The sequence below is a fragment of the Pseudomonas sp. B707 genome, assembly GCF_022496685.1.
GTDB classification, from domain to species: Bacteria; Pseudomonadota; Gammaproteobacteria; order Pseudomonadales; family Pseudomonadaceae; genus Aquipseudomonas; species Aquipseudomonas paraglycinae.
Genome location: NZ_WTVE01000033.1, coordinates 1 through 114657 on the forward strand (window position 1 = coordinate 1; position 114657 = coordinate 114657).

Annotated in this window: 99 protein-coding genes (1 of these 99 only partly in view); 39 read left to right on the forward strand and 60 right to left on the reverse strand. The window is 61.2% G+C overall.

Annotated features, from left to right (window positions below):
* A partial coding sequence (locus GQX66_RS22405) for a hypothetical protein (RefSeq protein WP_240871517.1) occupies positions 1-267 on the reverse strand: 267 nt, incomplete at its 3' end.
* A 410-nt stretch (positions 268-677) separates the two neighbouring features.
* Here GQX66_RS22405 and GQX66_RS22410 point away from each other — a divergent pair.
* Both GQX66_RS22410 and GQX66_RS22415 read left to right on the forward strand, forming a co-directional pair.
* Entirely contained in the window at positions 678-1187 is a 510-nt protein-coding gene (locus GQX66_RS22410; protein WP_240871519.1) for a GNAT family N-acetyltransferase, read from the forward strand.
* A gap of 115 nt (positions 1188-1302) precedes the next feature.
* Positions 1303-1794, forward strand: coding sequence for a hypothetical protein (locus GQX66_RS22415; protein WP_129974375.1), 492 nt, complete (start codon positions 1303-1305; stop codon positions 1792-1794).
* 291 nt (positions 1795-2085) lie between these two features.
* Here the strand turns inward: GQX66_RS22415 and GQX66_RS22420 are convergent, their stop codons facing one another.
* Together GQX66_RS22420 and ccoN are read right to left on the reverse strand one after the other, a co-directional pair.
* On the reverse strand, positions 2086-2307 hold the full coding sequence (locus GQX66_RS22420) for a CcoQ/FixQ family Cbb3-type cytochrome c oxidase assembly chaperone (protein WP_085745843.1): 222 nt from the start codon (positions 2305-2307) through the stop codon (positions 2086-2088).
* Between the two features lie 15 nt (positions 2308-2322).
* Complete coding sequence (ccoN, locus tag GQX66_RS22425; RefSeq protein ID WP_240871523.1) at positions 2323-3750, reverse strand: cytochrome-c oxidase, cbb3-type subunit I; 1428 nt, start codon at positions 3748-3750, stop codon at positions 2323-2325.
* Positions 3751-4080: 330 nt separating this feature from the next.
* Between ccoN and GQX66_RS22430 the strand changes: the two genes are divergently transcribed.
* The 4 genes from GQX66_RS22430 (at position 4081) to GQX66_RS22445 (ending at position 8162) form a co-directional block, all read left to right on the forward strand.
* Positions 4081-5754 carry a nitrite/sulfite reductase gene (locus GQX66_RS22430; protein WP_240871529.1) on the forward strand — a complete coding sequence of 558 codons (1674 nt, stop codon included), beginning with the start codon at positions 4081-4083 and terminating at the stop codon, positions 5752-5754.
* On the forward strand, positions 5751-6230 hold the full coding sequence (locus tag GQX66_RS22435) for a DUF934 domain-containing protein (protein WP_240871531.1): 480 nt from the start codon (positions 5751-5753) through the stop codon (positions 6228-6230). The genes GQX66_RS22430 and GQX66_RS22435 overlap by 4 nt, the downstream gene beginning before the upstream one ends.
* Positions 6231-6359: 129 nt before the next feature.
* Positions 6360-7334 carry a hypothetical protein gene (locus tag GQX66_RS22440; RefSeq protein WP_240871533.1) on the forward strand — a complete coding sequence of 325 codons (975 nt, stop codon included), beginning with the start codon at positions 6360-6362 and terminating at the stop codon, positions 7332-7334.
* Between the two features lie 156 nt (positions 7335-7490).
* Positions 7491-8162 carry a DUF3313 domain-containing protein gene (locus GQX66_RS22445; RefSeq protein WP_011333935.1) on the forward strand — a complete coding sequence of 224 codons (672 nt, stop codon included), beginning with the start codon at positions 7491-7493 and terminating at the stop codon, positions 8160-8162.
* A gap of 49 nt (positions 8163-8211) precedes the next feature.
* Here the strand turns inward: GQX66_RS22445 and GQX66_RS22450 are convergent, their stop codons facing one another.
* From GQX66_RS22450 to GQX66_RS22460, 3 genes are all read right to left on the reverse strand, one after another.
* Positions 8212-9207 (reverse strand): DUF3829 domain-containing protein, encoded by a 996-nt coding sequence (locus tag GQX66_RS22450; protein WP_240871535.1) that lies wholly within the window; start codon positions 9205-9207, stop codon positions 8212-8214.
* A complete protein-coding gene (locus GQX66_RS22455; RefSeq protein WP_240871537.1) occupies positions 9204-10838 on the reverse strand; it encodes a J domain-containing protein in 1635 nt (544 codons plus the stop codon). Before GQX66_RS22455 ends, GQX66_RS22450 begins: the two co-directional genes overlap by 4 nt.
* 149 nt (positions 10839-10987) lie before the next feature.
* Positions 10988-11413, reverse strand: coding sequence for a YciI family protein (locus GQX66_RS22460; RefSeq protein ID WP_085745837.1), 426 nt, complete (start codon positions 11411-11413; stop codon positions 10988-10990).
* Between the two features lie 270 nt (positions 11414-11683).
* Here GQX66_RS22460 and tpx point away from each other — a divergent pair, with 270 nt between their 5' ends.
* From tpx to GQX66_RS22495, 7 genes are all read left to right on the forward strand, one after another.
* Complete coding sequence (tpx, locus tag GQX66_RS22465; RefSeq protein ID WP_011333939.1) at positions 11684-12184, forward strand: thiol peroxidase; 501 nt, start codon at positions 11684-11686, stop codon at positions 12182-12184.
* Positions 12185-12359: 175 nt separating this feature from the next.
* Positions 12360-13667, forward strand: coding sequence for an MdtA/MuxA family multidrug efflux RND transporter periplasmic adaptor subunit (locus GQX66_RS22470; protein WP_240871538.1), 1308 nt, complete (start codon positions 12360-12362; stop codon positions 13665-13667).
* Positions 13664-16768: an MdtB/MuxB family multidrug efflux RND transporter permease subunit gene (locus GQX66_RS22475; RefSeq protein WP_007955054.1), complete on the forward strand. Its 3105-nt coding sequence runs from the start codon at positions 13664-13666 to the stop codon at positions 16766-16768. The genes GQX66_RS22470 and GQX66_RS22475 overlap by 4 nt, the downstream gene beginning before the upstream one ends.
* Positions 16765-19872 (forward strand): efflux RND transporter permease subunit, encoded by a 3108-nt coding sequence (locus GQX66_RS22480; RefSeq protein WP_129974201.1) that lies wholly within the window; start codon positions 16765-16767, stop codon positions 19870-19872. The genes GQX66_RS22475 and GQX66_RS22480 overlap by 4 nt, the downstream gene beginning before the upstream one ends.
* Complete coding sequence (locus GQX66_RS22485) at positions 19869-21338, forward strand: efflux transporter outer membrane subunit (protein WP_102718046.1); 1470 nt, start codon at positions 19869-19871, stop codon at positions 21336-21338. The genes GQX66_RS22480 and GQX66_RS22485 overlap by 4 nt, the downstream gene beginning before the upstream one ends.
* A 189-nt stretch (positions 21339-21527) precedes the next feature.
* The gene (locus GQX66_RS22490) at positions 21528-23609 is read left to right on the forward strand and encodes an EAL domain-containing protein (RefSeq protein WP_085745833.1); all 2082 of its coding nucleotides are present in this window, start codon (positions 21528-21530) and stop codon (positions 23607-23609) included.
* 85 nt (positions 23610-23694) lie between these two features.
* Positions 23695-24441 (forward strand): SDR family oxidoreductase, encoded by a 747-nt coding sequence (locus tag GQX66_RS22495; RefSeq protein WP_007955033.1) that lies wholly within the window; start codon positions 23695-23697, stop codon positions 24439-24441.
* Positions 24442-24504: 63 nt separating this feature from the next.
* Here the strand turns inward: GQX66_RS22495 and mapR are convergent, their stop codons facing one another.
* The 3 genes from mapR to GQX66_RS22510 form a co-directional block, all read right to left on the reverse strand.
* On the reverse strand, positions 24505-25914 hold the full coding sequence (gene mapR, locus GQX66_RS22500; RefSeq protein ID WP_039772397.1) for a GntR family transcriptional regulator MpaR: 1410 nt from the start codon (positions 25912-25914) through the stop codon (positions 24505-24507).
* 281 nt (positions 25915-26195) lie between these two features.
* Positions 26196-27626 (reverse strand): cytochrome c oxidase accessory protein CcoG, encoded by a 1431-nt coding sequence (gene ccoG, locus GQX66_RS22505; protein ID WP_240871544.1) that lies wholly within the window; start codon positions 27624-27626, stop codon positions 26196-26198.
* A gap of 195 nt (positions 27627-27821) precedes the next feature.
* A complete protein-coding gene (locus GQX66_RS22510) occupies positions 27822-28070 on the reverse strand; it encodes a DUF3203 family protein (protein WP_007952135.1) in 249 nt (82 codons plus the stop codon).
* Positions 28071-28193: 123 nt separating this feature from the next.
* On the opposite strand from GQX66_RS22510, the gene GQX66_RS22515 reads away from it, so the two are divergent.
* Positions 28194-28730 carry an MgtC/SapB family protein gene (locus GQX66_RS22515; RefSeq protein WP_085745831.1) on the forward strand — a complete coding sequence of 179 codons (537 nt, stop codon included), beginning with the start codon at positions 28194-28196 and terminating at the stop codon, positions 28728-28730.
* Here the strand turns inward: GQX66_RS22515 and GQX66_RS22520 are convergent, their stop codons facing one another.
* On the reverse strand, positions 28731-28889 hold the full coding sequence (locus tag GQX66_RS22520) for a hypothetical protein (protein WP_165369575.1): 159 nt from the start codon (positions 28887-28889) through the stop codon (positions 28731-28733).
* 218 nt (positions 28890-29107) lie between these two features.
* On the opposite strand from GQX66_RS22520, the gene GQX66_RS22525 reads away from it, so the two are divergent.
* The 3 genes from GQX66_RS22525 (at position 29108) to glgB (ending at position 36859) form a co-directional block, all read left to right on the forward strand.
* Positions 29108-31105, forward strand: a complete 1998-nt coding sequence (locus tag GQX66_RS22525; RefSeq protein ID WP_129974289.1) for an alpha-1,4-glucan--maltose-1-phosphate maltosyltransferase — start codon at positions 29108-29110, stop codon at positions 31103-31105.
* Between the two features lie 178 nt (positions 31106-31283).
* A complete protein-coding gene (treS, locus tag GQX66_RS22530) occupies positions 31284-34625 on the forward strand; it encodes a maltose alpha-D-glucosyltransferase (protein WP_240871552.1) in 3342 nt (1113 codons plus the stop codon).
* A 2-nt stretch (positions 34626-34627) separates the two neighbouring features.
* Positions 34628-36859, forward strand: coding sequence for a 1,4-alpha-glucan branching protein GlgB (glgB, locus tag GQX66_RS22535; protein ID WP_240871561.1), 2232 nt, complete (start codon positions 34628-34630; stop codon positions 36857-36859).
* 54 nt (positions 36860-36913) lie between these two features.
* On the opposite strand, the gene GQX66_RS22540 is transcribed toward glgB, so the two are convergent.
* The 18 genes from GQX66_RS22540 to GQX66_RS22625 all read right to left on the reverse strand — a co-directional run bounded on the left by GQX66_RS22540 (position 36914) and on the right by GQX66_RS22625 (position 59739).
* The gene (locus tag GQX66_RS22540; RefSeq protein WP_240871567.1) at positions 36914-37984 is read right to left on the reverse strand and encodes an autotransporter outer membrane beta-barrel domain-containing protein; all 1071 of its coding nucleotides are present in this window, start codon (positions 37982-37984) and stop codon (positions 36914-36916) included.
* A gap of 390 nt (positions 37985-38374) precedes the next feature.
* Positions 38375-39172 (reverse strand): endonuclease/exonuclease/phosphatase family protein, encoded by a 798-nt coding sequence (locus GQX66_RS22545; RefSeq protein WP_085605158.1) that lies wholly within the window; start codon positions 39170-39172, stop codon positions 38375-38377.
* Between the two features lie 91 nt (positions 39173-39263).
* Positions 39264-40025 (reverse strand): PIG-L family deacetylase, encoded by a 762-nt coding sequence (locus GQX66_RS22550; RefSeq protein ID WP_085745826.1) that lies wholly within the window; start codon positions 40023-40025, stop codon positions 39264-39266.
* 177 nt (positions 40026-40202) lie between these two features.
* Entirely contained in the window at positions 40203-40862 is a 660-nt protein-coding gene (locus GQX66_RS22555; protein ID WP_085745825.1) for a glycosyltransferase, read from the reverse strand.
* Positions 40859-41458 carry an SAM-dependent methyltransferase gene (locus GQX66_RS22560; RefSeq protein ID WP_085745824.1) on the reverse strand — a complete coding sequence of 200 codons (600 nt, stop codon included), beginning with the start codon at positions 41456-41458 and terminating at the stop codon, positions 40859-40861. Before GQX66_RS22560 ends, GQX66_RS22555 begins: the two co-directional genes overlap by 4 nt.
* Positions 41455-42213, reverse strand: coding sequence for a PIG-L family deacetylase (locus GQX66_RS22565; protein WP_102686267.1), 759 nt, complete (start codon positions 42211-42213; stop codon positions 41455-41457). The genes GQX66_RS22560 and GQX66_RS22565 overlap by 4 nt, the downstream gene beginning before the upstream one ends.
* Entirely contained in the window at positions 42210-43208 is a 999-nt protein-coding gene (locus GQX66_RS22570; RefSeq protein WP_240871569.1) for an acyl-CoA dehydrogenase, read from the reverse strand. The genes GQX66_RS22565 and GQX66_RS22570 overlap by 4 nt, the downstream gene beginning before the upstream one ends.
* A gap of 1 nt (position 43209) precedes the next feature.
* Entirely contained in the window at positions 43210-45369 is a 2160-nt protein-coding gene (gene glgX, locus GQX66_RS22575) for a glycogen debranching protein GlgX (RefSeq protein WP_240871574.1), read from the reverse strand.
* Between the two features lie 107 nt (positions 45370-45476).
* Complete coding sequence (locus GQX66_RS22580) at positions 45477-45809, reverse strand: DUF2934 domain-containing protein (RefSeq protein ID WP_240871576.1); 333 nt, start codon at positions 45807-45809, stop codon at positions 45477-45479.
* A 29-nt stretch (positions 45810-45838) separates the two neighbouring features.
* Complete coding sequence (locus GQX66_RS22585; protein WP_240871578.1) at positions 45839-48616, reverse strand: malto-oligosyltrehalose synthase; 2778 nt, start codon at positions 48614-48616, stop codon at positions 45839-45841.
* Positions 48613-50691 carry a 4-alpha-glucanotransferase gene (gene malQ / locus GQX66_RS22590; RefSeq protein WP_240871581.1) on the reverse strand — a complete coding sequence of 693 codons (2079 nt, stop codon included), beginning with the start codon at positions 50689-50691 and terminating at the stop codon, positions 48613-48615. The genes GQX66_RS22585 and malQ overlap by 4 nt, the downstream gene beginning before the upstream one ends.
* On the reverse strand, positions 50688-52490 hold the full coding sequence (gene treZ / locus GQX66_RS22595) for a malto-oligosyltrehalose trehalohydrolase (protein WP_240871582.1): 1803 nt from the start codon (positions 52488-52490) through the stop codon (positions 50688-50690). The genes malQ and treZ overlap by 4 nt, the downstream gene beginning before the upstream one ends.
* An 18-nt stretch (positions 52491-52508) precedes the next feature.
* Complete coding sequence (glgA, locus tag GQX66_RS22600; protein WP_085745816.1) at positions 52509-54095, reverse strand: glycogen synthase GlgA; 1587 nt, start codon at positions 54093-54095, stop codon at positions 52509-52511.
* 529 nt (positions 54096-54624) lie between these two features.
* Positions 54625-55578 carry a D-2-hydroxyacid dehydrogenase family protein gene (locus GQX66_RS22605; RefSeq protein ID WP_240871584.1) on the reverse strand — a complete coding sequence of 318 codons (954 nt, stop codon included), beginning with the start codon at positions 55576-55578 and terminating at the stop codon, positions 54625-54627.
* 13 nt (positions 55579-55591) lie between these two features.
* Complete coding sequence (locus GQX66_RS22610; protein ID WP_236188642.1) at positions 55592-56617, reverse strand: alpha/beta hydrolase; 1026 nt, start codon at positions 56615-56617, stop codon at positions 55592-55594.
* Positions 56618-56702: 85 nt separating this feature from the next.
* Positions 56703-57137: a YqaA family protein gene (locus GQX66_RS22615; protein WP_011333971.1), complete on the reverse strand. Its 435-nt coding sequence runs from the start codon at positions 57135-57137 to the stop codon at positions 56703-56705.
* Positions 57137-57583: a DUF411 domain-containing protein gene (locus GQX66_RS22620; protein ID WP_007957572.1), complete on the reverse strand. Its 447-nt coding sequence runs from the start codon at positions 57581-57583 to the stop codon at positions 57137-57139. The genes GQX66_RS22615 and GQX66_RS22620 overlap by 1 nt, the downstream gene beginning before the upstream one ends.
* 164 nt (positions 57584-57747) lie before the next feature.
* Complete coding sequence (locus GQX66_RS22625) at positions 57748-59739, reverse strand: methyl-accepting chemotaxis protein (protein WP_240871594.1); 1992 nt, start codon at positions 59737-59739, stop codon at positions 57748-57750.
* A gap of 384 nt (positions 59740-60123) precedes the next feature.
* Here GQX66_RS22625 and GQX66_RS22630 point away from each other — a divergent pair, with 384 nt between their 5' ends.
* The gene (locus GQX66_RS22630; protein WP_085745811.1) at positions 60124-60657 is read left to right on the forward strand and encodes a hypothetical protein; all 534 of its coding nucleotides are present in this window, start codon (positions 60124-60126) and stop codon (positions 60655-60657) included.
* Between the two features lie 40 nt (positions 60658-60697).
* On the opposite strand, the gene GQX66_RS22635 is transcribed toward GQX66_RS22630, so the two are convergent.
* The 6 genes from GQX66_RS22635 to GQX66_RS22660 all read right to left on the reverse strand — a co-directional run bounded on the left by GQX66_RS22635 (position 60698) and on the right by GQX66_RS22660 (position 68159).
* Entirely contained in the window at positions 60698-61642 is a 945-nt protein-coding gene (locus GQX66_RS22635; RefSeq protein WP_129972786.1) for a GNAT family N-acetyltransferase, read from the reverse strand.
* Positions 61642-62931, reverse strand: a complete 1290-nt coding sequence (locus GQX66_RS22640) for a phenylacetate--CoA ligase family protein (protein ID WP_240871597.1) — start codon at positions 62929-62931, stop codon at positions 61642-61644. The genes GQX66_RS22635 and GQX66_RS22640 overlap by 1 nt, the downstream gene beginning before the upstream one ends.
* Positions 62915-65365, reverse strand: coding sequence for an aldehyde dehydrogenase family protein (locus GQX66_RS22645; RefSeq protein WP_240871606.1), 2451 nt, complete (start codon positions 65363-65365; stop codon positions 62915-62917). Before GQX66_RS22645 ends, GQX66_RS22640 begins: the two co-directional genes overlap by 17 nt.
* Position 65366: 1 nt before the next feature.
* A complete protein-coding gene (locus GQX66_RS22650) occupies positions 65367-66497 on the reverse strand; it encodes an acyl-protein synthase (RefSeq protein WP_240871608.1) in 1131 nt (376 codons plus the stop codon).
* Between the two features lie 15 nt (positions 66498-66512).
* Positions 66513-67760, reverse strand: coding sequence for an MdfA family multidrug efflux MFS transporter (locus tag GQX66_RS22655; RefSeq protein ID WP_102686255.1), 1248 nt, complete (start codon positions 67758-67760; stop codon positions 66513-66515).
* 261 nt (positions 67761-68021) lie between these two features.
* Positions 68022-68159, reverse strand: coding sequence for a hypothetical protein (locus GQX66_RS22660; protein WP_240871610.1), 138 nt, complete (start codon positions 68157-68159; stop codon positions 68022-68024).
* A gap of 157 nt (positions 68160-68316) precedes the next feature.
* Here GQX66_RS22660 and GQX66_RS22665 point away from each other — a divergent pair, with 157 nt between their 5' ends.
* Positions 68317-68505, forward strand: a complete 189-nt coding sequence (locus tag GQX66_RS22665) for a hypothetical protein (protein WP_007957552.1) — start codon at positions 68317-68319, stop codon at positions 68503-68505.
* Between the two features lie 18 nt (positions 68506-68523).
* Here the strand turns inward: GQX66_RS22665 and GQX66_RS22670 are convergent, their stop codons facing one another.
* Complete coding sequence (locus tag GQX66_RS22670) at positions 68524-68901, reverse strand: fe2+ zn2+ uptake regulation protein (protein WP_085745805.1); 378 nt, start codon at positions 68899-68901, stop codon at positions 68524-68526.
* Positions 68902-69195: 294 nt separating this feature from the next.
* Between GQX66_RS22670 and GQX66_RS22675 the strand changes: the two genes are divergently transcribed.
* Positions 69196-71532: an acylase gene (locus tag GQX66_RS22675; RefSeq protein ID WP_240871612.1), complete on the forward strand. Its 2337-nt coding sequence runs from the start codon at positions 69196-69198 to the stop codon at positions 71530-71532.
* Between the two features lie 62 nt (positions 71533-71594).
* Here the strand turns inward: GQX66_RS22675 and GQX66_RS22680 are convergent, their stop codons facing one another.
* Entirely contained in the window at positions 71595-72596 is a 1002-nt protein-coding gene (locus GQX66_RS22680) for a FecR family protein (protein ID WP_240871614.1), read from the reverse strand.
* Between the two features lie 154 nt (positions 72597-72750).
* Between GQX66_RS22680 and GQX66_RS22685 the strand changes: the two genes are divergently transcribed.
* Positions 72751-73020, forward strand: coding sequence for a PepSY domain-containing protein (locus GQX66_RS22685; protein WP_134019801.1), 270 nt, complete (start codon positions 72751-72753; stop codon positions 73018-73020).
* Positions 73021-73076: 56 nt separating this feature from the next.
* Here the strand turns inward: GQX66_RS22685 and GQX66_RS22690 are convergent, their stop codons facing one another.
* Positions 73077-77900: a M35 family metallopeptidase gene (locus GQX66_RS22690; protein ID WP_240871616.1), complete on the reverse strand. Its 4824-nt coding sequence runs from the start codon at positions 77898-77900 to the stop codon at positions 73077-73079.
* Between the two features lie 191 nt (positions 77901-78091).
* Here GQX66_RS22690 and GQX66_RS22695 point away from each other — a divergent pair, with 191 nt between their 5' ends.
* A complete protein-coding gene (locus GQX66_RS22695; RefSeq protein WP_134019807.1) occupies positions 78092-79123 on the forward strand; it encodes an Ldh family oxidoreductase in 1032 nt (343 codons plus the stop codon).
* 55 nt (positions 79124-79178) lie between these two features.
* Here GQX66_RS22695 and GQX66_RS22700 read toward each other — a convergent pair whose 3' ends face one another.
* Entirely contained in the window at positions 79179-79496 is a 318-nt protein-coding gene (locus GQX66_RS22700; protein ID WP_016982860.1) for a DUF883 family protein, read from the reverse strand.
* A gap of 153 nt (positions 79497-79649) precedes the next feature.
* Between GQX66_RS22700 and GQX66_RS22705 the strand changes: the two genes are divergently transcribed.
* Positions 79650-79904, forward strand: a complete 255-nt coding sequence (locus tag GQX66_RS22705; RefSeq protein ID WP_007957535.1) for a hypothetical protein — start codon at positions 79650-79652, stop codon at positions 79902-79904.
* Here GQX66_RS22705 and GQX66_RS22710 read toward each other — a convergent pair whose 3' ends face one another.
* Positions 79905-80819 carry a LysR family transcriptional regulator gene (locus GQX66_RS22710; RefSeq protein WP_134019810.1) on the reverse strand — a complete coding sequence of 305 codons (915 nt, stop codon included), beginning with the start codon at positions 80817-80819 and terminating at the stop codon, positions 79905-79907.
* Between the two features lie 84 nt (positions 80820-80903).
* Between GQX66_RS22710 and GQX66_RS22715 the strand changes: the two genes are divergently transcribed.
* The gene (locus GQX66_RS22715; RefSeq protein WP_134019813.1) at positions 80904-81827 is read left to right on the forward strand and encodes a carbon-nitrogen hydrolase family protein; all 924 of its coding nucleotides are present in this window, start codon (positions 80904-80906) and stop codon (positions 81825-81827) included.
* Here GQX66_RS22715 and GQX66_RS22720 read toward each other — a convergent pair.
* From GQX66_RS22720 to GQX66_RS22735, 4 genes are all read right to left on the reverse strand, one after another.
* Positions 81817-82374, reverse strand: coding sequence for a GNAT family N-acetyltransferase (locus GQX66_RS22720; protein WP_240871617.1), 558 nt, complete (start codon positions 82372-82374; stop codon positions 81817-81819). The two genes, GQX66_RS22715 and GQX66_RS22720, sit on opposite strands and share 11 nt — an antisense overlap.
* 52 nt (positions 82375-82426) lie before the next feature.
* Entirely contained in the window at positions 82427-82900 is a 474-nt protein-coding gene (locus GQX66_RS22725; RefSeq protein ID WP_007957522.1) for an LEA type 2 family protein, read from the reverse strand.
* Between the two features lie 70 nt (positions 82901-82970).
* Entirely contained in the window at positions 82971-84437 is a 1467-nt protein-coding gene (locus tag GQX66_RS22730) for a nucleobase:cation symporter-2 family protein (RefSeq protein WP_240871620.1), read from the reverse strand.
* Between the two features lie 99 nt (positions 84438-84536).
* Positions 84537-85436 (reverse strand): LysR family transcriptional regulator, encoded by a 900-nt coding sequence (locus tag GQX66_RS22735; RefSeq protein WP_240871622.1) that lies wholly within the window; start codon positions 85434-85436, stop codon positions 84537-84539.
* A 99-nt stretch (positions 85437-85535) separates the two neighbouring features.
* On the opposite strand from GQX66_RS22735, the gene GQX66_RS22740 reads away from it, so the two are divergent.
* The 7 genes from GQX66_RS22740 (at position 85536) to GQX66_RS22770 (ending at position 91147) form a co-directional block, all read left to right on the forward strand.
* A complete protein-coding gene (locus GQX66_RS22740) occupies positions 85536-86627 on the forward strand; it encodes a polyamine ABC transporter substrate-binding protein (RefSeq protein WP_240871624.1) in 1092 nt (363 codons plus the stop codon).
* A 26-nt stretch (positions 86628-86653) separates the two neighbouring features.
* Positions 86654-87613 carry an agmatinase gene (gene speB, locus GQX66_RS22745; RefSeq protein WP_064381781.1) on the forward strand — a complete coding sequence of 320 codons (960 nt, stop codon included), beginning with the start codon at positions 86654-86656 and terminating at the stop codon, positions 87611-87613.
* 88 nt (positions 87614-87701) lie between these two features.
* Positions 87702-88418 carry a YafY family protein gene (locus tag GQX66_RS22750; RefSeq protein ID WP_115077845.1) on the forward strand — a complete coding sequence of 239 codons (717 nt, stop codon included), beginning with the start codon at positions 87702-87704 and terminating at the stop codon, positions 88416-88418.
* 51 nt (positions 88419-88469) lie between these two features.
* Positions 88470-88811 (forward strand): nuclear transport factor 2 family protein, encoded by a 342-nt coding sequence (locus GQX66_RS22755; protein WP_007957516.1) that lies wholly within the window; start codon positions 88470-88472, stop codon positions 88809-88811.
* A 22-nt stretch (positions 88812-88833) separates the two neighbouring features.
* Positions 88834-89952: a cell division protein ZapE gene (zapE, locus tag GQX66_RS22760; RefSeq protein ID WP_240871631.1), complete on the forward strand. Its 1119-nt coding sequence runs from the start codon at positions 88834-88836 to the stop codon at positions 89950-89952.
* A 17-nt stretch (positions 89953-89969) separates the two neighbouring features.
* Complete coding sequence (locus tag GQX66_RS22765) at positions 89970-90551, forward strand: DinB family protein (protein ID WP_039768171.1); 582 nt, start codon at positions 89970-89972, stop codon at positions 90549-90551.
* Positions 90552-90649: 98 nt separating this feature from the next.
* Positions 90650-91147 carry a GNAT family N-acetyltransferase gene (locus GQX66_RS22770; protein WP_240871634.1) on the forward strand — a complete coding sequence of 166 codons (498 nt, stop codon included), beginning with the start codon at positions 90650-90652 and terminating at the stop codon, positions 91145-91147.
* 83 nt (positions 91148-91230) lie between these two features.
* On the opposite strand, the gene GQX66_RS22775 is transcribed toward GQX66_RS22770, so the two are convergent.
* The 3 genes from GQX66_RS22775 to GQX66_RS22785 all read right to left on the reverse strand — a co-directional run bounded on the left by GQX66_RS22775 (position 91231) and on the right by GQX66_RS22785 (position 93816).
* A complete protein-coding gene (locus GQX66_RS22775) occupies positions 91231-91437 on the reverse strand; it encodes a hypothetical protein (RefSeq protein ID WP_085603949.1) in 207 nt (68 codons plus the stop codon).
* 233 nt (positions 91438-91670) lie between these two features.
* Complete coding sequence (locus GQX66_RS22780; protein WP_240871639.1) at positions 91671-93422, reverse strand: phosphoethanolamine transferase CptA; 1752 nt, start codon at positions 93420-93422, stop codon at positions 91671-91673.
* 211 nt (positions 93423-93633) lie between these two features.
* Positions 93634-93816 carry a DUF6026 family protein gene (locus GQX66_RS22785; RefSeq protein WP_240871641.1) on the reverse strand — a complete coding sequence of 61 codons (183 nt, stop codon included), beginning with the start codon at positions 93814-93816 and terminating at the stop codon, positions 93634-93636.
* A gap of 272 nt (positions 93817-94088) precedes the next feature.
* On the opposite strand from GQX66_RS22785, the gene gnd reads away from it, so the two are divergent.
* From gnd to GQX66_RS22800, 3 genes are read left to right on the forward strand one after another with little or no spacing between them, the layout of a single operon-like run.
* Complete coding sequence (gnd, locus tag GQX66_RS22790) at positions 94089-95069, forward strand: phosphogluconate dehydrogenase (NAD(+)-dependent, decarboxylating) (RefSeq protein ID WP_085696368.1); 981 nt, start codon at positions 94089-94091, stop codon at positions 95067-95069.
* The gene (gene zwf, locus GQX66_RS22795) at positions 95066-96589 is read left to right on the forward strand and encodes a glucose-6-phosphate dehydrogenase (protein WP_240871651.1); all 1524 of its coding nucleotides are present in this window, start codon (positions 95066-95068) and stop codon (positions 96587-96589) included. Before gnd ends, zwf begins: the two co-directional genes overlap by 4 nt.
* Positions 96586-97395, forward strand: coding sequence for an HAD family hydrolase (locus GQX66_RS22800; RefSeq protein WP_240871654.1), 810 nt, complete (start codon positions 96586-96588; stop codon positions 97393-97395). Before zwf ends, GQX66_RS22800 begins: the two co-directional genes overlap by 4 nt.
* Before the next feature lie 45 nt (positions 97396-97440).
* Here GQX66_RS22800 and nhaB read toward each other — a convergent pair whose 3' ends face one another.
* The 3 genes from nhaB to GQX66_RS22815 form a co-directional block, all read right to left on the reverse strand.
* Positions 97441-98943: a sodium/proton antiporter NhaB gene (gene nhaB, locus GQX66_RS22805; protein ID WP_102686237.1), complete on the reverse strand. Its 1503-nt coding sequence runs from the start codon at positions 98941-98943 to the stop codon at positions 97441-97443.
* A 74-nt stretch (positions 98944-99017) separates the two neighbouring features.
* Positions 99018-100307 carry a hypothetical protein gene (locus GQX66_RS22810; protein WP_129972768.1) on the reverse strand — a complete coding sequence of 430 codons (1290 nt, stop codon included), beginning with the start codon at positions 100305-100307 and terminating at the stop codon, positions 99018-99020.
* A gap of 285 nt (positions 100308-100592) precedes the next feature.
* Positions 100593-100859 carry a hypothetical protein gene (locus GQX66_RS22815; RefSeq protein WP_085683766.1) on the reverse strand — a complete coding sequence of 89 codons (267 nt, stop codon included), beginning with the start codon at positions 100857-100859 and terminating at the stop codon, positions 100593-100595.
* Between the two features lie 345 nt (positions 100860-101204).
* Here GQX66_RS22815 and GQX66_RS22820 point away from each other — a divergent pair, with 345 nt between their 5' ends.
* Positions 101205-102530: a sigma-54 dependent transcriptional regulator gene (locus GQX66_RS22820; protein WP_007957480.1), complete on the forward strand. Its 1326-nt coding sequence runs from the start codon at positions 101205-101207 to the stop codon at positions 102528-102530.
* Positions 102531-102612: 82 nt separating this feature from the next.
* Here GQX66_RS22820 and GQX66_RS22825 read toward each other — a convergent pair whose 3' ends face one another.
* From GQX66_RS22825 to GQX66_RS22865, 9 genes are all read right to left on the reverse strand, one after another.
* On the reverse strand, positions 102613-103917 hold the full coding sequence (locus GQX66_RS22825) for a transporter (protein WP_085745782.1): 1305 nt from the start codon (positions 103915-103917) through the stop codon (positions 102613-102615).
* Between the two features lie 45 nt (positions 103918-103962).
* Entirely contained in the window at positions 103963-104709 is a 747-nt protein-coding gene (locus GQX66_RS22830) for a hypothetical protein (protein WP_085745781.1), read from the reverse strand.
* Positions 104710-104752: 43 nt separating this feature from the next.
* On the reverse strand, positions 104753-105433 hold the full coding sequence (locus GQX66_RS22835) for a C39 family peptidase (RefSeq protein WP_007957477.1): 681 nt from the start codon (positions 105431-105433) through the stop codon (positions 104753-104755).
* A gap of 62 nt (positions 105434-105495) precedes the next feature.
* Positions 105496-106485: a heme utilization protein gene (locus GQX66_RS22840; RefSeq protein ID WP_102718818.1), complete on the reverse strand. Its 990-nt coding sequence runs from the start codon at positions 106483-106485 to the stop codon at positions 105496-105498.
* A gap of 73 nt (positions 106486-106558) precedes the next feature.
* On the reverse strand, positions 106559-107131 hold the full coding sequence (locus GQX66_RS22845; RefSeq protein ID WP_240871657.1) for an adhesin: 573 nt from the start codon (positions 107129-107131) through the stop codon (positions 106559-106561).
* A complete protein-coding gene (locus GQX66_RS22850; RefSeq protein WP_085745779.1) occupies positions 107132-107581 on the reverse strand; it encodes a hypothetical protein in 450 nt (149 codons plus the stop codon).
* A 356-nt stretch (positions 107582-107937) separates the two neighbouring features.
* Positions 107938-108462, reverse strand: coding sequence for an AAA family ATPase (locus GQX66_RS22855; RefSeq protein ID WP_085745778.1), 525 nt, complete (start codon positions 108460-108462; stop codon positions 107938-107940).
* Positions 108459-109022 (reverse strand): nicotinamide riboside transporter PnuC, encoded by a 564-nt coding sequence (gene pnuC, locus GQX66_RS22860; protein ID WP_007957471.1) that lies wholly within the window; start codon positions 109020-109022, stop codon positions 108459-108461. The genes GQX66_RS22855 and pnuC overlap by 4 nt, the downstream gene beginning before the upstream one ends.
* A gap of 82 nt (positions 109023-109104) precedes the next feature.
* A complete protein-coding gene (locus tag GQX66_RS22865) occupies positions 109105-110739 on the reverse strand; it encodes a methyl-accepting chemotaxis protein (protein ID WP_102718821.1) in 1635 nt (544 codons plus the stop codon).
* A gap of 303 nt (positions 110740-111042) precedes the next feature.
* Between GQX66_RS22865 and GQX66_RS22870 the strand changes: the two genes are divergently transcribed.
* The gene (locus GQX66_RS22870) at positions 111043-111873 is read left to right on the forward strand and encodes an undecaprenyl-diphosphate phosphatase (protein WP_085745775.1); all 831 of its coding nucleotides are present in this window, start codon (positions 111043-111045) and stop codon (positions 111871-111873) included.
* A complete protein-coding gene (locus GQX66_RS22875) occupies positions 111870-112298 on the forward strand; it encodes a DUF1294 domain-containing protein (protein ID WP_085745774.1) in 429 nt (142 codons plus the stop codon). Before GQX66_RS22870 ends, GQX66_RS22875 begins: the two co-directional genes overlap by 4 nt.
* Here GQX66_RS22875 and GQX66_RS22880 read toward each other — a convergent pair.
* Positions 112295-112654 (reverse strand): MmcQ/YjbR family DNA-binding protein, encoded by a 360-nt coding sequence (locus tag GQX66_RS22880; RefSeq protein WP_064381756.1) that lies wholly within the window; start codon positions 112652-112654, stop codon positions 112295-112297. The two genes, GQX66_RS22875 and GQX66_RS22880, sit on opposite strands and share 4 nt — an antisense overlap.
* Complete coding sequence (locus tag GQX66_RS22885) at positions 112651-113559, reverse strand: LysR substrate-binding domain-containing protein (RefSeq protein WP_102686231.1); 909 nt, start codon at positions 113557-113559, stop codon at positions 112651-112653. Before GQX66_RS22885 ends, GQX66_RS22880 begins: the two co-directional genes overlap by 4 nt.
* Positions 113560-113687: 128 nt before the next feature.
* Here GQX66_RS22885 and GQX66_RS22890 point away from each other — a divergent pair, with 128 nt between their 5' ends.
* Both GQX66_RS22890 and GQX66_RS22895 read left to right on the forward strand, forming a co-directional pair.
* The gene (locus GQX66_RS22890; protein ID WP_102686230.1) at positions 113688-114299 is read left to right on the forward strand and encodes an FMN-dependent NADH-azoreductase; all 612 of its coding nucleotides are present in this window, start codon (positions 113688-113690) and stop codon (positions 114297-114299) included.
* Between the two features lie 235 nt (positions 114300-114534).
* A protein-coding gene (locus tag GQX66_RS22895) for a dienelactone hydrolase (protein ID WP_102718822.1) crosses the window boundary here: on the forward strand, positions 114535-114657 show its start. Its footprint extends 915 nt past the window's final position; 123 of the gene's 1038 nt are visible here — the first part of the coding sequence; it begins with the start codon at positions 114535-114537; its stop codon lies off the right edge, out of view.

Sequence of the window (114657 nt, forward strand, 5' to 3'; positions counted from 1 at the left end):
CGAGCCGTCCACCAGCCCGGCGAAGTCGGTGGCCATGGTTTTGGCCGAGGTCAGGGTTTCGCAGGCGTCGGCCAGCAGCTCTTCGCTGTCGACGCCGGGGGCGATGAGGTAGCGGGTGTTGGGTTTGAACAGCGGTTTTCTGGGGAGCAGGGGATTGAAGTAGTGGTCGAGGGCGCGTTCGGCGGCTTCGTGGAATGTCTTGGAATCGAGGGATTCGTAGGGCGAGGTAGTATCGGTTTCGGGTGGATTTGGCGTTGGTTTGATCATGGTAGTACTCCCTGATTGATGGAGCTGCCACGGTTCGCTGCGAAACGAATGGAGGTGGCAGCTGTACGCGGGTTCGCAGACCGGGAATCAAGGAACCCGGCATACCCGAAGGTATCCCGCGCACAACCGCCATTACGCGACCAGCAAAGAATGCTGAACGGAAACGACGCTCTGGGCGCCTTGATTGATCCGGGCTGCGAAACCCGATCGCTGATTCATCAGCGACCCGGAAACGATAGAGCCGGCCCTCAAGGCGCACAAGCCGGCGGATTCTGGCGGATGCGTAGGCAATGGCGCAAGGCGTTGTGGCTTGCCGGACGTTTCGGTCAACGGCTTTAAACAGTCATGGCGAATCCGTGAAGAAGCGGTTTACAGTGACCGGCCACGCACTGATCCAGGAGGGATCTTCCATGCCTGAGCACAACCCCGCCATTCACCTCGAACGCTTCAGCGAATCCCACGTCGAAGGCGTCACCGCGCTTTACAACGACCCGGCTGTGACCCGGCAGGTGCTGCAGATGCCGTTTCAGTCTGCCGAGATCTGGCGTCAACGACTGAAGCCGGAAAACGAACGGATGGTGAAACTGGTGGCGTTGCATCAAGGTGCGGTGATCGGGCATCTCGGGCTGGAGGCTTTTTCGCGAATTCGCCGCAGTCACGCGGGCAGTGTCGGCATGGCCGTTGCGGTAGCGTGGCAGGGCAAGGGTGTCGGTTCGAAGCTGTTGGCAGCGGCGCTGGACATCGCCGACAACTGGATGAACCTGCACCGGGTCGAGCTTTCGGTGTACGCCGACAACGAGGCGGCCATCAGGCTCTATCGCAAGTTCGGCTTCGAAAACGAGGGCCTGTTCCGCGATTACGCTGTGCGTGACGGGCAATGGGTCGACACTTTGAGCATGGCGCGTCTGCGCAAACGCTGACCTTCTGTCCGTCAATGGTCGATCAGGCGATCGTGCAGGCAAATGACTTGCACGGTCGTCATCGGCATCTGCCATGCTCAAAGTCCGCAGCACCGCTCCTTGAAGGAACACCGCAATGGACGACGTACAGCAACTGGGCGAAATGCTTCGCCACTATGCCGACAGCGAAGCGCACAAGAAGCAATTGTTCGAGACGCAATCGGCGACCTGGGCCACACGGATTACCGAATTGTTCGGGCAGATTCAGCAATGGCTGGAGCCGGTGCAGGCGCCGGGGTTGCTGGAGGTGAGTCGCGAGGCTTATGTGGCGTTCGGGCCGAGCACGCCGGTTGAGACCTCAACCTTCAAGACTGAAAAACTGAGCATCGTGATTGCCGGCAAACCGGTGGAGTTTGTGCCGGATGTGATGGGCAGCGGTGGACAGATTTCGCTGGCGGTGGTGGGGCTGACGGCGGCGCGTTACGGGAGTGTTTCGTTGGTGGGGCTGCCCAATGGTGATTGGCAGTGGCGCAAGACCAATGGGTTGAAGGATCCGGATACGTTTGCTTTCGATGCGAATTTCCTCGCGCAGCAACTGCAGAGCCTCATCCCCCGCGACCGCACCTAAGATCAAAAGCCTACCCCCTCATCGGAACGCCGCCCGCCCAGCCCTCTCCCCCAAGGGGGCGAGGGGGAAAGGGAGCAGATCTGCGTTGTTTTCAATTTTGAGCTCGGCGGAAAGGGAGCCCATCTTCGTTGTTTTCAATATTGAGTTCGACGGAAAGGGAGCAGATCGGGGGCTTTTCAGTTTTTGAGTTCGGCTCGATATTTCAGGTCGGTGTATTTCGAGTAAACAACCCGGTCAGTTCCCTCTCCCTCCGGGAGAGGGTTAGGGTGAGGGGGCTGCCCCTGACACACCTCACATTTCGAGATTGACCCACCCCGGCTTCGCCACCTCCGGCGCCACCGCTTTCACGGTCTTACCGGTGGCCATCTCAACCCGCCGCGCCACCTCCGGATCATCCGCAAACGGCGTCAGACTCGCCTCATCCAGGCTCTCGGTCGTCTCGTGCCGCAAGCAGTACTCCACCGCCAGCCACAAAAACAACACGCCCAACACATTCAAGAAAACATCGAACATGACCGGCTCCCTTTATCAGGCGATCTGCGCTTCACGATGGGCAATCGCAACATCCGCCACACGCACCGTGCGCCACACGTTATAGGCCATCAGCAACATACCGCTGAGGAAGAACACCCCGCCAGCAAACCGCACGACAAACCCCGGATGACTGGCCTGCAGCGCTTCAACGAACGAGTACGTCAGCGTGCCGTCCTCGTTGATCGCCCGCCACATCAGGCCCTGAGTAATCCCGTTGACCCACATCGAAGCGATGTACAACACCGTGCCAATGGTCGCCAGCCAGAAGTGCAGGTTGATCAGTGGCGTGCTGTGCATGCGTTCGCGGCCGAAGACCTTGGGCACCATGTGATAGGTCGCGCCGAAGGTGATCATTGCCACCCAGCCGAGGGCGCCGGCGTGTACGTGGCCGATGGTCCAGTCGGTGTAGTGGGAGAGGGCGTTGACGGTCTTGATCGCCATCATCGGGCCTTCGAACGTCGACATGCCGTAGAACGCCAGCGACAGGACGAGGAAGCGCAGGATCGGGTCAGTGCGCAATTTATGCCACGCGCCGGACAGGGTCATCATCCCGTTGATCATGCCGCCCCAGCTCGGCGCCAGCAGGATCAGCGACATCGCCATGCCCAGTGACTGCGCCCAGTCCGGCAGCGCGGTGTAGTGCAAATGGTGCGGGCCGGCCCAGATGTACAGGGTGATCAGCGCCCAGAAGTGCACGATCGACAACCGGTACGAGTACACCGGCCGATTCACTTGCTTGGGCACGAAGTAATACATCATCCCGAGGAACCCGGTGGTCAGGAAGAAACCCACCGCGTTGTGCCCGTACCACCACTGCACCATGGCGTCGGTGGCGCCGGAGTACACCGGATAAGACTTGAACCAGTCCACCGGAATCGACAGGTGATTGACCACGTGCAGCATGGCGATCACCAGGATGAACGCGCCGAAGAACCAGTTGCCGACGTAGATGTGCTTGGTCTTGCGCTGCACCACGGTGGTGAAAAACACCACGGCATACGCGACCCAGACTACCGCCATCCACACCGCGCCGGAGAATTCGATCTCGGCGTATTCCTTGGTGGTGGTGTAGCCCATCGGCAGGGTGACCAGCATGATCACGATCACCGATTGCCAGCCCCAGAAGGTGAACGCGGCGAGTTTGTCCGAATACAGCCGCACCTGGCAGGTACGCTGCACCGCGTAGTAGCTTGCGGCGAATTGCGCGCTGCCGGCGAAGCCGAAAATCACCAGGCTGGTGTGCAACGGTCGCAAGCGGCCGAAGGTGGTCCACGGCAAGTCCAGATTCATGTCCGGCCATACCAGTTGCGAGGCGATCCATACCCCCATCGCCATGCCCACGACGCCCCAGAAAACAGTCGCGATGACGAATTGGCGGACGACCTTGTAGTTATAAGCCTGTCCGATTGTTGCTGTGCTCATGGTCAGTTCATCCACGGTTGCAAAGTCTTGCCAGGCCACCCGGTCTGGCACGAGCTGCACTGTAGAAACCCCACCGGAAACAAAACAGGCTCAGGAATTGTTCATTTATGCGGATCAGATCAAAGCGCTGCCTGCGGCCATCTGCCGCGCCCTGATACGGTTTTTATGCGTTCAGGTGAATCTGTTGTGCACTGCGCCGTTCGTCCATAGTCAGGGAAAATACTGTGGGAACGGGCGAACCCGAGATAGCGCCAGACGCGAACTGGCGCTATCTCGGGTTCGCCCGTTCCCACAGGAATCCGTGCAAGTTCCTGACGAGGTAGTAGGCCGATGTATCAGTACGATGATTACGACCGGGCGCTGGTGTTCGAGCGCGTTGCGCAGTTTCGCGATCAGGTCGAGCGCTTCATGGCCGGGGAGTTGAGCGAAGAGGAATTCCTGCCGCTGCGCCTGCAGAACGGCCTGTACATGCAAAAACACGCTTACATGCTGCGGGTGGCCATTCCTTACGGCACGCTGAGTGCCGAACAGATGCGCACCCTGGCGAGCATCGCCCGGGATTACGACCGTGGCTACGGCCACTTCACCACCCGGCAGAACATGCAGTTCAACTGGATCGAGCTGCACGAGGTGCCGGACATTCTCGAACGTCTGGCGCAGGTCAACATGCATGCGATCCAGACCTCGGGCAATTGCGTGCGCAACATCACCACCGAAGCCTTCGCCGGGGTCGCGGCGGACGAGCTGATCGACCCGCGTCCGCTGGCGGAAATCCTGCGGCAATGGTCGACGATCAACCCGGAATTCCTGTTCCTTCCGCGCAAGTTCAAGATCGCCATCTGCTCGGCGAAGCAGGATCGCGCGGCAATCATGATGCACGACATCGGCCTCTACCTTTACCCTCGCCGTGACGGCCAGATGCTGCTGCGAGTGATCGTCGGCGGTGGCCTGGGGCGCACGCCGATTCTCGGTCTGCAAATTCGCGATGGCCTGCCGTGGCAGCACTTGCTGTCCTACGTCGAGGCGGTGCTGCGGGTCTACAACCGCCACGGTCGGCGCGACAACAAGTACAAGGCGCGGATCAAGATTCTGGTCAAGGCGCTGGGCATCGAGGCGTTCGCCAAGGAAGTCGAAGAGGAATGGCAACACCTCAAGGACGGACCGGCGCAATTGACCGAGGATGAATTCCAGCGGGTCGCCAGTGCCTTTGTGCCGCCGAGCTACCGCACGCTGGCGGGCACCGATCTGGATTTCGGCACGCACCTGGCCGACAACCCGGCGTTCGCCCGTTGGGTCGCGCGCAACGTGCAACCGCACAAAGTGCCGGGCTATACCAGCGTGGTGCTGTCGACCAAACCGGGTCTGGCCTCGCCGCCGGGGGACGTCACCGATGCGCAGATGCGGGCAGTGGCTGACTGGTCCGAGCGCTTTGGTTTCGGCGAAATCCGCATCGCCCACGAGCAGAACATCGTCTTGCCGGACGTGCCCAAGTCCGAGCTGTTTGCGCTGTGGCAACTGGCGAAAGAGCAGGGGCTGGGCGCTGCCAACGTCGGTCTGCTGACCGACATCATTGCCTGCCCCGGCGGTGATTTCTGTGCGCTGGCCAATGCCAAATCGATCCCGATTGCCCAAGCGATTCAGGCGCGGTTCGACAACCTCGATTACCTGCACGATCTTGGGGACATCAGCCTGAACATTTCCGGCTGCATGAACGCCTGCGGCCATCACCACATCGGCAACATCGGGATTCTCGGCGTGGATAAGAACGGCAGCGAGTGGTACCAGATCACCCTTGGCGGGGCTCAGGGCAAGAACAGTGCGCTGGGCAAAGTGATCGGCCCGTCGTTCAGCGCTGCCGAAGTACCGCAGGTGATCGAACGGATCATCGGCACTTTCGTGCGTTATCGCGAGGCCGAAGAGTTGTTCGTCGACACCGTGGCGCGCATCGGACTGGAGCCGTTCAAGGAGCGGGTTTATCCGAAAGCGCAGGAGGTGTCGGCATGAACAATTTGTTGCGCATGGAGGAGAGCGGGGCGCGCATCGTGCTGGATGATCCGTGGACGCTGATCCGCTCGCCTGAAACGTCTGACAGCACTGAAATGCTGATTCTGCCGCTGGCCCACTGGCTCGAATCGCCCTCGACCCATGCGGTCTGGCTCGGCCCCGACGACGGCGTCGAAAGCCTGTTGCCATGGTTGACCTCGCTGCCGCTGATCGCCCTCGACTTCCCGAGCTTTCGCGACGGCCGTGCCTACAGCCAGGCCTATCTGCTGCGCAGCCGTTTCGGCTGGAAAGGCGAGTTGCGCGCCATCGGCGATGTGCTGCGCGACCAGCTCAGCCACATGCGCCAGTGCGGTTTCGACAGCTTCGCGGTGCGCGAGGACAAATCCGCCGAGGATGCGCTCAAGGGCCTGGCCGGGATGAGCGTGTTGTACGGGCGCTCGGTGATCGAGCCGCGACCGTTGTTCCGGCGCCGGTGATGCAGGGGAAACCCTTAGAACCCTGATGAATCGGGGATTTTTCCTTGGGTCGATGGTGGCCTTTTGGTAGAGTCCCCGTCGCCAGCGGGTTTTCGGCTGGACGACGGAACGAAGAAGGGAGTCTGATCAGTGAGTCCGGGCAAAAAAATTCTGGGCATCACCGCGTTGCTGCTGATGGTGACGCTGTGGGCCGGTTACATCTATGTGTTCAATGAAAACCGTGGCGGTCAGCTCGGTGGTGTCGGCGAAAGCACCGCCTGGTGCGGCACGCCGCCGAACACCGAAGCGGCGCTGCTGGGCAAGGATCAGCTGACCCTGCGCATCACCAACAACCTGCGCGGCGAGTTCATGCTCAGCGGCGCGGTGGTGGTCTCCGAACGCACCTTCAACCGCTATGACCTGGGCCGCAACGAACTGCGTCTGCGCCTGGAACCGTTGCAGTGGTCGTTTGGCGTCACGCCGATCTTCCTCGAACAGGTGAAAGTCCTGCCCCTGAGCCGCAACCTCGCCTCGACCGACAAGAGCGCTTTCGCCGAACTCGAATCGCGCCCGATCAGCGTTCAGGGCCGGGTCACCGAATTTCCCTTCGACACCTATCGCTACGGCTACAAACCGGTGCTGTATTACCTCAAGGGCAGCGAGCGCATCGACCTGCGCTTCAAGAACATCACCACGCTGATGGAGATGTCCAACACCTTCACGCCGATCCAGAAGTACAACCGCGCCGACTACATCAACGAGAAAAACTCGATGATCCGCGACGAGGACTACAAGGCCTACGGCCCCCACGAATGCGCGTTCAGCGTCGAGCGCAAAGGCTCGTTCAAGGTTGTGGTGCTGTTGATGCTGCTGGTGCTGTGCCTGCCGTTGCTGCTGGTGTTCTACCGCGATGAGCCGGGAATCGACTTCCTTGCCACGCTGGTGGGGATCGGCGTGATGCGCACGGTGCTGGTGGGGCCGGTGCAGGATTTCCAGCTGTACAACATTGATTTTCTGTTCGGTGCGGCGATTTTGCTGGTGGGGACCGTGTCGCTGATCAAGGCGATGCGGGCCAACAGCCGGCGGGAGATGGCGTTGAGGAGTGGGGAGACTTCGAGCTGGTAGAAGAAAGCCTTGAGCACCTGTGATGGTCCGGACCTTTCAAAGGTCCGGACCCGACGTTGTGCAATGTTGGGGTTTCTGATCGCAAACGGCGCGAATTTAGCTATACCTGTAACTCCCCCGACGCAATAAATTCGGCCTTCCGACAGGAGTTACAGCATGAAGCTAGCCGTAATGATGAGCACCCTGTGCATTGCCACGCTGGGCGTGGTGGGCTGCTCCAGCAAAACCGTCGCACCCGACGAGTACTCAGGCTTCCTCAAGGACTACAGCCAGCTGAGGGAGGCCAAATCCCCGTCGGGGGCCGAAGTGATGCGCTGGATCGACCCGAAAGTCGACATCGGCAAATTCACCAGCTTCTACGTCGAACCGACCCAGCTCTATCCCAAACCGCAACCCACCGTGAAGATTCCGCAGCAGACCCTCAACGGCATCACCAGCTACTACGATCAGGCGCTCAAGCGTGAACTGGGCAAATCCCTGCCGCTGGCCTCGGGCCCCGGGCCGGGCGTGATTGTGGTGCGCGCGGCCATCACCGCCGTCAGCAGCAAGACCGAAGGCCTGCATGCCTATGAAGTGATTCCGGTGGCGTTGGTGGCGGCAGCGGTCAGCACCGCCAGCGGTATTCGCGATCAGGAAACCACGCTGGCGACCGAGGCGGTGTTCCTCGATGGCGGCACCAACAAGGTGGCGGCGCAGGTGGTGCGCAAGGGCACTGGCAAACCGCTGGAAAACGATTCGCAGGTGATGAAGGCCGATGACGTGAAAAGCGTGATCGATGGCTGGGCGTCGGACCTGCATCAGTCCTACCTCAAGCTCAAGGCCAAGTAAGACCGGCACGCCGGGTCGTCCCTGAGGGCGATCCGGCGTGCGCACGGCGTCAGAAACTGGCGCGCGCCAGTCGGTTGTAATGGCTGAGCAAACCGTCGTAACGGCGAGTCACGGCGTAGTAGTCCTCGCTCAAACGTTCGGGCTTAGCGTGGTTGTGCCAGTCTGCTTGCAGGGTGTTCAACGCCTCGAGATAGCTTTGCCCCGGCTCGCCGATGCGCAGCCACAGATCCCGTGCGGCATCGGTCTTGTTCTGGAATCCACCCGTGCGCGGTGCGAGCCAGGGTTCGCGACGGTTCCACGCCTGTTGCAACTTCGCGGTGGTGTCGGCCAGCAATTTTGGGGTCAGAGTGCGGTTTTTCATCGCTTCGTCGAGCACGTCGACAGTCTCCCGCGCCTGAATCATGTACGCCAGCAAGTCCCAATGAATGTCCCTGCCCAGACGCGCCTCGATCAGCTTGAGCTGTTCAGGACGTTGCGCGGCGTCGAGCGGCAGCAGGCTTTGCCGCAGAGCCGTCGAGGCGCCGATGTATTCCTGTGAAACGCGCTCGATCGCATCCAGTTCTCCAGGGGAAGGCTGTTGCGACCCGGAGGTGAAACTCGCCTCTCGGTAAAACCGCGTGGGGGCAATGGTGGTCGTGACGTGACTCAGCGCCCGGACGTACTCGTTCGCCTGTCGCGCCAGTTCAGGCTGCCACGCCAGAAGATCGAGTTTTTCCGTGAGGCCCTGACCGCAGACATCGCGCTGAATGTCGCGCACATTGAACGCGTCACTGTCGTCGAAATCCTTGAGGCTCTTCAGCCAGCGCTGGTCGCGAGGCAAGGGCGGTTGAGGGTTTTTGTAGCGGTCATAGGCCACTCGCCATTGCACATCGATCCGGTTGACGCAAGCGATCACCGGGCTCAGGGCATTGGCCTGGGCGGTGATCGGTGCATCGCGCCCGTCCAGCCAGAGATCGAGTTGCAGGAAAGGGCGGGTCGCACTCGTCAGCGCCATCACCACCAGCGCGAAGAAAATACCGACGCAAAACATCACTCTCGTGGTCATGGGCGCGCCTCCTTGCCGTACCACTGTTCAACGGTGGCCGGTGCGCTGCATTCGGCGGTGGTGGCCGGCAAGCGGCTGCACAGGCGTTCGGTCCAGGGTTGCAGACCCTGATTGCGATTGACCGTACCTTGGCTGGCGACCACTTTGAATACGCCGAGCACGAGGGACAGCACCACAATCCCGAGGATCGTCACGCCGACTTTCACGGCTGTTCGGCTCTCTTCCCAGGATACCCGTGGCCTGGACTGCCAGCGGCGAACCAGTCCGAAGGTCGTCAGGGTCGCGGCGTACACCCCGCCGGCAATCGGGCCGAAAAACCAGCCGAGCCCGGCCACCATCAACGCGCCGGGCACCAGGTCACGCAGCACGCCGAACGGCGGCGAGTCTTTGAAAACTCCGGGGCAAAGAGCAGCGCTGAGCCGGTCATCCAGCCGCCATACGCGATGGGCGAGGTTGTGCACCAGCCAATTGAGCCCGGCCACGATCACGCCGAACACCACAGTCGAAATCATGACGATGTTGATCAACCCGCTGAGCCGCATGCCCAGCGGAATGTAATGGGTGAACGCGCCGATCAGGCAGGCCAATACCACGCCCACGTAGGTCGGCCAGTCATTGAAGCTCAGCTCCCAGTCACGCCAGAAAAAAGCCGTACCGCCGGGCATCTGTGTGCAGACCTTGGGGTGATTGGCGTACAGCTCGGAACTCAACTTGCGGCACTGCGCCCAGTCGTCCTCGTGCAGGCGTCGGGCCAGTGCGCGGCGGGCGCTGAACGAGCCGGTGCCCAGCAGCAGGCGGGCGGCGCGGTGTTCGGGGGTGACGGCGGGCTCCGTGGCCAGTTGTTGCTGGTGAGCCAGGAAAAGCGGCGCATTCTGGCGAGCCAGCAGGCGTTGCCATTCGCCGTCAGGGCAGGGATTCCCGGTGCAGCCGTGCCAGCCCTGACCGGCGCGCACCCGTTCGAAAATCTCGGGAGACCAGACCGGCGCATCCAGCAGCAAATGGCTCAGGGCACGGTTGAACCATTCCTGATGTTGCTGAATCGCCAACCAGTTGAAATCCGCGCAGCGGGCATAGGCCTGGAGAAATCCGTCGACGTCTTCCCGTTCGAGCGCATCACGCATCGGTTGCGCAATGCGCGCGCGTTGTTGATCCAGCAACAGGTCAATCGATATTTCGTCCAGCTCCAGGCGTTGCCAGGCGCTGAACCAGAAGAAGGTCGGGATGGCCCAGTCCACCAGCGTCTGCGAAGTCTCAGGGTGTTCAATGCAATGATGCAGCACCGTGTCTTCGAAGAAATGTGCGCAACCCTGTTCGAGGGTGACGGCATGGCGATGATTCAGCTCTTCAACGCTGAGCCCGTCCAGCGAGCGGGTCGCCAGTTGCAGGGCATCGACCTCGACCACGGTGAGGCCGGTCAGGTCCCAGGACTCTTCAATACCCTGTTCCTGCTCTACGTCCTGATTCTGCTGCCATTCCTTGTACGCCAGCGCCAGCGCATAGGCATCGCGCAGCCGCTGGAAGCCCTCGGGGTCGTCGTCGGGGCGGGTCTGTTTGAGCAGGACGGCATATTGGCGTTTGATAGTGCGCACATCGGCGTCGGCCGACAGGCCAAGGACGGTCCAGCAACTCATTGCGATGACAACTCCATAACAACCGCGACGCGATCCAGTGGTGGCATTGTGATGTTGCGCACCCTACCTGTTTCGCGTCGAAAAGTCCTCGTGTCTCGCTCAGTCGTCATCGGCCATGCAGAAAATGCTCACGCTCCCGATTCGGGGCCTTAGTGTTTTTTGGCTTGTTCGCGGATGCGTTCTTCCTGCTCGCGCAGTTCCGGGGTGAACTCGGCGCCGAAATCTTCCGGGCTGAAGACCTGGCGAATCTCGATCTCCGACTCAGTGCCCGGCATGGGATTCGGGCAACGCTTGACCCATTCGATGGCTTCCTCTTTGGATTTCACGTCCCAGATCCAGTAACCGGCGATCAGCTCTTTGGTCTCGGCAAACGGGCCGTCGATCACGCTGCGGGTTTCACCACTGAAACGTACGCGGGCGCCTTTGCTGCTGGGGTGCAGGCCGTCGGCAGAAACCAGGATGCCGGCCTTGGCCAGTTCCTCGTTGTAGTTGCCCATGTCGGTCAGCAATTGCTCGCTGGGCATCACGCCGGCTTCGGAGTCGTGGCTGGCTTTGACAATGATCATGAAGCGCATGGTGTTTCTCCGCAGATAGGTGAGGGATTCATGGCTTAGTCGAACGGCCGGGGTCTGAATCGACAGGTCGTTAAAGAAAAGACGCAGACTTGCGTTTTAACAAGCATCACCCTCTTTGAGGGCGGGGATGTGGGGCTACTGGAGAATGTGTATCCAGTTTTGCGTGCCAGCACATTGCAATTTCAGTCCAGGCATAGGTCGTCGGACAATTTCGTGGTTAACTTCTGCCTCTTGCATGCTTTCCCAACAACGTTAAGAAGGACTCCGTTCATGGCTCAAGTCACGCTCAAAGGCAACCCGGTTCAAGTCAACGGCCAACTGCCACAAGCCGGTTCCAAGGCGCCAGCCTTTTCCCTGGTAGCCGGCAATCTGTCCGACGTCACCCTGAAAGACTTCGCCGGCAAGCGCAAAGTGCTGAACATCTTCCCAAGCGTCGACACCCCGACCTGCGCCACCTCCGTGCGCAAGTTCAACGCCCAGGCCAACGACATCAGCAACACTGTTGTGCTGTGCATCTCGGCTGACCTGCCGTTCGCCCAGGCTCGTTTCTGCGGCGCCGAAGGTCTGGAAAACGTACAAAACCTGTCGACCTTGCGCGGCACCGAGTTCCTCGAGAACTACGGCGTGGCCATCGCTGACGGCCCGCTGAAAGGCCTGACCGCCCGTGCGGTGGTTGTACTGGACGAAAACGACAACGTCCTGCACAGCGAACTGGTCAAGGAAATTGCAGAAGAGCCTAACTACGAAGCGGCGCTGTCCGTTCTCAAGTAAGCGCTTTTACAATTGTTAACGGCCTGGCCCTGTCCAGGCCGTTTTCATTTGTGTATCAGTGTTTTGCCTCACACCTTGAAACGTAAGTGGAAGGTAAATTGCCGGTAAAGCTGCTTTGCTAAATCCCGGCCAGTGCTTATCGTTCAGCCTCCCGTAAAAGAAGCCCACGCGCCCAATGGTTAATCACTCCATGCAATCGTCTTCCCGAAACTCCCGTCGCTGGCTGTTGAGCCTGCTTGTCCTGCTGGTCATTGCCGGTCTGTGCGGGAAATTCTGGCCCGCCGGTTCGACCCACAAGGAGGGCGGCGAGAAGGCGCAGGCCGGTCACACCGGCCGTTCGGGGATGATGCGTCCGGGCTTCGGCGGGGCGGCAGGGCCGATTCCAGTGCGCGTGGCGCCGGCGGTCACCGGGGACTTCCCGCTGTACTACAAGGCCCTGGGCACGGTGACGGCGCTCAACACCATCAATGTGCGCAGCCGGGTCGGCGGCGAGTTGGTGAAGATCTATTTCGAGGAAGGGCAGATGGTCAAGGCCGGCGACCTGCTGGCAGAGATCGACCCGCGCCCCTACCAGAACGCCTTGCTTCAGGCCGAAGGCACCTTGCTGCAGAACCAGGCGCAGTTGAAGAACGCCCAGGTCGATGTCGAGCGTTATCGCGGTCTTTACAAGGAAGACAGCATCGCCAAGCAGACACTGGACACCGCTGAAGCGCTGGTCGGCCAATACCTCGGCACCGTGAAAACCAATCAGGCGGCGGTCAACGACGCCAAGCTCAATCTCGAATTCACCAAGATCCGCGCACCGATTGCCGGTCGCGTCGGCCTGCGTCAGCTCGACGTCGGCAACCTAGTGGCGGCCAACGACACCACGTTCCTGGCGGTCATCACTCAGACCCAGCCGATCAGCGTCGCCTTCACCCTGCCGGAAAACAGCCTGGAAACCGTACTCGCCCGCTACCGCAGCGGCGCCAAACTGCCGGCCGAGGCCTGGGATCGTGGCGACACCAAACTGCAAGCCACCGGTGTACTGCAAAGTCTCGACAACCAGATCGACGTGACCACCGGCACCCTGAAATTCAAGGCGCGCTACGAGAACCGCGATCAGTCGCTGTTCCCCAACCAGTTCGTCAACGTTCACCTGCTGGCTGACACCTTGAAAGGTGTGGTGCTGGCTCCATCGGCTGCCATCCAGTTCGGTACCAACGGCACCTTCGTGTACGCGCTGGACGGCGACAAGAAAGTCACCATCCGCCAATTGAAGATCGGTGCCAGCGACGGCGAAAACACGGTGGTCACCGAAGGCCTGGCCGCCGGCGACCGGGTGGTGCTGGAAGGCACCGACCGCCTGAAGGAAGGCAGTGAAGTGGAAGTGGTCAACGACAGCAAGGATGTCCCGACCACCCCGACCGAACACCTGCAAGGCAAGTCCGCCGCCACCGCGCCTGACGCCACCGTCACTGACAAGGCCAAGAAGGGCGCATGAACATTTCGCGTCTGTTCATCCTCCGCCCGGTCGCCACCACGCTGAGCATGCTGGCCATCGTGCTGGCCGGTCTGATCGCCTATCGCCTGCTGCCGGTTTCGGCCTTGCCGCAGGTCGATTACCCGACCATCCGGGTCATGACCCTGTATCCGGGCGCCAGTCCGGACGTGATGACCAGCGCCGTCACCGCGCCGCTTGAGCGCCAGTTCGGGCAGATGCCGGGCCTGACGCAGATGGCGTCGACCAGTTCTGGCGGCGCGTCAGTGCTGACCCTGCGTTTCAGCCTCGACATCAACATGGACGTCGCCGAACAGCAGGTGCAGGCCGCGATCAACGCCGCGACCAACCTGTTGCCGACCGACTTGCCCGCGCCGCCGGTGTACAACAAGGTCAACCCGGCGGACACCCCGGTGCTGACCCTGGCCATCACCTCGAAAACCATGCTGTTGCCCAAGCTCAATGATCTGGTCGATACGCGCATGGCGCAGAAGATCGCCCAGATCAGCGGCGTCGGCATGGTCAGCATTGCCGGCGGCCAGCGTCAGGCGGTGCGGATCAAGGTCAACCCTGAAGCCCTAGCGGCCAACGGCCTGAACCTGTCGGACGTGCGCACGCTGATCAGTGCGTCCAACGTCAACCAGCCCAAGGGCAACTTCGACGGCCCGACCCGGGTTTCGATGCTCGACGCCAACGACCAGCTGACGTCGCCCAAGGATTACGCCAACCTGATCCTGGCCTACGCCAACGGCGCGCCGCTGCGGCTCAAGGACGTCGCGCAGATCGTCGACGGCGCCGAGAACGAGCGTCTGGCAGCGTGGGCCAACCAGAATCAGGCTGTTCTGCTGAACATCCAGCGTCAGCCGGGCGCCAACGTGATCGAAGTGGTCGACCGGATCAAGGCGCTGCTGCCAAGCATCACCGACAACCTGCCGGCCGGTCTCGACGTGGTCGTGCTGACCGACCGCACCCAGACCATCCGCGCTTCCGTCACCGATGTGCAACATGAACTGCTGATCGCCATTGCGCTGGTGGTGATGGTGACGTTCCTGTTCCTGCGGCGTGCCAGTGCGACGATCATTCCGTCGGTGGCCGTGCCGCTGTCGCTGATCGGTACGTTCGGCGTGATGTACCTCGCTGGCTTCTCGGTCAACAACCTGACCTTGATGGCGCTGACCATCGCCACCGGTTTTGTGGTCGATGACGCGATCGTGATGCTGGAAAACATCGCGCGTTTCATCGAAGAGGGCGACAGTCCGATGCAGGCTGCGCTCAAGGGCGCGAAGCAGATCGGTTTCACCCTGATTTCCCTGACTCTGTCGCTGATCGCGGTACTGATTCCGCTGCTGTTCATGGCCGACGTCGTGGGGCGGTTGTTCCGCGAATTCGCCATCACCCTGGCGGTGGCGATCCTGATTTCCCTGGTGGTCTCGCTGACCCTGACGCCGATGATGTGCGCGCGTCTGCTCAAGCGTGAGCCGGAAGCACATGAACAGGGCCGTTTCTACCGTGCCAGTGGTGCGTTCATCGACTGGATGATCGCCGCTTACGGGCGCAAGTTGCAGTGGGTGCTCAAGCACCAGCCGCTGACCCTGCTGGTGGCCATCGGCACCCTGGCCCTGACCGTGTTCCTTTATATGGTGGTGCCCAAGGGCTTCTTCCCGGTGCAGGACACCGGGGTGATCCAGGGCATTTCCGAAGCACCGCAGTCGATTTCCTTCGCGGCGATGGGCGAGCGTCAGCAGGCGCTGGCCAAGGTGATTCTCGAGGATCCGGCGGTGGAAAGCCTGTCGTCCTACATCGGTGTCGACGGTGACAACGCCACGCTCAACAGCGGTCGGCTGCTGATCAACCTCAAGCCCCATGGCCAGCGTGATCTGACGGCGACCGAAGTGATTGCCCGCCTGCAACCGCAGCTGGACAAGCTTGTCGGCATCCGTCTGTTCATGCAGCCGGTGCAGGACCTGACCATCGAAGACCGCGTCAGCCGTACCCAATACCAGTTCAGCATGTCGTCGCCGGATTCTGAATTGCTCAGCCTGTGGAGCGGCCGTCTGGTCGAGGCCCTGGCCCAGCGCCCGGAACTGACCGACGTCGCCAGTGACTTGCAGGACAAGGGTTTGCAGGTGTTCCTGGTGATCGACCGCGACGCTGCTTCACGGCTGGGTGTGTCGGTGTCGAACATCACCGATGCGCTGTACGACGCGTTCGGCCAGCGGCAGATTTCGACCATTTACACCCAGGCCAGCCAGTACCGCGTGGTGCTGCAAGCACAGGCCGGGGAGAAGATCGGCCCGCAGGCGCTGGATCAGATTCACGTCAAGACCACCGATGGCGGTCAGGTGCGGTTGTCGAGTCTGGCCCACGTCGAGGAGCGGCAGGCGCAACTGGCGATCACCCACATCGGCCAGTTCCCGGCGGTGATGATGTCGTTCAACCTCGCGCCCGGCGTGGCGTTGGGGCATGCGGTGGACATCATCGAGCAGGTGCAGAAGGACATCGGCATGCCGATCGGCGTGCAGACCCAGTTCCAGGGCGCGGCCGAAGCGTTCCAGGCATCGCTGTCGAGCACCTTGCTGCTGATTCTGGCGGCGGTGGTGACCATGTACATCGTGCTCGGCGTGCTTTACGAGAGCTACATTCACCCGATCACCATTCTGTCGACCTTGCCGTCGGCGGCGGTGGGGGCCTTGTTGGCGTTGCTGCTCAGTGGCAATGACCTGGGGATGATCGCGATCATCGGCATCATCCTGCTGATCGGTATCGTGAAGAAGAACGCGATCATGATGATCGACTTCGCCCTCGACGCCGAACGCACTCAGGGCATGGCGCCGGAGCAGGCGATTTATCAGGCGGCGCTGTTGCGTTTCCGGCCGATTCTGATGACCACGCTGGCTGCGCTGTTCGGTGCGGTGCCGCTGATGCTGGCCACCGGTTCCGGCGCTGAATTGCGTCAACCGCTGGGTCTGGTGATGGTCGGCGGGTTGCTGGTGAGTCAGGTGCTGACGCTGTTCACCACGCCGGTGATCTACCTGTACTTCGATCGTCTCGGCCGGCGCTGGGGCCGTGCTCCTTCGGCCGTGGAGCCGGTGGAACAGCCATGAACCTGTCCGGTCCTTTCATCAAGCGCCCGGTGGCGACCATGCTCCTGAGCCTGGCGATCATGCTACTGGGCGGTGTGAGCTTCGGTCTGCTGCCGGTGTCGCCGCTGCCGCAAATGGACTTCCCGGTGATCGTGGTGCAGGCCAGCCTGCCCGGCGCCAGCCCGGAAGTCATGGCGTCCACTGTGGCCACGCCGCTGGAGCGTTCGTTCGGCGCCATTGCCGGCGTCAATACCATGAGCAGCCGCTCCAGCCAGGGCTCGACCCGGGTGATTCTGCAATTCGACCTCGACCGCGACATCAACGGCGCGGCGCGGGAAGTGCAGGCGGCGATCAACGCCTCGCGCAACCTGCTGCCGAGCGGGATGCGCAGCATGCCGACCTACAAGAAGGTCAACCCGTCGCAGGCACCGATCATGGTGTTGTCGTTGACCTCGGACGTGCTGGAAAAAGGCCAGCTCTATGACCTGGCCTCGACCATCCTGTCCCAGAGCCTGTCCCAGGTGCAGGGCGTCGGCGAAGTGCAGATCGGCGGCAGTTCCCTGCCGGCGGTGCGCATCGAACTCGAACCCCAGGCGCTGAACCAGTACGGCGTGGCGCTGGACGATGTGCGCAAGACCATCGCCGAAGCCAACGTGCGCCGGCCCAAGGGTTCGGTCGAGGACGAGCAGCGCCTGTGGCAGATCCAGGCCAACGACCAGTTGGAGAAAGCCAAGGACTACGAATCGCTGATCATCCACTACAACGGTGGCGCGGCCCTGCGTCTGAAAGACGTGGCCAAGGTCAGCGACGGCGTGGAAGACCGCTACAACAGCGGTTTCTTCAATGATGACGCGGCGGTGCTGTTGGTGATCAACCGCCAGGCCGGCGCCAACATCATCGAGACGGTCAACGAAATCAAGGCGCAGTTGCCGGCGTTGCAGGCAGTGCTGCCGGCCAGCGTCAAACTGAACCTGGCCATGGATCGCTCGCCGGTGATCAAGGCCACCCTGCACGAAGCGGAAATGACCCTGCTGATCGCCGTGGCGCTGGTGATTCTGGTGGTGTTCCTGTTCCTCGGCAATTTCCGCGCGTCCCTGATTCCGACGTTGGCGGTGCCGGTGTCGCTGGTCGGCACCTTCGCGGTGATGTACCTCTACGGATTCTCGCTGAACAACCTGTCGCTGATGGCGCTGATTCTCGCCACCGGGCTGGTGGTGGACGACGCCATCGTGGTGCTGGAAAACATTTCCCGGCACATCGACGAAGGCGTCAAACCGATGAAGGCCGCGTACCTCGGGGCCAAGGAAGTCGGTTTTACTTTGCTGTCGATGAACGTCTCGCTGGTGGCGGTGTTTCTGTCGATCCTGTTCATGGGCGGGATCATCGAAAGCCTGTTCCGCGAGTTTTCAATCACCCTGGCCGCCGCCATCGTGGTGTCGCTGGTGGTTTCCCTGACGCTGACCCCGATGCTCTGCGCCCGCTGGCTCAAACCCCATACGCCGGGTGAGGAAAACCGCCTGCAACGCTGGAGCCGCCGCACCAACGACTGGATGGTCGGCAAATACGCCACCAGCCTCGACTGGGTGTTGCGCCACCGTCGACTGACCTTGCTGAGCCTGATCATCACCGTCGGGGTCAACGTCGCTCTCTATGTGGTGGTGCCGAAAACCTTCATGCCGCAGCAGGACACCGGCCAGTTGATCGGTTTTGTGCGCGGTGACGACGGTCTGTCGTTCAGCGTGATGCAGCCGAAAATGGAAGTGTTCCGCCGCGCCGTGCTCAAGGACGCAGCGGTCGAGAGTGTGGCCGGGTTCATTGGTGGCACCAACGGCACCAACAACGCGTTCATGCTGGTGCGCCTGAAACCGATCAAGGAGCGCAATATCTCTGCGCAGAAGGTCATCGAGCGCCTGCGCAAGGAAATGCCCAAGGTGGCCGGTGCGCAGTTGATGCTGATGGCTGACCAGGACCTGCAATTCGGCGGCGGTCGCGAGCAGACCACTTCGCAGTACAGCTACATCCTGCAAAGTGGTGATCTGGGCGCCTTGCGCGAGTGGTACCCGAAAGTGGTCACCGCATTGCGCGCCTTGCCGGAACTGACTGCCATCGACGCCCGTGAAGGACGCGGTGCGCAGCAGGTGACGCTGATCGTCGACCGCGATCAGGCCAAGCGCCTGGGCGTGGATATGAACATGGTCACGGCCGTGCTCAACAACGCCTACAGCCAGCGGCAGATTTCCACGATCTACGACAGCCTCAACCAGTATCAGGTGGTGATGGAGGTCAATCCGAAATACGCTCAGGATCCGGTGACACTCAAGCAGGTTCAGGTAATCACCGCCGACGGTGCGCGGATTCCGCTGTCGACCTTCGCCCATTATGAAAACAGCCTGGAAGACGACCGGGTCAGCCACGAAGGCCAGTTCGCCTCCGAGAGCATTTCCTTCGACATGGCCGAAGGCGTGACAGTGGAGCAGGGCAGTGCGGCCATCGAGCGGGCGATTGCCAAGGTTGGCTTGCCCGAAGACGTGATCGCAAAAATGGCCGGTACAGCCGACGCTTTCGCCGCCACTCAGAAGAGCCAGCCGTTCATGATCCTCGGTGCGCTGCTGGCGGTGTATCTGGTGCTGGGTGTGCTGTATGAAAGCTACATTCATCCATTGACGATTCTGTCGACATTGCCGTCGGCCGGGGTCGGTGCGTTGCTGTCGATCTATGTACTGGGCGGCGAATTCAGCCTGATCTCGCTGCTCGGGCTGTTCCTGCTGATCGGTGTGGTGAAGAAGAACGCGATCCTGATGATCGACCTGGCGCTGCAACTGGAGCGTCATCAAGGCATGGCGCCGCTGGAGTCGATCCGTAGCGCCTGTCTGCAACGCTTGCGGCCGATCCTGATGACCACGCTGGCGGCGATCCTCGGCGCCTTGCCGTTGCTGCTGAGCCGGGCCGAAGGCGCGGAAATGCGCCAGCCGCTGGGCCTGACCATCATCGGCGGGCTGGTTTTCAGCCAGGTGCTGACCCTTTACACCACGCCTGTGGTTTACCTCTATCTCGACAAGTTGCGCCATCGTTTCAACAAATGGCGTGGCGTGCGCACCGATGCCGCTCTGGAAACTCCGCTATGACTGACCGTTCGCTTATCAATCTGGCTACCGTTCGCGGCTCGCGTCTGCTGAGCCTGTCCCTGTGCGTGGCGATGCTCAGTGCCTGCGCCGTCGGCCCGGACTACCAGCGCCCGCAGACCGCCGAAATCGCCCAGTACAAGGAAGCCGAAGGCTGGCGTCAGGCCAACCCGAGCGATTCCCTGGCACGCGGTGCCTGGTGGGAACTGTATGGCGACCGTCAGCTCAACGAGCTGATCGAGAAACTCAACAGCTCGAACCAGACCGTCGCCCAGTCCGAAGCCCAGTACCGTCAGGCCCAGGCCTTGGTGCGCAGCGCGCGCGGAGCGTTTTACCCGAGTGTCGATCTGAGCGCCGGCAAGACCCGTTCCAGCCAGGGCACTGGCAGCAGCAGTTCGAGCCTGAGCAGTTCCTCCAGCGGTATCCGTGACACTTACAACGCGCAACTGGGCGTGAGTTGGGAAGCGGATGTCTGGGGCAAGTTGCGTCGTGGCCTTGAAGCCAATGAAGCCAGCGCCCAGGCGAGCTACGCCGATCTGGCGGCGATGCGCTTGAGCCAGCAATCGGAACTGGTGCAGAACTACCTGCAATTGCGGGTGATCGATCAGCAGAAACGTTTGCTCGAATCGACAGTGGCCGCTTACGAGCGCTCGCTTAAAATGACCATGAACCAGTACAACGCCGGGGTTTCCGGGCGTGACGCGGTGGCGCAGGCACAGACCCAGCTGAAAACCACTCAGGGCGATCTGGTCGACCTGATCTGGCAACGGGCGCAGTTCGAAAACGCCATCGCGGTACTGACCGGCCAGCCGCCCGCCGAATTCAACATTGCCGAAACCCAGGACATTCCCAAGCTGCCGCAGATCCCGCTGAGTCTGCCGTCGCAGTTGCTCGAGCGCCGTCCGGACATCGCCTCGGCCGAGCGCTCGGTGATTGCGGCCAACGCCAACATCGGCGTGGCCAAGGCCGCGTACTACCCGGACTTCAGCCTGAGCCTGAGCGGCGGCTACAGCAGCAGTACCTCGCAGAACCTGATCAGCCTGCCGAACCGCTTCTGGTCGGTGGGGCCGAAAATGACCCTGCCGCTGTTCGACGGCGGCATCCGCTCGGCCGAAGTCGACCGCACCGAAGCCGTGTACGACCAGACCGTGGCCAAATACCGCCAGACCGTGCTCGACGGTTTCCGCGAAGTGGAAAACTATCTGGTGCAATTGAAGGTGTACGAAGACGAAGCGGCCGTCCGCCAGGAAGCCCTCGATGCGGCGCGGGACTCGTTGCGTCTGACTGAAAACCAGTACAAGGCCGGGGTGATTGCTTATCTCGACGTGGTGACGGTGCAGGCGACGGCGTTGAGTAATGAACGCACTGTCCTGAATATCCTGCAGAGCCGTTTGATTGCCAGCGTGCAGTTGATCGCAGCGCTGGGCGGTGGTTGGGACGGGCAGCTGGAAACCACTGATAACCGCTGAAACCGAGCTGGTAACGATCTTCTCAAGACCCTGAATTAGAGCCCTGTCAGACGATCAAACAAGCGTTTCATCGGGTTGATGGCCATTTGATTACTTTGTCAGTGAATTCTTTTACGCAATCAGTACAATCGGCGCATTTGGCCCCGCCGAGAACGGACGCAGTACGGCGGGGTGGTCACGAGAATTCTCATGCTCATCGGTAGCTATTCCTTCACGCTGGTTTTCATTTCGCTGTGTGTGGCGATCCTCGCTTCCTACACCGCGCTCGATCTGACCGGGCGCATTGCCACTGCCAAGGGCCGCGCCGTGCATTTGTGGACGGCCGGCGGGGCGTTTGCCATGGGCATCGGCGTCTGGTCGATGCACTTCATTGGCATGCTGGCATTCAAGCTGCCGATCAGCCTCGGTTACGACATTTCAATCACCGCGCTTTCATTGCTGATCGCCGTGCTGTCCTGCGGTTTTGCCCTGTGGCTGGTCAGCCAGCCGAAACTGCCAGCCTGGCAACTGGCTTTTGGCGCATTGATCATGGGCGCCGGCATCAGCGCCATGCACTACACCGGCATGGCCGCGATGCGTATGCAACCGGGCATCGACTACGATCCGACACTGTTCGGCGCCTCCTTATTGATCGCCGTCGGCGCGTCCGCGGCAGCGCTGTGGATCGCTTTCCGACTGCGTCAACACTCGCCTTACGTGCGGGTGTTTCGGGCCGGGGCGGCGATTGTCATGGGTGTGGCGATTGTCGGCATGCACTACACCGGCATGGCGGCGGCGCGGTTTCCCGACGGGAGTTTCTGCGGCGCGGCACTCGGCGGTCTGAACGGCAACGGCCTCGACAATCTGGTGCTGATCACCACGCTGGCGGTGCTGGCCATCGCGCTGCTGACCTCGATTCTCGACGCGCGTCTGGAAGCCCGCACGGCTGATCTGGCCCATTCGTTGACCGTCGCCAACCGCGAACTCACCCAACTGGCCTTGCACGACACCCTGACCGGCCTGCCGAACCGCATGCTGCTGGACGACCGGATCAATCAGGCGATGAAAAAGGTCAACGAACAGGGCGGCTGTTTTGCGCTGATGTTCATCGATCTGGACGGCTTCAAACCGGTCAACGACGCTTTCGGTCACCACATGGGCGACCAGTTGCTGCGCGAAGTGGCGGTGCGTCTGCGTGAAGACTTGCGCAGCCTCGACACGCTGGCGCGGATCGGCGGCGATGAATTTGTCTTGCTGGTGCGCCTGACCGAGCCCAACGATGCACTGGGCCTGGCGGCGCGTCAGGTCGGCCTGATCGCGCAGTCGTTCCGGGTCGCCGAACATGAACTGCAGATTTCCGCCAGCGTCGGTATCGCCCTGTATCCGGGGAATGGCCAGAACGCCCAGGAACTGCTGATGAACGCCGACGCCGCGATGTATCACGCCAAGGGCGGCGGCAAGAACGGCTACAGCTTCTTCGACGCCTCGATGAACAGCAACGCCCGCAAGCAGCTGCAATTGCTGCAGGACTTGCGGGCGGCGCTTGAGCACGGCGAGTTCAGCCTGCATTACCAACCCAAATTCCATGCGGCCGATGGTCGTCCGGTCGGTGCCGAGGCGCTGGTGCGCTGGGAACATCCGACCCAAGGCATGCTGATGCCGGACAAGTTCATCGATCTGGCGGAGAAGACCGGACTGATCATTCCGATTGGCGAATGGGTGCTCAACGAAGCCTGCAGGCAGATGCGCGAATGGTACGTGCTGGGTTACACCGACTGGCGGATTGCGGTGAACCTGTCGGCATTGCAGTTCTGCCACTCAGGACTGGTGCGCAGCGTGGCCAAGGCCCTGGCCACCCACCATTTGCCGGCCAACAGCCTGACCCTGGAAATCACCGAAACCACCGCCATGAGCGACGCCGATGCGAGCATGACGGTGTTGCAGGAGCTGGCCGACATGGGCGTCGACCTGTCCATCGATGATTTCGGCACCGGCTATTCGAGCCTGATGTATCTCAAGCGTCTGCCGGCCAACGAGCTGAAAATCGACCGCGGTTTTGTCCGCGATCTGGAACACGACAGCGATGACGCGGCTATCGTCTCGGCGATCGTCGCCCTCGGTCAGGCACTGGGGCTGCGCATCGTGGCTGAAGGTGTGGAGACCGACTCGCAGCAGGATTTCCTGACGCAACTGGGCTGCGATTCACTGCAAGGTTATCTGCTCGGTCACCCGATGCCGGCGGATCGCTTTCTGCAGGACATCGCGCGCGGCAAACCATTGGCGGTGAGCTGAGCCGCTAATCGCAGGTCATGCAAAACCCTGCAATGACGGTTATTCTTGCCCCGACTGTCACGTGTGCATCGGGGGAAAGGCCAGCATGGATAAAGTCATTGTGATCACCGGCGGCGGTCGAGGAATCGGCGCCGCCACTGCATTGTTGGCTGCCGAGCAAGGCTACCGGATCTGCATCAATTACCAGACGGACGAACAGGCCGCTCACCACGTGCTCGATCAGGTGCGTGAGCGCGGCGCCACGGCCATCGCTGTGCGCGCCGATGTCAGTATCGAAGACGAAGTGATCGCGCTGTTCAACCGGGTCGACAGCGAACTGGGCCGCGTCACCGCCCTGGTGAACAACGCCGGCACCGTGGGGCAAAAATCCCGGGTCGACGAAATGTCCGAATTCCGCATCCTCAAAATCATGAAAACCAACGTCTTGGCGCCGATTCTCTGCGCCAAGCACGCGATCCTGCGCATGTCGCCCAAACATGGCGGGCAGGGCGGGAGCATCGTCAACGTTTCCTCGGTCGCCGCGCGGCTGGGATCGCCCAACGAATACGTCGATTACGCAGCGTCCAAAGGCGCGCTGGATACGTTCACCATCGGCCTGTCCAAGGAAGTGGCGGGCGAGGGGATTCGCGTGAATGCGGTGCGTCCGGGCTACATCTATACCGATTTCCACGCGTTGAGCGGCGACCCGGATCGGGTCAGCAAGCTGGAGTCGGCAATTCCGATGGCCCGGGGCGGCCGGCCGGATGAGGTGGCGGAGGCGATTGTGTGGTTGCTGTCGGACAAGGCTTCTTATGCCACCGGGACTTTTGTCGATCTCGGCGGCGGCCGTTAATGATCGTTCCCACGCGGAGCGTGTGAACGATCAACTGGTTGCGTGGGAACGATCAGCGGTCTTTCAGAACGACCGCACAATCCGCCCCAACGTCTCCATTGCCTTCTCCGCATCCTCGGTCCACGGGCTGCCGTAGTTCAATCGAATGCAATTCCTGAAGCGCTGGGTCGGCGAAAAAATCGGCCCCGGCGCAATGCTGATGCCTTGCGCCAACGCCATCTGAAACAACTTCAACGAATCCATCTGCGGTGGCAGTTCCAGCCACAGGAAGTAGCCGCCGGCCGGTTGGCTCACGCGCGTCTGCGCCGGGAAGTAGCGGGCGATGGCTGCGAGCATCGCGCTTTGCTGTTCTTCCAGGGCGTAGCGCAGTTTGCGCAGGTGACGGTCGTAGCCGCCGTGTTGCAGGTAGTCGGCGATGGCGGCTTGCGCGGGCATCGAGGCGCACAGCGAGGTCATCAGTTTCAGCCGTTCGATCTTTTGCGCATAGCGGCCGGCGGCGACCCAGCCGATGCGGTAGCCGGGGGCGAGGCTTTTGGCGAACGAGCCGCAGTGCATCACCAGACCTTCGGTGTCGAAGGCTTTGGCCGGTTTCGGTGCCTGCTGGCCGTAATAAAGTTCGGCGTAGACGTCGTCTTCGATCAACGGCACTTGATGCTGTTTCAGCAGTTCCACCAACTCCTGTTTCTTGGCCTCGGGCATGGTCGCGCCCATCGGGTTCTGGAAACTGGTCATGCACCAGCAGGCCTTGATCGGGTGCCGCTCGAGTGTCTGGGCGAGCACGCCGAGGTCGATGCCGTCGCGCGGGTGCACGGGGATTTCCACGGCTTTGAGCTTCAGGCGTTCCAGTACTTGCAGGCTGGCGTAAAACGCCGGGGCTTCTATGGCCACCAGATCGCCGGGTTCGGTCACCGCTTGCAGGCACAGGTTCAGCGCTTCGAGGGCGCCGTTGGTGATCAGCAATTCTTCCATCGGCAGCATCAGGCCGCCGACCATGTAGCGCAGGGCGATCTGCCGACGCAGTTGCGGGTTGCCCGGCGACATGTCGGTGACCACCATGCGCGGGTCCATCTCCCGGGCGGCACTGGCCAGCGAGCGGGACAGACGCTGCAGGGGGAACAGGGTCGGGCTGGGGAATGCCGAGCCGAATGGCACGGTGCTCGGATCCTTGATTGATTCGAGTACCGAGAACACCAGTTCGCTGACGTCGACCTTGGTGGACTCGTTGACCTGGCTGCTGATCACCGGCTCCGAGAACGGGCTCGGAGCGTGGGTGTTGACGAAGTAGCCGGAGCGCGGCCGGGCACGGATCAGGCCTCGTCGTTCCAGCAGGTAATAGGCCTGGAACACCGTGGACGGGCTGACGCCGTAAGTCTGGCTTGCGTAGCGCACCGACGGCACCCGCTGACCGGGGCCGAGGACGCCGGAGCGGATCAGTTCAGCGATGTCGTCGGCGAATTTTTCGTAGCGTTTCATCGGGGGCCTTGGTACGTGGTGTTTGGTGTTTTTGTGGTGGGTCAGTGGCATCAGCCCTCACCCTAGCCCTCTCCCGGAGGGAGAGGGGACTGATCGTGGGATGCTGCAGAGTTACGCCGACCTGATCGTGCAGCAGTGAATCCATAATCGACTCGGTTTTTCAGGTCGATGTATAACGCCAGACATTGCGGTCGGTTCCCTCTCCCTCTGGGAGAGGGCTAGGGTGAGGGGCAGTTGTACTGACACACCACACCCCCCGAAACCGCCGCCATCTTAAAGCCTCACCGATTCATCGGCGCAACAAACCGGCTCTTCGCCACGCTATAAACCTCAGGCTCATCACTGTCGGCAATCTTGAAACTCAAGGTCTGCGAGCTGCTGGCCGCGCGTTCCGTGGTCATCGCCACCGACACCGGCACATCGACAATTTCGCCCGGCGCCAGGCTCAGCTCAGTCTTGCCTTGCAGCTGGAAGCCGTCGCCATCCACCAGGCTCAGGTTGTAGTCCTGACGCTGCTGGGTTTTGTTGATGACCTTGAGGGTGTAGATGTTCTCAATCTGGCCCAGACCGTTCTCACGGAACAGACCACGATCCTTGGTCACGTCCAACGACACCATCGGCCGTTCCACCAACGCCAGGGCGAGGGCGCCGATCATCACCACCAGCACCGCGACGTAGCCGATCAATCTCGGGCGCAACAAGTGCGTCTTGCCACCCTGCAACTCGCGCTCGGAGGTGTAGCGAATCAGGCCGCGAGCGTAATTCATCTTGTCCATGATCGAGTCGCAAGCATCAATGCACGCCGCGCAGCCGATGCATTCCATTTGCAGGCCGTCGCGGATGTCGATGCCGGTCGGGCAGACCTGCACGCACAACTGGCAGTCGATGCAATCGCCAAGGCCGGCTTCGGCCGGTTTCATGTCGCGTTTGCGCGGGCCTCGGTTTTCGCCACGGGCCACGTCGTAGGAAATCGCCAGCGTGTCCTTGTCGAACATCACGCTCTGGAACCGTGCATAGGGGCACATGTGCATGCACACCGCCTCACGCAGCCAGCCGGCATTGATGTAAGTGGCGGCGGTGAAAAACAGCACCCAGAACAGGCTGACACCGCCGATCTGCAAGGTCAGCAACTCTTCGGCCAATGGCCGGATCGGGGTGAAGTAGCCGACGAAAGTCAGGCCGGTCAGTACGCTGATCGCCAGCCACAGCGTGTGCTTGGCCGCACGCCGCGCCAGTTTGTTCAGGCTCCAGGGCGCCGCTTGCAGCTTGATCCGCTGGTTGCGCTCGCCTTCGGTGATCTTCTCGCACCACATGAAGATCCACGTCCACGAACTCTGCGGGCAGGTGTAGCCACACCACACCCGGCCGGCGAACACGGTAATCGCGAACAGGCCGAACGCGGCGATGATCAGCAGCGCCGAGAGCAGAATGAAATCCTGCGGCCAGAAGGTCGCGCCAAAGATGTGGAATTTGCTTTCGGAAAGGTCCCAGAGCACCGCCTGACGACCGCCCCAGTTCAGCCACACCGTGCCGAAAAACAACAGGAACAGAAACCCCGCGCCGCTCATGCGCAGGGTGCGGAACAGGCCGGTGAAGCTGCGGGTGAAGATCTGGTTGTCGCTGGTGGCGTGTTTCGCCTTCATTGGGCGCGCCGGTACTTTTTTGATCTGGGGAGATGCTTCTACGGTTCGGACGGGGATTCGTTCGCTCATGGTCGTTCGCTCATCAGCCTCCATCAGGCCAGGGAACTATGAGCGCCGATCTGTTTGCATAACAGACTCAGGTATTTCAATAAAAAGCGTATCAGATGGGTTTCGCACAAACGCCTGCGACAACTTGAAGCAGCCCGTGGGCCGAGGCGCAGACGCCTATCCCAGACGCCTGCGCCGCTTGTTGATCGAGGTCAGTCAAATCACCGAATCACTGTCGTCGGCCTTCAGGTGTTTGCGTCCATCCCGGGCGCCGGCGACGGTCAATGCATCAGCTTCGGCCTCGGTGACGTAGATGCGCCGTCCTTCCACTTCGACGAACGACATGGCTTTTTCGCTATCTGTCCTGACTTCCAGCGTGTCGCAGATCCGGATTTCCTCACCGTTTTCAACGGTGAAAAAACAGACTTTCGATTCCGGATTGCTTTCATCGATACGAAGGGGCATGGGGTTGTCCTTTTTTCACGGGAGTCTGAATCATTTGGGTGCGCGGTTCTGCAGATCGTTCTACGCAACCGATTAATGGTCGGCGCTGTCCATCCTTTATAAACTCATAACAAGGACTGGCCGATGAACGCCTGGTGGCATGAAGTGTGGGAAACCCTGCAAGCGGAATTCGCCGACATCGGCGATGCGTCGCAGCTGACCCGGATCACCGTGCGCCTGCTGATGGCGGCGATATTGGGCGGGATTCTCGGGTTTGAGCGCGAGCACAAGGGCAAGGCTGCCGGGGTGCGAACGCACATGCTGGTAGCCCTTGGCGCGGCGTTGTTCGTGCTGGTACCGCAATTGTCCGGTTCCCAGGCCGACGCGATGAGCCGGGTGGTGCAGGGCGTGATTGCCGGGATCGGCTTTCTCGGGGCCGGCACCATCCTGAAAAATCATGAAGGCGACGAAGGCCACGTCAAGGGCCTGACCACCGCCGCCGGTTTGTGGATGACTGCCGCCATCGGCGTCGCGGCCGGTCTGGGCCGCGAGGCGACGGCGGTGCTCAGTACGTTGCTCGCGTTGGGAATATTCAGTGTCATGCCGCGGATCGTCAGGGTCTTCGAAAAGGATCACATCGAGAAGGACCGCATCGAGAAAGACCACAGCGACCTACGCTGATCAGACGATTACCGGCGGCATGGTCGTGGGTGGTTCTTCCTTCGGTGGTGGCGTGGTGCCAGGCGGTTCCTGTTCGGGAATCGGCTGCGGCTCGGTCTCGGGCAGGGTCGGTTTATCGATGTTCGGATCGGGTGTTTCAGCGGGAATCGGAATAGTCATCGGGTGAACCTCCGTGTGGAACTTGGCGTGGGACGTGCTTAAGTGGATTGACCACTTCACTGCGAAATCGATCCGATTTTGTAGCGCGGCAAATCCCTGTGAACTTTTCCCGGCGACGGCCGCTCGGAACCTGAGAGAGTTCATCATCGGGCGAAGGCCCGGCCGTGACCGCCAAACAGGCAAACGAGCGTCCTTGGGGCGTTAAGGAGAGATGCTCAATGACTGCTGAAAAACCCTCGGAACAGAGCTACAACCCGCATATACCGCTGTCGCAGGCCTTGCTGTTGCCGCGCATCGTCATAGAAAACACCGCGCCGACCCTCGACGGCGGACAGTTTGCTGTCAAGGCGATCGCGGGCCGCGAGATCGTGGTCACCAGCAAGGTGTTCGCCGACGGTCACGACAAACTGGCGGTGCGCATCCGCTGGCGCGAAGAGGGCGATGAGTCGTGGCAGACCGAGGTCATGTCCGATCAGGGCAATAACGGCTGGAAAGGCGTTTTCCAGCCACAGCGCGTGGGCCGTTATCTGTTTCTGATCGAAGCCTGGATCGACCAGTTCGCCAGTTTTCAGTACGAACTGGAGAAAAAGCACACCGCCGCCGTCCCGGTCAGCCTCGAGCTGCAAGAGGGGCGCACCATGGTGCAACAGGCCGCCGAGCGCAGTGAAGGTCAGCTCAGCGAACAACTGGCCGGCCTGCACCACGAATTGTCCGGCCTGCTCGAAACCGAGCAGGTCGCGTTGTTTCTGCACTCGCGCAGTGCGCAACTGATGGCCGAGGCCGATCACCGCGCCTATCTGAGTCTCAGCCCGGAATTCCCGGTGGACGTCGAGCGCGAACTGGCGGAATTCGCCAGCTGGTACGAACTGTTTCCCCGCTCGATCACCGACGATCCCGCCCGCCACGGCACCTTCAATGACGTGCACGCGCGCCTGCCGATGATTCAGGACATGGGCTTCGACGTGTTGTACTTCACGCCGATCCACCCGATTGGCCGCAGCCATCGCAAGGGCCGCAACAATTCCCTGACCGCCGGCCCGGACGATCCCGGCAGCCCGTATGCGATCGGCAGCGAGGAGGGCGGCCACGAAGCGATTCACTCGCAGCTCGGCACCCGCGAGGATTTCCGTCGGCTGGTGGCCGCAGCCGCTGAGCATGGTCTGGAAATCGCCCTCGATTTCGCCATTCAGTGTTCCCAGGATCACCCGTGGCTCAAGCAGCATCCGGGCTGGTTCAACTGGCGGCCGGACGGCACGATCAAATACGCCGAGAACCCGCCGAAGAAATACCAGGACATCGTCAACGTCGACTTCTACGCACCGGAAGCGATTCCGAGCCTGTGGGTCGAATTGCGCGACATCGTGGTTGGCTGGGTGCAGGAGGGCGTGAAGATCTTTCGCGTCGACAACCCGCACACCAAGCCGCTGCCGTTCTGGCAATGGTTGATCGCCGATGTCCGTACGTTGTACCCGGAAGTGATCTTCCTCGCTGAAGCCTTCACTACGCCGGCGATGATGGCGCGGCTGGGCAAGGTCGGTTACACCCAGAGCTACACCTATTTCACCTGGCGCAACACCAAGGCCGAACTGGCGACCTATTTCAGCGAACTCAATGAATCGCCGTGGCGCGAGTGCTACCGGCCGAATTTCTTCGTCAACACCCCGGACATCAACCCGGCGTTCCTGCATGAATCGGGACGTCCCGGATTTCTCATCCGCGCGGCGCTGGCGACCATGGGCTCGGGCTTGTGGGGTATGTATTCCGGGTTCGAACTGTGCGAATCGGCGCCGGTGCCGGGCAAGGAGGAGTACCTCGATTCCGAGAAGTACGAGATCCGCGTCCGCGACTTCAACCAGCCCGGCAACATCATTGCCGAGATCGCCCAGCTCAACCGCATCCGCCGGCAGAATCCGGCGCTGCACAGCCATCTGGGCCTGAAGATCTACAACGCCTGGAATGACAACATTCTGTATTTCGGCAAACGCAGCGCGGACGGCAGCAATTTCATTCTGGTGGCCGTCAGCCTCGATCCGCATAACGTTCAGGAAGCGAATTTCGAGCTCCCGCTGTGGGAAATGGGCCTGCCGGACGATGCCACCACCCACGGCGAAGACCTGATGAATGGCCATCGCTGGGACTGGCACGGCAAGTACCAGTTCATGCGGATCGACCCGGCTTACCAGCCGTTCGGAATCTGGCGGATCACTTCTTCCTGATCGACTTGATCGGTTCCTGATCGTTCCCACGCTCCGCGTGGGAATGCCGCCATGGACGCTCTGCGTCCGCTTTGGGACGCGGAGCGTCCCGGTATGCATTCCCCACGCAGAGCGTGGGAACGATCAGCGATCAGCGATCTGCGCAGGGCGCCCTTATTGAATTCAACAGGAGTTTCACATGGCGAAGAAACCCAAGGCTGCCACCTTCATCAAAGACCCGCTCTGGTACAAGGACGCGGTCATCTATCAAGTTCACGTCAAATCCTTTTTCGATTCCAACAACGACGGGATCGGCGACTTTCCCGGCCTGATCGCCAAACTCGATTACATCGCCGAACTCGGCGTCAACACCATCTGGCTGTTGCCGTTCTACCCCTCGCCACGCCGCGACGACGGTTACGACATCGCTGAATACCGTGGCGTGCACAGCGATTACGGGACAATGGCCGATGCCAAGCGGTTCATTGCCGAAGCGCACAAGCGTGGGTTGCGGGTGATCACCGAGCTGGTCATCAACCACACCTCCGATCAGCACCCGTGGTTCCAGCGGGCGCGCAAGGCCAAGCCCGGTTCGGCGGCGCGGGATTTCTATGTGTGGTCGGATGACGACCAGAAATACGACGGCACCCGGATCATTTTCCTCGACACCGAAAAGTCCAACTGGACTTGGGATCCGGTAGCCGGCCAGTACTTCTGGCACCGCTTCTATTCGCACCAGCCGGACCTGAATTTCGACAACCCGCAAGTCATGAAAGCGGTGCTGTCGGTGATGCGCTACTGGCTGGACATGGGCATCGACGGCCTGCGCCTGGATGCGATTCCGTACCTGATCGAGCGCGACGGTACCAACAACGAAAACCTTCCGGAAACCCACGACGTCCTCAAGCAGATCCGCGCCGAGATCGACGCCAACTACCCGGATCGCATGTTGCTGGCCGAAGCCAACCAATGGCCGGAAGACACTCAGCTGTACTTCGGCGACACCGACGCCGAGGGTGTGAATGGTGATGAATGCCACATGGCGTTCCACTTCCCGCTGATGCCACGCATGTACATGGCACTGGCCCAGGAAGATCGCTTCCCGATCACCGACATCCTGCGCCAGACCCCGGAGATCCCGGCCAACTGCCAGTGGGCGATTTTCCTGCGCAACCACGATGAGCTGACGCTGGAGATGGTCACCGACAAAGAACGCGACTACCTCTGGAACTACTACGCCGCCGACCGTCGCGCTCGGATCAATCTCGGGATTCGCCGGCGTCTGGCGCCGTTGATGGAGCGCGACCGCCGCCGCATTGAACTGCTCAACAGCCTGCTGCTGTCGATGCCCGGCACGCCGACCCTGTATTACGGCGATGAAATCGGCATGGGCGACAACATCTACCTCGGCGACCGCGACGGTGTACGCACGCCGATGCAATGGTCGATCGACCGCAACGGCGGTTTCTCCCGCGCCGATCCGGCCAGTCTGGTACTGCCGCCGATCATGGACCCGCAATACGGTTATCAATCGGTCAACGTCGAAACCCAGGCCGGTGACCCGCATTCGCTGCTGAACTGGACTCGCCGCCTGCTGGCGGTGCGCAAGCAATCCAAGGCATTCGGGCGCGGCACGCTGAAAATGCTTTCGCCGGCCAACCGCCGGGTGCTGGCCTACACCCGTGAATACACCGGGCCGGACGGCAAGCACGAAATCATTCTGTGCGTGGCCAACGTATCCCGCAGTGCGCAAGCCGTTGAGCTCGACCTGTCGGCCTACGTCGGCATGGTGCCGGTGGAGATGCTCGGCGGTAACGCGTTCCCGCCCATCGGCCAGTTGAGTTTCCTTCTGACCCTGCCGCCTTACGGTTTCTACTGGTTCGGCCTGGCGGCGGAAAACCAGATGCCGAGCTGGCACGTCGAGCCGGCGCAGAGCCTGCCGGACTTCACCACTCTGGTGCTGAAAAAGCGCATGGAAGAACTGCTCGAAGCGCCGTCCCGCGCCACCCTCGAACGGGCGATCCTGCCGAGCTGGCTGCAAAACCGCCGCTGGTTCGCCGGCAAGGACGCTGCGATTGACCAGGTGAAACTGGCCTACGGCGTGCGCTTCGGCGACGCGCAGCATCCGGTGCTGCTCAGTGAAATCGAAGTGCAGAGCGGCGGGCAGACCAGCCGTTATCAATTGCCGTTCGGCTTCATTGCCGAAGATCAGGTCGGGCCGGCGTTGCCGCAACAACTGGCCCTGGCCCGAGTGCGTCGGGTGCGTCAGGTCGGGTTGATCACCGATGCGTTCAGTCTCGAAGCGTTTATTCGCGCGGTGCTCGAAGGCATGCAGAGCGGAACGGTGCTGGAATCCAGTGAGGGCGAGATCCGTTTCGAGGCAACGTCGCAACTGGAAAAACTCGGCCTCGGTGCGGAATCCGAAGTGCGCTATCTGTCCGCCGAGCAGTCCAACAGTTCGGTGGTGATCGGCAACAGTCTGGTGCTCAAGCTGATCCGCAAAGTCGCTTCCGGCGTACACCCGGAACTGGAGATGAGCGCTTACCTGACGGCGGCCGGATTTGCCAATATCTCTCCGCTGCTCGGCTCGGTGATTCGCCGGGACGGGAAGGGCGAAGACAACCTGCTGATGATCGCCCAAGGCTACCTGAGCAATCAGGGCGATGCCTGGGAATGGACGCAGAACAACCTTGAACGGGCGCTGCGCGATGAATTGGCGGACGCCGTGTCCGAGCAGGCGCAACACTACAACGCCCTGGGTGAACTGAAGGATTTTGCCGGCATGCTCGGCCAGCGTCTGGGGGAAATGCATCAGGTGCTGGCAGCGCCAAGCGACAACCAGGACTTCGCGCCGCAAGTCAGTTCGGCCAAGGATGCGCAGGCGACCGGCAAGGATGTCGCGGCGCAGGTCGAGCATGCGTTGAAGTTGCTCAAGCAGCATCAGGGCGAACTCGACGCGGCGGATCAGAAGCTGGTCGGTCGGTTGCTCGACAACAAGAAAACCATCCTTGCCCACGTGCAGGAGTTGGCCAAACAGTCCGCTGGCGGCTTGCGGATCCGCGTGCACGGCGACCTGCATTTGGGGCAGGTGCTGGTGATCAAGGGCGACGCCTACCTGATCGACTTCGAGGGCGAACCGGCGCGGCCACTGGCCGAACGCCGGGGCAAGCACAGCCCGTACAAGGACGTCAGTGGTGTGCTGCGTTCCTTCGATTACGCCGCGGCCATGGCCCTGAATGTGCACAACGTCGACAACAGCCCCGAGGCCGAAGCCGCGCGTCGGCGAGTCACGGAGCGTTACCTGCGTGAAGCCCGGGAAGCATTTCTCCAGGCATATCGCCAAGCGGCAGCTAGTCTTGATCATGCCTGGCAAGATCCTGAAGGTGCCGACGCCGCACTGGCGTTGTTCGGTCTGGAGAAAGCGGCCTACGAAGTGGCCTATGAAGCCGAAAATCGCCCCACCTGGCTGCCCGTGCCGCTGCACGGTCTGTACGGGTTATTGACGGGGCTCAAACCCTTTTCCGATCTTGGTGGAGAGTAGTCATGAGTTTCTCGAACAGGGAACAGGGTCACGCTAAAGAAAGATTGCTGCCCACTGCAAAAGACATTGATGCTTTGGTGCGCGCAGAACATCACGACCCGTTTTCCATTCTTGGCCCCCACGGCGATGGTGCCGGCGGGCAATTTATCCGGGCGTATCTGCCCGGCGCGTTGAGTGTTTCTGTCGTCGATAAAAACAGTGGCGAAGAGCTCGGTGCGCTGGAGGCCACCGAAACGCCGGGGCTGTTTGTCGGCCATTTCGAGGGCGCACGGCCGTACCTGTTGCGCACTCGCTGGGCCGGTGGTGAACAGGTCGCGGAAGATCCTTACAGCTTTGGCCAGTTGCTCGGTGAAATGGACCTGTACCTGTTCGCCGAAGGTAATCACCGCGACCTCAGCAGTTGCCTCGGCGCGCAGCTGAAAACCGTCGATGGCGTCGACGGTGTGCGCTTTGCCGTGTGGGCACCGAATGCCCGGCGGGTGTCGGTGGTGGGAGACTTCAACGTCTGGGACGGGCGGCGGCATCCGATGCGTCTGCGGCACCCGTCCGGGGTCTGGGAGCTGTTCATTCCACGCTTGCAGGCGGGCGAGCTGTACAAGTACGAAATCCTCGGCGCCCACGGCATTCTGCCGCTGAAGGCCGACCCGATGGCGCTGGCCACCAGCCTGCCGCCGGACACCGCCTCGAAAGTCGCCCCGCCGTTGCAAATCGACTGGCAGGATCAGGACTGGATGAGCAGCCGTCGCGAGCGCCAGCAGCACAATGCGCCACTCTCGATCTACGAGTTGCATGCCGGTTCCTGGCAATGCGAACTCGACGATCTCGGTGAAGTGGCGCGCCAGTACACCTGGCCGGAGCTGGCCGAACGTTTGATCCCGTATGTGAAGGAGCTGGGTTTCACTCACATCGAACTGATGCCGATCATGGAGCACCCGTTCGGCGGTTCCTGGGGTTATCAGTTGCTGTCGCAATTCGCCCCGAGCGCGCGTTACGGCACACCCGAGCAATTCGGCGATTTCGTCAATGCCTGTCACCAGGCCGGCATCGGTGTGATTCTCGACTGGGTGCCAGCGCATTTTCCCACCGACACCCATGGCCTCGCCCAATTCGACGGCACGGCACTGTACGAATACGGCAACCCGCTGGAAGGCTTCCATCAGGACTGGGACACGCTGATCTACAACCTGGGCCGCACTGAAGTGCATGGCTACATGCTGGCGTCGGCGCTGCACTGGTTGAAGCATTTCCACATTGACGGTCTGCGGGTCGATGCGGTGGCGTCGATGCTCTATCGCGACTATTCGCGCAAGGCCGGCGAGTGGGTGCCGAACCGTCATGGCGGTCGCGAGAACCTTGAAGCCATCGACTTCCTGCGGCATTTGAACGATGTGGTAGCGCTGGAGGCACCGGGTGCGCTGGTGATCGCCGAGGAATCCACGGCGTGGCCTGGCGTCAGCCAGAGCACCCAACAAGGCGGCCTCGGTTTTGCCTACAAATGGAACATGGGCTGGATGCACGATTCGCTGCACTACATCCAGCAGGATCCGGTGTACCGCGCCCACCACCACAACGAGTTGAGTTTCGGCCTGGTGTACGCCTGGTCCGAGCGTTTCATCCTGCCGATTTCCCACGACGAAGTGGTGCACGGCAAGCATTCGCTGATCGACAAGATGCCCGGCGACCGTTGGCAGAAATTCGCCAACCTGCGCGCCTATCTGAGCTTCATGTGGACCCATCCGGGCAAGAAGCTGCTGTTCATGGGCTGCGAGTTCGGCCAGTGGCGCGAGTGGAATCACGACCAGCAGCTCGACTGGTATCTGCTGCAGTACTCGGAACACAAAGGCGTGCAGAAACTGGTCGCTGATCTCAACCGGCTCTACCGCGAAGAACCGGCGCTGCACGAGCAGGATGATGCGCCGCAAGGCTTCCAGTGGTTGATCGGTGACGATGCGATCAACAGCGTTTACGCATGGCTGCGCTGGAGCAAGGACGGCACGCCGGTGCTGGTGGTGGCCAACTTCACCCCGGTGCCGCGTCAGTCGTATCGCGTCGGTGTGCCGTTTGCCGGGCGCTGGAAGGAGTTGCTCAACAGTGATGCCGACACTTATGCCGGTTCCAATTATGGCAATGGCGGCGGGGCGTTCACCGAAGAGGTGGCTAGTCATGGGCAGGCGTTGTCGCTGGAGCTGAACCTGCCGCCGCTGGCGGTGTTGATCCTCAAGCCTGAGGGCTGACCTCACGCGAGATCGTTCCCACGCAGAGCGTGGGGACGATCGTGCATATCGTCTTTACCAACGCATCCGGACCCCCAGGCTGCCAATCAACCCGTTCAGATCGTTGTCATCCACGTCGCTGCTGTAATCGGCGCTGACATACAGACTCACCGTCGGCGTCATTCTCGCCACCAACCCCAGTCCGACCTCCACGGTCGAGGATTTGCGGCTGCTGCTGATCTTGTCCACCTGATCCAGCGTCACCGTGTCGCCGGTGTACACCGTGTGCCACAGGTTCGTGCGCACGTAGGGCTCAACGGGCAACCCGTTCAGATCGTAGCTGCCTTTCAAGCGCGCACCGACCCGGCCGCTCCACGATGTAATGTCACTGGAAGAGGCGTTGCCCGAGCCTGCGTACGGCGTATCCAGAGTGATGCGCTGATTGATCAATTGCGCTTGCGGTTCAACCACCCAGTTTTCACCCAGACCGATCGGGAAGCCACCTTCCACCGACAGCGTCATCGCGCTGCCTTCGGTGGCCAGGCGTGCACCTTGCTCGTTACGACTGAAACCGCTGACCCGACCGCCACTGGCCGACAAGTCAACGTGCCAGCCCTGTGGGCCACTCAAGCTGTAGTAGGCGCCCAGGCTCTGACCTTGCAGGTTGAGGGTGTCGGTGTTCGGATCGGCGAGGGCGCGGCTGGTGATCAGTCCGCTGCCATTGGCCTTGATCTGATTGACCCCGCCGATCAGGCCGAGCTGGTGGGTGTGGCCGCTGCTGCTTTTCAGGGTCAGCACGGCGGGGCCCTTGAAGTCGCCAGTGCCGGACGTGGCGAAGCCCGGGCTGAGGACGTCGGTTTGCGCCTGGCGGGACGTCTGTCCGTAGAGTTGATCCCAGGCCGAGGGTGCGAGGTCTTCGGTGATCAGCTTTGTGCCGCGCAGATCCGGCTGTGAGCTCAGCCGTTGCGGCCCCGGGGTCACGACCGTGGCGGGGAGGGTCATGACGGGAATGTCCTGGCGATACCAGGGCGTCGCCTCGTCCGCCACAGGACCCGCCTGCGCCTCCATGGACGAGCACAGCAAGATAGAACTTGAAACGGTGCAGAACGTGACTTTGATCTCTTGTGAGGTGAGTGAGGTTTTCATGGAGTTCTACCTTGCTAGCGCATGTGGTATCTCGCCTTGGCGTCTCTCCTACCCCGAACGAGGGGCGACCGAATGGAGCGTGGCGAGCCCGAGGCCGCCCGTTTTGACGAGTGGCCTGAGGTTCGCCCCGAGTAGTATTTCCGGGGGTAGTAAGGTAGAGCTAAGAAGACCGGAGCCCTTGCGTCAAGAAATTGGACGATGAGTGGTCGGGTCAAAACGGGTGATGCAAGCTTATGTTTTTGCGCATTTATCTAAGTGCTTGTTTGTAGAGCCAATGGCTGTGAAAGCCGCGAGGCAGAGGCGTTTTATAGCCGACAGCCGGTCTGCGAAACCGAATGCGGCAACCGGTTTCGCGTGGCTTTTTGGGTGAAGACAGCTGTCAGTATCGCGCTACAAATGCACTTCAACGGCCAGCGGCAAATGATCCGAGAGATGCGTCCACGGCTTGTTGCCGAGGATCCGCGGGTCGTGGCTGCTGGCATTGCGCAGGTAGACCCGGTCCAGTCGCAGCAACGGGAAACGCGCGGGGTAGGTCTTCGCCGGGCGGCCGTGATGGCGTTCGAAGGCTTCGTGCAGGTAGTCGCGGCGGGCGAGGGCGACGTTGCCTTGCAACTGCCAGTCATTGAAGTCACCGGCGATGATCACCGGCGCATCGTCGGGCAGCGATTCGAGCAACTGGCAGAGCAGCTGCAACTGCAATTGCCGATGGCTTTCGAGCAGGCTCAGGTGCACGCAGATGGCATGCACTTCGGCATGCCCCGGCACATCCAGGACGCAGTGCAACAACCCGCGCCGTTCAGGGCCGGTAATGGAGACGTCGAGGTTGCGGTATTCGCGGATCGGGTATTTCGACAACAGGGCGTTGCCATGATGGCCGTCGGGATAGACCGCATTGCGGCCGTAGGCAAAATCGCTCCACATGCTGTCGGCGAGGAATTCGTACTGCGAAGTTTGCGGCCATTCGTTGTAGCGGCTGGAATGCCGCTCGTGTTCGCCCACCACTTCCTGCAGAAACACCAGATCGGCCGAGGTGCTGCGCACCGCTTCACGCAATTCCGGAAGGATGAAACGTCGATTGAGCGCGGTGAAACCCTTGTGCGTATTGACCGTGAGCACCCGCAGGCGATGGATGGCGGACGGGGTCGAGGTCTGTGCGTCGACGGCATGACGCTTGGGATCGCTGGACACGTTCACTCCTCTGAATCATGACTGCCTGTTCATGCGACTGATCCGGGCGCGGGCAGTTCACTTTGAGTGGCTGCCCGCGCCCGACGGACCGTCAATCGACGAAGACGATCTCGTAGGGCAGGCGCATGCGCTCCAGAATCGACTTGGGCAGCAGCGGCGCGATCCCGATCGCCGGTTCGCCATTGAGCTGACTGGCGTAGGCATGGGTGGCGTGGCTCTTGCGCGCAACGGTCCAGGTATCGAGGCGCAGCTTGCGTGCGCGGTGCCAAGGAATCTGCGCCTGATCCCGTTCCGGCCAGTGCCAGGCCCAGACCGGCACATCGTGGTAGGTGGCGCCGACCTGTTGTGCGGCTTTGGCGCTGGCCCGGCCGACCACTTCATGATCAGCGGTGCCGTCGTTGCACCAGGTGCTGAAAACCACATCACCAGGACGCAGGTAGCGGGCGATGAATTCGGTCAGTTGAGATTCCTGATCGTGCAGGGCGTTGTCGGTGAAACCGCCGCGCACCCACTTCAGGCTGTGCATCGGCAAACCCAGGCGGCGTAGCGCTTCGACGCTTTCCTGTGGACGGAACACGCTCAGGCGTTTTTCCGACCACTGGCGAGAGCCCGGATGACTGGCGCTGCCATCGGTGATCGACAGCAGTTGCAAGGGATGGCCGAGGCTGGAAAGCAGTTGCAGCAGGCCGCCGCAGGTCACCACTTCATCGCCGGGGTGCGGGGCGATGACCACGGCGCGGGCACCGGGTGGAACCAATGTGTGGGTGTTGATGACGGGAATGTTGTCGAGCTGCGCGGCACTGTTCCAGATCTGCGCCGGCAGGCCGCTCTCGCTGAGGGATAACGGTTTCATGAGTGATACATCCTTGTTGTGTCTCGCCCTCAGTCGTGCGCGCCATGAGAGGCGTGTACGACCCGTGAAGGCTGGTGGATAGCCCTGCAGCGCTCCGAACCCTGGATTGCTGCGCTGCAGAGTATTGCTCAAGAAGGACAGTTCGTCGCGTCACAGATCAACCTGATCCGCTTTTTTTTATTCAGTCTGTGCCAACTGTCGCAGATAGTCGCCAAAACCGCCGCGTGCGCGACTGTCCAGACGGGCGCTGGTGATGACTTGCGGGCGATGGCTCCAGGCGATGCTGGCCCCGCAAAGCTCCAGTTGGCGCACCAGCTGCACATCTTCGTCACAGGACAACGGTTCGAAGCCGCCGGCGCGCACGTAGGCTTGCGCGCTGACACCCAGATTGGCGCCATGGATGTGCCGGTGACCTTCACAGGCCTGGTAATGACCGTGATAGCGAATCTGCGCGGCTTCATCGAACGTTTCATGCCAGCGCTCGACCGTCACCGTGCCGCATACCGCATCGGTGCCCAATCCCAGTTGTTCCACCAGCCAGTCTTCGGCGACGCGGCTGTCGGCGTCGGAGCAGGAAATCCAGCGAGCACCCCGATCAAGCAGTTGTTGCGCGCCGATGGCCCGGGCCTGGCCGACATTGCGGGCATCAATGCTCAGCGCCTGCACCGGATACTGGCTGACGATGTGCGCCGAACGGTCGGTACAACTGTCGAGTACCACCAGGACCTCCACCGGCTCACCGGCCAGCATCGGATGCCCGGCGGCGCGCAAGGCGGCGTGCAGGCAGTCATCGAGCCACTCTTCTTCGTTGTGTGCCGGGATCAGGATGCCAATCATCGCAACCCCTCCAGCGCGGCCACCGAACGCGGTTCGCGACTCCAGACTTCCAGCAGAAAATCCGCTTCCTGATGCAGGACCACTCGCGGCAGGTGCAATTGTTCGTGAATCAGGTCGTGAACCTGTCGGGCATTAAGCGGGCAGCCTTCGATAACCGGGCGCCAGTGACAGGCCAGTAATTGCCCGTCTGCCGTCAATGAATCACTGATGCGATGGATGACCTCCGTCAGATCCTGCCGGTCGAGGTAGTAGCCGATTTCGCTGAATACGATCAGGTCGAATTTTTCCGCCGGCCAGTCGCCAGGCAACCGACATTGACGGACTTCGGCGTGGTCGAACAGGCTCAGCCGGGTGCGCGCCAGATTGACCGCGGCGGCGCTTGTGTCGCAGCACAACAGCCGATCACAGCGTTCGGCCAGCGCGGCGCTCAGTTCGCCGTTGGCGCAACCGGGTTCGAAAATCGTCCGGTAATGCGGGCGGGGCAGGGCCGCCAGGGTCACGAGGCGTTTGCGCTGCTCGTACCAGCGCTGGCGAAATCCCCAGGGGTCGTTATTGCCGGCGAACAGGCCTTCGAAGTAGCGATCCTCGACACTCATAGAAAGACCACCTCGAACGGTTGCAGCAGTCGATCGATGACATAGGGTTTGAGCACCGGGGCCAGGCCTGCGTCGGGATCACCCTCCAGCTGGCTGGCGAAGGCGTGCACCGCATGGCGTTTGCGTGCGACCTGTTCGGGGCTGAGCAGGATTTTGCGCGCCCGTTCCCAAGGCACGATGGCGTCTTCGGGCGTTGCCCAGTGCCAGGTCCAGACCGGCAGCTCGTGGCAAATTGCACCCACCCGGCGCGCAGCCTCGACGCTGGCGCGGCCGACGGCTTCGTGGTCGCTGTGGCCGTCTTCGCGCCAGGTGGTGAAGATCACGTCGTCGGGTTGCAGGTAGCGGGTCAGGTATTCACACAGCATCGATTCGCGCGCGGCGACCTGGGTGTCGGGGAAGCCGCCACGCAGCCATTGCACCTGATGCATGGGCAGGCCAAGACGACGCAGGGCTTCGGCGGATTCCTGCGGGCGCACCACGCTCAAGCGCTCCACCGGCCAGCGCTCCGAGCCAGGATGGCTGGCGCTGCCGTCGGTGACCGAAATCAGTTGCAGCGTGCGACCCGCGGCGGCGAGCTGTTGCAACAGCCCGCCGCAACCGAGCACCTCATCGTCGGGGTGCGGCGCAATCACCACCGCTCGCGATCCCGGCGGTACCAGATCAAGAGTGTCGATACTGTCTACCGCTGCCAGATGACGTGAGCTCTGCCATTCCTGCAGGGAGGTGCCTTCACCGACAATCGGATTGCGCTTCATAGGGCCCAACCCTCGCGTGGGTGCTGCGCAATCAATCGGCCCAGTGCTGCCAAATCGCGTTCAGCGTGGCTCTGGCGCAGATAAACCGGCAAGTCGGTCGCCAGGCGGGCAAAGTGCGGATCCTTGCAGAACGGCCCGGCACCGAGCGCCCGACCTGTCTCGCGAATGACCTGTTCGGCGGCATCTTCGACCACGGCGCGTACACGGCGGGCCAGCAACTCGGCGTTGGCGTGGGGATTGCTGTCGATGTCCAGCGCACTGACGCGCAGCGCTTGAGCTGCGGCGTGCAAGGCGCTGTCGACGGCGCCGAGACTGGCCAGCGAATGGGGTTCTTCACGTCGGGCACATTGCTGGCGCAGCTGTTCACCGATTTCCCTCGCGGCGCCGTACCAGCACGCGGCAATCCCGATCCCGCCGTGCCAGAACCCCGGACGTTGCAGGTAGTCGCCAGGATCGCCGATCGCCTGCGCCTCGACTTCGTCGAACAGCACCTCGACGCTGCCGGTGGCCGCCATGCCGACCGCTTGCCAGCCTTGATCGGTGACGGTCACGCCCGGTTGGTCGAGGGCCACGGCCACCAGTTGCTGGCGATCGTCCTCATCCCACGCCGTCAGCAGGGCATGACTGAGCACCGCCGCCCCGGAGCACCAGGCCTTGCGTCCGTTCAGCCGCACCAGTTGCCCCGAGCGGCCGACCCGCACCCGCGCCTGCGGTGGTTCGGCCGCCCACATGCCCCACGTGCTGCCGGGCGTCGGCGAGCCACCGAGTTGTTCGATGATTGCCAGCGCATCGGTATGACCTTCGTAAAGTTTGCACAGCCCCAGATCATGCCCACCGACCTCGGACAGCCGTTGCCAGCGCTCCAGCGTACGACCGCTGCCGGGTAACGGCAGGCGATCGAGGCCGGCCTCGACCAGTTGCCGCAGACACAGGCCGAGGGCGGCAGTGTCGCGGTAGTCCGGCGCGTGCCGTGAGAGATAGACGGGCAAGTCCATGTCAGTCCTCTTCTTCGCGTTGCAGTTCGAACAGCAGCAGAGAACGCCCGGTGACCGAGTACTCATGACCGAATTCAAAACGCTCCTGGCCACGGATCGATGGCTGGTTGGTATCGATCATGCACGTCCAGAAACTGCCTTCAGGCACTTCCGGCAAGGTGAAGTTGACGATGTCGTGATGGGCGTTGACCACCAGCAGCAACGTGGCGTCGGCACCCTTGCGGCGGATCCCGGTTTCCTGGGCACGACCGTCAAGCAGCATGCCCATGCAGCGGTTCTGCGCGTCATGCCAGTGTTCGGTGGTCATCTCCGTGGCGTCCGGCGCAAGCCAGGTCACGTCCTTGACGCCGATATCCTCGTTGTATTCGCCGACCAGGAAACGCCCGCGTCGCAGGATCGGGTAGGCCAGACGCAACTTGATCAGGCGCTTGACGAATTTGAGCAGCGCCTTGCCGTCCTCGCTCAGGTCCCAGTTGACCCAGCCGATCTCGCTGTCCTGGCAATAGGCATTGTTGTTGCCGTCCTGGGTACGAGCAAATTCGTCACCGGCCACCAGCATCGGCGTGCCTTGGGACAGCAGCAGGGTGGCGAAGAAATTGCGCATCTGCCGGTGGCGCAGCGCGTTGATTTCCGGGTCGTCGGTAGGGCCTTCGACGCCGTGGTTCCAGGACAGGTTGTTGTTGCTGCCGTCCTGATTGTTTTCGTCGTTGGCCTCGTTGTGCTTGTCGTTGTAGGACACCAGATCGTTGAGGGTGAAACCGTCGTGAGCAGTGACGAAGTTGACCGACGAATAAGGCCGGCGGCCACGCTGGTTGAACATTTCCCCGGAGGCCGTCATGCGGCTGGCGAAGTCGGCGAGCTGGCCGTCGTCGCCTTTCCAGAACGCGCGCACGGTGTCGCGGAACTTGTCGTTCCACTCGACCCAGCCCGGCGGGAAGTTGCCGACCTGATAGCCGCCGGGGCCGCAGTCCCAAGGCTCGGCGATCATTTTCACCTGACGCAGCACCGGATCCTGGCGGCAAGCAACAAGGAAACTGTGACGTTCATCGAAACCGTCGTGATAGCGACCGAGAATGGTCGCCAGATCGAAACGGAAGCCGTCGACGTGCATTTCGCTGGCCCAGTAGCGCAGCGAGTCGGTGACCATCTGCAGCACGCACGGATGGCTCAGGTCGAGGGTGTTACCGGTACCGGAATCGTTGATGTAAAAGCGCTTGTCGTCCGGCATCAGGCGATAGTACGAGGCGTTATCGATCCCGCGCATCGACAGGGTCGGGCCTTGCTCGTTGCCTTCGGCGGTGTGGTTGTAGACCACGTCGAGAATCACTTCGAGATTGGCGTCGTGCAGGTGCGCGACCATCTCCTTGAACTCGGCGATCTTGCCGCTGGCCAGATAACGCGGGTCCGGGGCGAAGAACGCGATGCTGTTGTAGCCCCAGTAATTGGTCATGCCTTTGTGCAGCAGGTGCTGATCGTTGACGAAGGCATGGATCGGCAGCAATTCAACAGTCGACACGCCGAGTTTGCGAATGTGTTCGAGCACGTCGTCGACCATCAGCCCGGCAAACGTACCGCGCACGTTCTCGGGCACTGAAGGGTGGCGCATGCTGATGCCGCGCACGTGGGTCTCGTAAATGATGGTCTTGTCCCACGGCACGCTGACGCGGTGGTCGTGGCCCCAGGTGTGCGCCGGGTCGATGACCTTGCACTTGGGGACAAAGGGCGCACTGTCGCGCTCGTCGAAGCTGAGATCGGCGTCCGGGTGGCCGATGGTGTAACCGAACAGCGCCTCGGACCATTTCAACTCGCCCACCAGTTGTTTGGCGTACGGGTCGATCAGCAATTTGTTGTGGTTGAAGCGGTGGCCGTTGGCCGGGTCGTACGGGCCGTAGACCCGGTAGCCGTAAATCAGGCCCGGATGTGCATCGGGCAGATAGCCATGGTAGATCTCATCGGTGTATTCCGGCAGCTCGATGCGCTCGAGTTCGACTTCGCCGGCATCGTCGAAAATGCACAGTTCAACGCGGGTGGCGTTGGCGGAAAACAGCGCGAAGTTCACCCCCAGACCATCCCAGGTCGCGCCGAGCGGGAAGGGCAGGCCTTCACGGATGCGCGAGGGTTCGGCGTGCGCGGCGGGCTCGGCTTTCTTTGGACGGTTCATAGGTGCTCCTGCAAAAAATCGGGGGGTAGATGTTTTTCGAGGACGAGTAAGCCCTCGGTGGCGAGCGAACCCGCCACACGGTTATTCAAATCAATGGTTCGGGGGTGTCAGACCGCAGGCGGCTTGCGCGGCGCGCGGGGCTTTTTCTCGGTGGCTTTTTCGCCCGGGGGAATCACTTTCGCGGCACTGGCAGGCTTGGCCTTGGCCGTCGTGGCCTTGGGTTTGGCAGCGGGTGCCTTGCCATCGACTGCTTTGCTGGTGGCGGTCTTGCCGGCGGTTTTACTGCCGGCAGCCTTGGGCGATTTTTTCGGTGCCAGCGCCTCGGCTTCGGCGAGTTTGCGCGCCATCTCCCAGTGGCGCGATTCCTGGCCTTCGGGTTTACCTTCGGATTCCCAGATCTGATAGGCGAATTCGCGGATGCGTTTATCGTCGGTACTCATCGCAATGCTCCTGAACTGAACTCATGCTGCTAGACGTGTTGGATAAGCAGATTGACCGGGAAATCCCCCAGCGCGGTGCTGACCTGCAGCTCCCTGTTTTTTGTGACTGCGGTGCTCGAAAAAAGTCCCTTCAGATTTTCGTCAGAGGCGTCGAACGGTAGAACGACCCGTGTATCGCCCCAGCGCAGCGCGTCAACCATCGGCACAGCACTGTTTTCCAGCAATGTTGCGCAACGGATCGGCACGATCACGATGATCCGTCGCTCCCCATGCTCACGGGCAAACGCGAGCACGTTGTGCGCCTGGCTGCCCAGTACCTCGAGGGCCTGGTACGAACCCTGGCGAAACAACTCGGTGTCGTCGGCGCGCAGGCGCAGCACCTGGGCGATCAATGCTTGCTTGATTCGCCCGTCGCGCCAGTTGACCAACAGTTCCTGAACCGGAGCGGGAGCCTCCAGCGCCTGCTGCCGGGCGGCGTAGTCCACTGGCCGGCGGTTGTCCGGGTCGACCATGCTGAAGTCCCAGAACTCGTTGCCCTGATACAGATCCGGCACCCCCGGCACGGTCATGCGCAGCAAGGTTTGCGCCAGACCGTTGAGAGCGCCGGCGGCAGCGATGCTGTTGACGGTCTTGGCGAGCGCACCGCGCAGCAGTTCGCCTTCGGGGGCCAGCAGCAGTTGTTCGGTGAACGCCTGAGCCGCGTTTTCGTAAGCCTCGTTCGGCGCACTCCAGCTGCTTTGCAGCTTGGCTTCGCGCAGGGCTTTCTGCTGCCACTGCCAGACGCGTTTGGCGTAGTCGGCGAAACCGGCCTGATCGTCGTCGCGCAGGTCCAGCGGCCAGCTGCCGAGCAGCGCCTGATAGAGGATCAACTCGTCCGCCGACGACGGCAGTTCATCGTCATCGCGCAGCGGCCGAGCGAGCGCGCGCCACAGCTCTATCTGCTCGGCATACCAATGGCTGCGTTCGCTGAGCACGGCCAGCCGCGCGCGAGTGTCTTCGCCGCGTTTGTGGTCGTGGGTGGCGGTGGCCAGCAGGTTATCGGGGAAGCTCGCCAGACGTTGCTGGTTCACCGCGTGAAAGTCGCTGACCGGCGCGCTGAACTGCTCGGTGTTGTAACCGACGTCATTGCGCGACAGCAGCACTGCCGAGCGATACAGCGCGGTGTCTTCCACGGCTTTGGCCGCGGCCGGCGAAGTGAGCTGCTGAAAACGCACGCAGGCATGCTTCAGAATCTTGCGCGAACGGCCACGGGGTTTGCGCCTCCACGGCTGGCCGCCAAGCCAACCGGCTACGGAGTCCAGCACCGGCCAATCGGCTTCGCTCAATGTCTGCCGCGCACCGTCCATGGCCTGCTGGAAAAACACCTCGTCCCGCGCCGAGCGGCCCATCGGGGTGATGTAGGTGCGATAGACCGGGAAGTGCACGATCAACGCCTGCAACACCCGACGAATCGAGCCGAGCGTGAGGTCGCGGGTCATCAGGTCATCGCGCGCCACTTGCAGCAGGGCCTGGGCGACGCTTTCGCAATCGCTGGCCAGCGAGCCGTTGAGGATCTGCTGGCGCGCCAGTTGCGCTTCTTCGATAAACGCGGCGGGACGCTCGGTGCGGCGCTTCCACAAATCGCCCAGCACATGTTCGCCGTCCGGATCGTGTTGCAGCAGCGACAGCTGATTCATGAATTCGTAGCCGGTGCTGCCGTCCACGGCCCAGTCGGTGGGCAGGGTTTCGCCGTCGCCGAGGATCTTCTCGACATAGATCGGCAAGTGCCGGCCCGGCGCCAGATGTTCGAGCCGACGGCGCAGTTTGCGGCAGTAGCCGCGCGGGTCGGCTAGACCGTCGATGTGGTCGATGCGCAGCCCGTCGATCAATCCCTCGCCGATCAACTGGAAAATCTTTTGGTGGGTCGCTTCGAACACTGCCGGACGCTCGACGCGCAAACCGCCGAGTTCGTTGATGTCGAAGAAGCGCCGCCAGTTGATGTCATCCGCCGCCGTGCGCCAACTCGCGAGGCGATAGCTTTGCCGCTCCAGCAATTGGTGCAGGCGTTGAAAACCTTCTTCGGTCTTCGAATCGTAATGCGTCAGGTTGCGCTGAATGGCCTGGAGGATCTGCGGGTCCCTGGCCAGTTGCTGAAGTTCTTCCTTGAGCGGGATGGCCAGCGAACGGGCATCGGTCTGATAACTGAGCGCGCTGAAGCGGTCGGCGAGGGCCTTGAGCGCTTTGTTCGGGGCGTCATCGGATATGAGCAGTTCGCCGTAATCGCCGGGGCAGATCGGGAAGTGATGCTCGTAATGCTCGACGTGGAACGTGCCGCTCTCGGCGTTGAAAACCAGCGGCAGGGTCGCGTCCTGGAGCGCGACGCCGTAATCGCTGCCGAGAAACGGCAGCAGCAACTGGCCTTCCATCAACGGGTCAGGGGAGTGCCACTGAATGTCGAAGAACTCACCGTAGGGGCTCAGTCGGCCCCATTCCAGCAGGTCAAGCCACCACGGGTTGTCGCCGCCACCGACCGCCATGTGATTGGAGACGATGTCGAGGATCAGCCCCATGCCGTGTTCGCGCAGGCTGGCGACCAGACGGCGCAAGGCCGGCTCGCCGCCAAGTTCCGGATTCACCCGGGTCGGGTCGACCACATCGTAGCCATGCATGGAGCCGGCGCGGGCGGCGAGCAGCGGTGAGGCATAAATGTGGCTGATGCCGAGTCGGGCGAAGTACGGCACCAGCGGCACCGCCTGATCTAGGGTAAAACCGCGATGAAATTGCAGGCGGACCGTGGCGCGCAGTATCTGGATAGGCAATGCACTCATTGGTCACGCTCGGCTGCCTGGAGGCGGGCACACGCCAATAGTTCCAGGCGTCTTGCTGCGTCGACACCGTCGAGCAGCGCCTCGCTGGTAGCCGGCAAGCGGCGCGACCAGTTCGGGTGGGTGTCGATGGTGCCGGGCAGGTTGGCCTGCTCGTCGAGGCCCAGCGCGTCTTCCAGCGGCAACAGCACCAGCGGCGCGCGGGTGTGACCGAGGAAGCGGACAGCGGCATCGACCACTTGATCAGCCTCGTGGGATTCCTCGCGAAAGTTTTGCGGATCCTGGCTCAAGGCACCGCGCAGGCCTTCACGCTCGCGTTGGCGGTAACGGCGCCAGTCGATTTCGCCGTTGGCATCGATCAGCCCCAGTCGCGCATTCCAGTCGATGTCGCGGCCATGCCACCAGCCGTTGAGTGTTGGCAGATCGTGAGTGCTGGTGGTGGCCAGAGCGTTGTCCGGCCAGTCGAGGATCGGTTTGAAATGGGTGTTGTCCTGTTCGAACAGCAGCACGCGCATGCCGAGCATGGCCCGGGCGATGAGTTTTTCCCGCAGGCCATCGGGTACGGTTCCGAGGTCTTCTCCGAGCACGATCGCTTGATGGCGATTGGATTCCAGCGTCAGCAGACGCAGCAAGTCGTCCACCGGGTAATACAGGTACGCACCGTCTGCCGGGGCGGAACCGTTGGGGATCACCCACAACCGTTGCAGACCCATGACATGGTCGATGCGCAGCCCGCCGGCGTGGGCGAAGTTGGCGCGCAGCATCTCGATAAACGCGCGAAAGCCGTTACGCACAAGACCTTCCGGAGAAAACGCGGAAATGCCCCAGCCCTGGCCCGAGCGATTGAGGATGTCTGGCGGCGCGCCGACGGTCAGCGAGGCCAGCAGTTCGTCCTGAAAGCTCCAGGCCTGACTGCCGGCGCCGTCGGCACCCACCGCCAGGTCAGCGATCAGGCCGATGCCCATGCCGGCGCTGCGAGCGGCGGTCTGGGCGCGTTCCAGGCAGCGGTGAATCAACCATTGGCAGAACGCGAAGTAACTGATGCGCTCGGCGTACTCCTCGGCAAACGCGCCGAGGGCGGCGCCGCGCGGGTCGTGCCAGTGCTCCGGCCATTGGCGCCAGTCGAGGCTTTCGCCACGGGCGGCGCGCATCTCCTGAATGGCTTCGAAGCGGCAGTGGTTCTCCAGCGCTTCGCCGCCGGCATCACGAAAGCTGGAGAAGTCGGCGTGCAACGGGTGTTCGCCGCTGATGAAGCCGTCGTACAAGGCTTGTAGCAGTTTCAGTTTGGCCTCGGCGGCTTTCGGCCAGTCGATCAGTTTCAGGTTTTCCAGTTGTTCGAACTGATCGTTCAGGCCAGTTGCGTCAATCGCATCGCGCAGCGCGCGCTCGCCGAGGATCGCGCCCGGTGCGGCGTACAGCGGATTGAGAAACAGCCGACTGGACGGCGAGTAAGGGCTGTAGCGCCCGGTGTCGGCGCTGAACATCGCGTGCAGCGGGCTGATCGCCAAGGCATCGGCGCCGCGCTCGCCGGCCACCCGGGCCAGTTCTTCCAGGGCCTGAGTGTCGCCGAAACCGCCATCGCCGGGACGGCGCAAGCCATAAAGCTGCACGCTCAGGCCCCACGCGCGCGGGATCGGGCTGTCCACCGCGTCACCCACGCTGAAGCAGCGTTCCGGTGCCACGGCCAGGGTGAATTGTTGATCGGCGATATGCACTTGCTGGTAGCCGACCGGAATTTCGCCGGGCAGCACGGCCTCGGCATCCAGTTTGAGGCTCAGGCGCGAGCCGTCTTCAAGGTGAATCTCGCAAGGGGTTTCGGGTTCGAAATAACGGGCCAGGTCCACGCCCACGCCAACATCGGCAGTGAGCAGTGGCGGCAGATGGCGATTTTCCTGTACCTGTTGCAGTTCAAGCAGGCTGGCGTCGATTTCCTGGGCCGTTCCGGCCGGGTGGCCGAGGCCGGTCAGCACATTGCGCAGCACCGCCGGGGCGACTTTTTGCGCTCGCCCGTTGGCGTCGATCCAGTCGACGGCAAGGCCGGCTCGGCTGGCGAGAATTTCCAGTTGCGCATCGCTCATAGGCGCTCTCCATCCAAGGGTGGCAAAGGGGTTGCGGCCGTGAGGCTGACGAGCGCGCAATACGGGGGCAGTTGCCCCTCATCCGACAGGCCTGTGTCGGGTGGCTGGCGAAACAGCCACACCGAATCAGTCTGTGGAAGGTTGACCACTGGCGTATCGCTGAGGTTCAGGTCGATTCGCAGCTCGCTGCCATCGCCCAGCCGCCAGCGCGCGCTGACCGCCCCGGGCCCCAGCACCTGGGCGCCGAGTGCCTGCGTTCCGGACAGGTTGGGAATGATGTATTGATGGCGCAATTGCAGCAGTTGGCGGTACAGCGCCAACGTCTCCCGTTGCCGAGGCGTGCCGTTACCCGTCAGGCGAGGTTGTGAGGCGTGAAAGGTCTGCTCGGCGTTGGGGTCGGGAATCTGTTCACGCTTGTGCGGATCCGAGAAGGCACTGAATGCCGCGAACTCATTGCGCCGACCTTCGCGCACCAGTTTCGCCAGTTCGCCATGGTGGCTGGTGAAAAACAGGAACGGCTGTTCGGCGGCGTACTCGTCGCCCATGAACATCAGCGGAATCATCGGTGACAACAACAGCAGCGCTGTCGCAGCCTCCACCGCGCGCGGGTCGGCCAATTGATGCAGGCGCTCGCCGAAGGCACGGTTGCCGATCTGGTCGTGATTCTGCAGGAACAGCACGAATGCGGTGGAGGGCAGATGCTCGCTTGGCTCGCCGCGGGGTTCGCCGTGGCGGGTGATATGCCCCTGAAACACGAAACCCTGGCTCAGGCAGCGGGCCAATTGCTCGGTTGGTTGCAGCGCGTAGTCCGCGTAATAGGCGTCGGTTTCACCGGTCAGCAACACGTGCAGGGCGTTATGGCCGTCGTCGTTCCACTGCGCGTCGTAGTTCTCCTCCAGCAGGCTGGATTGGTTGAGTTCGTTCTCGATGGTCAGCCAAACGTAGCGGGCAGGGTCGATCTGCTGACGGATACGATGTGCCAGTTCAGGCAGAAAATCGGGGCTTTGAATGGCGTGCACCGCGTCCAGGCGCAGACCGTCGAAACGGTATTCCAGTAGCCACATCAACGCGTTTTCGACGAAGAAGTCCCGCACTTCGCGACGACGGAAGTCGATGGCCGCGCCCCACGGCGTGTGTTTGTCTTCGCGAAAAAAGCCCTTGGCGTAGCGGTGCAGGTAATTGCCGTCGGGGCCGAAGTGGTTGTAGACCACGTCCAGAATCACCGCCAGGCCATAACCGTGGGCACTGTCGATCAAATGTTTGAGTTGTTCCGGCGTGCCGTAACTGGCCTGCGGCGCGTAGTGCAGCACGCCGTCGTAGCCCCAGTTGCGATCGCCGGGAAACTGCGCGATCGGCATCAGTTCGATGGCGGTGATGCCGAGCTCCGCGAGGCGTGAGAGATGCTGCTCGACTTCGGCAAATCCGCCGAGCGCGCCGACATGCAGTTCATAAATGACCGCTTCATTCCAGGGGCGCCCTTGCCACGTGGTGTTGCGCCAGGAATAACGGTGCGGATCGACCACCACGCTGTGGCGGTCGAGATCACCGTCCTGCGCCCTGGAGGCCGGGTCGGGCACCTCCAGTTCGCCATCGATATTGAAACGGTAGCGGCTGCCGGCAGGGCAGCGGGTCTTGATGACAAACCAGCCCTCGCCCTGGGGCAGCATGGGCAGGGACTGGCCGTTGTCCAGCTCGACGCTGACGTAAAATGCATCCGGCGCCCACAGCGCGAATTGGGTGTGCTCGGCATCCAGCATGATCGCGCCGTGGGGCCAGCTTTCAGGTGTCCGTGACGGCATCGTTGAAAACCTCCCTGGTTATTTGTGGTGCGTTTTACCCAGCGCCTTGGCCACCAGTTGTTCGTAGAGTTCGGCGTAGGGTTCGACAGCCTTGCACCAGTTGAACGGCGCAGCCATCGCCCGGCAACGCATGGCGTGCAGCAGGTCGGGGAAAGCAAACACCTTGAACGCGCGGCTCAGGGCTTCGCGGTAGCTGTCCGCGGTCGATTCGTTGAACAGGAAACCGGTAACACCGTTTTCAATGGTGTCGGCCAGCCCGCCGGTGTTGCGTGCTACCGGCAGCGAGCCGAAGCGCTGGGCGTACATCTGGCTCAGGCCGCACGGTTCATAGCGCGATGGCATCAGCAGGAAATCGCTGCCGGCAAACATCCGGCGGGCGTCGGTTTCATTGAAGCCGATGCGCACGCCGATCTGGCCGGGGAAGCGCAGCGCCAGTTCACGCATGGCCTGTTCTTCTTCCGGTTCGCCACGGCCGATGATCGCGATCTGGCCACCGTTCTGGACGATGTATTCCGATACCGCTTCGGTCAGGTCGAGGCCTTTTTGATAGACCAGACGCGAGACCACGGCAAATAGCGGGCCTTCGGAATCTTGCAGACCGAACAGTTCGCGCACATGGGCGGCGTTCACCGCTTTGCCTTCCCAGTCACCGATGGCAAACGGTGCAAACAGATGTGGATCGGTGGCGGCATCCCAGCTTTCATCGATGCCGTTGGGAATGCCGCTGAGCAAACCTTGCTGGGTCTTGGCGGCGAGAAAACCGTCCAGACCGCAGCCGAAATCCGGGGTAGTGATTTCCTGCGCGTAAGTGGCACTGACCGTGGTGATGTGGCTCGAATAAGCCATGCCGGCCTTGAGGAACGACATCTTGCCGTAGAACTCCATGCCTTCCTGTTGCAGGGCATGGGCGGGAATCCCGAGTTCCGGGCAAGAGCCGAGGCTGGTCACGCCTTGATACGCGAGGTTGTGAATGGTGAACAGGGTCGGCGTGCGCTGCCCGCGCCAGTGCATGTACGCAGGTGCCAGCCCGGCCGGCCAGTCGTGGGCATGCACCAGATCCGGGCACCAGTGGATTTGCGCGAGGTTGGCGGCGATATCGGCGGCGGCCAGACCCAGACGGGCGAAGCGGATGTGGTTGTCCGGCCAGTCGCGACCGTTGTTGGCGCCATACGGGCCGCCGTCACGGGCGTAGAGTTCAGGGCAGATCAACACATAAATCACCAGACCGTCGGGCATGTCCATGCGCCCGATCTTGCAGGGCGGCAGCGCGGCGTGCCCACCCAGTTCGCCGATGATGTGGATCGGATTCTCGCTGTTCATCACTTGCGGGTAACCGGGGATCAACACCCGGACGTCATGCAGGTGCGCCATGGCGCGGGGCAGGGCGGCAGAGACGTCTCCCAGACCGCCGGTCTTCACCAGATCGGCGATTTCCGAGGTCACGAACAACACTTTCTTCTTGTTCGGGTTCTGACTGGCCACTGGCGTCAGCGTCTTGGTGCCCGGGACGCTGATCGATCGGCTGCCGGGAACGCTTACGGTGCTCGAGTCACCCATCGGCTGATGAGCCCGTTCTCCCTGAATATCCAATGCCGCACTGATCATATGAATCTCCCGTCTTTTTTGATCTGATTCTTGTCTTGAACAAGCGATGTCCATGGCCAGGTCCTGTGGCCGGGCGCAAACGCGCCACGCATCGGTGAGCAAACGCTACCCAACACGTGCAAGCAGAATGGGTGAGGGGGCCATTGCAAGACTTGAACCAGTCGCTTTGGCCCTGCCTATCAGATGACCCGCCGCGATCTGCAAAAGTTTCGACGAATTTTTGACTTTATGACCGGCCGGTTTTACCCCGCGAAAACCAGTCTAGGCCAGATCCTAGAGCGGGCCAGGGCAATCGGATGAATTGTTCGACAATCTGTTGCGGGCTCACGAAATCCGTGGCTTTGGGAAGGCGGGCGCCCCGACGAAGTGCATGTTTGGCAGGGTTGATGATGCAAAATGGTGACCGGTCGGTCACGATTTTGGGCGCCGGGAAAGTGCGAGCGCACTGTTGCGGTGCGGACAGTTGTGTTGGCGGGCGGACAGCGGGTGCTGCTTCACGGGCAGGAATTGCCCGCGAAGGCGAGGAGGCTCAGTTGAGCAGGCGGATCGGTTCTCCAGCTGACCAGGCTTGAATGTTGTCGATCATCTGCGAAAAGAACAGCTCATAGTTCTGGCGGCTGACATAGCCGACATGGGGCGTGGCCAGCACGTTATCGAGGGTGCGAAACGGGTGCAGGGTCGGCAACGGCTCCTGATCGAACACGTCGAGGGCTGCACCGCCGAGGCGCTGTTTCTGCAAGGCCTTGATCAGCGCCGCCTCGTCGACAATCGGTCCGCGCGCGGTGTTGACCAGCAGCGCGGTCGGCTTCATCCAGTCCAGCGCCTGGGCATCGACCAGCCCCCGGCTGCGATCACTGAGCACCAGGTGCACCGACAGCACGTCAGACTGTTCGAACAATTGCTGCTTGCTGACATAAGTGACGCCGGCCTGCTCGGCGCGCTCGGCGGTGAGGTTTTCGCTCCAGGCGATCACGCGCATGCCGAACACCTGACCGAACTGCGCCACCCGTTGACCGATGCTGCCGAGCCCGAGAATGCCGAGGGTCTTTCCGTGCAGGTCGCCGCCCAAGCCTTGCTGCCATTGGCCGGCGCGCAAGGCGTTGGCCTCGTTCAGCAGATTGCGGGTGGCGGCCATGATCAGCGCCCAGGTCAGTTCCGGTGCCGCGTGCTTGTAGCTGTCGGTGCCGCTGACCTTGATCCCGAGGCGGGCGGCGGCCGGCATGTCCAGCGCCGCGTTGCGCATGCCACCGGTGACCAGCAGCTTCAGATTCGGCAGGCGTTTGAGCAGGTCTTCATCGAAGCGTGTGCGTTCGCGCATCACGCAGATCACTTCGAACTGGCCCAGACGTTCGGCCAGCGTGGCGTTGTCCGCCGGGTACTCATGGACGAAGGTGACTTCGCCGAGACTGTCGAGCACCGACCATTCAACTACGCCCCGCGCGACGTCCTGCCAGTCATCGATCACCGCAATCTGCACCGCCATCAGCGTTACCTCTTCAACGAACGGGATTGGTTTTGTCCAGCCAGCCGAGCAGTGCCTCGTGGAATTTCGCCGGCTCTTCCATCTGCGGCGCGTGGCCCATGCCGGGGAATTCCACCAGCGTGGACTGAGGAATCAGTTTTGCCACCTGCTTGCCCAGCACCTCGTAGTGGCCGATTTTGGCTTTCACTTCGGGCGGCGCAATGTCCTTGCCGATGGCGGTGGTGTCGGAAGTGCCGATCAGCAGCAGGGTCGGCATCCTCAGGTCCTTGAACTCGTAGTACACCGGCTGGGTGAAGATCATGTCGTAGATCAGCGCCGAGTTCCATGCGACCTGAGTCTTGCCCGGGCCGTTGCTCAGGCCCGCGAGCATGTCGACCCAACGGTCGAATTCGGGTTTCCAGCGGCCGTCGTAATAGGTCGTGCGTTCATAGTCGCGAATGCCCTGGGCGGTGACTTTCAATTCGCGCTGATACCACTGATCGACGCTGCGATACGGCACGCCGAGGGCTTTCCAGTCTTCCAGGCCGATCGGATTGACCAGCGCCAGTTGCTCGACCTGATCCGGGTATTGCAGCGCGTAACGGGTGGCGAGCATGCCGCCGGTGGAGTGGCCGAGCAGGGTGGCTTTCTGGATGCCCAGCGCCTTGAGCAGTTTCTGGGTGTTGGCCGCCAGTTGCTGGAAGGTGTACTGGTAGTGATCGGGTTTGCTGGAGGTGCAGAAGCCGATCTGGTCCGGGGCGACCACCCGGTAGCCGGCCTCGCTCAGGGCCTTGATCGAACTGTCCCAGGTCGCGCCGCAAAAATTCTTGCCGTGCATCAGCACCACGGTGCGTCCGTTGGCCTTGCCATCAGCGGCGACGTCCATGTAACCCATCTGCAGCGACTTGCCCTGGGACTGAAAGGCAAAGTGCTTGAGGGTGTAGGGATAATCGAAACCTTGCAGCTCCGGCCCGTATTGCGGGCCTTCGGCGTGAGCAAGCAGGGGCAGGGCGGCGGTCAACACCAGGCCGGGCAGCCAGCGGGTCAGCGACACAGACATAGGACAACTCCACAAGAAATCGGCCGATGCTGGAACGGCCGGATTAGGGCGACGTTAAACACAGGCAATCCCCGGGCCGGATCGTTCAACCGAGCCAGCCAAGGGTGAGCATCGCCAGCACCCCGTAGCGGGCGCCTTTGGCGAGAGTGACGATCAGCAGGAATCGCCCAAGAGGTTCGCGCATGACCCCGGCGATCAACGTCAGCGGATCGCCGATCACCGGCAGCCAACTGAGCAGCAGGGACCAGTGACCATAGCGCTGATAGTGAACGCGGGCGCGCGCCATGTGCTTCGGGCTGACCGGAAACCAGCGCCGGTCCTGAAACCGTTCCAGCCCGCGCCCCAGCCACCAGTTCACCAGCGAACCGAGGACATTGCCCAGCGTCGCCACGGCCAGCAGCCCCCACAACCAATAACGGTCGCTGACCAGCAGCCCGACCAGCACGGCCTCCGATTGCAGTGGCAATAACGTCGCCGCACCGAATGCGGCCAGGAACAGCCCGAGATAACCCGCCGTCATCAATGGGCCGGGTAATCCGCCACCACCACATCGGCACCGTCTTTCTTCAGGCCGATCACTTGATACGCATCGCTCATGCCGTCCATTTCCATGCCCGGCGAGCCCATCGGCATGCCCGGTGCGGCAACGCCCAGCAGGTCGTCACGCTTGCTCAGGGCCAGCACCTGTTCCGCCGGGACATGGCCTTCGACGAATTTGCCATTGATGATTGCGGTGTGGCAGGACGCCAGACGTGGCGGAACGCCGTGTTGCTGCTTGAAGCTGCTCATGTCGGATTCGACGTGGTCTTCGACCTTGAAGCCATTGGCTTCCAGGTGGCTGATCCACTTTTTGCAGCAGCCGCAGTTGGCGTCGCGGTGGACTTCGATCGGGATAAGGTCGGCGGCTTGCGCCAGGGAGGAGATGAACAGGGCGCTCAGGGCGGCCAGACGCAGGTGGTTTCGCATGGAGGGCTCTCGGATCAAAGGAGGAACGGTCAAAAAAGGAAGGCATTTTGACCTGTTTTTCCTGCCGGGCATCAACGGAGTGTTTCCAAGTGATACGGGGCAGGCCTGCCAACATGATCGTAGATCAAAGCTGACAGGCCACTGAGCGCAAGATGACAAAACCGTCAGCGAACCTTGAAGCGCCCCATGATCGCGCTCACCCGGCTGTTGGCTTCCAGCAGCTGACGGGTGTTGAGTTCGCTGGCCTGGCCGCTTTCCACCAGCTCGTCAACCATGTGGCGGATCTGCACCATGCTGCGGTTGATCTCTTCGGTGACCGCGCTTTGCTGCTCGGCGGCGGTGGCGATCTGGGTGCTGAGGCTGTTGATGTGGCTGACGGAGCCGGCCATCTCGTCGAGGCCGCTGTTGACTCGCGCAGTGGCGTCCGCGGCTGACTGACAACTGGCCTGGGTGTTTTCCATGGCGCTGACCGACGAGCTGACGCCCTGGGTCAGGCGGCTCAACATTTCGTTGATTTCCGAGGTGCTGGCCTGGGTACGGGCGGCGAGGGCACGCACTTCGTCTGCCACCACCGCAAAACCACGGCCCTGTTCTCCGGCACGCGCTGCTTCAATTGCCGCGTTGAGCGCCAGCAGGTTGGTCTGGCCGGCGATGGCGCCGATCACGCCGAGGATTTCGGTGATGCGCTGGGCGTCCTGCTGCATGCTTTCGACCTTGTGGGTGGCGCTGGCCACTTCGTCGATCAGTGCGACCACGCTGCTTGACGCTTCGCCAACCACCACTCGCGAACGGTCGGCGTTTTCGTTGGCGCGCTGGGTGAAGGCTGCGGTTTCAGCGGCATTCTGGGCGACGCTTTCAGCGGTCGAACTCATCTCGTTGATGGCGGTGACGGTCTGGTCGGTTTCCGAAGCGTGGCGCAGCAGAATCTGACTGGTGTGCGCCGAGGTGCGTTGCAGATTGTCGAGGCTCGAAGCCATGGCGCCGGTGGCCTGGGTGACCTCACCGATCATGTTCTGCAGGTATGCGATGAAGGTGTTGACCGAATGCCCGATGGCGCCGAGCTCATCTTCAGCGCGGATGGTGATGCGCCGGGTCAGGTCGGCATCGCCGCTGGACAGCGAATCGATGTTGGCTTTCAGCGCTTTCATGCGCGAAACCAGTTGGCGAATCGCGTAGACCTGCAACAGCACCAGCAGGATCACCAGCGGAATCTGCAGCAGGCTCAGGCTGCTGAGCACGTCGTCACGCTGGGCGGTGAGCATTTTGGTCGGCAGTGCGGTGGCGAGGAACCACGGGGTGCCTTCGATCGGGCGCATGAAGAAGGTGCTGGCTTCACCGTGGTTGTCGAATTCGACGCGCTGCGCCTGCTCGCGATTTTGCAGTCCGGCCTTGACCTGGCTGGCGAAGGTCGAGCCGCCGGCCAGTTCGCTGATGTTCTTCAGCACGATCGGCCCGCTGATGCGCGAGCTGTTGCTGATGATCTTGCCGTCGGCCTCGACGATCAGCATTTCGGCGTTGAGGTCTTTTTCCTTGCGCGCCACCAGCTCGTTGAAGAAGCCCAATGTCACGTCGATGGTCGAGACGCCCCAGGCGCTGCCGTGTTTCTGGATGGCCATGGCGCAGTTGGTGCGCGGTTCGGCGCTGGCGTCATCTTTATAGGCAGCGGCCCAGGCGCATTGGCCGCGCGGGGTCTGCATGCCGCCCTTGTACCAGCTCTGGTCGTAATAGTTGGGGGCCGCGTCGCTGTTCCAGAAGGTGTTCACCGCCAGTTTGCCGGAGGCATCGCGGTGCCAGAACGTACTGAACTTGTTGCGTCCGGCCTCACGCTGACCGGGCAGCGGCCAGATGCCGCCGCCGAAGACTTTCAGTTCGCCGTATTGATCCACCAGCCCCGGCAACACGGTGTCGATGGCCGCGCTGTCGAGCAGCGGGATGGTTTGGGTAATGCTGCGCTGTTGCGCCTGGACCTTGTTCAGTTCGCCCTGGATTTGCTCGGCCACTTCAGCAATGCGGTTGAGCACCACTTGCTCTTCGGTGTGGCGCAACTTGGGCGCGACCAATTGGCTGATGCCAACCACGGTGAGCACCGACAACAACAGAATGAACAGAACCAGAAACAGCGTGTAACGAGCCTGAATGGTGCGGAATGCGGGCATGGAAACCGGTCCTTGAGCAGGGATTCTTATTGTGGGCAGGGGAAACAAACAGCGCGGGTTTCCTAACGTATCGTCGGGTCCTCGGGAAGCTTTAGGTACTTTCGTCCTAAAAGAGGCGATCCCGACCAAAGGAACGTATCCGACCTGATACACGAGAACTAACCGTCCCGAACATTAGAGCAACAAACCCACTTTCATCACATTGTCATGAACGCTCTAGTCCCGTATTTCCGGGGCTGTTGCCGGTTTGTATCGTGAATGTACAAAAATTGTAAAAAAGTGCAGAAAGGAGTTGGTGCCATTAGTTTGCCGGCCGATACTCCGGGCAACTCAAAAGTGGTTCAACAAGGAATTTTTCATGTTTTCCTCGCAAGGAGCTTGCTCATGACTATCGGCTATACCGGTGCCTGGCAACCCAAGGCGGGTTTGCTGGTTCGAGATACAGGAAGCTCGAGCAAACCGGTTTCTCAAAGTGTGAAGGTCAAGCAGATGCTGGCCCTGGTCGGCAACGACCCCACCGCGATCAGTACCGCAGAGATGGACAAGCAGGGTCTGCACAAGAACATCAAGGGTTTCGATCCCACCAATGTTTCAGCCAAGCAATTGGGCAGCCTCAGTGCAATGTTGCGTAGCCGGGGCCTGATTTCCGAGATCACGTCCATGACCTTGCTCAATGCCGGCGACAAGTTCGATCGCTTCGGCATCCAGAAGGATCCGGATGCCAAGTTCAATGCGCTGGAATATTTCGCGACACAACTGGATACCATCCAGAACAACAATCTCAAGGGCAACAAGTACGCGAATACGTTGATCCCCGAGTACAAGAAAGCCATTTACGTACTGCAGAACCTGCAGACTTACGGTCAGGGCGGGGAGCGCAAGCCTCCTACCGATCAAGGTGTCAAAGCCAAGGCATGATAGACAGGGCCCGCCCCGGTAACGGGGCGGGCCCTTTCGTTTATGGGCGATTGCCGCAAGCGTGGAGTTTTGGGCGCAAGGCGACCTGCCGCTGCATCCCGTCATGCAACCGCTGCATCTGCGGGCAATGCAGCGTCAAGGATTTTGGCTGGAAACCGCGATGAAAAAGCGCCAGCCATCCTGCACTTCTGTCATCGGGCGCCAGCCCGCTGAACACGAACCCCATCGTCGATAACCGGCGCCAGGCATTGTCAAACCCTTGTGCCAGCCTGAGCCTGATCGAAATCAGCCAATGTCCGGGCAGTTGTTGCAGCTGCTTGATCAAACTGTCGTCCACTTCACTGAAAATCCCGTCATATCGCCCCCATCGCTGTTCCAGCTGCGCCGGTGCGCCGACCCAGGGCGACACGTTCGACCGCGTTCCGAACACGTCGCACATCTGCTGCATGAACTCACGGCATTCGTCCGGCCAGGTCAAGGCCGGCAGCGGGCGCTGATAACCATCGACCGGGGCGTAACCCATTACCAGCGATTCCGTCACCGCGCCGCCAAAGGGCGACGGTGCATGGTCGGGCAACAAGCCGGTGTTGTGAAAACCAAGGCCGGCAGCCATTTTCTGGGTGTAGGGATGATGGGTCATTTGCTTGATCGTGACCCCCTGATATCCCAGCGCCTGCGCATGGATCAGCAACTGTCGACTCAGTTGCGTGGCGACGTTTTGCCCACGGATCTGCGGATCCACCACGCTCAGTGCCAGTTCGGCGAGGGACGATTCTTTGTCGAGAATCAATGTGGAATGCCCAGCCACTTGACCGTTCGCCACCGCCACCAACGAGTGCCAGCGGCCGTCGGCATGGTTCTGGCTGATCATCCGGGGCAGATACACATGCGGCTGGGCGTAATGGTCGCCGTAGATCTTTCTGAACAGGCGACTGACCGCCGGAGCGTCACTGGTGCGGTAGCCTCGCAGGGTGATCGCTTCCATCAGCAAGGCTCCTGGCCAGTGCCGTTGTAGACGCGCCGATCGAGCACACGTTGACGCTTGCCGGAGCGTGGATGGCGTGCCAGTTCCTGAACCTTGCAGCAGCGAATCCGCAATACCAGCAGGTGATCGGCGCTCAGTTGCTTGATCAACGGATAGTCTTCGATCAATGCACTGTGCAGCGTCTGGTCGGCCTCAGCGTTCGCAGGTGTCAGGGCGTCCGGCGCCCAGTGCAGGCTCAGGATATCCATGGCGCCGTCCTGCTCGATCACCAGTTGCCAATCATCGCTGCCGGTGACGCGCCATACGGTGTCGCCGATCGATTGCGGCAGCAGGTTCAGAATGCCCACCCGCACGCGCTGGCTGTCGGCGCAGCGGCCCATCAACGCGAACTTGCGCCGGGGCGTTCCCGACGGCTCACGCCAGCAAGCACGATCGCCCACCGGGTAGCGGATCAGCGGCATCAAACGGCGCGTGAGATTGGTCATCACCAGGCGCCCGACCCGGTCGCATTCATCAATCACTTCACCGGTGTGCTCGTCGAGAATTTCCAGCACACCGTGACTTTCGGGGATCCGATGCTCGCCCAGGGCACAGTCACGATGGCTGGCGCCAATGAATCCGGCATCGACACTGGCGTAGCCGATGGAGGCCACCCGGGCCTGGGGAAACACTCGCGCCAGCCGCTGCAACTGAGCATCAAACAGGCTTTCACCGGCGTAGAGCAGGGTGGTGACTTCCTTCAGAACCCGGCCGTGTTGTTCTAGCCATGCTGCGAAGGTCAACAGGTGCGCAGGCACGCCGGCCAGGACATTGATCCGGTGCCGGGCAATCGCATCGGCCAGGACACTTGGGTCGATATGGCCGGTGAAGGGAAACTCGATAACCTCCGTTTGTACATGCGCCAGCGCATCGTGGGTAAAGATGAAACTGGCATACAGGTCGCCGACGAAAAACAGGTTGGCGACGCGGTCGCCGTTGCTCAACTGCGAGCCGAGACTGCGACCGAAGTCCGCCACCAGCGTCTGCCATTCCTCGCGCCGGAACAGTGAAAACTTGCCGTCACTGGTAGTTCCTCCCGTTTTGAGGATCAGCGCGTCATTCAAAGGCGCCGTCATGACGGGCCAGTGGTCGAGGTCATGACTGCCTTTCCAGTAAGCAACGGGGTCAATCACCGGCAATTGTTCCAGCGATGTGACGGGCAGGGAAACGTCGGCGAAGTGGTTCGCATAAAAGCCCGAATGCTCTCGTGCAAACGTGACCAGTTCTTGCAGTTCAAACCCTGTGTTCATGAGCGGCTCCTTGCCTGTTTGCGCGGGGACCGACACCCCGATTGTCGATCAGCAGCGGTGTCTTGCCGCTGTGTTTGTTACGGGTAAATCCGTCGCTGCGGCAGACCTCCACGTCCACGGTCAGAAGACCCGTCTGGATGAGCGTGGCCAGCGTCGGATACTCCAGCAGGCGACGCTGAACATCATCGGGTTGCCGTGGACTGCGAAAGCGCATGCGCTCGAGTCCGTCGGGGGCATGTTCGAGGATCAGCTGGAACTCGCTCTGCAGGTGCTCCGCCAGTAGCGCCAGGCAGATGAAGTCCGTGCCGATGCGCATCAACCTGCCGTGACGTTGCAGCAGTTCGAAACGCGGCGTGGGCAGCCCGCAGTCACACAGACCCGGAATCCAGCGACCGCTGTCTCCGACGTCGTAGCGCTGCACGTCCTGCCCTTCACGTTCGATGGAGGTGAACACCAGACGCCCGGTTTCACCGCCGATCACCGGCCGATCGGCCTCGAATTCGACGATTTCCAGGTGCTGGATATCGCTCATCAGATGAAACACGCCATCGCCGGTGGCCGGGCAGGCATGGCCGAGCGGCCCGGCGTCGACACTGCCGTAAACGGCCGATCGGATCAGCCCGACGCCACAGTCGCGCATCAGCGCGAGGCTTTGTTCACCGGGGTGTTCGCCGCCGAGGAAGACCTTTTCGATCCCGCCATATTCGCGCAGCCGTGCCTGCTCATTGAGGAACAGACGGTTCAGGGTGCTGGGCATGCCGACCAGCACGGTGACGCGTCGGTCGATGATTATCTGCGCGATCTCGCGGTAATCGTCATCGGCCGGCGCGCCCATCGGCAGGTGCGTGGTCCCCAACATTTCCAGCACTTTGGAAAAACTGAAGAAACCGCCATACAGCCCGCCACTGAAGAACAGGTTCATCACCCGGTCGCGGCTCGGGTCGAGACCCGCCGCGAACAAACCGTCGGCGGTGGCGCGCATCTGTCGCTCAAAATCGCGGTAGCTGTAGCCGGCCAACGCCGGGGTGCCGCTGCTGCCGCCGGAGCGGAAGTACAAGCGGGCCGCCGGATGGATCGGGCGGGTGACAAAGGTGTCTTTGCTCATGATCGGCAAATCGGCCAGGCAGGGTGGTGTCGGCAGCGGATCAAGCGTGGCGCGGGTTATCAGCGCCGTGGCCGGCAGGCTGACCGACACGCGCCGGCTCAAGCGTTGCAAGGCATACACACCGTCGTGGGGTTCGCCTTCGTAGCCGTCGTGAATCAATTGCACCGGGGTAACCCGTGTAACGCCCGCAGCGATCAGCGTTTGAGCCAGTTCGGCCATTTCGTGTTCGGCACACATCAGCGCGGCGCTTTGCAGCACGTTTCGCCAAGGCAAGAGCACCTCGCAGGCTTGCGAGCGCGACAGGGGTTTAAGCAACAGGCTGCGAAACAGCGGCGAGGGGCCGAGTGTCTGGTCGTGGCTCCAGATGACGCGCCAGTCCGGTGTTTGCCAGACCTGACCGCTGACACCGGCAAAGCTGTGTGCCAGTCGCGCCATCGCCGTGCGGGTGGTGATTTCCGAGGCCTCCTGAATCGACGGCAACAGGGCTGGCCAGTGTCGGGCGCGGCGTTCGAACGCCTCGGCAAGGCCCTCGCCGATTGAACGCAAAGTGTTTTCATCGTCACTGTCTACCAGCAGCCATTGCGGGCTGGAGCAGGCCTGCTGATCGAGGCGGCAGACTTCATCGGCCACGGCGTCCAGGGCTTGCGGCGTGACCGCTGCCGGTGTCAGGTAGATGAAGCTGATGCGGTGGCCCCAGTCGATCCAGCGACAGCCGGGCGCCAGTTGCTGGCGGATGGCTTGCAGTGCTGATTCACCGCCCCACGCTGAAACGCCGTTGGCCTGTTGGCACAGTTGACCGATCTGGGCCGTGCTGGCCGGAACGACGGCGACATGCGCGGCGATCTGGCCGGTCGCATCGCACTGCGCCAATTCATGAAGTAATTGCGCCGTCACACCCTGATCGCTGCTGCTGGGGCGCAACCAGTTGACGTTGCCGGCCAGCAGGCCTTCGATCACCGCACAGAAAGCCAGCAGCGGCGCATTGCCGGGGGTGATGTGGACCACCAGGCCCAGCGGGCTCCAGCGTTCAAAGCGTGACTGGCGATAGTCGAGGCGACGCAGGCTGCCCGGTTGCTCGCCGAGCTCGCGCTCAAGCTTGCACCGAAGGCCAGCGGGTTGGCAGAACTCGATCAGTGACTGACGTTGCTCGGCATCGATGGGCAATGCCCTGTGCGGGTCTTGCAGACGTTCGGCAAAAGTGGCTGCTGCGCCAAGCACAGTCGACGTGTCGAGCGCCGTGGCCAACCGTTGTGGCAAATCCGGATAAAGTTGTTCCAGCGCGAATTCCAGAGTGCAATCGTTGTGAAGCTTTCCGTTGATCAGGTACATATCAATACTTCCCCAGCAGTTCAGAGGCGGCCAGGGCGCAGCTTCGACCGGCCGTGGTGGCGGCGCGGCCATGCAGTTCGAACCAGTCGCCGGTCAGCCCGCAGTCGCAACTGGCGCCTGGATGCAGGGTGGCAAGATCGCTCATGACCACCGCGTGCGCGGGGCTCGATGAGATGTAAGGCGAGACAAAGCTCAGCAAGCCCTGACGACCGTAAGGCTGAACCGTAAAGTCAGCGGGATGGCGCACGAAAACCTTCGAATAGACCGGTACATGGAAACGGTGCTGAGCACACTCTAGATAAGGCACCGCATGCTCGACGGCGCCGTAGCCGTCACGGCAGCGGGACATCTCGATGCCCAATTGGCGGTGAATGCGCTCGTACAGTTGCTGGCGGGGAATCTCTTGCGCCGCGTGGGTTTTCCAGCCGCCGCCAAACAGCGTCAACGAGCCTTGCGCCAGTTGCAGATCAGCCATCCCGGTCGCCTGCATGCGTTGCAGGGTCTGCCAGAGAAACGCCGGGAAGCCGAAGATCCGCACCGGCAAACCTTCTTCGGCGAAGGACTGCAATGCAGCGATCACGCCAAAGCCGTCGAATTCATGACCACCGCCCGTACGGCGCAGTGCGTAGGCCACACGATTGATGGGGGCGAAGCGGCATAGAAACTGATCGGTGAATGACGTTCCCAGGCTGATGCTGCCCTCGGGTTCATAGCTCAGCAGCAGGTAGTTGCACGGAGTGTGCGGGGTGTCCCAGTCATAGTGCTGGAAAATCCGCTCGACCATGTTCTGGGCCGCCCCCAGGCTGCGTTCGTCGTAACGCATGCGGCTTTTCTCGCCACTGGTGCCGGAGGAGGTGAGTTCCAGCGCGTCCATCCCGGTGGGGCTGAGCAGGACCTGGCGCTTGAAATAACTGGCGAAGATCGGCGGAAGGCGTGACCAGTCATCTAAGTGGTCCAGGTCACCTGCGTTCAGGCCGTTGGCATTCAACCAGTGTTCGTATCCCGGAGTGTGCTGGCTGTGAAACCGGCTGATTTCGGCCATGGCCTGGTTAAACAGTCCGTCCGGCACGGAATCCGGGCAATAGGGTTGCGTCAACGCGCAGAGCGCGTCGCTGTGGGGGAAGTGAATCATCAGGCGTCCTTGTCGTTATGTTGAAGAGGCGGAATCTGCCGGGACGTGTGGCAGAAACCGGTACAGCAGGGGCAGGCTGAGCAGACCGCCCAGTGCCGCCCAGAGGGCGAAGGATTCGAGACGGGTGCCACCTCCGATGGCGGCAATCAGCGAACCACCTATCCCCATCACGGCAATCGAGATCATGCCGATTGCTGCAGACACCAGGCCTTTACTGTCATCGCTGGAAAACAGTGCCAGCCGGTACAGCGCGGCGTTGCTCATACCCAGCCCCACGGCATACAGCGCAAGACCGGTCATCAATCCGGCAAGCGAAAGGCTGGTCACCGCGGTGGCGATCAGGGTCAGCAAACCCAGGCAGAACGGCCAGAGCGCCAGACGAATCAGTTGCGGCAGATCCCGCAAGGCCAGCAGTCGATCAAGGATCAGATTGCCGACAATGACTGCCGAGAACACCGGAATCTGCCACAGCGCATATTCGCGCGTGGTCAGTCCCAGTAACTGGACGAGCAGCAGCGGCGCCAGTCCGATCCAGGCAATCAGCGGCAGGCTCATCAAACCCAGCGCCAGGCAGATGCCGACAAACCGGTGATTGCGCAGCAGTGCAAGGTAGCGACTGCTGATCTGGCGAAATGAGAAAGGAATCGGTGCTTGTTGACTACCATCGTGGCGCAAAACGCCGATCGTCTCTGGCATGCAGACATGCAGTCCGATCCAGGTCAGTGCCGCGATCAGGCCCAGACCGAGAAACAACTCGCGCCAGCTCAGCCACTCCAGCAGCAGACTGCCGAGCAGCGGGCCGAGCAGGGGCGAAAGCAGGGCGACATTGCCCAGCAGCGCCATCAGGCGGACCGCATCGGCCTCGCAGAAGACTTCCTGAAGCGCGGGGTAACTGACCGCTACGACAAACCCCAGGCCCATGCCTTGCAACAGGCGCAGGGCGTTGAACACTTCGATGCCGGGCGTGGCGACAGCCGCCGCACAGGTCACGCCGAACAGCGCACAACCGCCCAGCAGCAGCGGGCGCCGGCCGAACCGGTCGGACAGCGGCCCGATCAGCCATTGCAGGCAGACACCGCCGATCAGGTAAAGATTGAACGCGTTGGGGATGTGAGCGGCATCGGCTTCGAGATCCCGGGTGACGGTCAGCATGGCCGGCATGACCATGTCACTGGCCATGTAGGTCAGCCATTCGAACAGCGTGATGGCCAGACAGAAGCCGAGCGCCCGGCGCGGCGGGAGGTTGATGAGAGTTCTTTGCATGCGCTTCCTGGACAGTTGAGAGGGAGCGCAAAGGGTAGGGAGGGGAAGTCATTGTTCCTACGTCGTTGGTGTGACGGTCTGTGACTTCGTTATGCGTGATGTTGCAGAGGGAGACTTTCTTGCTTGCACAGGTGAAGCGCCCTACAGCATTGATCGCCGATCGATAAAAAAAGCCCACATTCCTGTGGGCATTTTTCCTGACGCTTAAATCCGTTGTTGCATTTGAACGGACGGACGCTGGCATCCTTTCCGTGAGATGGCTTAACGATGGTAGTCGTAGCCCGGGCCAGGCCCATAGTGGCGATGATCGCCATGCCAGCCGCCGTGGGGAAAGATGATGCAGCCGCTCAGGGTGAGCAGTGCAAGGACAGGAATCAGCCAGGTGATTCGACGCAGCATTTCAAGGATCCTCATGGTTGACGCCGTTTGAAGCCAAAGCTCTTCATCGGCTGTAACATGAGACCCCGTTTACCGCGGCGCATCCCCGTCAAACGGTATGTGCATGGCATCAACGCCGATACAAACCCGATACATTCCAACGGTTCAGGAACCTGTAATGACCCATAAGCAACGCTTGATATATTCGATTCTGATCGCCGTCGCCGTACTGCTGATCATGCTCGGCCTGTCCTGGCTGCAAAACGCCGGCAAGCTCAGCGAGCAAACGTTCCAGTACATCGCCATCGGTGTGGCGGTGGTGGTCGTGGTGATCAACGGCGTGATGCGCCGCAAGGTCAAGCCCTGACGGCGTCTGCCGGGTGCTTCAATCGTTGTTGAGCACCGCGGCAGCCTGAGGATGGAGGCTGTAGCTCTTGTCGTCGTTGAACGTGATCACGCCTTCGGCACACAGACGCTTGAGCACTTCACGAACGCTGAGGAAGGACAACGGAATGTCCAGATCCAGCAGTTGGCTATGCACGCCACGCACACCCAGACGCCGGTCATCCTCGGCGGCGACCAGCAGGGTGTCGATGACTTTGAGGCGAATCAGACTGGTGCGCAGGCCGAAGCTTTTGAGCAGCAAACGGATGCGCTCATTGCCGTGACGCTCGACCCGTTGCCCGAATACGTCGACGTGCGAACCCATGGGCGCTCCTTGTGGGGTCTGGCTACCTTCCGATGGTAGGGGTGGGTTGTACATGCGATTACTCCTTTCAGAGCCTGATCAGGAAAGGTTTTTTGTGCTCTCTCTAAACAAGACGTTTCAGCTCGACAAATCATGAAGCGAAAAATGTAGAAAATTTGTCGTCGTTTCGTCTTTTCCCCGTGATTACGGTTCGAGACGGATGTGTGGCCGACTAAATTTTTTTTCCGCGGCTTCGTTTTCTGGACAGGCTCATTGCGCGTGACGCGTGGGTGATTTCAGAGCGAGCCGGGCCCGACGTGTTCACGGTGGCGGGCGGTTCGCTCTTCGGCATTTCGATCAGGAGCGAGCGTGACTATTTCCAGGCAATTCACCGGACTGACCCTTGCCGGCCTGTTTCTCGGGCTGAGTCTGTCGGCGCAGGCATTCAGCCCTTCCGGCCAGACCGGCGCCGATATCCGTCGCACAGGTTTTGGCGTACCGCACATCCGCGCGGAAAACGAACGTGGTCTCGGGTTCGGCATCGGTTATGCCTATGCGCAGGACAACCTGTGCCTGCTGGCCAACGAGATCGTGACAGTCAACGGCGAGCGGTCGCGGTACTTCGGGCCGGAGCAACTGACCGTCGAAGAGCGCGAGAACCGCGTCAGCGACGTGTTCTTCCAGTGGCTCAACACGCCGCAGGCCGTGAATGCCTTCTGGCAGGCGCAACCGGTGGAAGTGCGTGATCTGGTGGAAGGTTATGCCGCCGGCTACAACCGTTACCTGGCCGAGCGTCGCCAGCAAGGCTTGCCGCAACAGTGCCAGGGTGAATGGGTGCGCGACATCGCTGCCGAAGACCTGGTGAAGCTGACCCGTCGCCTGCTGGTCGAGGGCGGAGTCGGTCAGTTCGCCGAAGCCTTGGCAGGTGCTACACCCCCGCAGTCCACTGCGCAGATTGAAAACGATGCGCGTGCTTACCAATTGGCGGACACGCGTCTGCAACGCTTCGCGCTCGACCGTGGCAGCAATGCGGTGGCGGTCGGCAGCGAGCGTTCGTTCAATGGCCGCGGGATGCTGCTGGCCAACCCGCATTTTCCGTGGGTCGGCGGCATGCGCTTCTATCAGATGCACCTGACCATTCCTGGCAAACTGGATGTGATGGGCGCGGCGCTGCCGGGCCTGCCGATGATCAACATCGGTTTCAACCAGCACCTGGCCTGGACCCACACCGTCGACTCGTCCAAGCATTTCACGCTTTATCGCCTGCAACTCGATCCGAAGGATCCGACCCGTTACCTGCTCGACGGCCAGTCCCTGCCGATGAACAAGCAGACGGTCACGGTGCAGGTCAAACAGGCGGACGGGCAGGTCGTGCCAGTACAGCGGGATGTCTACAGTTCGCAGTTCGGCCCGATCGTGCAGTGGCCCGGCAAGCTCGACTGGAACAATCAGTACGCCTATAGCCTGCGCGATGCCAACCTCGACAACGACCGGGTGCTGAAACAGTGGTACGCCATGAACCGCGCCGGCAATCTCAAGGATCTGCAGGATTCGGTGCATACCATCCAGGGCATCCCGTGGGTCAACACCCTGGCTGTGGATGACAAGGGCCAGACGCTGTACATGAACCTGTCGGTGGTGCCGAATGTCAGTGCCGACAAACTGGCCAGGTGCAGCGACCCGCGTATGGGCCTGCAAATGATCGTGCTCGACGGCTCCAGCAGCGCCTGCGCCTGGGACATCGACCCGCAAGCCGCACAGAAGGGCATTTACGCGTCCAGCCAACTGCCGCAGCTGTTGCGCAAGGACTTCGTCCAGCACTCCAACGACTCGGCGTGGCTGGCCAACCCGGCGCAACCGCTGACCGGCTTCTCGCCGCTGATCAGTCAGGACGGCCAGCCTCTGGGCCTGCGCTCGCGCTTTGCGCTGGATCGTCTGGCGACCCTGAGCAAGAAAGGCCCGGTGTCGGTGCAGGACCTGCAACACATGGTGATGGACGATCAGGTGTTCCTGGCGACTCAGGTGGTGCCGGATCTGTTGAAGTTCTGTGCTTCCCAGCCTGAGGCAGCGCTGAAATCGGTGTGCAGCAGTCTGAAAGCGTGGGACGGCCGGGCGAATCTGGAGTCGGGCATCGGGCTGGTGCATTTCCAGAGCATCATGCAAGCGATGCAGGAATCGCCGCAGGCCTGGCGTGTGGCGTTCGATCCGAAGGATGCGCAACACACCCCGCGCGGACTGGCCATTGAAAAGCCCGAAGTGGCCAAGGCACTGCGCGAGGCCATGCTGGCGTCGGCCGAGTCCGCCACCAAAATGGGCCTGACCGAGAAAACCCGTTGGGGCGATGTGCAGGTGGTCAGCAGTGGCGGTCAGCAAACGCCGATCCACGGTGGCCCGGGCACGCTGGGCATCTACAACGCGATCCAGAGCGTGCCCCGTGAAAACGGCAAGCTGGAAGTGGTCAGTGGCACCAGTTACCTGCAAGTCGTGACGTTCGACGACAAGGGGCCGCATGCCCAGGGTTTGCTGGCGTTCTCGCTGTCCAGTGATCCGGCGTCGAAGTATTCCCGCGACCAGACCGAGGCGTTCTCGAAGAAACAGTGGAGCGTGTTGCCATTCACCGAGCAGCAGATCAAGGCAGATCCGCAGTATCAGGTGCAGACCGTGCGTGATGATCTGGAAAAGGCGGGGAAAGTCGCGGCGCAGTAATCAGCTGTTCAACCCGTCGATAACCGCAAAAGCAGAAGGCCGCTCCCTCACGGGACCGGCCTTCAGTTTTTTGGCGGTTGCTGCGGCATCGGGTTGATCACCGGGTTGCCGTCCTTGTTGCGGGTCAGGAACACCGGCAGCACCTTGGGCATCGAGCCGGCGAAGCTGTTCAGCTCCTTGATGTTGTAAATGCCGCCGACCCGGATCGATCCGGTCGCGCTATCGGCAAGCATCAGAGGTTTGTCCAGGTAACGGTTGATCAACGGCAGCGCGTCGTTCAGCGCCAGGTTGTCGAGTACCAGTTTGCCGTTGCGCCAGGCCAGCGAGTTGTCGCTGGCATAGGTCTGGCTTATTTGCGGCATGAAGTCGCCGTGTCGGTAGCGAGCCTGCATCGAAGGGCCGAGGCGCAAGCCATCGCCTGGCAGCTGAGCGTTGCTGGTGACCAGTACCGAACCTTCGATCAAGTTGACCTTCACCTGATCCTCATACATCCAGACGTTGAAACGGGTGCCAGTGACGCGAATCCTGCCTTCTGCAGCCCTGACGACGAAAGGGTGGCTCAGGTCATGGCTGACTTCAAAGAAGGCCTCACCCTTTTTCAGGGTGACGCGACGCTCGTCCTTGTAATTGCTGTAGGTCAGTTCGGTGTTGAGGTTCAGCTCGACCTGACTGCCGTCGCCCAAAGTGACGTGGCGCACATTGTCGGTGGCGGCGAAGTGCTGATAGCTGTTGGGCAGCCACCCCAGATTCCACCCGGTCCAGGCCGCCAGCGGGAGCGCCAGCGCGCAAACGGAGGCGGCCACCGCGTATTGGCGCCACGTCCGGGCCGGCGGAGTGATCGGTATGACTACCGCAGGTTCCGGGCGTGGCAAATGTTCGGCGACATCCCAGATCTCCAGCATCGCCTCATATTCGAACGCGTGAAGCGGGTGCGCATCGCGCCACTGGTCGAACGCCTGCCGCTCTTCAGCGGTGCAATCGACGGCGTGCAGACGCATGCACCAATGCGCGGCGGCATCGGTGATCGCATCGTATTCGGCTTCCGAGAGGGTGTTCTGGGTCATTGACTCATCCTGATTTCCCGCATTCTAACCTCGGGGGGGAGGTGCCGAGAACAACCGTCATGGCAATTACCCATCAAACGTGGAACTTTTTTTCGCTCAGACGCCCCAAAAACCAGGACGTTTCGTGAACATTAACCACAAATGGAGTGAAAAAATGATCAAAAGAACCTTGGCCGCTTTCGTCGCCACCGCCAGTCTTCTGAGTGCAGGCGCGGCACTGGCTGACCGTCCTGGCGCAGGATGGATCACCATCGAGAAGGCCATCGAGGTCGTCAAGACCAAGGCCGGTTATGTCGAGGTCTACGAGATCGAGGCCGACAATGACGGCTATTGGAAAGGGGAAGGGCGCAAGGCTGACGGTGTGGTGTACGAATTCCGCATCGACGGCGCTTCGGGCAACGTCCTGCGTGACCAGAAGGACTGAGTCTCACGGTTGTCGAGCAATGCGCAGGTGTCGAGCCTGCGCATTTTTTTTGCGGATCAGACGGTAGGGACAGGATCCAGCTGGCGGCCGACTTCGCAGATCAGCAGCGCAATCGAGTCGGCATTGTGCAAGATGACGCCGACACGGGCATCCGATGACTGCTGATCCATGAACGCATTGCGCGCCTCGTTCATTGTCGTACTGTTCGTTTGCTTGAAAATTTCCGCAGCCGTGGTCTCTTTTTCGGGAATTCTGTCAAAGTCGATCCAGATCGCGCGATCCGGATTCCATTCCGCAAACAGTTGTGCCCGGGGTGTGGCCAGTGACAGCGCCATTCTCCGTTCGTCCTGCAACGACCGGAGCAACTTCGCACCGTCGGGTGTCACCGCCGATATCAGGTCACAGAAAGGCTCACGCCCGCGTACGGTTGCGATATCCCAGGCGTTGCTCAGTTGATGGGCGAGTTCGTGGATCAGGGTTTCGGCTTGCGCATGGCCGTCAATATCAAACCCTTGAGCAACGACGGGGACGTAGTCACCCAGGTCCTGGTCAAAAAAGTGCTGGGTGAAATGGACCTTGTTCTGCAGATCGCCATCGAGGACAAACGCAATCACGTCGTGGAACCAGTTGGTCGAACCGACGATGAACCGGTCGGTGTTGAGCAAATCATCAGCGGGATCTACCAGGGCGTTACAGATCGGCAAGATCGCGGTTTTTATCCTGGCCAGGATCTGCGTTGTGAGGCGCGGGACATCAAAAAACTCCATGAGAAACCGATTGACCCGTCCACCGGGCACAGCGGTTATGTCCAGAATCGCCAGGTTGTGCAGGCAGTTGAACGCATAATCCCGGGCCAGCCCCACTGCGTGCCCGAGTACCCGCGCTTTTTCAGGGTAGCGTCGAGTGATTTCTTCCATGCCGTGCGCTTCGATGTTGAGCATCGTGCGGCGCAGGCGCGTGTATTTGTTGTGCTCCAGCATTCTGGAGAAGGCTTTGCCGAAATGAACGGTCTGGCCGTGCGCGATCTGTACCATCCGCGAACCGTTTTTCAATAGCAACGGGCCGCGTTCCTCAGCTTTGGCCAATTGCCAGGCCGAACCCTGCTTGACGACCCGGTAGACCTTGCCATCAACGGCCGCATAGCTGCGGTTGTTCGCGGCGTTCTGATAGACGCCCTGAGCCGCGCTGTACGTGAGGTCCTTGAGCGCGACATCCTTCGCCTCGAAAGGCTGCAGGCGTGTGCGTTGTGGCGAGGTGGTTTCGATCTCGGCCAAGGTCGGTGCAATCGGTTTTTCGACTTTTCCAGTGCCGGTTGCGAGCGTCTGTTCGCCGACCTCGGCGCTCACTGCGCTTTCGGCCGACATTTCCGGCAAAAGGCCGACAAGCACCATCTGCTCCGCGCCGTCGATAAAAGATTTCAGTGCTCTTTTCCAATGATGATTCTGCAGGGCTTCGGCCGAGTCCTTGAATTCGTCGTAGGCTTGCCAGAGAAAGCGCCCATAGGCGAGTTTGCCTTGCAACATGTCCGTGACCTGTTTGATCTCGTCACTGAACAGGACTTTGGCGTTGTCCCAGTCGGATTGCCCGTCGCTGTCTTTCTGCGACCCGAGCATTTGTTTCAACACATCGAGGTTGTCCTGAAACAGCCGCTCCAGCAGGTTGCCCCCGATCGGGCGGTAATCGAGTGTTACTTCACTGGTCTGGCCGAGGGTGTCGGCGAACAGGCTGCGAAATGTTGCGCGTTGTGTGGGTGGCAGACGACGGAACAACAGGTTCTGCAGCAGCCCCGGAATATTAAGGGCGGCGATCAGACCCTGTTCATCGGGGAATTCGTGAAAGGCCTGCTCCGCATACGGGGTATAAAGCACTAACGGGCCTTTGTGCCCGGTACCGGGAGCCAGCACATACAGTCCACATGCTTCGACGGCGTTGGCCTTTTCCGTCTTGATCAATGACAGCGGACACACGATCGCGTGTGTCCCGGCGACGGCGTCGCGGGCGATGGCATCCGGCATGTCCAGTACCTGGCGGATGTAACTGAAGGCTTTCTCGGACAAATGCTGCTGAAGTTTCAGTGCATGAGCGTGTTGCAGCAATTGCCAGGGCACCTGGCGGAAAAAAAACTGCTGCCGGGCCATACCCGCCACTGATGTCGTCGATAGCGCCTCACGGACCTTGTCGCTGTAGGTGGTCGGTATCGCCAGGGACAGCAGCAGTTGTGTCACGGCGCTTTGGTTCAGCCCGTCCGGAAGGACCTGGGTGGTTCTCGAGGTGACCTTGAAACCGGTGCCCTGGGCGATGTTGATGTGATTGAGGGCAAACTCGACCAGGTTTCTGGCGGGCCCGGCCAGCGCCAGATTGGGCGTTATCTGAATGTGCCGGGGATTGAGCCCGCTCTTGGGGAATCGACTGTCGAGCAGTGATTTCAAGGTCTGCTCGACATGGCTGACCAGCGTCGGCACGCCTGTCAGGTAGTCCTTGTCGTCGACGACACTCTGGCGCCACTGCTCCATGAGTTCTACGTGCAGTTTCTGTTCCGCGTTCGCTGCCATGCCCAGCCACGCCGGGTAGGTCTGTTGTGTGGCAATGGCCCGGGCATGGGCCGTCGCCAGTTTGAGGTTGGTGTGAAAAGCCTGATTGCGCAGTTTCGTCAGAGCATTGTTGCGCCTGACGGGATCTTTCACGCGGGTGCGCACCTGCTCGCAGCGCCCGAGAAAATGCTCGATGGCCGATTGCACGCGATTGTGCAGCACGTTGTGTTCGATGATTTGAAATGCCCCAAGGGTGTAGCGCTGGTGGGGCTGAAACTGCGCGGGCAGCAGGTTTTCCAGTAACGACAGACGTTGCACGCTGTGCAGCAGCCGCTGATCGAGCATGCGCCGTGCAGCGGCGACAGTGTCGAACACTTCAATGCCCAGCGCGGGCGTCCAGATCACTGCCCGCCCTGAGTGACTGGCGTCCAGGCCGCCGCGCTCGGTCATCAGCAGGCAGTGGGCGAGCGGCAGTAGATCCTGCTGACCGGAAGACTCAAGGCTGAGTGTATAGGCATCGGGGCGAAAGCCCTCGAGGGAGTGCCGCAACGCACGGGTCGGCTGATCAGCGTTGATCACGGTGTTGACAATTGCCTGTACGGAGGCCGACAGGCTGTCGCCCAGCACCCGCAACCGGGCTTCGCCGGTGACACCGATAAACCATGCATGAGCAAGCATTGACTTCAGGCTTTCGAGAAACGGCCGTTGGGCCTCCTGATGCGCCATGGGTTGTGTTTCGAGCATCGCGACAAGCGGGCCCTCGACGCTGCTGAATGTCTTGATTGACGCGCGCGCCTTGTCTGCCAGTACCTGAGAGGGTTGCTGGTTGCCTGCCAGCACCGGATGCGTGCTCCATCGACCTGCACTGTCCAGCGCCACCAAACGCTCATGAATCATCGAGCGGATGTCCAGGCTCTTGTCGAACAGGGCCTGCAGATTCACCGCGCCATCGCTGTGGCGAAACACTTGCAAGGCGTATTCGATGTTTTGCCGCTGCTTGGTGATGATCAATTCGAAGAGGATCTTGAAGATTTCTCCGATGATCCGGTCTCCCGACACCTGCGGCTGGTCGAAACCCAGAAACCGGTTGCGCTCGTCAAGGCTGAGCAGGCCGTAGAGTTCGTCTTCGTGGCCCTTGGCAATGAACTTGCTCTGCAACGTCTGTTTCAGGTCTTTGTAGTCGGTGAGAACTTGCAGGCCCTGCACCGGCGTGTAAAGAAATGCCTGGCTTGCGCTGATCATCAGCGACCCCGCCAGTTCGACGTAGTTGGCTTCGTGCTCCCAGAGCCGCACGGTTTCGGTGAGAGGGCGTTGCGGGCCTTGCGCGTCGTGCGTTATCAGCTGATGCAGTGCGTTGAACTGTGTTGCATCGAGAATGCCGATTTCGCGTTTGACCATCCATTCGCTGCGTGCCTGGTCTTGCAGCACGTCGGCGAAGAACGTGCGGCGCGGCGCGCCGTCTGCAGATGCCGCATTCCAATAGTGTTCCAGTTGCCGGAAAAGCAGCGCTGGCAACATGCCGGACGCGCTTTTGACAGCCTCTTCCCATTGCGCTTGATCGCCTTTGGTGACCGATCTGCCTGGGTTGCTGAACTCCCGCAGTGCGGCGGTCGGCCACTGTTGATGCCGGTAATGCAACAGCACCGCATCGCTCAGGCTCATGGAGTCGAGCCAGTGTCTGGTCGGCGTCGCGGCATCGGCGCCGGTGGCATCGTCCAGGGTGTAGAAACCGACACGAGTACGGTTTTGCTGCAGGCTGCCGAAATGCGACTTGAGCAATTCATCCAGAATGCTTTCCAGCAGGTGATTGAGCGTCGGCAACTGCTCCAGCTCCGCACGCATGGCCTGCGCATTCAGAACTTGCCCCTGTTGGATGGCCGCGGTGTTTTCATCGAATACATCACCTTCGATGAGGCTGAACGACACCGTTATGTTTTCGGCATCGAACAGCCGCTTGCGTTGCGGCAACGACAGGAACGCAAACAGATTGGCCTGGTCGTCAGGATTGTTCAGTCGCTGCTCCAACTGTTGTTTCAAGTCGGCGCGGTCAGGGTACTTCTTGAGGCCGTCATACACGGTGTACAGGATCTGGGCTTTATTGACGGGCGTCTCGCCGAGAACGAACGCACCCGGCAACGGCAGCGGCATTCCCTTGCCAACATTGAGCAGGATGTGCTCGGCGCGCATGGCCGGGGTCTGCTGGCTGCGCAAGGCATGGGTGGACAGCTTTGCATGGGCGAGCCATCTGAATTCGTGTTCGGACAGACCGTGGGTCTTGCCCAGCTCGGTCCAGAGACCGGGGGAGTCAAGGACTTCGGGGAACAACAAGGGTTTGATGGGGGCAGACATGATCGAGTCTCGATGAGGGGCGCATGCTGGCAGGCGCCGATGGGTCGAGACGCAAGGCTAGGGCGGGTGACGGAGGCGAGGGTGGTAGATAAATACTGCGGGGTTGACAGGCAACCGGCCGGCCATGGTTAATCCTCTGGCGGGTTGTTCGTTCGCTGTTGTTCCCTCCAATAATTACTCTGGAGCTTCAGATGTCTGCGCCACACGATCATGCGGTCTCGTCCACGGTATCTCTGGACGAGCTGACTCAATTGCTGGAAAGGATTTTCACCCGTCACGGCACCTCCGCCGAAGTCGCCAGAACGCTGGCCGCCAATTGCGCGAATGCCGAGCGGGACGGTGCGCACAGTCACGGCGTATTCCGGATCCCCGGTTATGTCTCGACGCTCAACAGCGGCTGGGTCAACGGCAAGGCCGTGCCGAAAGTCGAGAATGTGGCTTCAGGATTCGTCAGCGTCGATGCCGGCAACGGTTTTGCCCAGCCTGCGCTGGCGGCGGCACGTGCGCTGCTGGTGGAAAAGGCCCGCAGTGCCGGGATCGCGGTGTTGGCGATCCGCAATTCCCATCACTTTGCCGCGCTGTGGCCGGACGTCGAGCCTTTCGCCGATGAAGGCCTGGTAGCGTTGAGCGTCGTCAACAGCATGACCTGCGTGGTGCCCCACGGTGCCGACCGGCCATTGTTCGGCACCAACCCGATCGCCTTCGCCGCGCCCCGGGCCGACGGTGCGCCGATCGTGTTCGACCTGGCCACCAGCGCCATCGCCCATGGCGACGTGCAGATCGCCGCGCGCAAGGGCGAGAAGCTGCCGGCGGGCATGGGTGTCGACAGCCTCGGCCAGCCGACCTGCGACCCGAAAGCGATTCTGGAAGGCGGCGCATTGCTGCCGTTTGGCGGGCACAAAGGCTCGGCGCTGTCGATGATGGTCGAGCTGCTGGCCGCCGCGCTGACCGGCGGCAATTTTTCGTTCGAGTTCGACTGGAAGAACCATCCGGGGGCCAAGACCCCGTGGACCGGTCAGTTGCTGATCGTGATCGACCCAAGCAAGACTGCCGGGCAAAGCTTTGCCGAACGCAGTCAGGAACTTGTGCGGCAGATGCACGGGGTCGGGCTCAAGCGTTTGCCGGGGGATCGGCGGCATTTGCAGCGGGCCAAGTCACTGGCCAAAGGAATCGAACTGGATCAACAGACCCTGTCGCAGTTGCGTGAACTGGCCGGCGAATGAGTGTGTGCCGGGCATGAAAAAGGCGAGCCCGAGGGCTCGCCTTTTTTGTTCGCGCTCAGCGGCGACCGAGCAGCAATCCGACCACCAGACCGAACCCGGCGGAAATCGCCACGGTCTGCCACGGGTGGCCGCCGATGTAGCTCTCGGTAGCGTCGACCGCCGGTTTGGTGCGGTCACGCACACTGGATACCGAATCCAGTGCCTGCTGCAATTTCAGGGCGATTTGTCCGCGCAGGGTTTCCGCTTCCTCGCCGACCAGTGAAGCACTGCTCTTGAGCAGTTTGTCCGACTCTTCGATCAGAGCCTGAAGTTCGCTGAACGCTTGATCCTTGATTTGGTCTTCAGCGGCTTGAACGGCGCTTTTGCGGGCCATTGGGTGACTCCTTGCAGGTGAATGGACAGTGAACAATGGAGTGTGGCGCGACTTGAAAAGTTGCAGCGATTTTCCATCCGGAGCAAAAACCAGCGTCAGAGGTTTCCGTCCAGCGTGTAAGATGTCGCCATTTGATGCAGCAGGTAATTCCCGATGAGTTTCAATCTGGCCGACAAATCCCTCGCAGAGCGCGCCGCGCTGGAAGATGAAAAATCCCGACTGTTCGAACTCTGGCAGAACAATCTGGGCAAAGCCAAGGGCGAAGCCGCGCGGTTGTTCGGCGAGCGCTCCAAACGCAAGGGCAAATGGGCCGAGTTCGTTCGCGCTGAACTGGACGGCATGTCGCCTCCGGAATTCGCCAACATGGTGCGCAGTGAAGTCAATCGCCTGATGGCGGCCAACAAGTAATCACTCGGCCCTGAAACTGGAGCCAATCGCTTCGCGCACCGTCAGCACCACCGGATCGATCTGGGTGCTGGTGCGCCAGCCCAGTTCGATCGGGTAACGCGGCAGCGCCAGCGGGCAGGGCAGCAGCGCCAGCCCGCTCATTGAAGCAATGGCCTGCGCGGCGTGGGTCGGAATGGTCGCCACCGCATCGCTGCCCTTGAGCAGATGGGGCAACGCCGCAAAATGCGTGGTCGAGGCGCAGACCCGGCGACTGCGGCCCAGCGCCGCCAGCCCTTCATCGGTGATCCCGATAAAACCGCCCGACGACACCAGAAGGTGCTCGCGGGTGACGAATTCCTCCAGATCGATCTGCTGCTGGCCCGGCGCAAGGCTCGCCGGATCCACCAGACACGCGTAACCCCCTTCACCCAACACCTGACGGCTGAGCAGCCGCTCGGCGAACCCGCCGGCGGTAATTGCCAAGTCGATGCTGCGTTCCATCAGTGCCCGGGCGACGATCTGGCTGTGGGTCTGGCGGAAAATCAGCCGCAGTTTTGGCGCACGACGGGCGATTTCCTCGATCAGTCGCCGGCCGTAAGCGATCTCGAAATCGTCCGATAGGCCCACGGTGACCGAGCGTCCTTCGTAGTGATTGGCCGTCGGGTCGACCATGGCCAGGCTTTGCCGACATTTATTCAGCGCATCGCTGACCACTGGTTTCAACTGGTTGGCCTTGAGCGTCGGCGCCAGTCCCCGGCCGGTGCGCACGAACAATTGATCGCCATACACCTCGCGCAACCGCCGTAAGGCCGCGCTGACCGCTGACTGGGTTACGCCCAGACGCAACGCCGCGCGGCTGGCACTGGATTCTTCATGCAGGGCTTCAAAGACTTTCAGCAGGTTGAGGTCGACGGTTGCGATATTCATCTGGCTCATATCATTCAGCAGTGGATTGGTCTTTATTCATGATCCCGTGGCGCCGGAGAATGAGCAACACCTGAACTTCACGGAGTGACCGCCATGCCCAAATCAATCGTTGCCGCCCTGCAGATCGGCGCCTTGCCCGGTGGCAAGGCTGAGACCCTGGAACAGATCCTGAGCTGGGAAACCGCGATCATCGAATCCGGCGCCGCGTTGGTGGTGATGCCCGAAGCGTTGCTCGGCGGTTACCCGAAGGGCGAGGGCTTCGGCACGCAATTGGGTTACCGCTTGCCGGAAGGCCGCGAGGCCTACGCCCGTTACTTCGCCAACGCTATCGATGTGCCCGGTGCGGAAACCGAAGCGCTGGCCGGTCTGTCGGCACGCACCGGGGCCAATCTGGTGATAGGCGTGATCGAACGGGCCGGCAGCACCTTGCACTGCACCGCGCTGTATTTCGACCCGCAGGCAGGACTCGTGGCCAAACACCGCAAGCTGATGCCTACCGGCACCGAACGGCTCATCTGGGGCAAGGGCGACGGTTCGACACTGCCGGTGCTCGACACTCAGGTCGGCAAACTCGGCGCCGTGATCTGCTGGGAAAACATGATGCCGCTGATGCGCACGGCGATGTACGCAAAAGGCATCGAGGTCTGGTGTGCCCCGACCGTGGACGAGCGCGAGATGTGGCAGGTGAGCATGCGCCACATCGCCCACGAAGGGCGCTGCTTTGTGGTCAGCGCCTGTCAGGTGCAGGCCTCACCGAATGAACTGGGCGTAGAGATCGCCAATTGGCCGGCGGACCGGCCGCTGATTGCCGGTGGCAGCGTGATTGTCGGGCCGATGGGCGACGTGCTGGCCGGGCCGTTGCGCGGCGAGGCCGGGTTGCTCACCGCCGAAATCGACACCGAAGAACTGGTGCGCGCCCGCTACGACTACGACGTGGTCGGCCACTATGCGCGGCCGGATGTGTTCGAGTTGAGCGTCGACGAGCGGGCCAAGCCAGGCGTGCGTTTCACGGTTTGACGGATTGTCGGCGCCGCCATTCTTCGCGGGTGATTTCCCAGATTTCCCGTGGGAAGCGGCCGCCGACGAAGTCGTCCTCATCGGTGCGAATCAAGCGCATGCCAGCGCGTTCCGAGAGCTTTCGCGAACCAAGGTTCGGTGCGGCTTTCGGCACGCGCATCAACGGTTGATCGAGGGTTTCGAACCAGTACCGGGTCACGGCTTCGCTGGCTTCGGTCATGAAGCCCTGACCCTGCCAGGCCGGGGCGAGCCAGAACCCACGGTGGTTGTCCGGCTCGTCCATCAGGCTGATGTTGCCGATCAATTGCTCTGGCGCCGATTTTAGGCGAATCGTCCAGTGCCACTCTTTGCCCGCTGAAATGGCAGGCAGCGCAATGTCACGCAGGTAGGTGAGGGCGCCGTCGTCCGGATAAGGCCAGGGCACGAAGACGTTCAGATAACGCACCACTTCCCAGTGGGGGAATTGCTGCTGGATGGCCTCGGCGTCCGCCAGTTCAAGTGGACGCAAGATCAGTCGTTCGGTGTACAGCGTGGGGATGTCTTCCATAAACCTGCGGCTTCCATGTTTCTGATAGTAAACGCTGCAGGCTACCGCATCTTTACCAGGTTGCGGCACTGGCTCTCGGCAGACTCAGCTTGCCGGTGTCGACAAAACGCATCGTGCCAAACAACCCGCCCGCAAGTTTGCCGCGCAGCACATAGGGCAGGTTGTCGAGGGTTTGCGTCTGGCTCAGGCCCAAGGTCTGGCGCAGCACCGAGAACGCGGAAATGCTCACCGGGACGCTGACGATGGTTTCGGAGAACCGTGGAATCGAGCCGCTCTGATCGCTAACGCCCGACGCCAGGGAGTGGCCGTTGACCTCCAGATCCAGCGCGATGCCGTTGTAGTCGATGGGCGTTTCGTTGGGGTTCTGCACCCGCAGCTTGATCGCGAAGCGCACTTCCAGATCCTGGCTCGGCAGCGGTTCGAGGCCGACCACGTTGATGTTCACCGGGTCGCGGTTGGGAAACAGCGCACAGGCGCTGAGGGAGAGCAGAAGCAGGGACAGGATGACGGCTTGGAGGCGGCGCATTGATGCTCTCTCATTGAAAAGGGGCTGAACCGTGGTCGGTATCAGCCCTTCTTTCATGGAGCGGACAGGATCAACGGTTCAACTGTGCGACAGCGGCCGTTGATGCGGGTTCAGCTTTGGCCGGCAGGTCGGGGTTTTCCATGACCTGAAGGATAGAGGCTTCCGGGTCGAAGTCATCTTCTTCCAGTTCGATGAATTCTTCCGGCAGGAAGATATTCAGCACGATGGCACACAGTGCACCGACGGTAATCGGCGATTCGAAGATGTTGCGCAGCGCCTGCGGCAGTTCGCGCAGCACTTCCGGCACGGCGGCGATGCCCAGGCCCATGCCGACTGAAATCGCCACGATCAGCATGTTGCGCCGATGCAGGCCGGCCTCGGCGAGGATCTTGATCCCGGCCACGGCTACGGTGCCGAACATCACCAGCTCTGCGCCGCCGAGCACCGGTTTCGGCATCAGTTGCAGCACCGCACCGATCATCGGGAACAGTCCCAGCAACACCAGCAGGCCGGCGATGAAGAACGCGACGTAACGGCTGGCGACGCCGGTGAGCTGGATCACCCCGTTGTTCTGGGCGAAAGTCACCATCGGCATGCTGTTGAAAACCGCCGCCATGGCCGAGTTGAGGCCATCGGCGAGCAGCCCGGACTTGATTCGGCGGATGTACAACGGGCCTTTGACCGGCTGACGGGAAATCATCGAGTTGGCGGTCAGGTCACCGGCAGCTTCCAGCGGCGACACCAGGAAAATCACCGCCACCGGCACAAACGCCACCCAGTCGAAGTTGAAACCGTACTTGAACGGCACCGGCACGCTCACCACCGGTACTTCGGGCAGATTGGCGAAATCCACGGTGCCCATCAGCCACGCCACCACGTAGCCGAGGGTCAGGCCGATGACGATCGCGCCCAGCCGCAGGAACGGCACGTCAACCCGGTTCAACACCACGATGGTGCCCAGCACCAGCGCCGCCAGAAACACATGGCTGGCCGCGCCCAGATCCGCCGCGCCGAAGCCGCCGGCAATGTCGGTCATCGCCACGTTGATCAGCGACAGGCCCATCAGGGTGATGATGGTGCCGGTGACCACCGGGGTGATCAGCATGCGCAACTTGCCGATAAACTGGCTCAGCACCACTTCGATGAAGGCGGCGAAGAAGCACACGCCGAAGATCGTCGAGAGGATTTCATCGGTGCCGCCGCCCCGGGCCTTGACCATGAAACCGGCGCTGAGAATCACGCTGATAAAGGAAAAACTGGTGCCTTGCAGGCACAGCAACCCCGAACCGACCGGGCCGAAACGCTTGGCCTGAACGAAGGTGCCGAGCCCCGAGACGAACAGCGCCATGCTGATCAGGTACGGAATTTCGCTCTGCAGACCGAGGGCGCCACCCATGATCAGGGTCGGGGTGATGATGCCGACGAAGCTGGCCAGCACGTGTTGCAGGGCGGCAAACACCGTTGCGGTGAAGTGCGGACGGTCATTGAGGCCGTAGATCAGATCGTTGTTGCGCGGGGCTTTTTCAGAGACGGTCATGGTGGTTTGCGTGCCGCAATGCGGGGCCGGGTCGGAAAATGGGTGCGCAGGATGCCGTAAGAGGGGAGCGAGGGCAACGCATTAAAACTGCCCAAAAGGTCAGGTTCGACCAAAGGCTGACAACAGGTCGTCTTCAAACGCCTTTTGTGCTTCTCCCGGCACCTGCGCCCGATGCCGGGCCAGATGGAACGCCACGTCAAAGCTCAACTCGCCTTCGCGCACCGGGCGCAACAGACCCTTTTCCTGCCATTGGCGGGCGTAATGGTTGGGCAGATAACCGACGTGCTTGCCGGACAGAATGAAGGCGAGGGTGCCTTCGACCTGTTCCGAACGGGCCGAGCAGACCTTGCCCTGGAACGGCTCGTCACTGCGCAGGAACCGGTAGGGGTGATCGACCCGGTCGCAGGCCTGCAACGCGGCGTCATCGGGAGCATCGTCGGTAAACAGCGGATGACCGGGGGCGCAATACAGATGCTGGGTTTCGCTGAACAGCTCGCGATAGTCGAACGCGCTCTGCACCTGGGAGAAATAACCGATGGCCAGGTCCAGCCGCTGTTGCAGCAACAGACGCTCCATTTCGCCGGGCATGGCGCTGATCAGTTCGATGCGCACTGATTCGTCCCGCTCGCGAAACCGCCGGATCGCATCCGCCACCCGTTGCAGCACCGACTGATCGACCGCTTCCGACAGACCCAGCCGCACTTCACCGATCAATCGTCCGGCGACGCCGTTGGATTGATGGCGGAAGGTTTCGATCGAATCGAACAGCGCCCGGGCGGCAATCAACAGCTGTTCGCCCTTGGGCGTCAGGCTGAAACCGGCCTTGCCACGGTTGCACACCCGATAGCCGAGACGGGTTTCAAGCTTGGCCATTTGCTGGCTGATGCTCGACTGGCTCAGGCCCAGTTCGCCTTGAGCAGCACTGAAACCATTGGATTCGACCACGCCGAGAAACAGCCGCAGAAGCTGAAGATCGACATCGTGGAGCTGACCGAGCATCACATTACTCCGGGATAAAGTCAGGTTAACAAACTTGATATTTCTCGAATGTATCCGACGGCGCATCCTGCCACCACTTCCTTCGGTCAGGTGTTCGTCATGGCTCCCGTCTTCAAGCTGTGTTTGCCCGCTTTGTTGCTTACCGTCTCCATCGCCGCCCAGGCCGAAGAGAAAACCCTCAATCTCTACAGCTGGGCCGATTACGTGGCGCCTGAAACCTTGCAGCGCTTCGAAAAGGAAACCGGCATCCACGTGCGCTACGACACTTTTGATACCTCCGAGGTGCTGGAAACCAAGCTGCTTACGGGCGGCAGTGGCTATGACGTGGTGGTGCCATCGTCCAGCGTGTTGGCCCGTGGTTTGGCCGCCGGCGCGCTGAAGGAAATCCCTCACGAAGGGCTCAAGGGCTACGCCAATCTCGATCCGGATCTGCTGGGAAAACTGACGGCGGTCGATCCCGGCAACCGCTACGGCGTGCCTTACACCTGGGGCACCCTCGGCCTGGGCATGAACGTCGAGGCAGTCCAACAGCGGCTGCCGGACGTGCCGCTCAACAGCCTCGATCTGCTGTTCAAGCCGGAATATGCCAGCAAACTCAAGGATTGCGGGATTGCGATTCTCGACTCGCCTCAGGAAGTGATCGGCCTGGCGCTGCACTATCTCGGTAAAGATCCCTACAGCACCGACAAGACCGATCTGGCCGCCGCCGAAGCCTTGTTGCAGAAGTTGCAGCCCTCGGTGCTGTACGTCGCCACCGGCCGGCAGATCAACGATCTGGCCAACGGCAGCGTCTGCCTGGCGCTGACCTATAACGGTGACGCGAGCATGGCCGCCGATCAGGCGCGCAAGGCCAACAAGCCGTTTGAGGTCGCTTACCGGATTCCCAAGGAAGGCACGCTGGTGTGGCAGGACAACCTCGCCATCCCCAAAGACGCGCCGCACCCCGAAGCCGCACGCACCTTCATCGAATTCATGTTGCGCCCCGAATCCGTGGCGGCGCTGACCAATACGCTGTTCTTCGCCACCGCCAACCAGGCCGCCACGCCGCTTTTGGACGAAGCGGTGCGCAATGATCCGGACATTTTCCCGAAACTCGAAGTGCGCGAGCGGCTGTACGCCGACCACAGCGTGAGCCTCAAGGACATGCGCCAGCGCACACGCCTGTGGACCACCTTCCGTAGCCGCCAATAGCCCTTCATAACAACAGGAACACACCGATGGACGTGCCCATGCAAAACGATCAGGCCCTGACCCGTGACAGCCTTTACGGCACTGCTGCCGAAAGCACCTACGCCGGGATCACCAGTTTCATGCGCCGGCGCTACAGCCGTGACCTGCGCGGCGTGGACGTGGCGGTCAGCGGTGTGCCGTTCGACACCGCCACCAGCAACCGTCCCGGCGCGCGTTTCGGGCCGCGCGGAATTCGTGCGGCGTCCACCGGGATTGCCTGGGAACGGCACTGGCCGTGGGCGTTCGACCCGTTCGATCATCTGGCGGTGATCGATTACGGCGATTGCGACTTCGATTACGGCTCGCCGCACACCATTCCGGAAAGCATCGAGGCTCACGCCGAGCACATCCTCAGCTCCGGCAGCGCCATGCTCACCTTTGGTGGCGACCACTTCATCAGTTACCCGCTGCTCAAGGCCCATGCGCGCAAGCACGGCACGCTGTCACTGATCCACTTCGATGCACACAGCGACACCTGGCCGGACGAGGGTGGCAAGCGGGTCGATCACGGCACCATGTTCTGGCACGCCGCGCGGGAAGGGCTGGTGGATCCGGCGCGTTCGGTGCAGATCGGTTTGCGCACCACCAACGACGATCATCAGGGCTTTCAGGTGCTGGACGCGCGGCAAGTGCATCGGCGCGGCTGCGAAGCGATCGTCGAGGCGATTCGTGCGCGAGTCGGGGATAACCCGGTGTACCTGACGTTCGACATCGATTGCCTCGATCCGGCTTTCGCACCGGGCACCGGGACCCCGGTGTGCGGCGGGTTGAGCACGGTGCAGGCGCTGGAGATCCTCGGCGGCCTGCGCGGGATCAATCTGGTCGGCATGGACGTGGTGGAAGTGGCGCCGGCCTATGACCATGCAGACGTGACGTCGCTGGCGGCGGCAACCCTGGCCATGGAGATGCTTTGCCTGTATGCGGCCCGGCACAAAGTCGACGCGTGATCCCCTCCGAGTCTGGTGAAAGCTCCTGACAATTTCTGACACCAGGCTCTGCTAAGCTCCGGCAAACTTTTGTCCGGAGCCTCTCACCGTGTCGCGAACCACTCGCCTGTTGACCCTGCTGCAAGTGCTGCGTGGCAAGAAACGCCCGGTGACTGCGGCGACGCTGGCGTCCGAGCTGGAGATCTCCGAGCGCACGCTCTATCGCGACATCGCCGAATTGACCGCACTCGGCGCGCCGATCCATGGCGAGGCGGGCATCGGTTATGTGTTGCGCAGCGGCCTGTTTCTACCCCCGCTGATGCTCAACGCCGACGAGACCGAAGCCATCGTGCTGGGCCTGCGTTATGTCGATCAGCGCGGTGACGAGGTGCTGAGCAAAGCCGCCGCCGACGCGCTGGCGAAAATCGCTGCCGTGCTGGACCCGCAGGCCCAGGAGGCGCTGCGCAATCCAACCGTCATGCCCGGGCCGCCGGGCTACGGCTTTCCGCAAAACGCGGTGCCGTTGAACGTTTTCCGTCACGCGATCCGCGATCAGGCCAAGTTGCACATCGATTACGCCGATGCGCAGCAGGTGCAGAGCCAGCGCTTGATCTGGCCGCTGGCGCTGGGCTTTCTCAACGAGGTGCGGATCATCGTCGCGTGGTGCGAGTTGCGCGGCGCCTATCGCACCTTTCGCACCGACCGGATTGCCGCGGCGAGCCTGCAGGGCGAGCGCTATCCGGGGCGGCGCAGCGACCTGTTGCGCACCTGGCAGCGGCAGATGCAACTGGACGAAAATGGCCGTTTCACTCCTGACAGGAATTGACGCAGGGCTGTTCTAGGATGGCGACAGAACCCGAAAAAAGGAGCTGTAATCATGTTCCACCCCACCTCGATCCTCGCCCCGGCCATCGTTGAGTACATCAACGCCGCCAATGCTCGCGATACGTCCCGGGTCGGCAGTTTTTTTGCCGAGGATGCCCATGTGTTCGATGAAGGCCATCATCAGGTCGGCCCGCAGGCCATCGCCAACTGGATGCAAGACACCGCCCAGCGCTATCAGCCGCGGGTGGAAGTGCTGGGCGTTCAGCAGCGCACCGGCAAGGTGCTGGTGCAAGGGCTGATCTCCGGAACGTTCCCCGGCAGCCCGTTGGAGCTGCGCTACACGTTCCGGCTCAACGAACAGGGCAAAATCGCTCGGCTGGATATTTCCCTGTAGCCATCGTGGCATACTGCCGCGCATGACTTTCGACTCCCCCCTGAGCGCCTGGCAATACGCCGTCGACCACAAGGGCTTCATCCAGGATGAAGCCCAGGAACACGCGGTCTGGGCCTTGCAAAAATGCCATGAAGCCCTGCACGCCGGTGCCCGTTCGGTCACCGGCGTTTACCTGTGGGGCCCGGTCGGACGCGGCAAGACCTGGCTGATGGACCAGTTTCATCAGAGCTTGCGGGTGCCGGCGCGGCGGCAGCACTTTCATCACTTCATGGGCTGGGTGCACCAGCGTTCCTTTCAACTGACCGGGATCGCCGATCCATTGAGGGCCCTGGCTCGTGAGTTGGCGGTCGAGGTGCGAGTGCTGTGTTTCGATGAACTGTTCGTCAATGACATCGGTGACGCGATCATTCTCGGACGACTGTTTCAGGTGATGTTCGATGAAGGTGTGGTGGTGGTCTGCACCTCTAACCTGCCGCCGGATCAGCTGTATGCCGACGGCTTCAACCGCGATCGCTTCCTGCCGGCAATCACCGCGATCAAGCAGCACATGCAAGTGGTCGCGGTGAATGGCGCCGACGATCACCGCTTGCATCCCGGCGCTGTCGAACAACGCTATTGGGTCGCCTCTGCGGGGCAGGGTAGCGAGCTAAGCCAAGTGTTCGACGCCTTGGCCGCCGGGCAACCCGTCAGCACCGAACCAGTGCCGGTCGGTTACCGCGCCCTGAACGTGGTACAGGCCAACGATTCGGTGCTGTGGTGCCGCTATGCCGATCTGTGCGAGCAACCGTTCGCCGCCATGGACTTCATCGCGCTGTGCGACACCTACCGGGCTATCCTGTTGAGCGAGGTGCCGAACCTCAGCGCGAAAAAACGCGAAGGGCGGATCGCCCGTGGCACTGAGGACGGCGCGGAGCGGGTGGTGGCCGGCGATCGCGAATTGCCGCAGTTGTCGGTGCACGACGACGGCGTGCGCCGGTTCATCGCGCTGGTCGACGAGTGCTACGACCGCAAGGTGCCGCTGTACATTGAGGCCGAAGTGCCGATGGACGCGCTGTACACCGAGGGCTACCTGGAATTCCCGTTCCGCCGGACCCTCAGCCGCTTGCAGGAGATGCAGCTGCAACGCTTCGCCGAGACCTGAAACACGGAGGGCGCGACATGACTCAGCCACTGTCCCATCATTTGCTGACCATGGCTTATCAGAACGCCTGGGCCAACCATCGACTGGCCAAGGCCTGGAGCCAGCTCGACGACACGGAGCTGGCGGCGCCACGGGTCAGTTTCTTCCCGAGCATCCGCCTGACCCTCAATCACATCCTTACCTGCGACTGGTTCTATGTCGATGCGCTGGAGCGCGAGTTGCGCGGTGACGAACCGCATCCCGATTGCTACGTGTTCTTCAACGCTGACGAGCCCTTCACCGAGGCGCAGGCCTTGCGCCGTGAGCAGGCCCATGTCGACCGTCGGCTGATCGCCTACTGCGAGCAACTGCGCGATGCCGATCTGGGGCGCATCGTCACCATCGCCCGCGACACGCCGCAACACGACAGTCGTCTGCGGATGATTTCCCACCTTTTCGAGCATCAGATCCATCATCGTGGCCAGGTCCACGCGATGCTCAGCGGCACCTCGGTGAAACCGCCGCAACTGGACGAGTTTTTCTGTGCCGGCGAATCCGGTCTGCGAGCCGAGGATTTCGCCGAGCTGGGCTGGACTGAAGAACTCATCTGGGGCCACTGATTACGTCGGGTTGTGGCCGGGGCCTGCCTCGCGCTAAGGTCGCCGAGCCTATCAGTGTGTATCAAACGCGCCGGGGCCCCGTGCGATCGAGGAAGGAAATGGATTCCGCAGAAATTCTTGTGCTTCAAGCCAGTTACACCAACCCGGTGCATGCCGAGGCCATCGGTGTGGTGCTCAATCATTACGCCGAAGACCCGATGGGCGGCGGCCATCCCATTGCCCCCGAACTGTTGCAGCAACTGCCCGCCGAACTGGCCAAGCGGCCCCACGCGTTCAGCGTCCTGGCGTTCGTCGGTGGCGAGCCGGCGGGGCTGGTGAACTGCTTTGAAGGGTTTTCCACGTTTGCCTGTAAACCATTGGTCAACGTGCACGATGTGTCGGTGGTGACCAAGTTTCGCGGTCTGGGGTTGAGCCAGAAAATGCTGCGCAAGGTCGAGGAAATAGCCCGTCAGCGCGGTTGCTGCAAGATCACTCTGGAAGTACTTGAAGGCAATGCCGTGGCGCAAAACTCCTACGCCAAGTTCGGCTTCGCGCCGGGCATGGTCGACCCCAGTCACGGGCGCATGCTGTTCTGGATCAAGGATCTGCAGGCATAAAAAAAGGCGCCCGGAGAGGGCGCCCAACTGTCATCTGCGGGGCCAGAGCGGAGCCATCGCAGGTCCATCGGTAAAGCGTTCGCTCAAGGGCGATAGGACTCGGTGACCTGGGCCGTCTGGTCGTCCGGAACCTTGAGTTCATTGGTCTTCGCCTCAGCCTGCTGGCTCTGTGCGGAATGAACCGGGAAATTGGCCCAGTAATGTCTCATGCGCTCGGCGCCGCCTTCGGCGAATGCGCTGGCGGATGCGAGGGTAAGCAGGCCTGCAAGAATTGCAGTCGTGGTTTTCATGGTGCCTCCTACGAAAAATGTCGGAGCTGTTCGTCCATGAATCAGGGCCTCGGGGCGCAGTGTCCGTCGAGGGCATTAACAAGAGGTTAACGCTCGTTCAGTGTAGGTTTTACAGGGTGTTTCCACGGCGTATCGGACGAACGCTGCACGCGTGAATGACGCGTGCTGGTCGTAAGGAAGGAGGGGGCAGTGCGGCTGTAAATGTCAAAAAGGGCCGTTTCCGGCCCTTTTCGTTACTGTTGCAGAACCACTTCCGTGGTCGCAGTGGCGGGTTTCTTCGGCTTCATCAGGCTGAAGTCGATCAGAGCCCGCTGTTCGCGTTCGTAAGGGTTGCCGATCAACAGCGGACGCGGCTTGAAGCTGTCGCTGACCACGCTCTTGGTGCGATCCAGTTCATCGAAACTCAAACCGGCCAGGTCCGCCCAGGTGTGGATCAGGTGCGAGCTGCTGTAAGGGCGGCTCAGATCCCCGGCGAAACTCCAGTCGTGGTTTTCACGCCACTTCGGCGACGCCCAGGCCATGAACGGAATGGTGTACATCGGTGCGGTCGGCTTGTTTTCGTTGCGACCCAAGGTGCTGTGGCCGACCGAGTCGAACACGTCTTCACCATGGTCGGAGAGGTACAGCAAAAAGCCGTTAGGATCGGATTTGGCGTAGTCCTTGATCAGGCTCGAGACCACGAAATCGTTGTACAGCACGGCATTGTCGTAGCTGTTGTAGGTCGGCACCTGATCGTCACGCACACCGGCCGGAACGCCGTTGCGATCCTGGAACTTGTCGAAGCTCGGCGGATAACGGTACTGGTAGCTCATGTGCGTACCGAGCAGGTGCACGACGATCAACTTGCGCGGCGCCGCGTCGGCCAGGGCCTTGTTGAACGGTTCGATCACGTCGCCGTCGTACTGGGCGGCGTTCTGGTTGCGGTTGTTGTTCAGGTACACCTGCTCGTCGGCCTGTTCGGAGAAGGTTGTGAGCATGGTGTTGCGTTTGGTCATGGTCTGCTGGTTGGTGATCCAGAACGTCTTGTAGCCGGCCTGTTTCATCATGCTGACCAGCGACGGCGTGGACAGGTACAGGTCCGGGTTTTCTTCGTCGGCGAAGGTCAGCACCTGTTGCAGCGCTTCAATCGTGTAAGGGCGCGGGGTGATGACGTTGTCGAAGATCGACAGCTGATCCTTGAGCTTGTCCAGCTCCGGCGTGGTTTTACGCGGGTAGCCGTAGAGGCTCATGCGCTGGCGGTTGGTGGATTCGCCGATCACCAGCACCAGGGTTGCCGGCTGGTTGGCGCCCGAGTCCTTGAGGTTTTTCAGCGGCGGGATCTTGCTCGCGCTGTGCAGCATGCCCTGCATGTCGGCCAGGGTGTCCTGATAGCGGTGGTACGCCACGGCCATCTGCCACGGCACGGCCGGCTCGATGCGGGTCTCGAATTTCTCGAAACCGCCAGCAAGGCTGCCCGTGCGCATTGTCTGCTTGACCAGCGGGTAGCCGATCACGGCCACCAGAATCGCCATGGCGGCGACGAGTGCCCGGCCACGGGGCAAGTACACCGGACGCAGGCGGGTCCACAGGAAGTACGCGAACGCAGTGTGTGCGAGGAACGCCGGAACCATCCACCAGGCAAAGTACTGGGTCATGTACTCGCCGGCTTCGGACACGTTCGATTCGAACATGATGAAGATGACGCTCTGGGAGAATTCCTGCTGATAGATGAAGAAATACCCCAGGCTGGCCATCGAGCAGGCCCACAGCACCACGCCGATCAGCGCGGCGAGCAAACGAGTGCGTTTGGGGAACAACAGCATCGGCGCGAGCCACACGGCGCTCATCACGAAGGCCTGGCGAAAGCCCGTGAACCCTGAAGTGCCCGTCAACTGGATCAGCAGTTGGGTGATACCGGAGAAGTACCAGAAAAACACGAACAACCAGATAAAACCGGCCCAGTCAAAACCAGTCGCAGGCGTATTGCTGCGTTTGAACACCGCCATTCAGCACTCCAGCTCAGTCGTCACATCCACCGCCGGGCGCTTCATGTAACCGCGTATGAACCCGACGAACGGAGGCCATGCGCAGACACGCACGGCCAGAATGCGCCGGAGTATCAACAAGCCAATGTGAAAACTTTGTTAGTTGCCGAAACAGGCAGGAGGTGCAGCATGTCGGGAACGGCAATGGCCGCTCCCGAAGCGGGCGGGGAGATCAGGCGTGGGGCGAGCGCTGTACGCGCGGCAAGGGCTGTGGCTCGGCGCCTTGGGTCAGCAGGCGCAATTGCGCGAGTTCCTGCTTGAGCTGATCGCGTTCATCTTTCAACTGTCGCAATTCATCGCGACGGATGGTGACGTACAGGGTTTGTGGCGGCATTGCTGTGTGTAGTGTGCCCATTGCTCACCTCGCAAATGGCGTGTCTCAACTGCAGATCAGCCCCGGTTTCGGGCCTTGACCTGCTATCGGCGCCGATTTTGATTTCTTTTGCTCGTGAATGGAACTTTTTTATTTTTCATGGTCGTTGTGTCTTCGGCACGTTTCCAGACGTTATCAGTCTGGATCGGGCACAATGCACGGAAACTTCAACCCGACGCTCTGGACTAACCTCCATTAGTCGCGTTGGGCTATACCTTTGACACACTTTTATTTGTAGTAAGGAGCATCAGCACATGCAACTCGGGATTATTGGACTGGGCCGCATGGGCGGCAATATTGCGCGACGTCTGATGCTCAACGGTCACACCACCGTTGTTTACGACCGCAATACCGCCTTTGTCGACACCCTGGCCGCCGAGGGCTCTACCGGCGTTGCCGACCTGCCTGCACTGGTCGCAGGCCTGGCCAAGCCGCGCGCGGTGTGGGTCATGCTGCCGGCCGGCGCACCGACTGAAGACACCATCGAAACCCTGAGCAATCTGCTCGAGGCGGGCGACACCATCATCGATGGCGGCAACACCAACTACAAGGATGACATCCGCCGCGCCAAGACCCTGGCCGAGAAAGGCCTGCACTACATCGACGTCGGCACCTCCGGCGGCGTCTGGGGCCTGGAGCGCGGCTACTGCATGATGATCGGTGGCGATGCCGAGACCGTTAAGCGTCTTGACCCACTGTTCGCCGCGCTGGCGCCGGGAATGGGTGACATCCCGCGCACCAAGGACCGCAAGTCCGATGACCACCGTGCCGAGCACGGCTACATCCACGCAGGTCCCGCCGGTGCCGGTCACTTCGTCAAGATGATCCACAACGGGATCGAGTACGGCATGATGGCGGCGTTCGCCGAAGGCTTCGACATCCTCAAGACCAAGTCCAGCGAGCTCCTGCCGGAAGATCAGCGTTTCGACCTGAACGTGGCTGACATTGCCGAAGTCTGGCGTCGTGGCAGCGTGGTGTCGTCCTGGCTGCTCGACCTGACCGCCGATGCCCTGGCGGTCGACCCGAAACTCGACGGTTTCTCTGGCTCCGTAGCCGACAGCGGCGAAGGTCAATGGACCATTGAAGCGGCAATGGAACAAAAGGTGCCGGTACCGGTGCTGTCCAACTCGCTGTTCTCGCGCTACCGCTCGCGCGGTCAGGGCACTTTCGGCGACAAGATTCTTTCGGCCCAGCGCTTCGGCTTCGGCGGCCATGTGGAGACTCCGAAGAAATGACCCATACGATCCGCAGGAAATCCAAGGCAGAACCCGCGCCACCGACCACGCTGTTTCTGTTCGGCGCCCACGGTGATCTGGTCAAGCGTCTGCTCATGCCGGCGCTGTACAACCTGAGTCGCGACGGCTTGCTGGATGATGGCCTGCGGATCGTTGGCGTTGACCACAACGCCATTACCGATGAAGCCTTCGCGCAAAAGCTCGAAGACTTCATCCGCACCGAAGTGGCAGCGAAAGTAGGCAAGGGCGATCAGATGCTTGATCCGGCCTTGTGGGCCAAGCTCGCCAAAGGCATCAGCTACGTCCAGGGCGATTTCCTGGACGACAGCACCTATTCAGCCCTGGCGGCGAAAATCGCCGACAGCGGTACTGGCAATGCGGTGTTCTACCTGGCCACCGCGCCACGTTTCTTCAGCGAAGTGGTGCGCCGTCTCGGCAGCGCCGGATTGCTCGAAGAAACCCCGGAAGCCTTCAGAAGGGTGGTGATCGAAAAACCGTTCGGCTCCGACCTGCAAACCGCCGAGGCGTTGAACGCCTGCCTGCTCAAGGTCATGTCGGAAAAGCAGATCTACCGGATTGATCACTATCTGGGCAAGGAAACCGTGCAGAACATTCTGGTCAGCCGGTTCTCCAACAGCCTGTTCGAAGCGTTCTGGAACAACCATTACATCGACCACGTGCAGATCACCGCCGCCGAAACCGTCGGCGTCGAAACCCGTGGCAGTTTTTACGAACACACCGGCGCCCTGCGGGACATGGTGCCCAATCACCTGTTCCAGTTGCTGGCCATGGTCGCCATGGAACCGCCGGCGGCGTTCGGCGCCGATGCGGTGCGCGGCGAGAAGGCCAAGGTCGTCGGTGCGATCCGCCCTTGGACCACCGAGGAAGCACGGGAAAACTCGGTGCGCGGTCAATACAGCGCCGGTGAAGTCGCTGGCAAACCGGTATCCGGTTACCGCGACGAGAACAACGTCTCGCCCGACAGCACCACGGAAACCTACGTGGCGCTCAAAGTGATGATCGACAACTGGCGCTGGGTCGGCGTGCCGTTCTACCTGCGCACCGGCAAACGCATGAGCGTGCGCGACACCGAGATCGTCATCTGCTTCAAACCGGCGCCGTATGCGCAGTTCCGCGATACCGAGGTCGACGAATTGCAGCCGACCTACCTGCGTATCCAGATCCAGCCCAACGAAGGCATGTGGTTCGACCTGCTGGCCAAACGGCCGGGGCCGGCGCTGAACATGGCCAATATCGAGCTGGGTTTCGCCTACAAGGACTTCTTCGAAATGCAGCCGTCCACCGGCTACGAAACCCTGATCTACGACTGCCTGACCGGTGACCAGACGCTGTTCCAGCGCGCTGACAATATCGAGAACGGCTGGCGCGCGGTGCAGCCGTTCCTCGACGCCTGGCAACAGGACGCGAGCGTGCAGAGCTACGCCGCTGGCGAAGACGGGCCGAAAGCCGCCGATGATCTGCTGACTCGCGATGGTCGCGTCTGGCATGGTCTCGGATGAGCGAGCCGATCCGTTTTCTGTTGAGTGACATGGACGGCACGCTGTTGCTGCCCGATCACAGTCTGAGCCAGCGCACCATCGATGCCGTTCGTGCGCTGCGCGAGGCGGGCGTGCTGTTCAGCCTGGCCACCGGGCGCCCGCCCAAAGCCATGCTGCAGCAGATCGAAGCGCTGGGCGTCGACCTGCCGACCGCGGCGTTCAATGGCGGCACGATCGTCAATCCGGATGGCAGCATTCTGGTTGCGCATTACCTGCCGGCCACAGCAGCGTTGACTGCACTGGCGTTGTTCGCCGATCAGCCGGATGTCGAAATCTGGGTGTTCAGCGGTGGCGACTGGCTGCTCAAGGATCCGCACGGGCCGATGGTGCCGCGCGAGCAGCACGGGCTCGGTTATCCGCCGGTGGTGGTGGAGAGCTTCGAGCCGTATCTGGAACGTATCGACAAGATTGTGGCGACCAGCAACAACACTGAACTGCTGATCGAACTGGAGGCGCAGTTGCTGCCGAAGGTCGAAGGGTTGGCACAGGTGTCGCGCTCGCAACCGGTGTACCTTGACGTGACGGCGCTGGACGCCAACAAGGGCGCTGCGTTGGCAACCTTGGCCGCGCATTTGGGCGTGCCGCTGGCGCAGACCGCTGCAATTGGCGATGGCGGCAATGATCCGGCGATGTTCCATGTTGCCGGGTTGTCGATTGCCATGGGGCAGGCCGAGGACGCGGTGAAGCGTCAGGCCGACGTGGTGACGGGGTCGAACACAGAGGATGGCGTAGCGCAGGCCATCGAAAAGTACCTCTTGCCGCACTGATCGAAGCATAAAAAAACGGGAGCCCCAGGGCTCCCGTTGTTGTTTCTACAGCCAGTAACTCACGGCGTACCAGCCGAGCAATCCCATCACCACGGTGTAGGGCAACGCCATCCACACCATCCGCCCGTAGGACAAGCGCACCAGCGGTGCAATCGCCGACGTCAGCAGAAACAGAAATGCTGCCTGACCATTGGGCGTCGCCACGCTCGGCAGGTTGGTGCCGGTGTTGATCGCAATCGCCAGCGTCTCGAAGTGTTCGCGGCTCATGTGGCCGGACAGGAACGCCTGTTTCACTTCAGTGATGTAGATTGTTGCAACGAACACGTTGTCACTGATCGCCGACAGCAGACCGTTGGCGATGAACAGCATCCCCGGCTGCTGATCGGCCGGAAGTGCCAGCACCCACTGGATCAGCGGCGCAAACAGTTGCTGGTCGTGAATCACCGCCACCACGGCGAAGAACACCACCAAGAGCGCGGTGAACGGCATGGCGTCCTTGAAGGCGCTGCCCAGTCGGTGCTCGTCGGTGATGCCGGTGAAAGCCGTGATCAGCACGATCACCATCAGGCCGATCAAGCCGACTTCAGCGATATGGAACGCCAGCCCGGCAATCAGGATCAGCGCAGCGCAGCCTTGCACCAGCAGGGCGGCGCGTTGGCGCGGGGTGCGCTCTGCGTTGTCTTCAGCGGCGTAGTTAGCCAGCACGACGCGTACGTTGTCCGGCAGCAGCGTGCCGTAGCCGAACCAGCGCAGTTTCTCCAGCAGCAGGCAGGTCACCAGTCCCGCGACCAGCACTGGTAGCGACACCGGCGCGACTTTTTGGAAGAATTCGGCGAAGTGCCAACCCATCTCATGGCCGATCAGCAGGTTCTGCGGTTCGCCCACCAGGGTGCAGACCCCGCCCAATGCAGTGCCGACAGCGCCGTGCATCAACAGGCTGCGCAGAAAGGCACGAAACTGTTCCAGATCCTCGTGATGCAGTTGGGGCAGATGCTGGTCATCGCTGAATTCGCTGTCCTGGCGCGGATCGTTGCCGGAGGCCACCCGGTGGTAAACCGAATAGAAGCCCACGGCGGCGCTGATGATCACTGCGGTCACGGTCAGTGCGTCGAGAAACGCCGACAGAAACGCCGACAAAAAGCAGAACATCAGGGCCAGCAGCGCCTTCGAACGCACGCCCAGCAACAGGCGCGAGAACAGAAACAGCAGCAGGTCTTTCATGAAGTAGATGCCGGCGACCATGAACATCAGCAGCAGAATCACCGGGAAATTGTGCTGCAGCTCTTCATACAGAGCCTGCGGCGTGGTCATTTTCAGCAGCAGTGCTTCGATCAGCAGCAAGCCGCCAGGCATCAGCGGGTAGCACTTGAGCGCCATGGCCAGGGTGAAAATGAACTCGATCACCAGCAACCATCCGGCGGCGACGGGACCTGCGGCCCACAGCACAAGCGCATTGAGTAGCAGAAACCCGACGATGCACGCCTTGTACCAGCGGGGTGAATGCCCGAGAAAGTTGTGCGCGAACGCCTGGGCCATCGAACCGGACATTGGTTGCTCCTTGTATTAAGAAGCGCGCAAGTTGCCGTAAGCGATGGGCAAGATCAAGTGTGGGAAGGTTCGCATCAGTGATTCAGATAACGTGCGACCACTGCACGGTGGTTGCCATCCAGCGTATAACCGCCCACCAGAATTTCGCCATTCGTTTGAATCGCCACTGAAGTAGCGGTATCGAGGCTGCGCCCCAGCCGCGTACGCAACCAGCCATTACCGGAACCGAAGCTTCGATCAAGGCTGCCGTTGGCCAGATAGCGGGCGACGATAAAGTCAGCTTCAACCCCGCCGATCGTCGCGCCGACCGCGATGATGCGCTCGTCCGGCATCACTTGTGCCGCGCTCCACTGACATCCGCTTGGGCCGACTTCCAGCAGGTGTGGCTGACCACCGTTGCAGTGCAGGTCGGGGCGACCGTTGCCGTGAACAGACTGCGCCATGCATCGGATCGGATCGCGACTGCTGCCAAAACAATGCAGATGCTCTGCCGATTCGATGACCTGATTGACCAGCGCACTGCGCCCGTGGACTTTGAAGGCCAGAAAACCGTCTACTGCGAAGCGTTCGTCGAGTTGCCCGTCCGGCAGATAGCGGGCGAGCAGGCCTTCCTGTGGGAAATCGATGGAGCCGGCCACCACGATTCTTCCGTCTTCTTGCAACAGCAGGCCGCCGAGCCAGGTATTGAGCAGCAAGTGGCGAACCATGACGAATCCGCGACCGTTGAAGGAGGGATCCAGGCGGCCGTCGGGTTTGAGGCGAATCAGTATGCCGACGTGATCGGCCAGTTCGAAGTGATGGTTGGCGATCAGCAGGATATGCCCGTTGGGCTGCACCGCGAAATCACAGGCTTCGGCGCCCGGAACGCCCGGCGGGAGCCAGGCATCTCGGGTGCCCATGGACAGGTCGCCGGGTAGGCGGACAATTTTCCGGCCGTTGTCACCAAAATCCGGGTCAGGGCGGCCCTGGGCATCGAACAGAGCCAAGGCGGGCAGGGAGCGATGTTCCGATTCGTAGTGCAGACCCGCCAGCAGAATTCGCCCGTCTGGCAAGACCTGCACCTTGCTGCCGGTGGCTTCGAAACCGGCAGCGAACCGGCCGATCACGCTGCCTTGAAAACCGAACTCCAGATCCGCCGAGCCGTCTTCGAGCAGGCGGGCCAGACCGAAACGGCTGCCTTGAGCGGTGCCCACCTTGGCGGCGACCAGAATCCGACCTTGCCCATCGAGCGCCACGCTCTGAGTCAGGCTGGACGTACTGCCGGAGAAGTAGACCTGCGCCACACCGTTGCTGGAAAAGGCCTTGTCGAGTTGTCCGGCGTTATTCGCAAGCGTCGGCAGCGCTATGGCGATCTGGGATGACATGCATGCTTCTCCTCGCGAGTCGACCGATTTCCGGGAGGCGGAACGGGTAACTGCATGAGCGGAACATTCAATCCCTGAATACGCGCAAGTACAACTGACAGAACTAACAGGTGGAGGGTCGCACTGTGCCAGAACAGTGTCTTTTTGAACCAGTCGCAAGCCTGCCAAGCATTCAGGCGCGAAAGTATTGAGGAAAGTTGTACAAAGAGACTGAAGTTGGAAAAATAACCGCAACTAACAGAAGAGGGCGGATGACTTGATCGTCATCCGCATTGCCCGCAAATATCAGTGTGGCATCGACCACGATTGCAGCGCGTAACCTTCTTCGCTCAGTTCGGCGCGGGCTTGTTGCAGCAGGTGTTCAAGTTGCGCCGGGTCAGAGTAGGCACTGCTTGGAATCTGAGTACGACCGATGTGAGAGTTGGTGCGGTCGATAACGGTCAGGCTCAGTTCGCCATTGCCGTCTTGTGGTGCCCAAGCGACGCATTGAAAAGGTTTAAATGCGCGGTTGGCAATCAAAAGAGCTTCGTTGATACGGAGCGGGGCGGTCATGGGGTCTTCTCTCTATTAGTGCCCAATCAAGTGATGTGCCGTCGGTTGGGCTTACCGTTCGGCGAGTTACTTGTACTGATGCACGCAACCCGCTGGCGGGTCACACAGAATCTGAAGAAATTTCGACTTTCTTTCATACACTCAATATTCAGACAGGTTTTGAAAGCCTGGCGAAAGGATCAAGTCGATAGCTAACTAATAAACCGGCTTCTTATAACTGCTTCACTTGTACATCTATAAGCAATCGATACAAGACGCCGTCAAATTCTTGCTAATGTAACAGTCAGGTTTGCCAAATGACTGTTTTTACGATCATTTCCTAAAATTTGGCGCCAAGGAACAGTCATGAGCGAAGCGCCTGCATTAAGACGTTTATTGGTCGTCGACCCGTGCGACGACTGTCACCGATTGCTCCCGGGTTTACGTGCCGTGGGTTGGGACGTCGACAGTTGTAGCCTGGAAAATGCCGCCGATCGAAGCTGCGATGTCGGCCTGTTGCGGTTACAGCCTTTTCACCTGGAACGCCCCGAAGCCGTCAAAGAGCTGATCAGCCGCAGCGGCACCGAATGGATCGCCGTGCTGAATCAGGAAGTGCTGCGCTTGCAGAACGTCGGCGATTTCGTCTGCGAATGGTTTTTCGATTTCCATACCTTGCCGTTCGACGTGTCACGGGTGCAGGTCACCCTTGGCCGCGCGTTCGGCATGGCGCGCCTGCGCGGTCAGGGCACGATTCACGTGGATCAGCCGGAACATGAGCTGCTCGGCGACAGCAAACCGATCCGTGAGCTACGCAAGTTGCTGAGCAAACTGGCGCCCACCGAGTCACCAGTGCTTATTCGTGGCGAAAGCGGGACCGGTAAAGAATTGGTCGCCCGCACCCTGCACCGACAGTCGCAACGCCACAGCAAACCGTTTGTGGCGATCAACTGCGGAGCGATTCCCGAACACTTGATCCAGTCCGAGCTGTTCGGCCACGAGAAAGGCGCGTTCACCGGTGCGCATCAACGCAAGGTCGGGCGTATTGAAGCAGCCAATGGCGGCACCTTGTTTCTCGATGAAATCGGCGATCTGCCGCTGGAACTGCAAGCCAATCTGTTGCGCTTTCTGCAGGAAAAACACATTGAACGGGTGGGCGGCAGTCAGCCGATACCGGTGGATGTGCGGGTGCTGGCGGCGACTCACGTCGACCTCGAAGCTGCCATCGAGAAGAAACGCTTTCGTGAAGACTTGTACTACCGGCTCAATGTGCTGCAAGTAGTCACCGCGCCTTTACGCGAACGCCACGGCGACCTGTCGATGCTGGCCAACCATTTCTCCCATTTCTACAGCCACGAAACCGGCCGTCGTCCGCGCAGTTTCAGCGAAGACGCGCTGATCGCCATGGGCAAGCACGATTGGCCGGGCAATGTCCGCGAGCTGGCCAACCGCGTACGCCGCGGTCTGGTACTGGCCGAAGGACGGCAGATCGAGGCCCGAGACCTGGGGCTGATCAGCCAACAGTCGATCGCTGCACCGATGGGCACGCTTGAAGACTACAAGACCCGCGCCGAACGCCAGGCGTTGTGCGACGTATTGAACCGCCACAGTGACAATCTCAGTGTGGCGGCCAAAGTGCTGGGGGTTTCCCGGCCGACCTTCTACCGTTTGCTGCACAAGCACCAGATCCGCTAGGGCGCGGTGCTTCCTGAAGACAGGAAGCTGAAAAGGCCCGCTGCGATGCAAGTCGCAGCGGGCCTTTTCATGATGTTGCTGTTTAAAAGTAGTACGGGAATTTCAGGCTGAAGGAGAAGTCCGGGGCATCGTCCGTCATGCCGATGGACAGGTTGGGCACGATGGTCAGGTTGTCGGTGGCCGCAATGGTCATGCCGACGTTGAAGTAACCGGCATTGGCGTCGCTGGACACCACCGATTCCCAATCCCCGCCATCCTGTTTCAGCTTGCTCTTGCGTTGCACCAGGTCAGAGACGGAGAACGACATACTCATCTTCTCGTTCAGAGCGAAGGCAACACCCGCGCCAATCTGGAAGCTGTCGCCGATGCGTACCTTGCCCGGGTTTTTCTGGTTGACGGTCGAGCTGATGTCGTCGAACGATTCCTCGAAGTTATGGGTGTAGGACAGGCTGCCAAACAGCACGGCCGGGTCAAACGTCTTGACCAGCGAGATGCCCGGGGTGATCGACCAGACGCCGTTGCCGGTGGGCAGGGTGTCAGGCACGAACAGGTTCGAGTTGGCATCGGTCTGGCGCAGCTTGATCCCGAACGGGTCCTTGCCCGTAGGCGCCTTGACCCGTAAGGAAACCACGGCGTCCGGGGTATTGACCGACTCGTCCAGGAACTTGTACGCAATGCCGAAGTTGACGTCGCCGATAGTCGGATCGCGGCTTACGTCCTGTTCGGTGGTGACGTTTGAGGCGCCGCCGTTGCCGCCGCCGGACTGATAGGTCGATTCACGGTAGACCACCGGCACGTTCAGGTCGAACTGCCAGCGGTTGTCAAAGTTGTAGCGTCCCGTCAGGTCGAGGGTCCAGGTGTCGGCCTTGATCCGGTCGAGGTTGATGTTGCCGAGGAAAATCGAGTCCAGGGCGAGGAAGCCGTTGAGAATCAGCTGGCGGGTGTCGTAGCGTGAATAGGTCACGCCGGTTTCAAAGCTGAACTTGCCGCCGCCAAAGAAGCCGCTGGCTTCGTCGTACAGGTTGGACACACTCTGTGCCGGTTGTGAATCGTCGGCCAGCGACTGGCCATAGGACGCGCCACTGCCCCCGGCGGCGCCCCCCGACGCTGCTGCAGCCCCGGTCCCTGCGGCCACCCGGTTGCCTTTCATGTCCGAAGGCGATTTTGCCAAGCGTTTTGGGGGCGGGGAGGCGGGTTGCTCTTCGACCTGGCGGACCCGTTGTTCGAGCACCGCCAGGGCTTTCTGTTGTACTTCGTATCGTTGCTTAAGCTCCAGAAGTTCCTGTTTCAGGGCTTCTACATCGGCGTCGGGTGCAGCTTGCAGCATCGCCGCGGGTAGAAGAGTACTCAAACATACAGCAGCACGCAGTGATACTGATCGATACATGAATAAGCCGTCCCTTTAAGCCCAATGATCGAGACTCAGCGTAGTTCAATATCCGATGTTGCGTAGTGCCCTGAGTTGAGTCAGGTTGCAGTCCAGTGCGCCGGCACTCATGCCGTTATTGTTAAGGACAACGTTGAGTTGTGTCAGGTTGTTGACTACGTTCGCGTTACCCAGCAGACGGGTGTTTTGCAGCAGTCCGCCCTGGGCGACCTGTTGCAAGGCTGTACCCTGATTGCCGGAGGCCTGAATGGCCATTTGCACTCCGCCATTTGTGGCTGAAACCGCGACGCTGCCAGCGCCGTTGCTGCCGGAAATGGTCTGGCCGGCCATCAAGGCCTGGCCCTGGGCAGGCATCAGTGCAGGTGCCTGACTGGCTTCTTTGACGTTGATCGCAACGTTGTTGTAGGCGGCGTTGCCGTCGCCAGCGGCGCGCACACTCTGCGTCACGCCCTGGCTGGAGTTGAGTCCCGCGCCACCCACGACCGAGCCAGTCCCCAGTTCCGGGGTACTGCCATTGCCGTGTTCCTTGATGGTCGAGACGTAGAATTCGGGTTTTACCGAAGCTGCCTGCAATTGCATCGTGGCCGAGGCCCCGATCAGATCTCCACTGGCGTTGCGCCAGGTACTGCTCATGACGACACCGAAGCTGATGATCCGGCCCGGCATGACATAGCGACCGCGTAGCTCAGCGAGCTCCTGGTCCTTGATTTCGATGGGTTTGAATCCTGCATTGGCATAGCCTGACGCGCTCGCTGCCAGGCAGGCGGCGGCCAGCCAGTATGAGGTTTTCATCTGCTGCTCCCGGGACATCCAGCCCCACTCTTGTAATCGGCGATTAAAAGAAGTCGCTCTGTATGAACCCGAAGTCCATCAATTCAGCATCTTTGACCGGGTTGAAGGCATCCAGCTTGTTTTTGGCCGTCACCGGTACCGGAGGGCTGCGCAAGGCATTGGCCTTGTCATATCCGGGGCCGACGATGGCAAAGACAATGCCGTTCCAACCTTTGACAAAGTCATCATGGGAGTAGCGTTTGTGTCCTAAAACCGGGTCTCCGATGTAAACCCAATCCTTGTCCGCCCGCTGCATCACCACGAAATGCTTGTAGCCGCGAATTTCCATCAGTACCACCACCGGGATCGTGACTGCGTCGAGTTTTTCCGGCGGAATCTTGTAGCCCCTGGCGCGCATGCCGATGCTTTCTATGTAGCGTTTCATGTCCAGCATGGAAAAACCCTGAGTACGAACAAGGTCCTGGTCAGCGTTGACCAGCATGCCTTTGATGATGTGCTCCTCATCGACGTCGAGCCAATAAGCCTGGCGCAATACCGTGGCCAGTGCGGCGGCGCCGCAGCTGAAGTCGGTTTTCTGTTCGACGATGTCGGCAAACTTGCGCTCACGAATGCTTTGCACGTTCTTGTAGACGAGTGTGCCGCCAGGCAGGGCGGCAACGGGCATCTGGGCAGCCTGGGTCAGGCCGCAGAAGCAAAGCAGAGCGAGGAGGGCAGTCTTACGCATGATCGATACGCCTTTGGGACTGAGGAAAAGCCCCGTTTCCGGGGCTTTCGTTTCGATCGCGATTACATGCAGGCTTTGCAACCTGCGGCGATGGACAGCGAGTTGCTTTGTTGGTTGCCAACACCAGCGGCGTTGTTGTAACCAGCGTTACCCGAGAAGTTGTTACCAACATTGGAGATGGAAGCGTTGTTGGTCACAGGGTTTTTCCAGCCATCAGGGGTCATCACTTGTTGAGTGGTCACACCTGCCAGGCCAAAGACGCCCACTGCTTCGAATTTGGCTTTTTGATCTTTGTCGCCACCATGGCCTCTGTCGTTATTGCCATATCCGCCATGACCGTGATCGTCGTCTTCGATTTTTGCAGTGCCCTTCGCGTAGAACGCGCCAGCCCCGGCGAAAGTACCGGTGAGGGTATCTTTTTTGTAGGTTTGAGTGCCGTTGTTGGCTACGGTCAGGCCAGTGGAGGTTTGGTTCGCAGCAGCAGCGGCGTTAGCTACACGACCACCCGATACAGCAATTGCCAGGTTGTTTTTCTGTTGGTTGAAGTTGCCGGCACTGTTGTTCACGCCAATGTTGCCGGAACCGCCGTTACCCACGTTGTTGAGGTTGGCGTTGTTTGTGGTGGAGTAGTTCGCAACGGCGTTGTTGGTGTTGACTTGAGTTGCGCTGGAGACCGACACCGCAGAGCCGAAGATGAAACTTTCATCGGCAGTGGCCAGAGCGGCGGCATTGTCTTGCTGGTTGCCATCGCCGGCGGTGTTGTTCATGCCAACGTTGCCGTTGGTGCCATTGGCCGAGTCGCGGACGGAGGCATCATTTTTGGTGCCTTGGTTGCCGACCAGGTTGCCAGAGCTGCTTTGCGTGTCGAGCACTGCCGCCCCGGCGCCAGCGCCGATTTGCAGCAGTTGTTCCAGGGTTGGGCCTTTTGGTTCATGGTTGCCATGCCCGTTACCATGACCGTGATTATCATCACGACCGCCTGCCTGTGCTGCGATTGCCATCACTGCTGCGAGTGCGAAAACCAGTGGTTTGAGGGCCATTGTAGGTTTCATGGTGTTTCTCCGTCGTGCTTATTAGTTGGTTAAGTGTTGGTACTTTCTAATTGCACTGCTTTTGTTGTTTGGGTCAGTCAGCGACCCGGATGCTCAGGGTGTTAGCCATTCGGTTCCCCACCCCGGCACTCTGGTTCACCTGGATTACCCCTTGGCTGCCGGTGAAGGCCTGATCACTTGTCGTGACCTGGCGACTGCCGGGTGAGGTGCCAGTTGCTCCTGAGCTCGGTAACAACGCCACGTTCTGTTGGGAAAGGGCGCTATCGTCAACGCTCTGCGGGGCAGCACTGATGCTGACGCGCGTAACGTTGGCCATCTGGTTGTTGGCCCCGGCGCCCTGATTCACGCCCAGGATTCCGTTGCCATTGCTGAAAGAGTTGCCGCCAATGGTGGCGCTGGCATTGCCAGTGCGCTCGGCGGGTGTGTTGATGTGCTGGATGACACTGGTGGTCGCACTGGCATTGGTGCCAATGGCGATTGCTTTGGTATTGGTCTGTTGCATCTGGTCGCCTGCCGCCTGGTTGACGTTGTAGTTGCCGCGATACTGGATGCCGGTGTCTTGAATGTTCGCGTTGTTCACAGAGCTTGGGTCGGCCATGACGCTGGTGCAGCCGAGGAGGGCGAACAGGAGCAGAGAGCGATTCATTTATTGGCCTCCAGCCATACGGGTCAGCGGAGCAAGACCGGAGCTCATGGCACGGTTGACGGTATTGGAGATCGAGCCGCCGGCGCCGCCGCCGTGACCACCTCCCATGCCTGGCAAACCATTGGGGTTGGTTACAGTGTTCATGCCGGGGATGTTCGAAGTCGGGGTGGTGATGCTGCCGCGAATCGAGGAGCCGCTGGCTACACTGGCAAATTCACCGTCGTTGAGTTCGGTGCTGGTCATTGCTTGACCGATGCGGCCCGAAGGATTGGCATTGACGGTGGTGGGGTACGGGTCTTTGCCGCCGCTGCGGCCGATCGGGATCGGCTGGACGTCACGATTGAGCACGATCACGCCATTGCCTTCGGCCTGAACGTTGAAACTGAGAAACGGGCTGGCGGCTGATCCGATCAGCAGAAGGCAGGTAAAGGCTTTTTTGATATTTCCCACGGTGGCAATTCCTTCTTCAGTGGGCTGGCCTGGTCAGCGTTGTGAAGGTGAGAGCGAAAGCTGTGCCGCTTTTGAAATATCTTTGAATTTCAGTGCCTTGGGTTGGATTAGCGCAGGGCTGATACAAAAACTGTTTCAACGCTGAAACAGGCCAGGACCTTCCCCGCCCCCCATAGCCATTGCAAAGCTCTGGGACAAGGGTTTGCAGGGCAGTGTTTCAACCGCGTAACAAGTCGGATGACAAAGGCATGAAGGGCGCTGAGACGGGCACTTTGCACCCGAAAGAGTGTTTCAGGAACGGACACTTTGGCCCCAAAACAGGGGGCTGCGGCGGGGCAAACGCCCCGAAAACCGGGTCAGTCCGCGAGCAGGGCGCGGACCGCGTCGAAGGCTTGCTGCTGGCGTTCGAGCCAGTTGCCCTGAATGATCTGCAAGGGTTGGTGATGGATTTCCAGCCAGGTCCGGGTGGCCTGATAGAACGCGAGCCGTTCACTGAAATCGGGCTGGCAGCGCTGACCATCGTCCGTCCACTCGATCTGCTCGGGGGAGAGCAGCAGGTGCAAGTCGTAATGACGGGCCAGCAATTCGGTTTCCAGCCAGGGCGGGCAGTCGCCGAACAGGGTCTGGCTCCACAGAATGTTGCTCAACAGATGGGTATCGAGAATCAGCAATTGCGGCTGCTGCGTGCGTGCCGCGTCTTCCCATTGCAACTGGCCGCGCGCGATCTCGGGGATATCGGCCAGGCAAGTATCCCGCTGGTTCTGCTCGATGAACCAGCGCACATACTCGTCCACCCGCAAACCGCCGAACTGCTGTTGGATTCCAGCCGCCAGCCAGCTCTTGCCCGTGGATTCGGGGCCGGTCAGAACGATTACTTTCATCGTTGCAACGCCGGATCGGCACGCCATTCGCGCCAGCCTTGCACCGCGATCAGGGTGAACAGGGCATACAGCGCCGCCGTGAGGTACAGCCCTTTATAGAGGAACAGCCCGACGAAGATCACATCCAGCACGAACCACAGCGCCCAGCATTGCAGGCGCTTGTGGGCCATCCAGAATTGCGCGACCAGGCTGAAACCGGTCAGCGCCGCGTCGAGCCACGGTTGCGCAGCGTCAGTCCAGTGGGCCATGGCCGCGCCCAGTAACAGACTGCCCACCGCGCCGATGGCCAGGCCCTGCGCAATCGAGCGATTGTCGAGCCGGCTGACTTCGCGCCCGTCATGCATCGTCCCGGCCCGTGTCCATTGCCACCAGCCATAGATTTGCAGCCCGGCATAAACCACCTGCAGCAGCATGTCCGAATACAGCTTCACCTCGAAGAACACCCAAGTGTAGAGCGACACCATGACCAGCCCGATCGGCCAGCACCACGGGTTCTGTTTGACCGTGAGCCACACGGCGATCACGCCGAGAGCGGCGGCAAACAGTTCAAGCCCGGACATGCAGAATCCTTGGGGGGAATAAAAGAGGGAGCGGATTGTACCGAAAAACAGGTGGGAAACGAGTTCCCACCTGCAAGGGCTATCAGACGCGGAACTGGCGCAGCAAACCGTTCAACTGCTCGCTGAGTTGGCCCAGGCGCACGCTGGCCACGCTCGACTGTTCGGCCGCCAGCGCGGTGCTGTGGGACAAGCCCGCCGCCTGGGTGACGTTCTGATTGATGTCCTCGACCACGTGCGCCTGCTGCAGCGTTGCGCTGGCAATAGAGGCGTTCAGGCCGTTGAGGTTGCGCAGCGCCTGGCCGATGGCGTTCAGGCTGGCGCTGGCGAGGCCGGCCTGTTCGATGGTCAGTTGCGAGGCCTTGCTGCTGTCGCCGATCACCTTCACGGCGGCTTCGGAGTGATTCTGCAGGCGTTCGATCATCGTCTGAATCTCCGCCGTGGACTTCTGCGTGCGCTGAGCCAGCAAACGCACTTCGTCAGCCACCACCGCAAAACCGCGACCCTGTTCACCGGCGCGAGCCGCTTCAATCGCGGCGTTGAGGGCGAGCAGGTTGGTCTGCTCGGCAATTGAACGGATCACCTCCAGCACGCTGCCGATCTGCGTGCTTTCCGTCGCCAGCGTGCGGATGACTTCAACGGCCTGATCGATGGTGCCGGAGAGCTTGTCGATCTGCTGCAGGCTGCCATCGATGTTGATCTGGCCTTGCTGGGCCTGCGCCTCGGCATCACGCATTTCGCTGGCGGCGTGTTCGGCATTCTTCGCCACGTCCTGTACGCCGTAGGTCACTTCGTTGACGGCAGTAGCCACCAGTTCCATCTGCTGCGACTGCTGTTGGCTGCGTTGCTGGGCCTGCGCTGCATCATTGCCCAATTCGCTGGACGACTGGCCTAATGCGCTGGCGGACACCTGCAAGTCACCGATCACCCGGCGCAACTTGGCGGTGAAGGCATTGAAGTGATGGGCCAGTTGAGTGACTTCGTCCTGGCCGTGGGTGTCGAGGCTGCGAGTCAGATCGCTTTCGCCGCTGGCAATGTTGGCCATGGCGTTCACGGTTTCCTGCAACGGGCGGACGATGCTGCGCGCGATCAGGATCACCAGCAGCGCCATGATCACCGCGATGACCAGCCCGACCACCGACGCCTTGATCACCTGCCCCTGAAACTCGGCCTGCACGTCGTCGACGTACACGCCCGAACCGATGACCCAGCCCCACGGCTCGAACAGTTTCACGTAGGAGGTCTTGGCCACCGGTTCACTGGCGCCGGGTTTGGGCCAGCGATAATCGACCATGCCGGCGCCCTTGGCCTTGGCGATGGCGACCATTTCGTTGAACACCGCAAAACCGTCCGGATCCCGTATCGTCGAGAGGTTCTGGCCTTCAAGCTTTGGGTTGGTCGGGTGCATGACCATCACGGGCGTGAGGTCGTTGATCCAGAAGTAGTCGTTCTGGTCATAACGCAGGCCGCGGATCGCGGTCAGCGCCTGTTTCTGCGCCACGTCGCGGGTCAGGGTGCCTGCCGCTTCAAGGCCTTGGTAGTAGGTCAGCAAACCGCTGGCGGTCTGCACCACATGCTGGGTTTTCTGGGCCTTGGCGTGATACAGGTCATCGTGGATCTGCTTGAGCATCAACACGCCCAACGTCAGGAGCATGACCACCGCCACAATCAAGATGAGCCACAAGCGTCGGCTGATCGACACACTGCGCAAGCTGTTCATAACGCTGTCACTCCGGATTCTTTTTCTTGTAATAAACCACCGCCAGCATCCAACCACGTTTCGGTGACCGGGCATACGCGACCCAAGTCGTAGAACGCGGCAGCGCGATTACGACTTGTCTGTTAGGATTTCGGCCCCGCGCGTGAAAACCTGAATCCAAATTGATTTTTCACGGAATTTTGACTGTTTCGTGTGGATCCTGCGCGTGCGGAATCGGTACAGCTACAACCAGCTACGCTGAACGAAGTGAACGTAAAAAATACTATCGGAGCATGCCGCTGCGCATCGCTCTCTGGGGGATTGATGGATCTTTGGACGGCCTTGCAGGCACTAATTCTTGGAGTTGTAGAGGGGCTGACGGAGTTTTTGCCCATTTCCAGTACCGGACACCAGATCATTGTTGCCGACTTGCTCGATTTCGGAGGCGAGCGGGCCATGGCGTTCAACATCATCATTCAGCTCGGCGCGATTCTCGCGGTGGTCTGGGAGTTTCGACGCAAGATTCTCGACGTGGTCATCGGCTTGCCGACCCAGCCGAGTGCGCGGCGCTTCACGGTCAACCTGCTGATCGCTTTCATGCCCGCCGTGGTGTTGGGGGTGATCTTCGCCGACTTGATTCATCACTACCTGTTCAACCCGATCACCGTTGCCGCCGCGCTGGTGGTGGGCGGGATCGTGATGCTGTGGGCCGAACAGCGTCAGCATGAAGTCCATGCCGAAACGGTCGACGAGATTCGCTGGACGGATGCACTGAAGATTGGCTTCGCCCAGTGCCTGGCAATGATCCCCGGCACCTCGCGCTCTGGCTCGACCATCATCGGCGGCCTGCTGTTCGGCCTGTCGCGCAAGACCGCCACCGAGTTTTCGTTCTTCCTGGCGATGCCCACCATGGTCGGTGCGGCGGTGTACTCGGGCTACAAGTATCGCGACCTGTTCGTACCGGCAGATTTTCCGGTGTTCGCCATCGGTTTTGTCACGGCCTTCATCTTCGCCATGATCGCCGTGCGCGGTTTGCTCAAGTTTATTGGCAGCCACAGCTACGCGGCGTTCGCCTGGTATCGGATCGTCTTCGGTCTGGTGATTCTGGCGACCTGGCAGTTCGGCTGGGTCGACTGGACGGCCGCCCAGCCATGAGTGATTCCCGCGCACGTCGCCCGGAACGCGGACCTTCCGGTGGCAATGTTCAGCATCTGAAATTGAAGCTGGTGGTGCTGCTGATCGTCTGCGCCTTGCCGTTGTCCGGCTCGCTGTCGATGTGGCTGCGCGGGATTTCCCTGGTACCGCTGACGGCTTACGGGCTGGTCAGCGTGCTGGCGTTTTTCCTGTACTGGGCGGACAAGCGCAAGGCCCGCGCCGACGCCTGGCGTACGCCGGAAAACATCCTCCACGCCGTGGAACTGGCCGGCGGCTGGCCTGGCGCGTTGATCGCCCAGCAGGTCTTCCGGCACAAGACGCGCAAGGTGTCGTTTCAGGTGCTGTTCTGGATGATCGTGGCGTTGCACCAGATGTTCTGGATCGATCAGTTGTTCCTCGGTTCCAACCTGCTGGCGCTGTTCTAGAGCAACAGCCCGACCTGCACGCGCTTGGGCAGCTTGCTCACCACCAGTTGATGAGAACGCTGCAGCAACCCTTGCAGTTCCTCGGCGCCCAGCGGGTAGGGCGGGTGCATGATGATCCATTGCGCCCGGGCCAGATACGGCGCCGGGTGAATGCCCGGCCGGTCGCAATGACCGAGAAACAGGTCCTTGTCGACCTTGAATGCCAGCGAATCACCGCGCAATCCCTGCAAGGCGAACATCTTGTTGCCGGCAATCGAAAACACCCGCACGCCACCCCATTTGTAGTCTTCCCGGGCGCCGGGCAGGGCCAGGCAGAACTCTGCGACGTCCTTCTCGCTCATCTTCCCTTGTTTCATAACAGCCGTTCTCCACAGGCATTGAACGATTCGACCAGATGATCGATCCACGCGCGCACCGCCGGCATCACCCCGCGCCGATGCGGATACACCGCTTGCAGCCAGCCGCCAGGCAGTGACCAGTCCGGCAACAATTGCACCAGCGTGCCGTTATTCAACTCGGCTTCGCAATACATCATCGGCAACAGGGTGAAACCCTGGCCGGCCAGCACACAGGCCTTGCGCACGATGAAATCGTCGATCCCCAGTCGTGCCTCCAGCGCCAGATCGCAACTCTTGCCATGCTGATCGAGCAGGCGCACATGCACCATGCGGTCGGCCTCCAAAGCGCCTAACACCGGCAAGTTCTTCAAGTCTTGCGGATGATTGATTTCCACGCCTTGTATAAAGGAAGGGCTAGCCACCACCACCATTTGCGCTTGCCGCAGGCGGCGGGTCACCAGCATCGGTTCTTCATCGCCGTGTTCGCGCACGCGCAGGGCCACGTCGATGCCTTCGGTAATCAGGTCGACCCGGCGATTGATCAGGGTGACTTCCAGCTGCACCTGAGGGTATTTGCCAAGGAAATTGCTGATCACCACTGGCAGCATTTCATGGGCCAGCCCGGTAGGGCTTGAAACGCGCAGGCGTCCGCGAGGCTCGCTGGACATGCTGGCGACCGTCTCGTCGGCCATTTCCGCTTCCAGCAGCATTGCCTGACAGTGACGCAGATAGCGTTCGCCGACCGCCGTCAGCTTCAATTGGCGAGTGGTGCGTTGCAGCAAGCGTGCGCCGAGGCGTTCTTCCAGCTCGGCGATGCGCCGTGAAAGGCGTGACTTGGGAATGCCCAGTAAGCGGCCGGCGGCGGCGAATCCGCCAGCCTCGACCACTTTGGCGAAATAGTAGAGATCGTTGAGGTCTTGCATGGGGGAAATCCGACTGTTCTATCAGTGGGACAAACTATCGCATTGTTGCCGTCTAATCAGCTATTGGTTTCGTCGGTAGGATTGTCTCCATTCCGTCGCCACCGGCGATTCATTCCAGGAGATTCCACATGAAACTGCTGCACATCGATTCGAGCATTCTGGGCGACAACTCCGCTTCCCGTCAGCTGAGCAGTCAAGTGACTCAAGCCTGGCAAGCCGCCGAGCCAAGCGCTGTCGTGACCTACCGCGACCTGGCCGCCGACGCCATCAGCCACTTCTCGTCGACCACTCTGGTTGCCGCCGGCACCACCGCTGAACTGCGCAACGCCGCACAACAGCACGAAGCCGAACTGAGCGCCACCACCCTGGCCGAATTCATCGCCGCCGACGCCATCGTCGTCGCTGCACCGATGTACAACTTCACCGTGCCGACCCAGCTCAAAGCCTGGATCGACCGCATTGCCGTTGCCGGCCAGACCTTCCGCTACACCGAAGCCGGCCCTGAAGGCCTGTGCGGTGGCAAGAAAGTGGTGATCGTGTCCACCGCTGGCGGCATCCACGCAGGTCAGGCTTCGGGCGTGGCGCACGAAGACTACCTGAAGCTGGTGTTCGGCTTCCTCGGCATCACCGACATCGAAGTCGTGCGTGCTGAAGGCCTGGCCTATGGCGAAGAAGTGCGCAACAGCGCCATGAGCGCTGCTCAGGCGAAGATCAGCGAGCAACTGTTCGCCGCCGCGTAAGGCTTGCGTAAAGAACAGCTCCTGTTCAGGCAAACCCAAAAAAACTCTGTATTCTGGATCCGCAAGGGCCAGATACGGAGTTTTTTGTTTCCGACTGTTACATAATCTGGCCCGGGTTATGCAGTCTGATGATCAACGTCTGAGTGCAACGCCGCGCCGGATCACCGAACCTCGGAATTTCGGGCGTCGAACACAACGGATCTTTCGATTGAGTAACAACAGGGTGGGGCATCCCATGATGCGTCTTTGTGCAGCGTTACTGATTTGCCTGCTCGGCAGCCTGAATTCAGTGCACGCTGCGCCCGGGCAGCACCCACGCTGGAGCGTCGGCTATCACGAGATGACGTTCCTCGACCCG

What these genes read in the sequence shown, in the direction of transcription:
- speB (WP_064381781.1), top strand. Translation starts at nt 86,654, where the DNA reads ATGGACGTGCCCATGCAAAACGATCAGGCCCTGACCCGTGACAGCCTT.
- GQX66_RS22495 (WP_007955033.1), top strand. Translation starts at nt 23,695, where the DNA reads ATGGATAAAGTCATTGTGATCACCGGCGGCGGTCGAGGAATCGGCGCC.
- GQX66_RS22890 (WP_102686230.1), top strand. Translation starts at nt 113,688, where the DNA reads ATGAAACTGCTGCACATCGATTCGAGCATTCTGGGCGACAACTCCGCT.
- GQX66_RS22825 (WP_085745782.1), bottom strand. Translation starts at nt 103,917, where the DNA reads ATGTATCGATCAGTATCACTGCGTGCTGCTGTATGTTTGAGTACTCTT.
- glgX (WP_240871574.1), bottom strand. Translation starts at nt 45,369, where the DNA reads ATGAACCGTCCAAAGAAAGCCGAGCCCGCCGCGCACGCCGAACCCTCG.
- GQX66_RS22480 (WP_129974201.1), top strand. Translation starts at nt 16,765, where the DNA reads ATGAACCTGTCCGGTCCTTTCATCAAGCGCCCGGTGGCGACCATGCTC.
- GQX66_RS22565 (WP_102686267.1), bottom strand. Translation starts at nt 42,213, where the DNA reads ATGAAGCGCAATCCGATTGTCGGTGAAGGCACCTCCCTGCAGGAATGG.
- GQX66_RS22635 (WP_129972786.1), bottom strand. Translation starts at nt 61,642, where the DNA reads ATGGAAGCGATCACCCTGCGAGGCTACCGCACCAGTGACGCTCCGGCG.
- treZ (WP_240871582.1), bottom strand. Translation starts at nt 52,490, where the DNA reads ATGCCGTCACGGACACCTGAAAGCTGGCCCCACGGCGCGATCATGCTG.
- GQX66_RS22855 (WP_085745778.1), bottom strand. Translation starts at nt 108,462, where the DNA reads ATGAAAGTAATCGTTCTGACCGGCCCCGAATCCACGGGCAAGAGCTGG.
- GQX66_RS22785 (WP_240871641.1), bottom strand. Translation starts at nt 93,816, where the DNA reads ATGGGCACACTACACACAGCAATGCCGCCACAAACCCTGTACGTCACC.
- GQX66_RS22695 (WP_134019807.1), top strand. Translation starts at nt 78,092, where the DNA reads ATGTCTGCGCCACACGATCATGCGGTCTCGTCCACGGTATCTCTGGAC.
- GQX66_RS22685 (WP_134019801.1), top strand. Translation starts at nt 72,751, where the DNA reads ATGATCAAAAGAACCTTGGCCGCTTTCGTCGCCACCGCCAGTCTTCTG.
- GQX66_RS22665 (WP_007957552.1), top strand. Translation starts at nt 68,317, where the DNA reads ATGACCCATAAGCAACGCTTGATATATTCGATTCTGATCGCCGTCGCC.
- GQX66_RS22620 (WP_007957572.1), bottom strand. Translation starts at nt 57,583, where the DNA reads ATGCGAAACCACCTGCGTCTGGCCGCCCTGAGCGCCCTGTTCATCTCC.
- zwf (WP_240871651.1), top strand. Translation starts at nt 95,066, where the DNA reads ATGACCCATACGATCCGCAGGAAATCCAAGGCAGAACCCGCGCCACCG.
- GQX66_RS22520 (WP_165369575.1), bottom strand. Translation starts at nt 28,889, where the DNA reads ATGACTATTCCGATTCCCGCTGAAACACCCGATCCGAACATCGATAAA.
- gnd (WP_085696368.1), top strand. Translation starts at nt 94,089, where the DNA reads ATGCAACTCGGGATTATTGGACTGGGCCGCATGGGCGGCAATATTGCG.
- GQX66_RS22740 (WP_240871624.1), top strand. Translation starts at nt 85,536, where the DNA reads ATGGCTCCCGTCTTCAAGCTGTGTTTGCCCGCTTTGTTGCTTACCGTC.
- nhaB (WP_102686237.1), bottom strand. Translation starts at nt 98,943, where the DNA reads ATGTCCGGTTCGATGGCCCAGGCGTTCGCGCACAACTTTCTCGGGCAT.
- GQX66_RS22680 (WP_240871614.1), bottom strand. Translation starts at nt 72,596, where the DNA reads ATGACCCAGAACACCCTCTCGGAAGCCGAATACGATGCGATCACCGAT.
- GQX66_RS22765 (WP_039768171.1), top strand. Translation starts at nt 89,970, where the DNA reads ATGACTCAGCCACTGTCCCATCATTTGCTGACCATGGCTTATCAGAAC.
- GQX66_RS22610 (WP_236188642.1), bottom strand. Translation starts at nt 56,617, where the DNA reads ATGTCTGTGTCGCTGACCCGCTGGCTGCCCGGCCTGGTGTTGACCGCC.
- GQX66_RS22800 (WP_240871654.1), top strand. Translation starts at nt 96,586, where the DNA reads ATGAGCGAGCCGATCCGTTTTCTGTTGAGTGACATGGACGGCACGCTG.
- glgA (WP_085745816.1), bottom strand. Translation starts at nt 54,095, where the DNA reads ATGATCAGTGCGGCATTGGATATTCAGGGAGAACGGGCTCATCAGCCG.
- tpx (WP_011333939.1), top strand. Translation starts at nt 11,684, where the DNA reads ATGGCTCAAGTCACGCTCAAAGGCAACCCGGTTCAAGTCAACGGCCAA.
- GQX66_RS22865 (WP_102718821.1), bottom strand. Translation starts at nt 110,739, where the DNA reads ATGAACAGCTTGCGCAGTGTGTCGATCAGCCGACGCTTGTGGCTCATC.
- GQX66_RS22470 (WP_240871538.1), top strand. Translation starts at nt 12,360, where the DNA reads ATGGTTAATCACTCCATGCAATCGTCTTCCCGAAACTCCCGTCGCTGG.
- GQX66_RS22885 (WP_102686231.1), bottom strand. Translation starts at nt 113,559, where the DNA reads ATGCAAGACCTCAACGATCTCTACTATTTCGCCAAAGTGGTCGAGGCT.
- GQX66_RS22815 (WP_085683766.1), bottom strand. Translation starts at nt 100,859, where the DNA reads ATGACCGCCCCGCTCCGTATCAACGAAGCTCTTTTGATTGCCAACCGC.
- GQX66_RS22525 (WP_129974289.1), top strand. Translation starts at nt 29,108, where the DNA reads ATGACTGCTGAAAAACCCTCGGAACAGAGCTACAACCCGCATATACCG.
- GQX66_RS22715 (WP_134019813.1), top strand. Translation starts at nt 80,904, where the DNA reads ATGCCCAAATCAATCGTTGCCGCCCTGCAGATCGGCGCCTTGCCCGGT.
- GQX66_RS22880 (WP_064381756.1), bottom strand. Translation starts at nt 112,654, where the DNA reads ATGAAACAAGGGAAGATGAGCGAGAAGGACGTCGCAGAGTTCTGCCTG.
- GQX66_RS22430 (WP_240871529.1), top strand. Translation starts at nt 4,081, where the DNA reads ATGTATCAGTACGATGATTACGACCGGGCGCTGGTGTTCGAGCGCGTT.
- GQX66_RS22655 (WP_102686255.1), bottom strand. Translation starts at nt 67,760, where the DNA reads ATGCAAAGAACTCTCATCAACCTCCCGCCGCGCCGGGCGCTCGGCTTC.
- GQX66_RS22625 (WP_240871594.1), bottom strand. Translation starts at nt 59,739, where the DNA reads ATGCCCGCATTCCGCACCATTCAGGCTCGTTACACGCTGTTTCTGGTT.
- GQX66_RS22725 (WP_007957522.1), bottom strand. Translation starts at nt 82,900, where the DNA reads ATGCGCCGCCTCCAAGCCGTCATCCTGTCCCTGCTTCTGCTCTCCCTC.
- GQX66_RS22840 (WP_102718818.1), bottom strand. Translation starts at nt 106,485, where the DNA reads ATGAAACCTACAATGGCCCTCAAACCACTGGTTTTCGCACTCGCAGCA.
- GQX66_RS22410 (WP_240871519.1), top strand. Translation starts at nt 678, where the DNA reads ATGCCTGAGCACAACCCCGCCATTCACCTCGAACGCTTCAGCGAATCC.
- ccoN (WP_240871523.1), bottom strand. Translation starts at nt 3,750, where the DNA reads ATGAGCACAGCAACAATCGGACAGGCTTATAACTACAAGGTCGTCCGC.
- GQX66_RS22580 (WP_240871576.1), bottom strand. Translation starts at nt 45,809, where the DNA reads ATGAGTACCGACGATAAACGCATCCGCGAATTCGCCTATCAGATCTGG.
- GQX66_RS22550 (WP_085745826.1), bottom strand. Translation starts at nt 40,025, where the DNA reads ATGAAACCGTTATCCCTCAGCGAGAGCGGCCTGCCGGCGCAGATCTGG.
- GQX66_RS22630 (WP_085745811.1), top strand. Translation starts at nt 60,124, where the DNA reads ATGACTATCGGCTATACCGGTGCCTGGCAACCCAAGGCGGGTTTGCTG.
- pnuC (WP_007957471.1), bottom strand. Translation starts at nt 109,022, where the DNA reads ATGTCCGGGCTTGAACTGTTTGCCGCCGCTCTCGGCGTGATCGCCGTG.
- GQX66_RS22490 (WP_085745833.1), top strand. Translation starts at nt 21,528, where the DNA reads ATGCTCATCGGTAGCTATTCCTTCACGCTGGTTTTCATTTCGCTGTGT.
- GQX66_RS22710 (WP_134019810.1), bottom strand. Translation starts at nt 80,819, where the DNA reads ATGAGCCAGATGAATATCGCAACCGTCGACCTCAACCTGCTGAAAGTC.
- GQX66_RS22870 (WP_085745775.1), top strand. Translation starts at nt 111,043, where the DNA reads ATGGATCTTTGGACGGCCTTGCAGGCACTAATTCTTGGAGTTGTAGAG.
- GQX66_RS22690 (WP_240871616.1), bottom strand. Translation starts at nt 77,900, where the DNA reads ATGTCTGCCCCCATCAAACCCTTGTTGTTCCCCGAAGTCCTTGACTCC.
- GQX66_RS22875 (WP_085745774.1), top strand. Translation starts at nt 111,870, where the DNA reads ATGAGTGATTCCCGCGCACGTCGCCCGGAACGCGGACCTTCCGGTGGC.
- GQX66_RS22670 (WP_085745805.1), bottom strand. Translation starts at nt 68,901, where the DNA reads ATGTACAACCCACCCCTACCATCGGAAGGTAGCCAGACCCCACAAGGA.
- treS (WP_240871552.1), top strand. Translation starts at nt 31,284, where the DNA reads ATGGCGAAGAAACCCAAGGCTGCCACCTTCATCAAAGACCCGCTCTGG.
- GQX66_RS22570 (WP_240871569.1), bottom strand. Translation starts at nt 43,208, where the DNA reads ATGGACTTGCCCGTCTATCTCTCACGGCACGCGCCGGACTACCGCGAC.
- GQX66_RS22700 (WP_016982860.1), bottom strand. Translation starts at nt 79,496, where the DNA reads ATGGCCCGCAAAAGCGCCGTTCAAGCCGCTGAAGACCAAATCAAGGAT.
- GQX66_RS22775 (WP_085603949.1), bottom strand. Translation starts at nt 91,437, where the DNA reads ATGAAAACCACGACTGCAATTCTTGCAGGCCTGCTTACCCTCGCATCC.
- GQX66_RS22845 (WP_240871657.1), bottom strand. Translation starts at nt 107,131, where the DNA reads ATGAATCGCTCTCTGCTCCTGTTCGCCCTCCTCGGCTGCACCAGCGTC.
- GQX66_RS22820 (WP_007957480.1), top strand. Translation starts at nt 101,205, where the DNA reads ATGAGCGAAGCGCCTGCATTAAGACGTTTATTGGTCGTCGACCCGTGC.
- mapR (WP_039772397.1), bottom strand. Translation starts at nt 25,914, where the DNA reads ATGAAACGCTACGAAAAATTCGCCGACGACATCGCTGAACTGATCCGC.
- GQX66_RS22660 (WP_240871610.1), bottom strand. Translation starts at nt 68,159, where the DNA reads ATGCTGCGTCGAATCACCTGGCTGATTCCTGTCCTTGCACTGCTCACC.
- GQX66_RS22735 (WP_240871622.1), bottom strand. Translation starts at nt 85,436, where the DNA reads ATGCTCGGTCAGCTCCACGATGTCGATCTTCAGCTTCTGCGGCTGTTT.
- GQX66_RS22475 (WP_007955054.1), top strand. Translation starts at nt 13,664, where the DNA reads ATGAACATTTCGCGTCTGTTCATCCTCCGCCCGGTCGCCACCACGCTG.
- GQX66_RS22450 (WP_240871535.1), bottom strand. Translation starts at nt 9,207, where the DNA reads ATGACCACGAGAGTGATGTTTTGCGTCGGTATTTTCTTCGCGCTGGTG.
- GQX66_RS22645 (WP_240871606.1), bottom strand. Translation starts at nt 65,365, where the DNA reads ATGTACCTGATCAACGGAAAGCTTCACAACGATTGCACTCTGGAATTC.
- malQ (WP_240871581.1), bottom strand. Translation starts at nt 50,691, where the DNA reads ATGAGCGATGCGCAACTGGAAATTCTCGCCAGCCGAGCCGGCCTTGCC.
- GQX66_RS22720 (WP_240871617.1), bottom strand. Translation starts at nt 82,374, where the DNA reads ATGGAAGACATCCCCACGCTGTACACCGAACGACTGATCTTGCGTCCA.
- GQX66_RS22445 (WP_011333935.1), top strand. Translation starts at nt 7,491, where the DNA reads ATGAAGCTAGCCGTAATGATGAGCACCCTGTGCATTGCCACGCTGGGC.
- GQX66_RS22650 (WP_240871608.1), bottom strand. Translation starts at nt 66,497, where the DNA reads ATGATTCACTTCCCCCACAGCGACGCGCTCTGCGCGTTGACGCAACCC.
- GQX66_RS22780 (WP_240871639.1), bottom strand. Translation starts at nt 93,422, where the DNA reads ATGGCGGTGTTCAAACGCAGCAATACGCCTGCGACTGGTTTTGACTGG.
- GQX66_RS22555 (WP_085745825.1), bottom strand. Translation starts at nt 40,862, where the DNA reads ATGATTGGCATCCTGATCCCGGCACACAACGAAGAAGAGTGGCTCGAT.
- GQX66_RS22515 (WP_085745831.1), top strand. Translation starts at nt 28,194, where the DNA reads ATGAACGCCTGGTGGCATGAAGTGTGGGAAACCCTGCAAGCGGAATTC.
- GQX66_RS22510 (WP_007952135.1), bottom strand. Translation starts at nt 28,070, where the DNA reads ATGCCCCTTCGTATCGATGAAAGCAATCCGGAATCGAAAGTCTGTTTT.
- GQX66_RS22560 (WP_085745824.1), bottom strand. Translation starts at nt 41,458, where the DNA reads ATGAGTGTCGAGGATCGCTACTTCGAAGGCCTGTTCGCCGGCAATAAC.
- GQX66_RS22755 (WP_007957516.1), top strand. Translation starts at nt 88,470, where the DNA reads ATGTTCCACCCCACCTCGATCCTCGCCCCGGCCATCGTTGAGTACATC.
- GQX66_RS22455 (WP_240871537.1), bottom strand. Translation starts at nt 10,838, where the DNA reads ATGAGTTGCTGGACCGTCCTTGGCCTGTCGGCCGACGCCGATGTGCGC.
- GQX66_RS22605 (WP_240871584.1), bottom strand. Translation starts at nt 55,578, where the DNA reads ATGGCGGTGCAGATTGCGGTGATCGATGACTGGCAGGACGTCGCGCGG.
- GQX66_RS22770 (WP_240871634.1), top strand. Translation starts at nt 90,650, where the DNA reads ATGGATTCCGCAGAAATTCTTGTGCTTCAAGCCAGTTACACCAACCCG.
- GQX66_RS22485 (WP_102718046.1), top strand. Translation starts at nt 19,869, where the DNA reads ATGACTGACCGTTCGCTTATCAATCTGGCTACCGTTCGCGGCTCGCGT.
- ccoG (WP_240871544.1), bottom strand. Translation starts at nt 27,626, where the DNA reads ATGAGCGAACGAATCCCCGTCCGAACCGTAGAAGCATCTCCCCAGATC.
- GQX66_RS22420 (WP_085745843.1), bottom strand. Translation starts at nt 2,307, where the DNA reads ATGTTCGATGTTTTCTTGAATGTGTTGGGCGTGTTGTTTTTGTGGCTG.
- GQX66_RS22830 (WP_085745781.1), bottom strand. Translation starts at nt 104,709, where the DNA reads ATGAAAACCTCATACTGGCTGGCCGCCGCCTGCCTGGCAGCGAGCGCG.
- GQX66_RS22705 (WP_007957535.1), top strand. Translation starts at nt 79,650, where the DNA reads ATGAGTTTCAATCTGGCCGACAAATCCCTCGCAGAGCGCGCCGCGCTG.
- GQX66_RS22460 (WP_085745837.1), bottom strand. Translation starts at nt 11,413, where the DNA reads ATGCGCTTCATGATCATTGTCAAAGCCAGCCACGACTCCGAAGCCGGC.
- GQX66_RS22585 (WP_240871578.1), bottom strand. Translation starts at nt 48,616, where the DNA reads ATGAGTGCATTGCCTATCCAGATACTGCGCGCCACGGTCCGCCTGCAA.
- GQX66_RS22435 (WP_240871531.1), top strand. Translation starts at nt 5,751, where the DNA reads ATGAACAATTTGTTGCGCATGGAGGAGAGCGGGGCGCGCATCGTGCTG.
- zapE (WP_240871631.1), top strand. Translation starts at nt 88,834, where the DNA reads ATGACTTTCGACTCCCCCCTGAGCGCCTGGCAATACGCCGTCGACCAC.
- GQX66_RS22810 (WP_129972768.1), bottom strand. Translation starts at nt 100,307, where the DNA reads ATGTCATCCCAGATCGCCATAGCGCTGCCGACGCTTGCGAATAACGCC.
- GQX66_RS22835 (WP_007957477.1), bottom strand. Translation starts at nt 105,433, where the DNA reads ATGCGTAAGACTGCCCTCCTCGCTCTGCTTTGCTTCTGCGGCCTGACC.
- GQX66_RS22415 (WP_129974375.1), top strand. Translation starts at nt 1,303, where the DNA reads ATGGACGACGTACAGCAACTGGGCGAAATGCTTCGCCACTATGCCGAC.
- glgB (WP_240871561.1), top strand. Translation starts at nt 34,628, where the DNA reads ATGAGTTTCTCGAACAGGGAACAGGGTCACGCTAAAGAAAGATTGCTG.
- GQX66_RS22540 (WP_240871567.1), bottom strand. Translation starts at nt 37,984, where the DNA reads ATGAAAACCTCACTCACCTCACAAGAGATCAAAGTCACGTTCTGCACC.
- GQX66_RS22615 (WP_011333971.1), bottom strand. Translation starts at nt 57,137, where the DNA reads ATGACGGCGGGTTATCTCGGGCTGTTCCTGGCCGCATTCGGTGCGGCG.
- GQX66_RS22640 (WP_240871597.1), bottom strand. Translation starts at nt 62,931, where the DNA reads ATGAACACAGGGTTTGAACTGCAAGAACTGGTCACGTTTGCACGAGAG.
- GQX66_RS22730 (WP_240871620.1), bottom strand. Translation starts at nt 84,437, where the DNA reads ATGACCGTCTCTGAAAAAGCCCCGCGCAACAACGATCTGATCTACGGC.